Annotated in this window: 97 protein-coding genes and 1 pseudogene (1 of these 98 cut by a window edge); 50 read left to right on the top strand and 48 right to left on the bottom strand. The window is 73.7% G+C overall.

Annotated features, from left to right (window positions below):
- Nucleotides 1-371, top strand: the 3' portion of a protein-coding gene (locus tag ACFWJ4_RS00845) for an ABC transporter permease (RefSeq protein ID WP_380537973.1). Its footprint begins 379 nt before the window's first position; only the last 371 of its 750 coding nucleotides appear in the window; its start codon lies off the left edge, out of view; the stop codon is at nt 369-371.
- A gap of 43 nt (nt 372-414) precedes the next feature.
- A complete protein-coding gene (locus ACFWJ4_RS00840; RefSeq protein ID WP_380537971.1) occupies nt 415-1158 on the top strand; it encodes a hypothetical protein in 744 nt (247 codons plus the stop codon).
- A gap of 330 nt (nt 1159-1488) precedes the next feature.
- On the opposite strand, the gene ACFWJ4_RS00835 is transcribed toward ACFWJ4_RS00840, so the two are convergent.
- Complete coding sequence (locus tag ACFWJ4_RS00835) at nt 1489-2628, bottom strand: PucR family transcriptional regulator (protein ID WP_380537969.1); 1140 nt, start codon at nt 2626-2628, stop codon at nt 1489-1491.
- 87 nt (nt 2629-2715) lie between these two features.
- Between ACFWJ4_RS00835 and ACFWJ4_RS00830 the strand changes: the two genes are divergently transcribed.
- Nucleotides 2716-3777 (top strand): ferredoxin reductase, encoded by a 1062-nt coding sequence (locus ACFWJ4_RS00830; RefSeq protein ID WP_380537967.1) that lies wholly within the window; start codon nt 2716-2718, stop codon nt 3775-3777.
- 5 nt (nt 3778-3782) lie between these two features.
- Nucleotides 3783-4901, top strand: a complete 1119-nt coding sequence (locus tag ACFWJ4_RS00825) for a fatty acid desaturase family protein (RefSeq protein WP_380537965.1) — start codon at nt 3783-3785, stop codon at nt 4899-4901.
- A gap of 481 nt (nt 4902-5382) precedes the next feature.
- Here ACFWJ4_RS00825 and ACFWJ4_RS00820 read toward each other — a convergent pair whose 3' ends face one another.
- Together ACFWJ4_RS00820 and ACFWJ4_RS00815 are read right to left on the bottom strand one after the other, a co-directional pair.
- Nucleotides 5383-5802: a RidA family protein gene (locus tag ACFWJ4_RS00820; RefSeq protein ID WP_380537963.1), complete on the bottom strand. Its 420-nt coding sequence runs from the start codon at nt 5800-5802 to the stop codon at nt 5383-5385.
- 44 nt (nt 5803-5846) lie between these two features.
- Complete coding sequence (locus ACFWJ4_RS00815; protein ID WP_063352400.1) at nt 5847-6353, bottom strand: cupin domain-containing protein; 507 nt, start codon at nt 6351-6353, stop codon at nt 5847-5849.
- 85 nt (nt 6354-6438) lie between these two features.
- Here ACFWJ4_RS00815 and ACFWJ4_RS00810 point away from each other — a divergent pair, with 85 nt between their 5' ends.
- Nucleotides 6439-6942 (top strand): MarR family transcriptional regulator, encoded by a 504-nt coding sequence (locus ACFWJ4_RS00810; protein WP_280685212.1) that lies wholly within the window; start codon nt 6439-6441, stop codon nt 6940-6942.
- Between the two features lie 389 nt (nt 6943-7331).
- Here ACFWJ4_RS00810 and ACFWJ4_RS00805 read toward each other — a convergent pair whose 3' ends face one another.
- Complete coding sequence (locus ACFWJ4_RS00805) at nt 7332-8111, bottom strand: peptidyl-tRNA hydrolase (RefSeq protein WP_380537961.1); 780 nt, start codon at nt 8109-8111, stop codon at nt 7332-7334.
- A gap of 234 nt (nt 8112-8345) precedes the next feature.
- On the bottom strand, nt 8346-9275 hold the full coding sequence (locus ACFWJ4_RS00800) for a hypothetical protein (protein WP_380348302.1): 930 nt from the start codon (nt 9273-9275) through the stop codon (nt 8346-8348).
- A 124-nt stretch (nt 9276-9399) separates the two neighbouring features.
- Here ACFWJ4_RS00800 and ACFWJ4_RS00795 point away from each other — a divergent pair, with 124 nt between their 5' ends.
- Nucleotides 9400-9771: a YbjQ family protein gene (locus ACFWJ4_RS00795; protein WP_359900518.1), complete on the top strand. Its 372-nt coding sequence runs from the start codon at nt 9400-9402 to the stop codon at nt 9769-9771.
- Nucleotides 9772-9970: 199 nt separating this feature from the next.
- Nucleotides 9971-11065, top strand: a complete 1095-nt coding sequence (locus tag ACFWJ4_RS00790) for an NAD(P)-binding domain-containing protein (RefSeq protein WP_380537959.1) — start codon at nt 9971-9973, stop codon at nt 11063-11065.
- 6 nt (nt 11066-11071) lie between these two features.
- Here ACFWJ4_RS00790 and paaE read toward each other — a convergent pair whose 3' ends face one another.
- The 8 genes from paaE to ACFWJ4_RS00750 all read right to left on the bottom strand — a co-directional run bounded on the left by paaE (nt 11072) and on the right by ACFWJ4_RS00750 (nt 20174).
- Complete coding sequence (paaE, locus tag ACFWJ4_RS00785; RefSeq protein ID WP_380537957.1) at nt 11072-12262, bottom strand: 1,2-phenylacetyl-CoA epoxidase subunit PaaE; 1191 nt, start codon at nt 12260-12262, stop codon at nt 11072-11074.
- On the bottom strand, nt 12263-12847 hold the full coding sequence (gene paaD / locus ACFWJ4_RS00780; protein WP_380538088.1) for a 1,2-phenylacetyl-CoA epoxidase subunit PaaD: 585 nt from the start codon (nt 12845-12847) through the stop codon (nt 12263-12265).
- Between the two features lie 65 nt (nt 12848-12912).
- Entirely contained in the window at nt 12913-13851 is a 939-nt protein-coding gene (paaC, locus tag ACFWJ4_RS00775) for a 1,2-phenylacetyl-CoA epoxidase subunit PaaC (RefSeq protein WP_380537955.1), read from the bottom strand.
- A gap of 13 nt (nt 13852-13864) precedes the next feature.
- Nucleotides 13865-14182: a 1,2-phenylacetyl-CoA epoxidase subunit PaaB gene (gene paaB / locus ACFWJ4_RS00770; RefSeq protein ID WP_359900510.1), complete on the bottom strand. Its 318-nt coding sequence runs from the start codon at nt 14180-14182 to the stop codon at nt 13865-13867.
- Nucleotides 14179-15327, bottom strand: coding sequence for a 1,2-phenylacetyl-CoA epoxidase subunit PaaA (gene paaA, locus ACFWJ4_RS00765; RefSeq protein WP_380537953.1), 1149 nt, complete (start codon nt 15325-15327; stop codon nt 14179-14181). The genes paaB and paaA overlap by 4 nt, the downstream gene beginning before the upstream one ends.
- A 158-nt stretch (nt 15328-15485) precedes the next feature.
- Nucleotides 15486-17150, bottom strand: a complete 1665-nt coding sequence (locus ACFWJ4_RS00760; protein WP_380537951.1) for a M20 family metallopeptidase — start codon at nt 17148-17150, stop codon at nt 15486-15488.
- Between the two features lie 856 nt (nt 17151-18006).
- Nucleotides 18007-18666: a response regulator transcription factor gene (locus tag ACFWJ4_RS00755; RefSeq protein WP_359900504.1), complete on the bottom strand. Its 660-nt coding sequence runs from the start codon at nt 18664-18666 to the stop codon at nt 18007-18009.
- Nucleotides 18663-20174 carry a sensor histidine kinase gene (locus ACFWJ4_RS00750; protein ID WP_380537949.1) on the bottom strand — a complete coding sequence of 504 codons (1512 nt, stop codon included), beginning with the start codon at nt 20172-20174 and terminating at the stop codon, nt 18663-18665. The genes ACFWJ4_RS00755 and ACFWJ4_RS00750 overlap by 4 nt, the downstream gene beginning before the upstream one ends.
- Nucleotides 20175-20370: 196 nt before the next feature.
- Here ACFWJ4_RS00750 and ACFWJ4_RS00745 point away from each other — a divergent pair, with 196 nt between their 5' ends.
- The 5 genes from ACFWJ4_RS00745 to ACFWJ4_RS00725 all read left to right on the top strand — a co-directional run bounded on the left by ACFWJ4_RS00745 (nt 20371) and on the right by ACFWJ4_RS00725 (nt 24565).
- Nucleotides 20371-21291: a class I SAM-dependent methyltransferase gene (locus ACFWJ4_RS00745; RefSeq protein WP_380537947.1), complete on the top strand. Its 921-nt coding sequence runs from the start codon at nt 20371-20373 to the stop codon at nt 21289-21291.
- Nucleotides 21292-21300: 9 nt separating this feature from the next.
- The gene (locus ACFWJ4_RS00740; protein ID WP_380537945.1) at nt 21301-21603 is read left to right on the top strand and encodes a GNAT family N-acetyltransferase; all 303 of its coding nucleotides are present in this window, start codon (nt 21301-21303) and stop codon (nt 21601-21603) included.
- 297 nt (nt 21604-21900) lie between these two features.
- Nucleotides 21901-22836 carry an aldo/keto reductase gene (locus ACFWJ4_RS00735; protein WP_380538086.1) on the top strand — a complete coding sequence of 312 codons (936 nt, stop codon included), beginning with the start codon at nt 21901-21903 and terminating at the stop codon, nt 22834-22836.
- 80 nt (nt 22837-22916) lie between these two features.
- A complete protein-coding gene (locus tag ACFWJ4_RS00730) occupies nt 22917-23504 on the top strand; it encodes a TetR family transcriptional regulator (protein ID WP_380537943.1) in 588 nt (195 codons plus the stop codon).
- Between the two features lie 107 nt (nt 23505-23611).
- Nucleotides 23612-24565, top strand: a complete 954-nt coding sequence (locus tag ACFWJ4_RS00725) for an ADP-ribosylglycohydrolase family protein (RefSeq protein ID WP_380537941.1) — start codon at nt 23612-23614, stop codon at nt 24563-24565.
- Here ACFWJ4_RS00725 and ACFWJ4_RS00720 read toward each other — a convergent pair.
- The gene (locus ACFWJ4_RS00720) at nt 24552-24815 is read right to left on the bottom strand and encodes a GlsB/YeaQ/YmgE family stress response membrane protein (RefSeq protein ID WP_380537939.1); all 264 of its coding nucleotides are present in this window, start codon (nt 24813-24815) and stop codon (nt 24552-24554) included. The two genes, ACFWJ4_RS00725 and ACFWJ4_RS00720, sit on opposite strands and share 14 nt — an antisense overlap.
- A gap of 206 nt (nt 24816-25021) precedes the next feature.
- Nucleotides 25022-25288, bottom strand: a complete 267-nt coding sequence (locus tag ACFWJ4_RS00715) for a GlsB/YeaQ/YmgE family stress response membrane protein (RefSeq protein ID WP_355254305.1) — start codon at nt 25286-25288, stop codon at nt 25022-25024.
- Between the two features lie 269 nt (nt 25289-25557).
- Between ACFWJ4_RS00715 and ACFWJ4_RS00710 the strand changes: the two genes are divergently transcribed.
- Nucleotides 25558-26805, top strand: coding sequence for a glycosyltransferase (locus tag ACFWJ4_RS00710; RefSeq protein WP_380537937.1), 1248 nt, complete (start codon nt 25558-25560; stop codon nt 26803-26805).
- Between the two features lie 125 nt (nt 26806-26930).
- On the opposite strand, the gene ACFWJ4_RS00705 is transcribed toward ACFWJ4_RS00710, so the two are convergent.
- The 4 genes from ACFWJ4_RS00705 to ACFWJ4_RS00690 all read right to left on the bottom strand — a co-directional run bounded on the left by ACFWJ4_RS00705 (nt 26931) and on the right by ACFWJ4_RS00690 (nt 32172).
- The gene (locus ACFWJ4_RS00705; RefSeq protein WP_380537935.1) at nt 26931-28487 is read right to left on the bottom strand and encodes an NCS1 family nucleobase:cation symporter-1; all 1557 of its coding nucleotides are present in this window, start codon (nt 28485-28487) and stop codon (nt 26931-26933) included.
- Nucleotides 28488-28685: 198 nt separating this feature from the next.
- Complete coding sequence (locus ACFWJ4_RS00700; protein ID WP_380537933.1) at nt 28686-29699, bottom strand: TIGR03842 family LLM class F420-dependent oxidoreductase; 1014 nt, start codon at nt 29697-29699, stop codon at nt 28686-28688.
- A gap of 170 nt (nt 29700-29869) precedes the next feature.
- Nucleotides 29870-31318: a dihydropyrimidinase gene (gene hydA / locus ACFWJ4_RS00695; protein ID WP_359900481.1), complete on the bottom strand. Its 1449-nt coding sequence runs from the start codon at nt 31316-31318 to the stop codon at nt 29870-29872.
- An 11-nt stretch (nt 31319-31329) separates the two neighbouring features.
- Complete coding sequence (locus tag ACFWJ4_RS00690) at nt 31330-32172, bottom strand: nitrilase-related carbon-nitrogen hydrolase (protein ID WP_359900480.1); 843 nt, start codon at nt 32170-32172, stop codon at nt 31330-31332.
- Between the two features lie 432 nt (nt 32173-32604).
- On the opposite strand from ACFWJ4_RS00690, the gene ACFWJ4_RS00685 reads away from it, so the two are divergent.
- The 10 genes from ACFWJ4_RS00685 to ACFWJ4_RS00640 all read left to right on the top strand — a co-directional run bounded on the left by ACFWJ4_RS00685 (nt 32605) and on the right by ACFWJ4_RS00640 (nt 44454).
- Nucleotides 32605-35796: a hypothetical protein gene (locus ACFWJ4_RS00685; RefSeq protein WP_380537931.1), complete on the top strand. Its 3192-nt coding sequence runs from the start codon at nt 32605-32607 to the stop codon at nt 35794-35796.
- Between the two features lie 162 nt (nt 35797-35958).
- Nucleotides 35959-36036, top strand: a complete 78-nt coding sequence (locus ACFWJ4_RS00680; RefSeq protein ID WP_107086570.1) for a putative leader peptide — start codon at nt 35959-35961, stop codon at nt 36034-36036.
- 196 nt (nt 36037-36232) lie between these two features.
- The gene (locus tag ACFWJ4_RS00675; protein ID WP_380537929.1) at nt 36233-36910 is read left to right on the top strand and encodes a cysteine dioxygenase; all 678 of its coding nucleotides are present in this window, start codon (nt 36233-36235) and stop codon (nt 36908-36910) included.
- Nucleotides 36904-37290, top strand: coding sequence for a rhodanese-like domain-containing protein (locus ACFWJ4_RS00670; RefSeq protein WP_359900474.1), 387 nt, complete (start codon nt 36904-36906; stop codon nt 37288-37290). The genes ACFWJ4_RS00675 and ACFWJ4_RS00670 overlap by 7 nt, the downstream gene beginning before the upstream one ends.
- A gap of 215 nt (nt 37291-37505) precedes the next feature.
- On the top strand, nt 37506-38774 hold the full coding sequence (locus tag ACFWJ4_RS00665; protein WP_380537928.1) for an ABC transporter ATP-binding protein: 1269 nt from the start codon (nt 37506-37508) through the stop codon (nt 38772-38774).
- Nucleotides 38761-39432, top strand: coding sequence for an ABC transporter permease (locus ACFWJ4_RS00660; protein WP_359900470.1), 672 nt, complete (start codon nt 38761-38763; stop codon nt 39430-39432). Before ACFWJ4_RS00665 ends, ACFWJ4_RS00660 begins: the two co-directional genes overlap by 14 nt.
- Nucleotides 39429-40106 (top strand): ABC transporter permease, encoded by a 678-nt coding sequence (locus ACFWJ4_RS00655; protein WP_359900468.1) that lies wholly within the window; start codon nt 39429-39431, stop codon nt 40104-40106. The genes ACFWJ4_RS00660 and ACFWJ4_RS00655 overlap by 4 nt, the downstream gene beginning before the upstream one ends.
- 45 nt (nt 40107-40151) lie before the next feature.
- Entirely contained in the window at nt 40152-41099 is a 948-nt protein-coding gene (locus ACFWJ4_RS00650; protein WP_380537926.1) for an ABC transporter substrate-binding protein, read from the top strand.
- A gap of 185 nt (nt 41100-41284) precedes the next feature.
- Complete coding sequence (locus ACFWJ4_RS00645) at nt 41285-41854, top strand: hypothetical protein (protein WP_380537924.1); 570 nt, start codon at nt 41285-41287, stop codon at nt 41852-41854.
- Between the two features lie 542 nt (nt 41855-42396).
- Entirely contained in the window at nt 42397-44454 is a 2058-nt protein-coding gene (locus ACFWJ4_RS00640) for a glycosyl hydrolase family 18 protein (protein WP_380537923.1), read from the top strand.
- Nucleotides 44455-44636: 182 nt separating this feature from the next.
- Here ACFWJ4_RS00640 and ACFWJ4_RS00635 read toward each other — a convergent pair whose 3' ends face one another.
- The 5 genes from ACFWJ4_RS00635 to ACFWJ4_RS00615 all read right to left on the bottom strand — a co-directional run bounded on the left by ACFWJ4_RS00635 (nt 44637) and on the right by ACFWJ4_RS00615 (nt 50046).
- On the bottom strand, nt 44637-45965 hold the full coding sequence (locus ACFWJ4_RS00635) for a multidrug effflux MFS transporter (protein WP_380537921.1): 1329 nt from the start codon (nt 45963-45965) through the stop codon (nt 44637-44639).
- A 287-nt stretch (nt 45966-46252) separates the two neighbouring features.
- Complete coding sequence (locus tag ACFWJ4_RS00630) at nt 46253-46735, bottom strand: hypothetical protein (protein ID WP_359900458.1); 483 nt, start codon at nt 46733-46735, stop codon at nt 46253-46255.
- Between the two features lie 490 nt (nt 46736-47225).
- On the bottom strand, nt 47226-48104 hold the full coding sequence (locus tag ACFWJ4_RS00625) for an alkaline phosphatase family protein (RefSeq protein ID WP_359900456.1): 879 nt from the start codon (nt 48102-48104) through the stop codon (nt 47226-47228).
- Nucleotides 48105-48376: 272 nt separating this feature from the next.
- Nucleotides 48377-48754, bottom strand: coding sequence for an ADP-ribosylation/crystallin J1 (locus ACFWJ4_RS00620; RefSeq protein ID WP_380537919.1), 378 nt, complete (start codon nt 48752-48754; stop codon nt 48377-48379).
- A gap of 104 nt (nt 48755-48858) precedes the next feature.
- The gene (locus ACFWJ4_RS00615) at nt 48859-50046 is read right to left on the bottom strand and encodes an acyl-CoA dehydrogenase family protein (protein ID WP_380537917.1); all 1188 of its coding nucleotides are present in this window, start codon (nt 50044-50046) and stop codon (nt 48859-48861) included.
- A gap of 173 nt (nt 50047-50219) precedes the next feature.
- Here ACFWJ4_RS00615 and ACFWJ4_RS00610 point away from each other — a divergent pair, with 173 nt between their 5' ends.
- Nucleotides 50220-50546: a hypothetical protein gene (locus tag ACFWJ4_RS00610; RefSeq protein WP_359900450.1), complete on the top strand. Its 327-nt coding sequence runs from the start codon at nt 50220-50222 to the stop codon at nt 50544-50546.
- A 114-nt stretch (nt 50547-50660) separates the two neighbouring features.
- On the opposite strand, the gene ACFWJ4_RS00605 is transcribed toward ACFWJ4_RS00610, so the two are convergent.
- Together ACFWJ4_RS00605 and ACFWJ4_RS00600 are read right to left on the bottom strand one after the other, a co-directional pair.
- Nucleotides 50661-50969 (bottom strand): AzlD domain-containing protein, encoded by a 309-nt coding sequence (locus tag ACFWJ4_RS00605; RefSeq protein ID WP_380538084.1) that lies wholly within the window; start codon nt 50967-50969, stop codon nt 50661-50663.
- A complete protein-coding gene (locus ACFWJ4_RS00600; protein WP_380537915.1) occupies nt 50969-51706 on the bottom strand; it encodes an AzlC family ABC transporter permease in 738 nt (245 codons plus the stop codon). Before ACFWJ4_RS00600 ends, ACFWJ4_RS00605 begins: the two co-directional genes overlap by 1 nt.
- Before the next feature lie 159 nt (nt 51707-51865).
- Here ACFWJ4_RS00600 and ACFWJ4_RS00595 point away from each other — a divergent pair, with 159 nt between their 5' ends.
- Nucleotides 51866-52528 carry a helix-turn-helix domain-containing protein gene (locus tag ACFWJ4_RS00595; protein ID WP_380537913.1) on the top strand — a complete coding sequence of 221 codons (663 nt, stop codon included), beginning with the start codon at nt 51866-51868 and terminating at the stop codon, nt 52526-52528.
- 31 nt (nt 52529-52559) lie between these two features.
- Here ACFWJ4_RS00595 and ACFWJ4_RS00590 read toward each other — a convergent pair whose 3' ends face one another.
- The gene (locus ACFWJ4_RS00590; RefSeq protein ID WP_380537911.1) at nt 52560-54509 is read right to left on the bottom strand and encodes a cholesterol oxidase substrate-binding domain-containing protein; all 1950 of its coding nucleotides are present in this window, start codon (nt 54507-54509) and stop codon (nt 52560-52562) included.
- Nucleotides 54510-54857: 348 nt separating this feature from the next.
- Between ACFWJ4_RS00590 and ACFWJ4_RS00585 the strand changes: the two genes are divergently transcribed.
- A complete protein-coding gene (locus ACFWJ4_RS00585) occupies nt 54858-55679 on the top strand; it encodes a carbon-nitrogen hydrolase family protein (RefSeq protein WP_380537909.1) in 822 nt (273 codons plus the stop codon).
- A gap of 203 nt (nt 55680-55882) precedes the next feature.
- Nucleotides 55883-57289, top strand: coding sequence for a class II fumarate hydratase (locus ACFWJ4_RS00580; RefSeq protein WP_380537907.1), 1407 nt, complete (start codon nt 55883-55885; stop codon nt 57287-57289).
- Between the two features lie 176 nt (nt 57290-57465).
- Here ACFWJ4_RS00580 and ACFWJ4_RS00575 read toward each other — a convergent pair whose 3' ends face one another.
- A complete protein-coding gene (locus ACFWJ4_RS00575) occupies nt 57466-57939 on the bottom strand; it encodes an SPW repeat protein (protein WP_359900437.1) in 474 nt (157 codons plus the stop codon).
- Nucleotides 57940-58124: 185 nt separating this feature from the next.
- On the opposite strand from ACFWJ4_RS00575, the gene ACFWJ4_RS00570 reads away from it, so the two are divergent.
- A complete protein-coding gene (locus ACFWJ4_RS00570; RefSeq protein WP_380537905.1) occupies nt 58125-58697 on the top strand; it encodes a PadR family transcriptional regulator in 573 nt (190 codons plus the stop codon).
- A gap of 128 nt (nt 58698-58825) precedes the next feature.
- Nucleotides 58826-60541: an acyl-CoA dehydrogenase family protein gene (locus tag ACFWJ4_RS00565; protein WP_380537903.1), complete on the top strand. Its 1716-nt coding sequence runs from the start codon at nt 58826-58828 to the stop codon at nt 60539-60541.
- Between the two features lie 98 nt (nt 60542-60639).
- On the opposite strand, the gene ACFWJ4_RS00560 is transcribed toward ACFWJ4_RS00565, so the two are convergent.
- The 4 genes from ACFWJ4_RS00560 to ACFWJ4_RS00545 form a co-directional block, all read right to left on the bottom strand.
- Nucleotides 60640-61332 (bottom strand): response regulator, encoded by a 693-nt coding sequence (locus ACFWJ4_RS00560; RefSeq protein WP_380537901.1) that lies wholly within the window; start codon nt 61330-61332, stop codon nt 60640-60642.
- A 343-nt stretch (nt 61333-61675) separates the two neighbouring features.
- Nucleotides 61676-62341, bottom strand: coding sequence for a hypothetical protein (locus ACFWJ4_RS00555; protein ID WP_380537899.1), 666 nt, complete (start codon nt 62339-62341; stop codon nt 61676-61678).
- Nucleotides 62342-62453: 112 nt separating this feature from the next.
- Nucleotides 62454-62864: a hypothetical protein gene (locus ACFWJ4_RS00550; RefSeq protein WP_380537897.1), complete on the bottom strand. Its 411-nt coding sequence runs from the start codon at nt 62862-62864 to the stop codon at nt 62454-62456.
- Nucleotides 62861-63253, bottom strand: coding sequence for a hypothetical protein (locus ACFWJ4_RS00545; RefSeq protein WP_380537895.1), 393 nt, complete (start codon nt 63251-63253; stop codon nt 62861-62863). Before ACFWJ4_RS00545 ends, ACFWJ4_RS00550 begins: the two co-directional genes overlap by 4 nt.
- A gap of 386 nt (nt 63254-63639) precedes the next feature.
- Between ACFWJ4_RS00545 and ACFWJ4_RS00540 the strand changes: the two genes are divergently transcribed.
- From ACFWJ4_RS00540 to fahA, 5 genes are all read left to right on the top strand, one after another.
- Nucleotides 63640-65001, top strand: a complete 1362-nt coding sequence (locus tag ACFWJ4_RS00540; RefSeq protein WP_380537893.1) for a phosphoribosyltransferase family protein — start codon at nt 63640-63642, stop codon at nt 64999-65001.
- A gap of 231 nt (nt 65002-65232) precedes the next feature.
- A complete protein-coding gene (gene hppD / locus ACFWJ4_RS00535) occupies nt 65233-66447 on the top strand; it encodes a 4-hydroxyphenylpyruvate dioxygenase (RefSeq protein WP_359900421.1) in 1215 nt (404 codons plus the stop codon).
- Nucleotides 66448-66646: 199 nt separating this feature from the next.
- Nucleotides 66647-67849: a homogentisate 1,2-dioxygenase gene (locus ACFWJ4_RS00530; protein WP_380537891.1), complete on the top strand. Its 1203-nt coding sequence runs from the start codon at nt 66647-66649 to the stop codon at nt 67847-67849.
- Nucleotides 67846-68772, top strand: coding sequence for a hypothetical protein (locus tag ACFWJ4_RS00525; protein WP_380537889.1), 927 nt, complete (start codon nt 67846-67848; stop codon nt 68770-68772). The genes ACFWJ4_RS00530 and ACFWJ4_RS00525 overlap by 4 nt, the downstream gene beginning before the upstream one ends.
- Nucleotides 68769-70001, top strand: coding sequence for a fumarylacetoacetase (gene fahA / locus ACFWJ4_RS00520; protein ID WP_380537887.1), 1233 nt, complete (start codon nt 68769-68771; stop codon nt 69999-70001). The genes ACFWJ4_RS00525 and fahA overlap by 4 nt, the downstream gene beginning before the upstream one ends.
- Nucleotides 70002-70144: 143 nt before the next feature.
- Here fahA and ACFWJ4_RS00515 read toward each other — a convergent pair whose 3' ends face one another.
- On the bottom strand, nt 70145-70924 hold the full coding sequence (locus tag ACFWJ4_RS00515) for an SDR family oxidoreductase (protein ID WP_380537885.1): 780 nt from the start codon (nt 70922-70924) through the stop codon (nt 70145-70147).
- 98 nt (nt 70925-71022) lie between these two features.
- Between ACFWJ4_RS00515 and ACFWJ4_RS00510 the strand changes: the two genes are divergently transcribed.
- The 5 genes from ACFWJ4_RS00510 (at nt 71023) to ACFWJ4_RS00490 (ending at nt 77644) form a co-directional block, all read left to right on the top strand.
- Complete coding sequence (locus ACFWJ4_RS00510; RefSeq protein ID WP_380537883.1) at nt 71023-71691, top strand: TetR/AcrR family transcriptional regulator; 669 nt, start codon at nt 71023-71025, stop codon at nt 71689-71691.
- A gap of 260 nt (nt 71692-71951) precedes the next feature.
- Nucleotides 71952-73025 carry an enoyl-CoA hydratase/isomerase family protein gene (locus tag ACFWJ4_RS00505; protein ID WP_380538083.1) on the top strand — a complete coding sequence of 358 codons (1074 nt, stop codon included), beginning with the start codon at nt 71952-71954 and terminating at the stop codon, nt 73023-73025.
- Nucleotides 73026-73087: 62 nt separating this feature from the next.
- The gene (locus ACFWJ4_RS00500) at nt 73088-73798 is read left to right on the top strand and encodes a GntR family transcriptional regulator (RefSeq protein WP_380537882.1); all 711 of its coding nucleotides are present in this window, start codon (nt 73088-73090) and stop codon (nt 73796-73798) included.
- A 203-nt stretch (nt 73799-74001) separates the two neighbouring features.
- Complete coding sequence (gene aceE / locus ACFWJ4_RS00495) at nt 74002-76716, top strand: pyruvate dehydrogenase (acetyl-transferring), homodimeric type (protein WP_380537880.1); 2715 nt, start codon at nt 74002-74004, stop codon at nt 76714-76716.
- A gap of 142 nt (nt 76717-76858) precedes the next feature.
- Nucleotides 76859-77644, top strand: coding sequence for an enoyl-CoA hydratase (locus tag ACFWJ4_RS00490; protein WP_359900403.1), 786 nt, complete (start codon nt 76859-76861; stop codon nt 77642-77644).
- A 200-nt stretch (nt 77645-77844) separates the two neighbouring features.
- Here the strand turns inward: ACFWJ4_RS00490 and ACFWJ4_RS00485 are convergent, their stop codons facing one another.
- Nucleotides 77845-79665 carry an NAD-binding protein gene (locus ACFWJ4_RS00485; protein WP_380537878.1) on the bottom strand — a complete coding sequence of 607 codons (1821 nt, stop codon included), beginning with the start codon at nt 79663-79665 and terminating at the stop codon, nt 77845-77847.
- 234 nt (nt 79666-79899) lie between these two features.
- Here ACFWJ4_RS00485 and ACFWJ4_RS00480 point away from each other — a divergent pair, with 234 nt between their 5' ends.
- Nucleotides 79900-80499: an HdeD family acid-resistance protein gene (locus tag ACFWJ4_RS00480; RefSeq protein ID WP_359900400.1), complete on the top strand. Its 600-nt coding sequence runs from the start codon at nt 79900-79902 to the stop codon at nt 80497-80499.
- Between the two features lie 97 nt (nt 80500-80596).
- Here ACFWJ4_RS00480 and ACFWJ4_RS00475 read toward each other — a convergent pair whose 3' ends face one another.
- From ACFWJ4_RS00475 to ACFWJ4_RS00465, 3 genes are all read right to left on the bottom strand, one after another.
- Nucleotides 80597-81289 (bottom strand): DUF6461 domain-containing protein, encoded by a 693-nt coding sequence (locus ACFWJ4_RS00475; protein ID WP_380537876.1) that lies wholly within the window; start codon nt 81287-81289, stop codon nt 80597-80599.
- Between the two features lie 46 nt (nt 81290-81335).
- Nucleotides 81336-82838: a CoA transferase gene (locus ACFWJ4_RS00470; RefSeq protein ID WP_380537874.1), complete on the bottom strand. Its 1503-nt coding sequence runs from the start codon at nt 82836-82838 to the stop codon at nt 81336-81338.
- Between the two features lie 106 nt (nt 82839-82944).
- Nucleotides 82945-83574, bottom strand: a complete 630-nt coding sequence (locus tag ACFWJ4_RS00465; RefSeq protein ID WP_359900394.1) for a LysE family translocator — start codon at nt 83572-83574, stop codon at nt 82945-82947.
- A 248-nt stretch (nt 83575-83822) separates the two neighbouring features.
- Here ACFWJ4_RS00465 and ACFWJ4_RS00460 point away from each other — a divergent pair, with 248 nt between their 5' ends.
- Nucleotides 83823-84281, top strand: coding sequence for an Lrp/AsnC family transcriptional regulator (locus ACFWJ4_RS00460; RefSeq protein WP_316524654.1), 459 nt, complete (start codon nt 83823-83825; stop codon nt 84279-84281).
- Between the two features lie 57 nt (nt 84282-84338).
- Nucleotides 84339-85046 carry an N-acyl homoserine lactonase family protein gene (locus ACFWJ4_RS00455; RefSeq protein ID WP_380537872.1) on the top strand — a complete coding sequence of 236 codons (708 nt, stop codon included), beginning with the start codon at nt 84339-84341 and terminating at the stop codon, nt 85044-85046.
- 107 nt (nt 85047-85153) lie between these two features.
- Here ACFWJ4_RS00455 and ACFWJ4_RS00450 read toward each other — a convergent pair whose 3' ends face one another.
- Entirely contained in the window at nt 85154-86341 is a 1188-nt protein-coding gene (locus ACFWJ4_RS00450) for a cytochrome P450 (RefSeq protein WP_380538081.1), read from the bottom strand.
- Nucleotides 86342-87139: 798 nt separating this feature from the next.
- Here ACFWJ4_RS00450 and ACFWJ4_RS00445 point away from each other — a divergent pair.
- Nucleotides 87140-88075 (top strand): hypothetical protein, encoded by a 936-nt coding sequence (locus tag ACFWJ4_RS00445; RefSeq protein WP_380537870.1) that lies wholly within the window; start codon nt 87140-87142, stop codon nt 88073-88075.
- 311 nt (nt 88076-88386) lie between these two features.
- Here ACFWJ4_RS00445 and ACFWJ4_RS00440 read toward each other — a convergent pair whose 3' ends face one another.
- Complete coding sequence (locus ACFWJ4_RS00440) at nt 88387-88653, bottom strand: zf-HC2 domain-containing protein (protein WP_380537868.1); 267 nt, start codon at nt 88651-88653, stop codon at nt 88387-88389.
- Between the two features lie 55 nt (nt 88654-88708).
- Here ACFWJ4_RS00440 and ACFWJ4_RS00435 point away from each other — a divergent pair, with 55 nt between their 5' ends.
- The 4 genes from ACFWJ4_RS00435 to ACFWJ4_RS00420 all read left to right on the top strand — a co-directional run bounded on the left by ACFWJ4_RS00435 (nt 88709) and on the right by ACFWJ4_RS00420 (nt 93465).
- Entirely contained in the window at nt 88709-89272 is a 564-nt protein-coding gene (locus ACFWJ4_RS00435; RefSeq protein ID WP_380537866.1) for a sigma-70 family RNA polymerase sigma factor, read from the top strand.
- A gap of 296 nt (nt 89273-89568) precedes the next feature.
- The gene (locus ACFWJ4_RS00430; protein ID WP_380537864.1) at nt 89569-90942 is read left to right on the top strand and encodes an MFS transporter; all 1374 of its coding nucleotides are present in this window, start codon (nt 89569-89571) and stop codon (nt 90940-90942) included.
- Between the two features lie 72 nt (nt 90943-91014).
- Nucleotides 91015-92373 carry a cytochrome P450 gene (locus ACFWJ4_RS00425; RefSeq protein WP_380537862.1) on the top strand — a complete coding sequence of 453 codons (1359 nt, stop codon included), beginning with the start codon at nt 91015-91017 and terminating at the stop codon, nt 92371-92373.
- Between the two features lie 90 nt (nt 92374-92463).
- Complete coding sequence (locus ACFWJ4_RS00420) at nt 92464-93465, top strand: L-tyrosine/L-tryptophan isonitrile synthase family protein (RefSeq protein ID WP_380537860.1); 1002 nt, start codon at nt 92464-92466, stop codon at nt 93463-93465.
- Between the two features lie 18 nt (nt 93466-93483).
- On the opposite strand, the gene ACFWJ4_RS00415 is transcribed toward ACFWJ4_RS00420, so the two are convergent.
- From ACFWJ4_RS00415 to ACFWJ4_RS00405, 3 genes are read right to left on the bottom strand one after another with little or no spacing between them, the layout of a single operon-like run.
- On the bottom strand, nt 93484-94284 hold the full coding sequence (locus tag ACFWJ4_RS00415; RefSeq protein WP_359900381.1) for an ABC transporter ATP-binding protein: 801 nt from the start codon (nt 94282-94284) through the stop codon (nt 93484-93486).
- Nucleotides 94281-95369 carry a FecCD family ABC transporter permease gene (locus tag ACFWJ4_RS00410; protein ID WP_380537858.1) on the bottom strand — a complete coding sequence of 363 codons (1089 nt, stop codon included), beginning with the start codon at nt 95367-95369 and terminating at the stop codon, nt 94281-94283. The genes ACFWJ4_RS00415 and ACFWJ4_RS00410 overlap by 4 nt, the downstream gene beginning before the upstream one ends.
- 3 nt (nt 95370-95372) lie before the next feature.
- Entirely contained in the window at nt 95373-96473 is a 1101-nt protein-coding gene (locus ACFWJ4_RS00405) for an ABC transporter substrate-binding protein (protein ID WP_380537856.1), read from the bottom strand.
- Between the two features lie 248 nt (nt 96474-96721).
- Here ACFWJ4_RS00405 and ACFWJ4_RS00400 point away from each other — a divergent pair, with 248 nt between their 5' ends.
- Nucleotides 96722-97546, top strand: a complete 825-nt coding sequence (locus ACFWJ4_RS00400; protein WP_380537854.1) for a helical backbone metal receptor — start codon at nt 96722-96724, stop codon at nt 97544-97546.
- A 184-nt stretch (nt 97547-97730) separates the two neighbouring features.
- Here the strand turns inward: ACFWJ4_RS00400 and ACFWJ4_RS00395 are convergent, their stop codons facing one another.
- The 3 genes from ACFWJ4_RS00395 to ACFWJ4_RS00385 form a co-directional block, all read right to left on the bottom strand.
- Entirely contained in the window at nt 97731-100154 is a 2424-nt protein-coding gene (locus ACFWJ4_RS00395) for a hypothetical protein (RefSeq protein ID WP_380537852.1), read from the bottom strand.
- 326 nt (nt 100155-100480) lie between these two features.
- On the bottom strand, nt 100481-102031 hold the full coding sequence (locus ACFWJ4_RS00390; protein WP_380537850.1) for a lipase maturation factor family protein: 1551 nt from the start codon (nt 102029-102031) through the stop codon (nt 100481-100483).
- A gap of 248 nt (nt 102032-102279) precedes the next feature.
- Complete coding sequence (locus ACFWJ4_RS00385) at nt 102280-103353, bottom strand: GAF domain-containing protein (protein ID WP_380537848.1); 1074 nt, start codon at nt 103351-103353, stop codon at nt 102280-102282.
- A 411-nt stretch (nt 103354-103764) separates the two neighbouring features.
- Here ACFWJ4_RS00385 and ACFWJ4_RS00380 point away from each other — a divergent pair, with 411 nt between their 5' ends.
- Entirely contained in the window at nt 103765-105042 is a 1278-nt protein-coding gene (locus ACFWJ4_RS00380; RefSeq protein ID WP_380537847.1) for an acyl-CoA dehydrogenase family protein, read from the top strand.
- A gap of 399 nt (nt 105043-105441) precedes the next feature.
- Complete coding sequence (locus ACFWJ4_RS00375; RefSeq protein WP_380537845.1) at nt 105442-107280, top strand: sensor histidine kinase; 1839 nt, start codon at nt 105442-105444, stop codon at nt 107278-107280.
- Nucleotides 107281-107443: 163 nt separating this feature from the next.
- On the opposite strand, the gene ACFWJ4_RS00370 is transcribed toward ACFWJ4_RS00375, so the two are convergent.
- The 3 genes and pseudogenes from ACFWJ4_RS00370 to ACFWJ4_RS00360 form a co-directional block, all read right to left on the bottom strand.
- Entirely contained in the window at nt 107444-107902 is a 459-nt protein-coding gene (locus tag ACFWJ4_RS00370) for a MarR family winged helix-turn-helix transcriptional regulator (protein ID WP_380537843.1), read from the bottom strand.
- Between the two features lie 203 nt (nt 107903-108105).
- A complete protein-coding gene (locus ACFWJ4_RS00365) occupies nt 108106-110106 on the bottom strand; it encodes a hypothetical protein (protein WP_380537841.1) in 2001 nt (666 codons plus the stop codon).
- A gap of 2 nt (nt 110107-110108) precedes the next feature.
- Nucleotides 110109-113120 (bottom strand): annotated as a pseudogene (locus ACFWJ4_RS00360) (DUF5682 family protein); the annotation flags it as partial.
- Nucleotides 113121-113181: the final 61 nt, after the last annotated feature.

The raw sequence follows: 113181 nt of genomic DNA, 5'->3' as shown, positions 1-113181 counted from the left end.
TCGCCGGGTACGCGGCCTCCGTCCCCGCCGACTGGGACGGGCCCGCCTTCGTCCGCACCGCCGTCGCCGGGGTGCTCTACCAGACGCTGGTGGTGGTGCTCTGCCTCGGAACGACCGCCGTGCTGGGCAACCTCACCGCCGCCATGGGACTGCTGGTCCCGACCCTCTTCCTGCTCTCACCACTGCTCGGCGGAGTCCCGGGGGTGCGCCGGGTGGTGCAGTTCCTGCCCGACCGGGCCGGCCAGTACGCCCTGCGGTACGTCGACGACCCGCAGATCGCCTACGGCCACTGGACCGGGCTGCTGATCATGGCGCTCTGGACCGCCCTGGCGGCGTACGGCGGCCTCCGGGCGATGCGGCGCGCCAAGTGACTACGGGCGAACGGGACATGGGAGACGGGGCATGGGAGCGACGATGAGCACGATGGCCGACGCGGTACGCGCCGAACGGGTCAAGTTCACCACCCTGCCCTCGCAGTGGGCGGCCCCGCTGGTCGCCCTGACGCTGACGGTCGGCGTCACGGCGGCCGTCAACGCCGCCTACGGGGCGAAGGACCACACGGCCGGCGAGGACCCGGCCGGGGGGATCTTCTACGGACTGCTCCTCGGGCACGTCGCGGTGGCCTGCCTCGGGATCCTGCTGATGGGGCAGGAGTTCAACACCCGCATGATCGGCACCTCGCTCACCGCCGTCCCCCGGCGCGGCCGACTGTACGGTGCCAAGCTCGCGCTCGGCACCGGGCTGGGCCTGCTGCTCGGGCTGGCCTCGACGGCGGGCTCGTTCCTGGCCGTCGGCGCCACCGTCGGCCTGGACCTCTCCACCCCGGGCCTGCCCCGAAGCTTCCTGGCCGGCGTGCTGTACCACCCGATGATGGTGCTGATCTGCCTCGGACTGACCGCGATGCTGGGCAACTTCAGCGCCGCGCTCGGCCTGCTGACCCCGATGGTGTTCCTGGGCACCACCTGGCTGGCCGCCATCCCCGGCGTCCGCGAACTGGGCCAGTTCCTGCCCGACCGCGCCGGCCTGTACGCGATGCGCACCCAGCCCGAGCCGGGCGTCCACTACGGCCACTGGACCGGGCTGCTGATCATGGCGCTCTGGACCGCCCTGGCGGTCTACGGCGGGCTGCGGGCGATGCGGCGGTACGAGCCGAGCTGACGGGCGACGGGGAACAGCGGACGGATGACAGATGACGGATGACAGATTTCAAAATCTGTCACCCGTTCGCTGTTATCTGTTAGCCGTCATCTGTTCGCCGCCGTTCGTCGCCGCCACCCGTCGCCCGCCCGCCACCCGAGAGCCGCCCGACGGCCGCCCGGCCCCGCCGTCACCGCAGCGCCGGGTGCTCCGCGATCACCGTGCAGCTGCCCGGCGCGATCTCCCTGCGCCCGGGGCCTGCACCCGGGTGCAGGCCCCGGACGGACACCGAGAACGAGGCATGGTTCCTGGCCCGCTCGCGGACGCAGTCGTGGACGGTCGAAGTACGCGTCAGCTGCCCCGAAGACCCACCGCCATGGTCAGTTCAAGGACGCGGTCCGGCGAGGCGAGATCCGGAAACAGCTCCCGCAGCTGCGACATCCGGTACCGGACTGTCTGGGGATGGACGAACAACGCCGCCGCCACCTCGTCCCGCCTGCCCTGGTGCAGCAGCCACGCCCGCAACGTCTCCTCCAGCCGCTCTGCGGTCGCGACAGGCAAGGCCCGCAACGGCGCGAGGGCTCGGGCACGCAGGTCTGCGAACGCGTCCACGTCCGCGCTCAGCACCAGCTCGGGCAGGTGGTCCTCGGTGTCGCGAATCTCAGCGGAAAGGGATCGCGCGCGTACGGCCCGGGCGTACGAGGCGGACGCACGAGTCCATGGCCGTGCCGGGCCGACCACGGCGGTGCGGCCGGTCAGCTGCCGCAAGAGGTGCGGTCGGTCGGCATCGGGGACGAGCAGCACACCGGTGGCGTCCGGCAGATCGTCGAGGACGAGAGTGCCCGGGTCGAGCACGCGGTAGGTAGGCCGGGCCTGGGCGGCGGGCAGCAGGACCACGGTCAGCGAAACCGGGGGCTGCCACCCGGCCCGTTGAACAGCGGCCAGCAGCACGTCCGGACTCGCGCCGGCGAGGAGGTCGCGGGCCAGGTGTTCCAGGTGGCGCTCGTGGGCCCTGCCCCGGGCGGCCAGTTCGTCGGCATGGCCCGCGGCGCTCGCGGCGGAGAGCTCGTCGATGTAGGCGAAGGTCAGCTCGGCGAACTTGGCGACCTCGGCGGCGGGCAGACCTGCGGGTACGGCACCCGCTGCCAGGCATCGCCAGGCCACGCGGGCGCCGACGCGGTAGGCGCTGAGCAGGGCGTCCATCGAGCGGCCGTCGCGCACCTCGCCGCGGCCGAGCTCGTAGGCCGCGTCACCGGCGTCGCCAGTCGTGGCGTTCCCGCTCGCGAGGTCCAGGTAGTGCCCCAGGGTGGTGCGGACGGCCCGGCGGATGGTGCCGCCCATGCGGCCCGAAAGCGCGTTGGCATAGGGCGGGACCTCGTCAATGATCGCCTGGACGACCTCGTCGGCGGTGGCCGTCAGCGCGGCCCGAAGCGCGGTGACCGTCGTCTCATCCAGGCCCAGTTCGGCGGCCCTCCTGATTGCATGGCTCACGTTTTTGTTCCCTACGAACAATTCAGCCGACCAGATTCACGTCCTACGGTCAGGACTTTACGCCCTGAGGCGCAGCAAGCTGGAGTCATGACGAGTGCAGCCCTCCGCAGCAGGGCATGGAAGCTGCTGGAGATGGTCACGACGCCGCTGCTGCCGTCGGACTACCTCGACCTGGTCAGCCCGCTGCGTGCTGGCGCCGACCTGCGTGGGCGCATCGAGGCCGTGCACCCCGAGACGGCTGACGCAGCGACCATCGTGATCAGGCCGGGACGGGGCTGGCGCGGCCACACAGCCGGTCAGTACGTGCGGATCGGGGTCGACGTCGACGGGAGGCGCCTGTGGCGTGGCTACTCCATCACCTCACCGACAGACCGCCGGGACGGCCGCATCACGATCACCGTGAAGGCGATCCCGGACGGCAAGGTCAGCAGCCACCTCGTCCACAGGGCGACACCGGGCACGCTGATCCAGCTCGACCAGCCGACCGGTGACTTCGTGCTGCCGCATGCCAAGCCCGCCAAGGTGCTCTACCTGACGGCCGGCAGCGGCATCACGCCCGTGATGGGCATGCTGCGCGACACCGAGGTCGACGACGTCGTCCTGGTCCATTGCGCACCACAGCCGCAAGACGTGATCTTCCGCAACGAACTGCACGGCCTGGTCGCGGACAAGAAGCTGCGCCTCACCGAGGTGCACACCGACACAGACGGCAGGCTCGACATCGCCCGTCTCGGCGAACTCGTGCCCGACTGGGCCGAGCGCGAGACCTGGGCCTGCGGGCCTGCGGGCCTGCTCGATGCCGCAGAGGAGCACTGGACCGAGAACGGCGTCCAGGAGCGCCTGCACACCGAACGCTTCCGCCCCCGCATCGTCGTCGCCGGCGACGGCAACGGCGGCGAGGTCACGTTCAGCGCCACCGGCAAGACCGTCGACGCGGACGGCGCCACGCCATTGCTGGACATCGGCGAGGAGGCCGGCGTGCTCATGCCCTCCGGGTGCCGCATGGGCATCTGTTTCGGCTGCGTCACGCCGCTCAAGGCGGGCGCCGTCCGCGACCTGCGCACCGGCGAGATCACCGAGGCCGAGCCGGGTGTCCTCATCCAGACCTGTGTGTCCGCCGCGGCGGGCCCCTGCGACATCGAACGGTAGGCACCTTGACCGCCATCGACCCCACCGCCCACCTGACCGCCGAGCAGATCGAGGAGCTCGGCCGCGAGCTGGACGCGATCCGCGACGAGGTGCTCGCCGACCGGGGCGAGAAGGACGCCGCGTACATCCGCAAGGTCATCTCGGCGCAGCGCAAGCTCGAACTGGCCAGCAGGGGCGTGCTGCTGTTCTCGATCTTCCCGCCCGCGTGGCTGCTCGGCACCGCCGGCCTCTCCGTGGCGAAGATCATGGAGAACATGGAGATCGGCCACAACGTCCTGCACGGCCAGTGGGACTGGATGCGGGACCCGAAGATCCACTCCACCACCTGGGAATGGGACCACGTCTCGCCGTCCGAGCAGTGGAAGCACTCGCACAACGAGCTGCACCACACGTACACCAACGTGATCGGCAAGGACAACGACCTCGGCTACGGCATCATGCGCGTCGACGAGGACCAGAAGTGGCACCCGCTCCACCTCGGCCAGCCGCTGTGGAACTTCGTCAACGCCTGCTTCTTCGAGTACGGCATCGCAGCGTACGACCTCGAACTCGGCAAGAACCTGCACAAGCGCCGCCGCAGGAACCCGGAGTTCCGCGCGCGGGCCAAGGCCGTGGGCCGCAAGATCCGCAAGCAGGTGCTCAAGGACTACGTGATCCACCCGCTGCTGTCGGGCCCGTCGTTCCTCACCACGCTCGCCGCCACGTTCACCGCGAACCTGGTCCGCAACATCTGGTCCCACTCGGTGATCATGTGCGGGCACTTCCCCGAGGGCGTACAGGTCTTCGAGCGCCAGTCGGTCGAGGGCGAGACGCGCGGCCAGTGGTACCTGCGCCAGATGATGGGCTCGGCGAACATCAGCGGCAGCAGGGCCATGCACTTCATGACGGGCAACCTGTCTCACCAGATCGAGCACCACCTGTTCCCGGACCTGCCGAGCAACCGGTACGCCGAAGTCGCGGTGAAGGTGCGCGCGCTGTTCGAAAAGTACGAGCTGGAGTACGTCACCGGGCCGCTGCCCAAGCAGGTGTTCTCCGCGTGGCACAAGGTCTTCCGGCTCTCGCTGCCGAACAAGAAGCCCAAGGTCAAGACACCGGCCCGCGAGAAGGAGCTCGTCGCGGCCTGATTCCCGGTATTGGTTCTCCGGGCGGCGGTTGCCGAAAGCCGCGAGCCGAGCCCCTGGTGACCACCGCCCACCAGCGCCCGTCCAACGGACAGGTCGGGGCGGGGTCACACCGTTGCGGGGACACCTACCCGCCTTGCCCAGCAGAGGGAGTGCCGTCCCCACCCCCTCCAAGAAGACCCGCCGGAAGCATGCGACTGCCGGGAACGCGCGCCTCGCGGTTGACCGGCAGGTCGCGGAAGCATCTGGGATCCGCATCAACCCGGTCTGCGGCGGCCAGGGAGTCGTCGTGCAGCAGTCGGCGTGCATCTGTGGACGACGAGGGCCCGTTCCTGCGGGTGCTGTTCCTCGGCGACGGCCCCGACACCGTGGAACGCCGGCTGTGCGCGGCGAACCGGGCCATGTGAGCGGTCCGCGCCGGCTCGAACGGCGGCGGTACGGCGAGGGGTCCCACCGACCGGTGGGACCCCTGCGCGCGGGTGGGTCAGCCCGCCGCCCCCGCCGTCGGCCGGACGGCGACCGCGTCGATCTCGAAGAGCATCCCCGGCAGGGCGAGCGAGGCGACCCCGCTGAGCGTCTGCGCGGGCAGCCGGTCGCCCCAGGCCCCGGCCAGGGCCTTGCCGAGGACGGCCAGCTTCTCCGGGTCGTGGTCGACGACGTACGAGCCGAGCCGGACCACGTGCTCGAAGCCGAGGCCGACCCCGGCGAGCGCGGTGCGCAGGTTGGCGAGGGCGAGCTCCACCTGGGCGGCGAAGTCGCCGGGCACGACCTGACCGCCGGCGTCGGAGGCGTACTGGCCGCCGATGAACACCGGTTCGCCGGGCGCGGAGGCGGCGTGGCTGTAGCCGAACGGCGTCGGGTCGTGCAGGCCGGGCGGGTTGGTGATGGTGCGGGTGTCGGTCACGGGGTTCCTTCCCTGGTGTCGGGCCGGGCTCGGTGCCGGGCGGTCTACGGCTCGGACCGGGCGGCTTCCTCCCGGGCGTCGCGCCAACTCGGCGACTCCAGGAAGTGGTTGTCGAAGAGGTCCTGCTTGGCGAGCAGTTCCTCGACCGTCGCCTCGCCCGCGCGGATGCGCTCCAGCAGGCGGAAGTAGTCGAAGCGCTCCACCCCGGGGGTGATCACGATCAGCAGGTCCGCCCCGGAGTCCGGCGCCGCCGCGAAGGCGTGCGGCAGATGGGGCGGCACCACCACGAGGTCGCCGCTGCGGGCGGTGACCACCTCGTTCCCGACCAGCACCTGGGCCGAGCCGTCGACGACGAAGAACAGCTCCGAGGAGCCCCCGTGGTAGTGCGGAGTGGCGCCGTCCTTGCCGCGCCCCAGCGTGACGCGCAGGGTGCTCAGGGCGCCGCCGGTGGCGCTGGAGTCCGCCAGCAGCCGCCCCTTGCCGCCGAGCATTCCGACGGTCTCGGCTTCGTCGCCCCGCACCACCACGGCTTCCGGTCCGATCAACGTCATTGGCCTCTCCCCACAGTGAGCGCTTCGATAGTTCCCTAGCTGATAGTACTACGTCTAACTATCTCCCATCGAATAACATGCCCCCATGGATCACGTGGACGTCATGCTCGACCAGTGGAGCCGGGAGCGCCCGGACCTCGACCTGGCGGCGGTCGGCACCGTCGGCCGCCTCGGCCGCTTCGCGCTGCTCGCGGGCCGGGTCGTCGAAGAGGTGTTCAAGCAACACGGCCTCCAGCGCGGCGAGTTCGACGTTCTCGCCACCCTGCGCCGCTCCGGCGCGCCGTACGAACTGATGCCCTCCGAACTCGCCGCGCTGCTGCTGATGTCGCGGGCCGGCATGACCAGCCGGATCGACCGGCTGGAATCGGCGGGCCTGGTGGAACGCCGCACCGACCCGGCGGACCGGCGCAGCGTCCGCATCGCCCTCACCGCGGCCGGACGCGCCCTCGTGGACGCCGCCTTCACCGACCACGCGGCCAACGAGACCGCGCTGCTCTCGGCCCTCTCGGGCGAGGAACGGGCCACCCTGGACGGGCTCCTGCGCAAACTGCTCGCCGACGTCGAGGGCGCGGAGAGCCCGGCGCCCTGACGGCCCCGCCCGACGCCCCCGCCCGAGGACTGACCGGCCCCGGACCTGACCTTCGCAGCCACGAACGACGACTGAGCCGGCACGGATTAATTCATTCTTTCCTTCCTTCCGTACCAGCCCAACCGGCCACCTCCGAGATCGGGCTCCGAGGCCGGCCCACATCCTGCGTCCGGCGGCCACGTCCGCGCAGGCCAGGATGGCGATCACCACCACTGCTGCAACTGCGGCCGGCATCCGCACGAGGGCAGCTCCTGCGGCTGCGGGCACGGCAAAAGCCTCTGGCAGCCCGATCCAGCCGGCTACCCCAACCGCTCCAACACCGGATCCCGCTCCTGCGCTGCACCCAGGTGTCCCTGGCCAATGTCTGTTCGGGGATCAGCTTGGTACGTTCACGGGCGCCGAAGGCGCGGGGTGGGGCAGTAGCGCGTGCCTCCTTCGAGTACAACAGTTGGCCCGGGGGCGATCTCGGTGAAGCCCGCGTCCTGGACCACCGGCAGCCCGCTGCGGACGAGTTCCTCCCACGCCTGCGGCGAGGCCGTTCGGACCGCGAGCGCGAAACCGGCCTCGGCCCACTCCTTGCGCTGCGCCTCGTCCAGCCGCCACCACCCGAGCTGGGCGGCGTGCCCGGTCTGCGCCATCGTCTTGCCCGCGCTCATCTCCAGCTCGGGGTTGAGCCACAGCACCGGCAGCCCCGGCTCGGGCGCCGTGATCTCGGCCGTCTCCTCAAGGTCCGTCCCGGACACCTGGAGCTTGGCAAGGTCCTTCGGCCACCCGTCCAGCGGGACCGGCGGGAACACCCGCACCTCGGCCTCCCGGCCGTGCACCGTGAGGCCCGGCAGCTCGCCCGCCCGGCGCCACTCCCCGCCCCGGGCCCGCCGGACCACCTTGCGGATCCGGGCGTCCTCCCAGGCCGCGACCCGCTCCGCCCACTCGCCGTCCGCCCCGGTCACCCGGGGGTCGGCCAGCAGGGTGAGCACCGCCCGGGCCGAGGTCTCCAGCGCGTCCGTCCGGCCCGGCGGAGTGGCCCGCTCCATCCGGACGACCAGCGGCAGCACGTACTGCGGCCGCTCGTCGCGGTCCTCGCGGTCCTCGCGGTCCTCGCGCTCCGGGGCCTCGCCGGGGTCGGCCGCAGGGGCCGGGGGCTCGGAGACCGGAGCCGGAGGAACCACAGCCGGAGTCGGAGCGGTGGAGGTCGGGGCAGTGGGGGTCGGGGCATCGGAAGGATCAGTCACCCGTCCAGGATGCCAGCCCCGCTCCGGACGACTCGGCCCGGCCCGAGCGACAGCCCCGGAACCGGCGGCCGACGCCCTGCTCCTGACGTCCAACGCCCCGACGTCCAATGTCCCGATACCCGGCGCCCGGCGCCCCGGTGCCCGCTGCCCGCCCTACGGCGCAGCGCCCCGTCAGCGCCGGTAGCCGCGCTGCGGGTCCCGCTCCTCGGCGTCCTCGTACATCAGGAACCAGCCCTCCGGGTGGGTGGCAGCCAGCAGAACCTCCGTGCGCTGCTCCGCCCCCAGCTCCGGATCGCCGTCGTCCGGACCGTAGACCCCGAACAGTTCGTCGTGGCAGCCGTCCCAGTCGTAGTCGTACAGGTCCGCCGGGAGGTCGCCCATCATGTCCGCGACCGACTCGGGCTGGGCGCCGAGCAGCGTCCGGGCGTCCACCAGTGCCATCCGCAGCGCCACGTCCTCGGCCAGGCAGCGTGGCAGCGGCCACTCGCCGAGCGCGAGGTCGTCGGCGAGGTCGTCGAAGGCCCGGGCCATCGCGCGGCGCCAGCTCCGGTGCATCCGCCAGGTGCGTTCGGGGAGCCTGGCGAAGACCGTCCAGTCCGCGTCCTCGCCGTCGACGATCGCCTCGTCCCCGTGCTCGTCGAAGTCGTCGTACGCGGCGTCGGCCAGGCCTATCAGCTGGGCGTGGAGCAGGCAGGCGGTGCGCGGGGTGAGCGTCCAGTCCGCGCCCGCGCCGCCGTCCTCCTCGTCGCCCTCCAGCGGGAACAGGTCGGCGAAGTCCGGTGTGAAGTCCTCCGTGACGCTGATCTCCAGCGTCCCGCCCATCGCCTCGACCCCGGGGATGGCGGCCACCAGCCGGTCCGGATGCAGCAGCGCGCCGAGCGCCGCGTTGGCGTCCTCGGCGACCTCGCGCAGCAGTTCGCGACGCTGGCCGGCCGGGTCGATGCCGTCGAAGTCCAGTTCCTCGACGGCCCTGATCGCGGCCGCGCGCAGGGCCGGCCAGTCGGTGATCCGCAGGCCCAGCACCACCGTCGCCTCGATCTCCTGCGCGCCGGAGTCCTCCGCCGCGCCCGGCCCCTGTGGATGATCGCTTCGCTCGCCCATGGGGCTAACGGTACGGCCTTTCGGCCCCCCGATCACCGGTCCGGACCAGCTTCCGGAAGCGTTCTCGGCCACCGCCCGGCCACGCCTCGGTCACTCGGACGCAGGAACTGGCAGGATGCGTCCCATGGCTGACATCAACGAGTACGGCGGCGGGCAGGGCCCGAACGCCGACGTCCTGGTCGTGACCACCAACGACATCCCCGGCTTCCGGGTCGACCACGTGATCGGCGAGGTCTTCGGGCTGACCGTGCGCAGCCGCCACCTCGGGAGCCAGATCGGTGCCGGTCTGAAGTCGCTGATCGGCGGCGAGCTGCGCGGTCTGACGAAGACCCTGGTCGAGAGCCGCAACGAGGCCATGCAGCGGCTGGTCGAGCAGACCAAGGCGCGCGGCGGCAACGCCGTCCTGATGATGCGCTTCGACGTCACGGAGGCGGCCGACGTCGGCACCGAGGTCTGCGCCTACGGCACCGCCGCGGTCATCTCCCCGCTCTCCTGACGCTCCTCAGCGCCTCTGCTCCTCCACATCCGCGCCTCCGCGCCTCCGCGCCTCCGCCCGCGCACTCCCGTTCGCGACCACCGTTCGCTCCTCCACGGACGCCGACGGAGCCCCGGCGGGACGACGGGAACAGCCGTCGACCCCCCGATGTTTCAGCGGCGTGACTGTTTACGGTGCAACGAACAGCGTTCCGGAACGCGTGGACGTCCTGGTGGTGGGTGCCGGGCAGGCCGGCCTTTCCGCCGCCTACCACCTGGGCCGCCGCGGTTTCGCCCCGTACCGGGCGGGCGTCGACGGCGGTTTCGTCGTCCTCGACGCCAACGCCGTCCCCGGGGGTGCCTGGGCGCACCGCTCGCCGTCCCTGCGGATGGCCGCCGTGCACGGCGTCCACGACCTCCCCGACGCCGAACTCCCGCCGCCGGACCCCGGGGCCCCCGCGCGCGAGGTGGTGCCGGAGTACTTCGCAGCGTACGAGGTCCGGCACGCGCTCCCGGTCGTACGCCCGGTCGCGGTGCGTGCCGTTCGCGCCGAGTCCGAACGACCGGATGCCCGGCTGCTGGTCGAGACCGACCACGGTGTCTGGTCCACCCGCGCACTGATCAACGCCACCGGCACCTGGACCCGGCCTTTCCTCCCGCACTACCCCGGTCACTTCGCGGGCCGCCAGCTGCACTACGCCGACTACCGCGGTCCCGAGGAGTTCGCGGGCCGGCGCGTGCTGGTGGTCGGTGGTGGCGCCTCGGCGGTCCAGGTGCTGTCGGAGGTCGCCGCCGTCGGCGAGACGGTGTGGGTCACCCGCTCCGAACCCCTCTACCACGACGGACCGTTCACCCCCGAGTACGGACGCGCGGTGGTCGCCAAGGTCGAGGAGCGGGTCCGGCAGGGCCTGCCGGTGCGCAGCGTGGTCGGCGTGACCGGGCTCGGCCCGTCCGTCGCCCTCCGGCGCGCCCAGGAGCTGGGCGCGCTGCGCCGCCGCCCGATGTTCGACCGCCTGACCGAGCACGGGGTCGCCTGGGGCGACGAGGAGCTGCCGGTGGACGCGATCGTCTGGGCCACCGGCTTCCGGCCCGAGGTCGGGCACCTCGCCCCGCTCGGGCTGCGCTCCCCCGGCGGCGGGATCGCCCTCACCGGCACCCGCGCCACCGCCGACCCGCGCGTCCACCTGGTCGGCTACGGTCCGTCCGCCAGTACCGTCGGCGCCAACCGGGCCGGCCGCGCGGCCGTCAACGACCTGGTCAAGCTCCTCGGGGACCCGGCGCTCGCGGACCGGGTCGCGGAGCCCGCCGCCGTCTGAGCTCGCTCAGCGGTCGTAGTCGACGGTCACCCGGTCGGTGAGCGGGCGGGCCTGGCAGGTCAGGACGTACCCGGCGGCCAGCTCCTTCTCCTCCAGGGCGAAGTTGCGGCGCATCTCCACCTCGCCCTCGGTGACCAGGGCGCGGCAGGTGCCGCAGACTCCGCCCTTGCAGGCGAACGGCAGGTCGGGCCGGGAGCGCTGGGCGCCGTCCAGGATCGAGCGGTCGCGCGGGAGGCAGAGCGTGCTGCCGCGGCCGTCGAGCACGACGGTCACCTCGCTCTGCGGGCCCGACCCGCCGTCGGCCGAGGCGTCCGTCCGGTCCCAGTCCTCGTCGCGCTCCGGGAGCGGCTCGTCCTCGGCGTGGAACAGCTCCTGGTGCACCCGCTCGCCCGGCACGTCCAGTTCGGCGAGCAGGTCCTTGGCCCCGGTGACCATGCCGAACGGGCCGCACAGCCACCAGTGCCCGACGCTCCCGACGTCCACCAGCGCCGCCAGCAGCGCGCGTACCCGCTCCGGGTCCAGCCGGCCGCTGAGCAGTTCGGCGTCCCTGGTCTCCCGGGAGAGCACGTGGACCAGCTGGAAGCGGCCGAGGTAGCGGTCCTTGAGGTCGGCCAGCTCGTCCGCGAACATCACGGTGTCGCTGCGCCGGTTGCCGTAGAGCAGGGTGACGGTGGAGCTGAGGTCGGCGGCCAGCACGGAGGCGGCGATCGACAGCATCGGGGTGATGCCGGAGCCCGCCGCGAGCAGCACGTGGTCGGCCGGGACCCCGAGTTCGGGGGTGAACAGGCCGGACGGCGTCAGCACCTCCACCTCCTCGCCGTGCTTCGCCTCGCGCACCAGCCAGCGCGAGAACAACCCGCCGGGCACCTCCCGGACGGCGATCCGCAGCGGCCCGCCGACCGGGGCGCAGATCGAGTACGAGCGGCGCTCGTCGGCGCCGTCCACCAGCTTGCGCAGGGTCAGGGTCTGCCCGGGGCGGAAGGCGTACTCCTCCGCCAGCCCGTCCGGCACCGCGAAGGTCACCGCGACGGCGTCCTCGCAGAGCCGCTCGACCCGGTCGATCCGCAACCGGTGGAAGGTCGGACGGCGGGCGGGGCGGATGCCGGTCGCGGACCCGGTGTCGACGGACGCGGGAACAGCGGCGGCGGGAACGGCGGCGGGAACGGCGGAGCCGGCGGCGGCGGAAGCGGCGGGCATTCAGATCTCCTTGACGCGTTCGAACGGCTCGCGGCAGGCCCGGCAGCGCCAGAGCGCCTTGCAGGCGGTGGAACCGAAGCGGGACAGCTCCTCCGTGTCGGTCCCGCCGCACTGCGGGCACGGCACGGGCGGAACGGTGCCCGACCCGGCCGTGGTCGGGGCTCCGGAGCGGGTCGGGCCCAGCGTGAGCGCCACCGGTCCGGCCGCGGCCGCGACGGCGGCGGTCGGGCGCGGTGGGGCGATGCCCGCCTCGGCGAGCTTGCGGCGGCCCTCGGCGGTGATCAGGTCGGTGGACCACGGCGGGTCCAGCCGCAGCCGCACCCGGACGTCCGGGTAGCCGGCCGCGCGCAGCCGGCGGTCCACATCGGTGGCCATCTCGGCGACGGCGGGGCAGCCCGAGTAGGTCGGGGTCAGCCAGGCGGTGACGGTACCGCTGCTGCCGTCCACCTCGACCCCGGCCAGGACGCCCAGGTCGGCCAGGGTGAGCATGGGCAGCTCCGGGTCCGGGACGGCCGCGGCGACGGCCCAGGCCAGGTCGCGGGTCGTCGGTTCCGCCGCGCCCGTCGTGCCCGCCGTGCCCGCCATGCCCGTCGCGACCTCGTCGGTCACGATGCCGTCGGTCGCCACGTCGTGGGTCGCCACGTCGTCGGTCACCATGTCGCCCCCGGGTGGGCTCGGGCCAGCACCTGGAGCTCGGCGAGCAGCGGGCCGAGCGCCTCGGTGTGCACGCCGTCCCGGCCGGCCCGGCCGAGGACGGTGGCCAGCGGCGGCGCGTCCGGCAGGGTCAGCCCGGCCTCGGCGAGGACGGCGGTGAGCGAGCGCAGCACCGGTTCGCGCAGGGTCGCCGGGTCGACACCCGCCCGGAGCTCCACCGGGTGCGCCGTGAACAGCTCCTCCAGCAGCGGCCAGACCGCGTCCAGCCCGGCCTGCATCCGCTCGGCCGAGTACGGCGTGCCGTCGCCGAGACGAAGCGTCCAGGCGGTCGCGTACTCCCGGTGGTAGGCGAGCTCCTTGACCCCCCGGGTCGCGACCGCGGCCAGCACCGGGTCGGGGTGCGCGCTCAGCGCCTCGTACAGGGCGCCGCGCGCGGTGGCGAACAGCAACAGCCGGGCGATCGAGTACGCGAAGTCGCCGTTCGACGTCTCCACCAGGCGGACGTTGCGGAACTCGTGCTCCTCGCGCCAGTACGCCAGGTCGTCCTCGGTGCGGCCGGTGCCGTCCGCCTGCCCGGCCCGGGTGAGCAGCAGGCGGGCCTGGCCGAGCAGGTCGAGGCCCAGGTTGGCGAGCGCGACCTCCTCCTCCAGCTCGGGCGCCCGGGTGCACCACTCGATCAGCCGCTGTGCGAGGACCAGGGCGTCGTCGCCCAGCATCTGGCAGTAGGCGGCGAGGTCGGCGCCGTCCAGACCGGCGGGCAGCGTGGTGTCCACGCCGAGCAGCGGGTCGGCGAAGCCCGTCCCGTACGCCCAGCGGCCCTCGCCCTCGGGTCCGGGGGCGGCGTCGGCGAGGCTGAGGTAGACGTGGTCGTCCTGGCCGCCGCCCGGGCCGGCGCCGGTGGTGGTTCCGGTGGTGGAGGTGGTGTGGTCGTGCACGGTGGCTCCCCCGTCAGATGTGCGGGACATCCTCGGGGATGTCGTAGAAGGTCGGGTGGCGGTAGACCTTGTCGCCGCTGGGATCGAAGAACGGGTCGCGCTCGTCCGGGGTGGAGGCGGTGATCGCGTCCGAGCGGACCACCCAGAGGCTCACGCCCTCGTTGCGCCGGGTGTACAGGTCGCGGGCGGCGAGCAGGGCCATCCGGTCGTCGGCGGCGTGCAGCGAACCGACGTGGACGTGGTTCAGCCCACGCCGGGGGCGCACGAACACCTCGTACAGCGGCCAGCCGGCCTTGGACCCGGCCGGGGAGCCAACCTGGGGCTCGGTCACTTTCCGTTCTCCTGTTCGGTGGCTTCGGTGAGTCCGGGGGCTTGGTCGGCTCCGGGGGCTTGGTCGGCTCCGGCGGTTTCGGCGGCCTCGACGGCTCGGGCAGCCTCGGCGGCGCGTTTGGCCGCGTAGGCGACGGCGGCCTCGCGCACCCAGGCGCCGTCCTCGTGGGCGGCACGGCGGCGTTCGATCCGCTGGGCGTTGCAGGGACCCTGGCCGTGGATGACCCTGGTCAGCTCGGACCAGTCCGGCTCACCGAAGTCCCAGCCGCCGCGCTCCTCGTTCCAGCGCAGCTCCGGATCCGGGAGCGTGACCCCCAGGTGCTCCGCCTGCGGGACGGTCATGTCGACGAAGCGCCGGCGCAGCTCGTCGTTGCTGTGCCGTTTGATCCGCCACGCCATCGAGCGGGCACTGTTCGGCGAGTCGGAGTCCGAGGGGCCGAACATCATCAGCGACGGCCACCACCAACGGTCCACCGCGTCCTGGACCATCCGGCGCTGGGCCTCGGTGCCGCGCATCAGCGTCATCAGGAGCTCGTAGCCCTGGCGCTGGTGGAAGGACTCCTCCTTGCAGATCCGCACCATCGCGCGGGCGTACGGGCCGTAGCTGCACCGGCAGAGCGGGACCTGGTTGCAGATCGCGGCGCCGTCCACCAGCCAGCCGATCACCCCGACGTCGGCGAAGGTGAGGGTCGGGTAGTTGAAGATCGAGGAGTACTTCTGGCGGCCGGAGATCAGCTTCTCGGTGAGCTCGGCACGGTCGACGCCAAGGGTCTCGGCGGCGGCGTAGAGGTAGAGGCCGTGACCGGCCTCGTCCTGGGCCTTGGCGAGCAGGATGGCCTTGCGGCGCAGGGACGGCGCCCGGGTCAGCCAGTTGCCCTCGGGCTGCATGCCGATGATCTCGGAGTGTGCGTGCTGGGCGATCTGGCGGATCAGGGTGGCCCGGTAGGCGTCGGGCATCCAGTCCCTGGGCTCGATCCGCTGCTCGGCGGCGACGACCGCCTCGAACCGGTCCTCCGGCGTCTGCGCGGGGACCGCCTCGGCCACCTCTGCTGTCACCACAGTCCCCTCTCGTGTCCTGCCCGTCCTGCCCGGTCGGTTGCCGGAGCACCCGACCAACCAACCGACTGACCGTTCGGTCGGTACCATTCTGCGCAGCGGGGCGGAGGGATGGCAAGGTGCGAAACAGATAACAGCTGACAGATTCTGAAATCTGTCAGCTGTTATCTGTCGGCTGTCATCTGTTCGCCGGCGCCTGTCGGCTGTCAGCTGTCAGCTGCCGACCGTCAGCGGCTCACCGCAACGCCTCACCCCTCCGCGCGGTCACGCAGTCGCGGCAGCGGAACGGCGAGCAGCGCCGCCAGCAGCGCGATCCGGGGGGCGATCTGGTCGAGCCGGATGTATTCGTGCCGGGCATGGGCCCCGGCACCGACCGCCCCGAAACCGTCCAGGGTCGGAAGCCCGCGCGAGCCCGGCAGGTTGGTGTCCCCCGCCCCGCCCGCCGGACCGCCGTCCAGCTGCTGACCGAGCACGGCGGCGAGCGAACGCACGTGCCGCAGCAGCGGGTTGCCGGTCCGCTCGGGCCAGGCCGGACGGCTGGAGAGCACCTCCGTACGAACCCGGGCGCCCGGACGCAACGGGGCGAGCCGGGCAAGGTCGTCGAGCGTGCGGCGCTGCGCCTCGACGGTGGCGAAGCGCAGCCCCAACTCGGCCTCGGCCCGGCCGGCGACCACGTTGGCACGCGAACCACCACTGATCCGACCGGCGTTCAGCTCGGTGCCGGGCTGGCCGGCGAGGTCCCGCACCACCACGAGCTGGTCCACCAGCTCGTCGACCGCGGACACCCCGTCGTGGGCGTCGTTGCCCGCATGCGCCTCGCGGCCGGTCACGGTGAGCCGCACCCGGGTGCTGCCGCGCCGCGCGGTCTTCAACCGACCGTCGGGGTGCGGTGGTTCGAGCCCCAGGACCGCCGCGGCACCGCGCAACTGGCGCTCGACCAGGCGCCGCCCGTCCGGGCTTCCCACCTCCTCGTCGGAGACCACGACCAGGCGGACGGTCCGGTGCGGGCGCTCGCCCAGGTCCGCGAGCAGCGACAACGCGCTCTCCAGGACGGCGAGTCCACCCTTCATGTCGACCACGCCGGGGCCGGTGAGCCGGCCGTCCTGCTCGGTCACCGGCCAGTCCGCGAGGGTGCCGACCGGCCAGACGGTGTCATGGTGCCCGACGATCAGCAGGTGCGGCAGGGACTCGTCCCGGCCCTCCCACTCCAGCACGAGGTGGTCCCCGGCCGGTCCGGGCTCACGCCGGGCGGTGGCACCGGTGGCACGGAAGCCGGCCGCCAACTCCTCGGCGAGGGCGTCGAGTCTGGGCGCGTCCCCGCTGGGGGACTCGATCCGCGCCAGATCGGCACAGCGCCGCCGGACTGCTCCGGCGAGGGTACGGGCCCGGGCGCCGAGCGCCTGCGGCACACCGGGAAGCGCCGTGATGACGGTGGAGGCCCCGGGGGTGGCGGTGGCGGCCGGGCCCGCCGTGGGCTTTCCGGCCGTGTTCCTCGGCACCGCGGTCGTCGCCACCGCGTTCTTCGCGACGACCGCCTTGGCGAGGGACGACTTCGTGAGGGCGGACTTGGCCACCGCGGTCTTGGCTGCCGTGGTCTTGGCCGCTGCGGTCTTGGTTGCCGCGGTCTTGGCGACGGCTGCCGTGGTCACGGCGGTCTTCGCCGCGCCGGTCGCTACCGCGGCGGCCTGAGCCGAGGTGGCCGAACCCGCAGTGGCCTGAGCCGCAGCGGCAGTTGCGGTACCGGTGGTGGCGCCCGCAGCAGTGGCGGTACCGGTGGTGGCGGCAGTGGTGGTGGTCGCGGTGGTCGCGGCGAGGGCCTCGCCGTCGGTGGCGGCCGGGACGGTGACCGGCGTCGGGTCGGGTTCCACGGCGGCACCCGGCACGGCGGGCGCCCCGACGATCTGGGGACTCAACGCTCGCCTCCGCGACCACCGCCGGTATACAGCGGCCGTACCGGCCGACCGCTCCCACCCGGGTACCAGGCCCGGCCGGACCGCACCGGTCGGCCGGTGTGATGGGCGGCCCACCGGATCGGCCCGTCTGGCCCAAGTACGGTGGAACGGCTGGGCGACGTGCTTGGCATGTGCGTCCTCCTCGCTCGATCCGGGGGCCCCGGTCCGCCCGGAGCCCCCGTGGACGGTGGCCTCCTGGCAGCGGGCGCAATGACCGGACCGCCGCAGGGAAGCCGAGATGTGAGCCTAGAAGAACCGTTCGGTTTCCTGCGAGGTGGCCCTGCTCCCAGCGTGCCGGTACCGGGCCCCGCTTCGGAGGCCGCCCGTCCACGATCGGCGCGGGCGCTCGGCGCGCGGGCCTGGATCGGCGCGCGGACGCGGTCGCCGGATCGCGCCCATCTCCACCATGGACCCGCCGCCCGAGTTCGGCAGCGCAAACGGCCAAGGCACGGCAATTCCACGCCGGATGGGTGACAGCGGCTCAGCATGCGATACGAACCGGGAGCACGCGGCAGCTCAGGGAAGCCCGCTGCCCCGCCCACCCCGACTCCGGGGGAACGTCCGGGGAACACCCGCGTGAACACCGGCCGGTGCCGTGCCCCGGTGTGCCCCTCCGAGCCTCGACGTGCCTCGGTTGCCCGCCCGGACACGACAGGGCGGCACCCCTGCACGGCGGGAGGGCGCCGGGGTGGGCGGAGAGCTCCGGGTACGGCGGGAGCAGGCCCGGCACGGACGTGCACGAATGTGTGCGAGCGTGCGCGACCGACCGGAACCCCGGTGCGCGGTCCCGGCCGCAGTCGCTCTCCGCCGTTCGTCCTCAGCCACCGTCGCCCACCAGCCCGGCATCGCGTGCGAGCAGCGCCGCCTGGACCCGGTTGCCGACACCGAGCCCGGTCAGGATCCGGCTGACATGCGCCTTGACGGTGCTCTCGCGCATTCCGAGCACGCCCGCGATCTCGGCATTGGAGAGGCCGTCGGCGAGTTCGCGCAGCACGTCGGTCTCCCGCGGGGTGAGCCCGGCGACCCGGTGACGGGCGGCCACCGACCGGGGTGCCCCGACCCGGTGGTAGCGGTCGATCAGCCGCCGCGCGGCCGCCGGGTGCAGCATGCCCTGACCGCCCGCGACGACGTGGACGGCCCGGGCGATCTCCGCGGGAGGGGTGTCCTTGAGCAGGAAACCGTCCGCCCCGGCCGCGAGCGCCTGGTACACGTACTCGTCCAGATCGAAGGTGGTGAGGGCGATGACCCGCGGGCCGTCCGGGAGTTCGCGCAGCCGGCGAGTGGCGGCGATCCCGTCGAGCCGGGGCATCCGGATGTCCATCAGCGCGACGTCGATCCGCCGGCTGCCGGCGATTTCGACGGCTTGCAGCCCGTCGGCGGCCTCGGCGACCACGGTGAGTGCCGGGTCCTGGGCCAGGAGGTCGACCAGGCCGAGGCGAACCAGCGCGTCGTCGTCGACCACCATTGTTCGGATCATGCGGCACCCTTCGGCTGCTGCTTCGGTTCCTGCTCCGGCTCCATCGATCGCTCCGGTTCCATCGGCTGCTCCGGTCCCGTCGATCGCTCCGGTCCCGTGGATCGCTCCGGGTGCTGCGCCCCTTGCACTTCTTCCTGCGACTGCCGTGCCCCTCTTATTCCTTGCCCGGGTCTCCCCTGTCCGGATCCCCCCTGTCCCTGCCCCGGCCCCTGCCGCGGCCCCGGAGACGCCCGCGCCGGGTCCGACGGCGCGCGCCCCGGTGGTGGTGGCGAACCCTCGCCCGGGGCGGGAGCCGGGTCGGGCACCAGCTGCGGCGGGCGGTCCGGCGCGGGCAACCGGGCGGAGAGCCGGAAGCCGCCGCCACCCTCCGGACCGGCGTCGAGGTGGCCGCCGAGGGCCTCGACCCGTTCGGCCAGCCCGACCAGCCCGTACCCGCCGCCGGCACCCGGCCCGTCCGGCATCGCCTCGCCCGGACCGTTGCGGACCTCGACCGTCGTCGCCGGCGCCCCGTAGCCGACCCGGACGGTGACGGGCGCGGCGTGCGCGTACTTGCGGGCGTTGGTCAGCGCCTCCTGGACCAGCCGGTGCACGGCCAGCCGGTGGGTGGTCGGGATGGTCTCCGGGTCTCCCGAGAGGGCGAGTTCGACCCGTTGGCCGGCCTGGGTTGCCTCGCCGACGAGCTCGTTGAGGTCGCGCAGGGCGGGCGCCGGGACGCTCCCGGCCTCGGCCGGCACCGGCGGATCGCCTCCCGCTGCGTGCGGGGCCGGAGGGTCGGCCCGCAACGCGCCCAGGACGTCGCGCAGATCGTCGAGCGATCGAGCGGCGGTGGTACGCAGCAGTTCGAGTCGGTGGGTGAGGCGGTCGGTGTCCGCGGCGACGGTGCCGGCCCTGGCCTGGTCGCGCAGCACCCCGGCGTGCAGCACCAGGAGGCTGAGCCGGTGGGCCAGCACGTCGTGCATCTCCCGGGCGATCCGGGCGCGTTCGGCGGCTCGGGCCTGGTCGGCACGCAGCTCGCGCTCGCGGCGCAGCGCGTCGACCTGCTCGTGCAGGGTGCGGATCAGCACCCGTCTGCCGTGCAGCCACAGGGCGACCGCCAGGACGGCGGCCTGGACGAGGAGTTGGGACCCGGCGGTGCCGGCCCAGCCGATCAGCGAATCCGCACCCGCCGCACTGCCCACCACGATGGCCGCGCCGCCCGCCACCGCCGGGCCGGTCCGGCCCAGGTAGGCGAGGTGGAAGACGCTGAACAGGCCGGGGAAGGCCCGGTTGAACGACCCGCCGGTGAGCACCGGCAGCACGGCCGAGGCCACCGGGTAGCGGCGGGCGAAGACGAGCGAGAGCGCGGCGAGCGCGGCAACGACCGTGCGCGGCAGGCGCAGTGGACCGTCGGAGTGCGTCCACTGGACCAACGCCTCCTCGATGCCCAGACCGAGCACTCCGAGCAGCAACAGGGTATCGGTCCCGGCCCGGTGGTCCGGCCCGTACCAGCCGAGCACACTCCTGCGCACGACGCTCCTCCTTTCCTCTCTCCCGCTCCGAAAGCCTTCCGCACGTTCGACGTTCGGTACCTCGGGCTCGATGCTAGGGGCGCTCGACCGTGGAACACCTCTGTCTTCCGGGTAACCACACCCTCGACTTTCGTCGGGGGTCGGCGCCACTGACCGGCCGATTCGCGGCGGCCCCGTGCTGCCTAACGTCGACGGCATGACCAGTGAACGGCTCCACCACGGCCCCAAGTCCCTTTCCCCCCAGTACGGTTCGTCCGTCGGCGGGGACCGCCTGCTGTTCCTCGCCGAGGCCCTGCGCACCTTCCACGACACCGGCGCGCTGGCCCCGAGCGGCCCTGAGCTGGTGAACGCGCTGGTGGTGCCGGTCACCAGCCGCCCGAACCGTCCGATCTCGGTGCTGGAGGTCGGCGCCGGAACGGGCGTGGTGACCCGCCGGCTCGCCCGAGTGCTGCGCCCGGGCGACCGGTTGCACGTCGTCGAGGCCAACCCGCGGTTCGCCGAGCGACTCCGGGAGGACCCCGTCCTGGCCGCGCGCCACCCCGGCATCGGGCTGCGGCTGTCGGCCTGCCGGGTCGAAGAGCTTCCGGAGTCCCGTTCGGCGGAGCCGGAGGGGGCCCGGCCGGAGGACTGTGCGCAGCGGTACGACGCGATCGTGTCCGGGCTGCCGTTCACCAACTTCGAGCCCGCGCGGGTGCGCGACATCCTCGACCTCTACCTGCGGCTGCTGGCGCCCGGCGGCGAGCTGACGTACTTCGGGTACCTCGGCACGACGACGGCGCGCACCCTCACCTCGGGCCCCCGCCGGGGCGCCCGCCACCGGGCGGTGGTGCGGCTGCTGCGGGGGTTCGAGGCGGCGTACGGCCTGGGCGAGCGCACGGTGTGGCGCAACGTGCCGCCCGCCCGTGCCTACCTGCTGCGGGCGCCGGGCGGACGCGAGGCCTGGGCGCCGGCCGGGAGCGCGGCCGGTGAGCCGACGGCCGCCGCGAAGAAGACATGGACGGAGCGGGCGGAGGCGGCGACGGAGGGGACGGGGACGACCGGCGATCGACGGGCGGGGCGGCCCCGGTCGCCCGATGACGGACCGGGGCCGGGCCCGGCCGCGACTCTCCGGCGGTGAGGAGCCTCGATGACCCTCTCGGTACGTGACGCGGAAGCCCGCAACCGCTTCGAGGCCTGGGAGGACGACCGGCCGACGGGCTTCGCCGAGTACCTGCGCGGCGACCAGCTGGTGGTCTATCCGCACACCGTGGTCGAGCCCGCCTTCGAGGGCCGGGGCATCGGCAGTGCGCTGGCCCGCGCAGCCCTGGACGACGCCCGCGCCCGCGGCCTGGCCGTGCTGGCGACCTGCCCCTTCATCAAGGGCTGGATGCTCCGCCACCCCGAGTTCACCGATTTCGCATACGAGAACCGCAGCCGGGTCGCCCGCTGACGGCCGGCGGGCAGCCGTGCCGCGACCGTCCGGGGAACTGCGGCGGGGGTGGCTGATCCAGGGGGCGTTCGTCCGAACAAATGACAACAGACAGAGTTCAACTTTCAGATAACAGACGACAGCGAACAGATTTTGAAATCTGTTCGCTGTCGTGCCACAGTGGGATCCGGGCCACCCTGCCCCCGCCTCCCGGCGCCGCACCCGCCCCTTGGAGTCCCCGTGTCCCCGCATACCCGCCCCGCCCAGCGCACCCTCGGCACCACCGGGCCGGTCACCTCGGCCCTCGGCCTCGGCTGCATGGGCATGTCCGACCTGTACGGCCCGGCCGACGAGGCCGAGAGCATCGCCACCATCCACGCGGCCCTCGACGCCGGAATCACCCTCCTCGACACCGGCGACTTCTACGGCATGGGCCACAACGAGCTGCTGATCCACGAAGCGCTGCGCGGCCGCGACCGCGAGAGCGTGCAGATCAGCGTGAAGTTCGGCGCCCAGCGCGGCCCCGACGGCCAGTGGCTCGGCTACAGCACGAGCCCCGCCGCCACCAAGACCGCGCTCTCCTACACCCTGCGCCGCCTGCGCACCGACCACATCGACGTCTACCGCCCGGCCCGTCTGGACCCGGACGTCCCGATCGAGGAGACCGTCGGCGCCATCGCCGACCTGGTGAAGGCCGGCTACGTCCGCCACATCGGACTCTCCGAGGTCGGCGCCGACACCCTGCGCCGGGCCGCCGCCGTCCACCCGATCAGCGACCTCCAGATCGAGTACTCGCTGCTCTCCCGCTCGATCGAGGCCGCCGTCCTGCCCGCCGCCCGCGAGCTCGGCATCGGCATCACCGCGTACGGCGTGCTCTCCCGCGGCCTGCTCAGCGGCCACTGGGACCGGGAACGCGCCCTCGCCGGCACCGACTTCCGCAGCCACAGTCCGCGCTTCCAGGGCGAGAACCTGGCCCACAACCTGGCGCTGGTCGAGGCCCTGCGCGAGATCGCCGCCGCGCGGGGCGCGACCGTCGCCCAGGTCGCCATCGCCTGGGTGGCCTCGCGCGGGCAGGACGTCGTCCCGCTGGTCGGCGCCCGCCGCCGGGACCGTCTGACCGAGGCCCTCGGCGCGCTCGACGTCACGCTGACCGGGCCCGACCTCGCCGCCGTCGAGGCCGCCGTACCCGCCGGCGCCGCCGCAGGCGACCGGTACGCTGCCGCACAGATGGCCCACCTGGACAGCGAGCACTGACCGCACCACCGGCGCCGACGCCGACGCCGCACGACCCAAACGCACGACCCGACCGCACGACCCAAAGGACGGACCTCCCCGTGACCACGGACACCACACTCACCGCCGAGCAGATCCTGATCGCGGCGGAGGACGTCCTCCGGCGGTTCGGCCCGGCCAAGGCCACCGTCGTGGACGTCGCCCGCATCCTCGGCGTCAGCCACAGCAGCGTCTACCGGCACTTCCCCAGCAAGGCCGCGCTGCGCGAGGCGGTCACCCAGCGCTGGCTGGACCAGGCGCACCACGAGCTGGCGACCGTCTCCAACGAGGGCGGCCCCGCCTCCGAGCGGCTGCACCGCTGGCTGAGGACACTGTTCACGGCCAAGCGGAAGAAGGCGCTGGACGACCCGGAGCTGTTCGCCACCTACATGGTGCTGGTCGAGGAGAACAGCGGCCTGGTGAACGCCCATGTCGACACCCTGGTCGACCAGATCGCGCAGATCGTCACGGACGGCACGGAGCGCAAGGAGTTCAAGCTCGCCCACATCCGCAACACCGCCCGCGCCGTCTTCGACGCCACCGGCCCCTTCCACGACCCGGCCTACGCGTCCACCTGGTCCACGCCCGGGGTCGACGACCGGTTCGAGGCCGTCTGGAAGCTCGTCCTCGGTGGCCTGAAGGTGAAGTGACGGTACGTCAGTACGCGGGGCGCCGGCGAGCGGCGGGAAATCCTTTCGCCGGCGCCCCGCCCGTCGGGCAGACTGCCGCGCACAGTTGATCTCACTCGGAGGATGACATGCGTGCGGCCCGCCCGGTCCTGGACAGCCTGGAGGGACTCGCCCTCGGCGATGCCTTCGGCGACCGCTGGTTCTCGGTCCCGCCGGACGAGGCACCCGCCGCGCTGGCCGCCCGCCTGGTCCGGCGCGCGCCCTGGCACTGGACCGACGACACCGCCATGGCGCTCGTGCTGGTCCGCCACCTGCTCGGTGCGGGAGAGGTCCGGCCGGACGCGCTCGCCCGGGAGTTCGCCGCCGAGTACGCCCGCGAGTACGGCCGCAAGTACGGCCCGTCGATGCACCGGGTCCTGCGCGGGATCGGCGCCGGCGGAGACTGGCGCGCCATCACCGCGGGCCAGTTCGAGGGTCAGGGCTCGCACGGGAACGGCGCCGCGATGCGGGTCGCCCCGCTGGGGGCCTGGTTCGCCGACGACCTCGACACGGTGGTTCGGCAGGCCGAACTGCAGGCGCTCACCACCCACTTCCACCCGGAGGCGGTCGCCGGCGCGGTGGCGGTCGCCCTCGCGGCGGCGCTGGCGGTCCGGAGCCGGGGCGGAAGCCCGCCCGGCCGGGCCGAGTTGCTGACCGAGGTCGCCGGACGGCTGCCGGACTGCGAGGTCCGCTCCGGGCTGCGGATCGCCGCCCGGCTGCCCGGGCACACCAGCGTCCGGCACGCCGCCACCGTGCTCGGCTCGGGGACGCTGATCTCCGCCCCGGACACCGTGCCGTTCGCCCTCTGGTCCGCGGCCGGGCACCTGGACTCGCTGCCCGAGGCCGTCTGGCACACCCTGGAGGGCTGGGGCGACAAGGACACCACCTGCGCCATCGCCGCCGGCGTGGTCGCCGCCCGGACCGGACTCGCGGACGTACCGCCCGGCTGGCTCGCCGCCCGCGAGTCGCTCCCGGACTGGGTCGCCGAGGCGTCCGGGGCGTCCGGGGCCGCCGGCCGCGGGCCGGTGGTCAGCGGCGGGTGATGAAGCGGAACACCTTGTAGGCGAGGAGCAGGACCATCGCGCCGCCGATCGCCGACACCCAGGTCGTGATGTCGAGGAAGCTCACCTGCACCGCCCCGTGCATCCAGTTCGAGACGATCCAGGTGCCGATGTAGGAGCCGGTGATCCCGATCAGGGTGCTGCCGATCAGGCCGCGCTCACCCCTCGACATCGCCATCCTGGCCAGCGTCCCCGACACCAGGCCCAGCACGATCCACGCCATCCAGCTCATCCGCCGCCCCTTGCGTCATCGGTGTGACGACCCCGTCGAGCCCCCGGGTCCGACCGGAAGGACGTACGAGAGCCCCGCACCGTTCCAGCGCCCGGAAGGACCGGTGCGAACCGGCCATCCGGGCGCGGCCGCTCCGGGCGGCGGAACCCCTCACGGCAGGCCGTCCCATGGCCTCCCGGGTGCCGGTGACGGAACGAACCCGGCCGTCAGCGGCGCGAGTTACCGAACAGCAGCCGGTAGACGATCAGCAGTACCAGGGCGCCGCCGATCGCCGACACCCAGGTCGCGGCGTCGAAGAAGTGCGCGGTGACCGAGCGGTGCAGGAAGTGCGACGCGATCCAGCCGCCGACGAACGATCCGGCGATGCCGATCAGGGTGGTCACGATCAGGCCGCCCGGGTCCTTCCCCGGCAGCAGCAGCTTGGCCAGCGCACCCGCCAGCAGGCCCAGCACGATCCACGCGACGATGCTCATCCCGACATCCCCTCCCGTCCGCGGCGCCCCGGGCCCCGTCCCGTGCGCTCTGCCCGGAAGGACGCCTCCGCCCGCCACCCGGTTCCGCCGCCCGGTTCGGCCGCCCGGCCCACCGCAGGGATCGGACGGCGGCAGCTACGGGGTCCGCCACGTGGTCAGCCACGGCGCCCGCCACCTGCAGGCCGGCATTCGATACCGGTCGGCGGGGCCGGACCGCCCCCGCGCGTGGCGCCCTTCCTGCCCGCCGCCGACGCCGAAATACTGCGACCATGCGCATCCTGATCGCCACCGCCGGCTCACGGGGCGACGTGGCCCCCTTCACCGGGCTCGGCGTCCGCCTGCGGGCGGCCGGACATCAGGTGGCCGTCGCGACCCACGACACCTTCGCCGGGCCCGTCCGGGCCGCCGGGCTGGAGTTCCGCCCGCTACCGGTCGACCCGCGCGCCGAACTCGCCTCCGCCGAGGGGCGGCGCCTGCTGCGGGCCGGCACCGGACCGAGTGGAATCTTGCAACTCCTGCGGCTCGCCAGGAGGTTCATGCCGGCACTCGGCGAGGGCATCGCCGATGCCACGGCGCTCGGCACCGATCTGCTGCTGACCACCAGCACCACCAGCGCGCTCGGCCAGGTCGCCGCCGAGGCGGCCGGCATCCCCAGCATCGGGCTGTACCTCCAGCCCCTCTCCCCCACCCGGGAGTTCGCGCCCGCCGTCACCGGCACCCGGTCGCTCGGCCGGTCCGGCAACCTGCTGGCGGGGCACGCCGTCCAGGCCGCGACGGACCAGCTCTTCGGGCCGGCCGTCCGCGGGCTGCGGCAGCGGCTCGGCCTGCCGCCACTCGGCGTCGCCCGGGCCCGTCGCAACCACCCCGTCCTGCACGGCTTCTCGCCGCTGGTGGTGCCCCGGCCCGCCGACTGGCACCCCCGGCTGGACGTGGCGGGCTACTGGTGGCCGCCCGAGCGGCCGGACTGGACACCCCCGGACCGGCTGCTCGACTTCCTCGCCGCCGGACCGCCGCCGGTCTTCGTCGGCTTCGGCAGCCTGGTCGTCCCCGACCCCGAGCGGCTCACCGCCACCGTCCTCGCCGCCGCCCGCGCCGCCCGGGTGCGCCTCCTCCTCCAGTCCGGCTGGAGCGAACTGGCCGCCGGGGACTCGGACTCCGTCCTGACCATCGGCGACACCCCGCACGACTGGCTCTTCCCCCGCACCGCCGCCGTGGTCCACCACGCGGGCGCCGGAACCACGGCGGCCGCCCTCCGCTCCGGGACTCCCACCGTCCCCGTGCCCGCCCAGCTCGACGCACCGTTCTGGTCCGCCCGGCTGGCCCTGCTCGGCGTCTCCCCCGGCCCCGTCCCGCTGCGCACCCTGACCCCCGCCCGCCTCGCCACCGCCCTCCGCCTGACCCTCGACGACCCCCGCTACCGCGCCCGCGCCAGGGCCGTCGCGGCGGCCCTGGCCGGTGAGGACGGCACCGCGAAGGTCCTCGCCGCCGTCGACCGGGCGGCGGCAGCGGCCGGGTGAGGAGCGACCGGCGGCCGGCAGGCGGCAGGTGGCAGGCGGCAGGTGGCAGGCAACGGACGACAGCGAACAGCCGACAGCCAACAGCTGACAGATTTCAAAATCTGTCAGCCGTTCGCCGTCATCCGTCAGCCCTCCCCCGCCCGCGCAACTCCCCTCCCGAACAGCCCGCTCAGCCCCAGGTACACCACGGCCGCCGCCGCGAGCCCAACGGCCCAGCCGTAATCGGCGAGCGGCTTGAGGACGGGGATCAGGCCGTCCGCCGGGAACGGCCCCTGCTTCGCCCCACCGGCGTCAAGGGTGGAGTACGAGCCGCCGACCGCCAGCACGCCGCCCACCAGGAGCGCCGTGACGGCCCTCCAGTTCCAACCGGCCGCGTACCAGTACGCCCCGCCCGGCCGGTACAGCTCGGCGAGCCGGAGGCGGGTGCGACGCAGCACCCAGTAGTCGGCGATCAGCACTCCGCCCACGGTGCCGAGCAGGCCGCCGACCACGCCCAGCCAGGTGAAGATGTACACGTGCGGGTCGGAGATCAGCCGCCACGGGAGGATCGCGATCCCGACCACCCCCGTGATCAGCGCGCCGGTCCGGAAGCCGACGAGGCGGGGCAGCAGGTTGGCGAGATCGTAGGCGGGCGACACGACGTTGGCTGCGATGTTCACCGACAGCGTCGCGACCAGCACGGTCAGCAGCGCGAACAGGATGCCGACCGGGTTCTCCATCTTGGCGGCCAGCTGGATCGGATCCCACACCGGCACCCCGTAGACCGCCTCGGAGCCAGAGGTGACCAGCACGGACAGGAACGCGAAGAGCGTCATCGTGGTCGGCAGGCCGAGCGCCTGCCCGCGTATCTGGGCCCGCTGACTGCCGCCGAAGCGGGTGAAGTCGGGGATGTTCAGCGCGAGCGTGGACCAGAAACCGATCATGCCCATCAGCGCCGGGAAGAAGACTTTCCAGAAGCCGCCGCCCCACCCCAGCCTGGACGGCTGGTCGAGCAGCGGCCCGAGCCCGCCCGCCTTGACGGTGATCCACACCAGCAGGGCGAGCGCGCCGAGGATGACGAACGGCGCCGCCCAGTTCTCGAACCGCCGCAGGGCCTCCATCCCCCGCGCGATGATGGCCATCTCGATCAGCCAGAACAGCAGGAACGAGAGCCACTGGGTCCACGGGTGTCCGCCGAACTCACCGGCGGTGCGCCAGGATTCACCGAGCAGTTTGCCGGCCAGCAGGAAGATGCCCTCACCGCCGATCCAGGTCTGGATGCCGAACCAGGCGCAGGCCACCGCCGCCCGCAGCAGGGCCGGCAGGTTGGCGCCGCGCAGCCCGAACGAGGCGCGGGCGAAGACCGGGAACGGGATGCCGTACTTGGTGCCTGCATGCCCGGTGAGCAGCATCGGGACCAGCACGACGAGGTTGGCGAGTGCGATGGTCAGCACCGCCTGCTTCCAGTCCATGCCGAGCGCGACCAGGCCCGAAGCCAGGGTCCAGGACGGGATGTTGTGGGCCATGCCGACCCAGAGCGCGAGGAAGTTGTACGTGGTCCAGGTGCGCCGCGCCACCGGGACCGGCCGCAGGTCGTCGCTGGTGAATCCATTGGTGGGCAACTGTCCGTCGGTCGGGCCGAGTTCGACCCGGCCGTCGGAGTGATGCAGCTGTCTGCTGCCGCTGGTTTCGGTTCCGGACACGGACAACTCCCGTCCGCCACGGCCGAATCCGCGGCCGGGCTCAGGTTGGGGTCAGGGGCGGGTTCACAAGCGGGTTCACGGTCAGCTTCACAGGCAGCTTCACGGGCAGGTTCACGGCCGGGTTCACAGACAGGCGCACAGGATGGTTCACGATCGGCGGCACGGGCAGGACGTCACACGGAACTGCGCGGACTGGCGTCACAGGTGCGGGATGACGTCCGTCCCGTACGCGTCGATGGTGGCCTCGATGGCGTCGTGCATGGCGTAGACGGCGAACTGGTCGACGCCGAGCGAGCGGAGCTCCGCCAGCCGGGCCCGGTGCGCCTCCGCCGGGCCGATCAGGCAGAAGCGGTCGACGATCTCGTCCGGGACGAAGGCCGTGTCCGGGTTCCCGGCCCGCCCGTGGTGGCTGTAGTCGTAGCCCTGCCGGTCCTTGATGTAGTCGGTGAGCGCCTCCGGCACCAGGTCGGAGTGCTCGCCGTAGTGGCTGACCAGGTCGGCCACGTGGTTGCCCACCATCCCGCCGAACCAGCGGCACTGCTCCCGGGCGTGGGCGAGCGCCTCGGGCGAGTCGTCGGCGGTGACGTAGGCCGGGGCGGCGACGCAGACGGTGACCGAGTCCGGATCCCGGCCGGCCTCGACGGCGGCGGCCCGCACTGCCTTGACCATGAACTCGGTGAGGTAAGGATCGGCCAGCTGCAGGATGAAACCGTCGGCCTGACGGCCCGTCAGGTTCAGTGCCTTCGGGCCGTACGCCCCCATCCAGATCGGCAGCGACGCGCCGGAGCGAACCCACGGCAGGTGCATCTCGGTGCCGTCCACCTCGGCGGTGCGCCCCTCGGCCAACTCCTTGATGGCGTACATGGCTTCGGAGAGCCGGGCGAGGGTGGCGGGGCGTCGTCCGGCGACCCGCATGGCGGAGTCGCCGCGGCCGATGCCGCAGACGGTCCGGTTGCCGTACATGTCGTTGAGCGTGGCGAAGGTGGAGGCGGTCACCTCCCAGGTGCGGGTTCCGGGGTTGGTGACCATCGAGCCGACGGTCATCCGCTCGGTCTCGGCGAGGATCCGGCTGTAGATGACGAAGGGCTCCTGCCACAGCACGCAGGAGTCGAAGGTCCAGCCGTGGCTGAAACCGGCCTGCTCGGCGCGGATCATCCGGTCGATGAGCAGCCGGGCGGGCGGGTCGGTCTGAAGGACGAGGCCGATGTCCATGGAGGGCTCCAGGTAAGGGTTCTGCCCGCCGCCGACCGGCCACCGACCGGATCGGAGCGGCGAGCGGACAGCGGTCGGACGGCGAGCGGTGAAACGGCGAGCGATGGAACGGCGAGCAGGCGGCGCCAGGTGACGCCGCACGGCGGAAGGGGCGGGAAGCGGGAGAGGACTCAGACCAGGTACTGGCAGGTGTCCCGGCGCAGGAAGGCGCCGTGGCCGGCCCGGCCGAGCCAGGCGCCGTCGTCCAGCACGACGGTGCCGCGCGACATCACCGTCCTTGCCCGGCCGGTGAGTCGGCGGCCCTCGTAGGCCGAGTAGTCCACGTTCATGTGGTGGGTCGCGGCGGAGACGGTCTGCACCGCGGTGGGGTCGTAGACCACCAGGTCGGCGTCGGCGCCCGGGGCGATCGTGCCCTTGCGCGGGTGCAGGCCGAACATCCGGGCCGGGGTGGTGCAGGCGATCTCGACCCAGCGGCGCCGGCTGATGTGCCCGTCCACCACGGCCTGGTGGAGCAGGTCCATCCGGTTCTCGACGCCGGGCAGGCCGTTGGGGATCTTCGAGAAGTCACCCCGGCCCAGCTCCTTCTGGCCGACGAAGCAGAACGGGCAGTGGTCGGTGGAGACCACCTGGAGGTCGTTGGTGCGCAGCCCGCGCCAGAGCGCCTCCTGGTGCTCGCGCGGCCTGAGCGGCGTGCTGCACACGTACTTGGCGCCTTCGAAGCCGTCGGCGCCCTCCTCGGCGAGGTTGTCGGTGGAGAGGAAGAGGTACTGCGGGCAGGTCTCGCCGAAGACGTTGAGGCCGGTGTCCCTGGCCTGGGCGATTTCGGCGAGCGCGGCGGCGGCGGAGACGTGCACCACGTAGAGCGGGCTGCCGGCCACCTGGGCGAGCTTGATCGCCCGGTGGGTGGCCTCCGCCTCCAGCAGTTCGCGGCGGACCTCGCCGTGGTAGCGGGGGGCGGTCCTCCCGGCGGCGAGCGCCTGCTCGACCAGGACGTCGATGGCGATGCCGTTCTCCGCGTGCATCATGATCAGCCCGCCGTTGGCGGCGCCGCGCTGCATGGCGCGCAGGATGCGGCCGTCGTCGCTGTAGAAGACGCCGGGGTAGGCCATGAAGAGCTTGAAGGAGGTGGACTCGCCGGAGTCCACGAGGGCGTCCATCTCCTTCAGCACGGCGTCGTTGACGTCGGAGACGATGGTGTGGAAGGCGTAGTCGATCGCGCAGTTGCCTTCGGCCTTGGCGTGCCAGGCGTCCAGGCCCTCGCGCAGCGAGCCGCCGACCGGCTGGACGGCGAAGTCCACGATGGTGGTGGTGCCGCCCCAGGCGGCGGCCCGGGTGCCGGTCTCGAAGGTGTCGGAGGCCGCGGTGCCGCCGAACGGCAGTTCCATGTGGGTGTGGGCGTCGACGCCGCCCGGGATGACGTAGTGGCCGGTGGCGTCGATGACGGTGTCGGCGGTCCAGGCCCCGGCGGCGGAGCTGCCGGTGGCGGCGAGGGCGGCGATGCGCTCGCCCTCGATCAGGACGTCGGCGTGGACCTCCTCGGTCGCGGTGATGACGAGGCCGCCGCGGACGACGGTGCGCTGGTGCGGGTCGCGGGCGGCCCGCACGTCGTTGGTGGTCATCGCGCTGCTCCTCACGCCTCGGCGAGCGGTCCGTAGGCGTCGGGCCTGCGGTCGCGGTAGAACGCCCACTGCTGGCGGACCTGCTCGATCAGGCCGAGGTCGAGGTCGCGGACGACGAGTTCCTCCTCCTTGTCGGAGGCGACGTCGCCGACGAACTGGCCGCGCGGGTCCACGAAGTAGGAGGTGCCGTAGAAGTCGTTGTCGCCGTACTCCTCGGTGCCGACGCGGTTGATCGCGGCGACGAAGTACTCGTTGGCGACGGCGGCGGCGGGCTGTTCGAGCTGCCAGAGGTAGGCGGACAGGCCGCGGCTGGTGGCCGAGGGGTTGTAGACGATCTGCGCGCCGGCCAGGCCCAGGGCGCGCCAGCCCTCGGGGAAGTGGCGGTCGTAGCAGATGTACACGCCGACCTTGCCGACGGCGGTGTCGAACACGGGCCAGCCGAGGTTGCCGGGCTTGAAGTAGTACTTCTCCCAGAAGCCCTTGACCTGCGGGATGTGGTGCTTGCGGTACTTGCCGAGGTAACTGCCGTCGGCGTCGATGACGGCGGCGGTGTTGTAGTAGACGCCGGGCTGCTCCTCCTCGTAGACCGGGACGACCATCACCAGCCCGAGTTCGCGGGCGAGTTCCCGCATCCGGCGCACGGTCGGGCCGTCGGGAACGGCCTCGGCCCAGCGGTAGTGCTCGGCCTCCTGGACCTGACAGAAGTACGGGGAGTTGAAGACCTCCTGGAAGCCGATGATCTTCGCGCCCTGGGCGGCGGCCTCGCGGGCGTACCGCTCGTGGAGCGCGATCATGCTCTCCTGGTCGCCGGTCCAACGGGTCTGGACGAGCGCGGCACGGACGATCTGCGACATGGGTACCTCCGCAACTCCGCGGTCCGGCCGTGCGGTCGGGCCCGCGGTCTGAGGGTTGACGGGGCGGGTCTGACCCGCGGTTCCGCTCGGGGAACCACAGGGTCTACGTGCGTAGAAAGCGACCTGTAGACGGTAGGCCCGGCCTCGGTGGCCTGACAATACGTTGACGGAAACGCGTCTGGGGAGATCTTGTTGCGCGGACACGCGGGTGGTCCGGGGTGCGATGAAAAGACGATCTACCCCGAGAGTGGCCTCCTTACTCGTTCGAGTGAAACCGAACGCCCGAGGTGCGCACATGGCGATGGCCGGGTAAGAGCCGCGTGAACTTCGCTGTGGATCACGATGGACCGTCAGTCCTCGCTGGTTTCATACGAGTTCGACGGCTCGGTCACGGGGGATCGAGGCGACCGAGCGGGGGTGACGATGGCGGTGGTGCGGAATTCCGCAGCGGAAGCGGCGGAAACTGCGGGAGCAGCAGGCACGGCGGGAGGCGAGGCGGGAGGCGCGGTTCCGGCCGGTACGACGGCGGGCGGAAGCTCCGCGGCTCGGTCGCCCGCGCTGCCCGCCTGGGCCGGCCTGCTGCTCGCCCTCGGCGCACTGGTCCCGGTCGTCCTCGGCGGGCTGCTGTTCCGGCACCGGGCACCGCACGTGCGGGACATCGCCCTCCAACTGGCCGGTTCCCGTGCGGCCGCAGAGGCGGTGGTCGGGGGGCGCGTCGCGGACCACCTGGCCGCACTGCGAGCCGACGGCTGGCTGATCGGCGGCTACGCGCTGACGCTGCTCGCCACCGCACTGCTCGGTGGGTACCTGCTCGGACCGGCACGCCGACGGCTGCCGGCGCTCGCGGTCGGCGGCGCCGGACTGCTGGCGGCCTGCTGCGACCTCGGCGAGGACGCGTTGCTGCGCGCAGGGCTCGACGGCCTCCGCCCCGGCACGGGCGGCTCCGACACCCCCTTCGCCGCCGCCACCGCGCTCGCCACCGTCAAATGGCTGCTGCTCCTGCCCGCCGGGGCGGTCGCGGCAGGGCTCCTGGTGGTGACCGCCACCCGCGCCGTACGCGGGCTCCGGCCGGCGCGGGCGAGCGCGAAGGCCCACGGCACCGACTCCCCCGAGCGCCCGGCGCTGATCCCGCCCTGGCCGATCGCCACCCGGCACGGCGCCCCACCGGCCGCCGCCGCGTCTCCGGACGCCCACGGCCCGCCGGGCGCCCGGGACACCCCGGTCCGGCACGCCCGCTGGCGCGACGCCGCCCGGGTGCCGCCCGGCCGCGAACCCGCCGAACTCGGCTTCTGCGCCTCCGGCGGCGGCATCCGCTCGGCCTGCGTCACCCTCGGCGCGCTCCAGTCGCTGCGGCCCTGGCTGAAACGGGCCCGCTACCTCGTCTCCGTCTCGGGCGGCGGCTACACCGTCGGCGCGCTCCAGCTCGCGCTCAGCGACTCGGCGCCCGGCAGTCCGGTGCACGCCGTCTCGGGCCTGACGGCCGACACCGTGATGGAACCCGGCTCCCCCGAGGAGGACCACCTCCGCCGGCACGGCAAGTACGTCGCCGACGGCGCCGGCGAGTGGCTGGTCGCCCTCGGGACGCTGCTGCGTGGCGTCCTGTCGGCGCTCACCCTGCTGCTGGCCGCCGTCCTGACGCTCGGCCTCGGGCTCAGCCGCTGCTACCGAGCCGTACCGCTCACCGACCTGAGCCACCTGGCGGCCGCCGGGCTGCGCCACACCGACGCCGTACCGGGCCCGTTGGAGTTCCGGGTGCCCGCGCTCGCCGCCCTCGGCGTGCTGCTGGCCACGGCCGCCGGGTGCTGGCTGCTCTGGCTGCTGGCCTTCCCGTCGCTCGGCTGGCAGGCGCTGCTGCCGCGCGCCCTGCGCCGGGCCAACCTCGGCCTCCTCGGGCTGGCCGCCCTGCTGGCCGTCGGGGTGCTGGCGGTGCCGGAGCTGGCCTGGGGCGCGGTGCGGCTGCAGCAGGCGCTGGCGGCCGGGCCGCAGCTGACCGGCGCGGGTCTCGGCCTGACCGTGGCACTCAGCTACCTGGCGCTGCTGCTCGGCATACTCTGGCGCGACCGCCGGTCACCCGGCCGGGGTGCCACCCCGCCGGGCACGGCGGACGGCGGCACCGGTCACGGTGCGGGCCGTCCCCGCGGCGGTCGTGCCGCCGGACTGCCCCAGAGCCTCGTGGTGTGGTCCGCCCTCCTGGCGCTGACGGCCGGTGCGCTGCTGGCCCTCGGCTGGGCGGTCGCCACCGGGTACGCCTGGCCGACCGCCGTCCAGGTGCTGCTGCCGCTGCTGCTCGGCGCGGTCGGGCTGAACCTCGACCAGACCTGGATGAGCCTGCACCCGTTCTACCGGCTGCGACTGGCCTCGGCGTTCGCGGTCCGGCGCGCCACCGAGGGCGGCCGGTCGGTGGCCCGCCCGTACCACTTCTTCCGGGAGCAGACCTGGCTGAGCCACTACGGCGCCCGGCGCCCCGACTTCCCCCAGGTGATCTTCTCGGCGGCGGCCAACCTGTCGGGCAACTCCCGTACGCCGCCGGGCCGTCCGGCGGTCTCCTTCTCGCTCTCGTACGACTACGTGGGCGGTCCGGACATCGGGTACGCGCGCACCGACCTGCTGGAGCGGCGCACCCGTCCGCACATCGCCCGGGACCTCACCGTGCAGTCGGCGATGGCCGTGTCCGGCGCGGCCTTCTCCTCCGCGATGGGACGGGAATCCCGGGTCCACCAGCGGCTCTTCGCGGTGACCAACGCCCGCCTCGGCACGTGGCTGCCCAACCCGGCGGTGCTCGGCCCGGACTGGTCCGGCCCGCCGGACTGGCGCCGCCCCGCGCAGCCGGCCGTCCGCCGCCTCCCGTACCAACTGCGGGAGCTGATCGGCCGGTTCCCGGCCGACGACCGCTTCCTGCTCACCACCGACGGCGGCCACTACGAGAACCTCGGGCTGGTCGAGCTGCTGCGGCACCGGGTGGGCACGGCGGTCTGCATCGATGCCAGCGGGGACGCGGGCTACGCCGTCAAGCTGGCCGCCGCGATCACCCTGGCCCGCGAGGAGCTGGGCGTCGTCATCACCCTGCACGAGCCCGAACTGCTGATCCCCGGCAGCGCCGCCGACCGGCCCACCGACCGACCCGCCGGGGGCGGCGGTGCGGACGACGGCGCGAAGGACCGCACGAACGACCGCGCGGGCCGCCGGCCTCCCTTGCGCGGGCTCGCGGCACAGCTTTCCGCCCGGCTCTCGGCCCGGGCGGTGATCACCGGGGACATCCGCTACCCGGACCTGGACGAGGGGCCCGGGGCAGTCCGGCACGGCCGGCTGGTCGTCCTCCAGGCGGTACTGACCCCCGACATGCCGTACGAGCTGCACGCCTACGCGATGGCGAACCGGGCCTTCCCGAACGACCGCACCAGCGACCAGTGGTTCGACCACCAGCAGTTCGACGCCTACCAGACACTCGGCCGCCACCTGGGCGAGCAGGCCGCGCCCCTGGTCGAACAGGCACTGGCCGACCAGGCACTGGCCGGACCGGTGCCGGGCGCCAGCGGGTCGGTGCCCGCACAGCCGACGGGCGACACCGCGTCGGCGCCGCCCGCCACGGGTCCACCGGTTCCGCGCCACCTGGTCGAGGAGTAGAGGTCGAGGAGTGGACGAGGGACGGTCGAGAAGGGCGGTCGAGGAGTGCTCGAAGGGCGGTCCGACCGGCGGCCGACGGGTCCGCCCGGCACCGGCAACGGGCGGCGGCGGGCCGTCGGCTCGGCTTGACTTCGTCCGGTTCGCTCGGGAAAGATCCGGCGCATGGACTCCGGCGCCACTCTGGTCTGCCGCCTGCACGTCGATCTGCGACGCCAGGCGAGTTCCATCTGTGCCTGTTGACCTTGCTCTCCCCCGCCGGTCCCGCCCTGTGACGTCCGCCAGGTCCCGCGCCGCGCACCCGCACCCGCAGTTCTGACTCCTGCCCCGCCCCGGCGCACCCGTTCGTGCCGAGCCGCTCCGTCGGCCCGCGCCCGTCCGACGCCGCCGGACGCCGGGCGCTTCCCGCCGACGTTCCCGCCGCACCCGAGGACGCCCCATGAGCCCGAGCCCGAGCATCAGCCGCCACACCCGCCCGGCCATCGGCCCCGAAGCCGACATCGACACCGATACCGATACCGACACCGGCACCGACACCGGTGCCATCCCCACCGCCGGCATCACCACCGCCGACACCCTCGGCACAACCACCGCCGCCGGCTCCGCGAGCCCGGCGAGCGCCCCCGAGCCACCACCGCCGCCGCCCGCCGGGGACACCCCCGCGCCGCTCACCCCCAGCACCCTGCGGACCATCGTCCGCGAGCTGGCCGAGCGGCCCGACAAGTGGATCCACCACGTCCGCCTCTCCACCGAGGAGCGCTGGTACCGCCGCCTGGCGGCCGACGAGGACCACGAGGTGTGGCTGATCAGTTGGCTGCCCGGCCAGTCCACCGGCTTCCACGACCACGGCGGCTCGCGCGGCGCCTTCACCGTCGCCCTCGGCGAGTTGGAGGAGCTGTCCCTCGGCGGCCCGGAGCAGGGCCTGCTGATCCGGCGGATCCCGGCCGGCACCGCCCGCGCCTTCGGCCCCGAGTACGTGCACGACGTGCGCAACACCGCCGTCGGCCCTGCCGTCACCCTGCACGCCTACTCGCCGCCGCTGAGCTCGATGGCGCACTACGACCTGCGGGCCGGCGGGCTCGTCCGCACCTCCGAGGAAGGACCGGAACAATGGTGACCACGATCGACGACCTGGTGGAGCGGGCCCGGCAGGGCGTGCACCGGCCGCGCGCCCGCGAGGCCTACCAGGCCCAGTTGGACGGCGCGCTGCTGGTGGACATCCGTCCGGCGGCGCAGCGGGCGGCCGAGGGGGAGATCCCCGGCTCGCTGATCATCGAGCGCAATGTGCTGGAGTGGCGGCTCGATCCGACGGGCAGTCACCGGATCCCCGAGGCCTCGGGCTACGACGTCGAGGTGATCGTGGTCTGCTCCGAGGGCTACGCCTCCAGCCTGGCCGCCGCTTCCCTGCGCGAGCTGGGGCTGCACCGGGCGACCGACCTGGACGGCGGTTTCGTGGGCTGGGCGGCCTCCGGTCTGCCGACCCGTCAGGGCGGCTGAGGTCGCAGTCCCACCGCGTGCCGGGCGGTAAATCAAGGACAGGAGATGATGCAGGTCATAGTCTGATCAGAGTTTCCGCCGGTCCAAAGCTGGGCAGCCACGCGGGCGGAAGTACGCCCGGGCGCTTGAAACCGCCGTCACCGAACGACCCGACCGAACGACCGAACGACCCAGGCGCCGCCTCCCCGGGGGCGCCCTGACGAGGAAACTCCCACGTGATCAGATTCGAGGGCGCCGGAAAGCGCCACCCCGACGGCACCGTCGCGGTCGAGGGCCTGGACCTGGAGGTCCCGACCGGTCGGATAACCGTCCTGGTCGGCCCGTCCGGCTGCGGAAAGACCACCCTGCTGCGCATGGTCAACCGAATGGTCGAGCCCACCTCGGGCCGGGTCCTGCTGGACGACACGGACGTCGCGAAGCTGGAACCCGCCAAGCTGCGCCGTGGCATCGGGTACGTGATCCAGCAGGCCGGGCTCTTCCCGCACCGCAAGGTGATCGACAACATCGCCACCGTCCCCTACCTGCTCGGCTGGGACCGCAAGAAGGCCCGCGCCCGCGCCGCCGAACTGCTCGAACTGGTCGGACTCGCACCGGAGACCGCCAAGCGGTACCCGTTCCAGCTGTCCGGCGGCCAGCAGCAGCGGGTCGGCGTGGCGCGGGCGCTGGCCGCCGACCCGCCGGTGCTGCTGATGGACGAACCGTTCAGCGCGGTCGACCCGGTGGTGCGGGCCGGGCTCCAGGAGGAGCTGCTGCGGCTCCAGTCCGAGCTGCACAAGACGGTGCTGTTCGTCACCCATGACATCGAGGAGGCCGTCCGGCTCGGCGACCAGGTGGTGGTGCTCCGCGAGCGCGGACGGATCGCCCAGCTGGCCGACCCGCACACCCTGCTCACCACCCCCGCCGACGAGGGCGTGGCCGCCTTCCTCGGGCGCGACCGGGGCCTGCGCGGCCTCGGCCTGCGCGCCGCCCGGGCCGTCGAGCTCCGCCCGGTGGGCGACGGACTCCGTTACGGGGGCTGGGAGTTGGCCCTGGACGACGAGCGCCGCCCGATCGGCTGGATCGACCGCGACGCCGTCGTCGCCGAACTCCGGCCGACGGCCGGCTTCCACCCGGACACCGACACCCTGCGCACCGCGCTGGACGCCGCCGTCCTCTCCCCCGCCGGGGTCGCCGTGGCGCTGGACGCCGACGGCCGGGTCACCGGCACCGCGAGCCGCGAGGCCGTCCTCGCCGCGCTGCGGCCCGACGCCTCCGGTTCGCCGGCCGCCGATGCCCCCGTCCGCATCGACAAGCCCCCGATCGCCGGGAGCCACGCGGACGACGCGAGCGACACGAGCGGCACCGGCCTCACCGGCCTCACGAGCGGCACCGGCCTCACCGGCCTCACGAGCGACACCGGCCTCACCGGCCTCACGAGCGACACCGGCCTCACGGACGGCACGGACGGCACGGACGGCACGGACGGAGCCGATGGTGGACGATGAACCGATCGTCCGCTGGTACTGGATCGGCGATCACCTCGGCTACCTCGGCCACCTGCTCGCCGACCACGCCGTGATCGCCCTCGTCCCCGTGCTCATCGGCCTGCTGCTGGCCGTCCCGCTCGGCCTGGCCTGCGCCCGCTACCCCCGGCTGTACCAGCCGCTGTCCGCCGTGTTCAACATCGTCTACGCGCTGCCCTCGCTGGCCGTGTTCGTGGTGCTGATCCCGTACACCGGCCTCGCCACCCAGGCGACCGTGATGATCCCGCTCACCTTCTACGCCCTCGCCGTGCTGCTGCCGACCACCGTGGACGGACTGCGCGCCGTCCCGGACGCCGTCCGGCAGGCCGCGACCGCGATGGGGTACGGGCCGTGGCACCGGCTGACCTCGGTCGAGCTGCCCGCCGCCGTGCCGTACCTGATCGCCGGACTGCGGGTCGCCGCGGTGTCCAGCATCTCGCTGGCGAGCGTGGGTGCGCTGGTCGGCCGCGGCGGGCTCGGCTACCTGTTCGTCGACGGCTTCCAGCGCACCTTCCCCACCCCGATCGTGGCCGGCATCGCGCTGATCGCCGTCCTGGCACTGGCCGTCGACCTGCTGCTGGTCACCGCCCGGCGGCTGCTCGCGCCCTGGGCCGTCCGGGAGAAGGGAGCCGGCTCGTGAACTGGCTGAACTGGCTGGGCGACTTCTTCACCGCCCCGGACCACCTCAGCGGGCCGGACTCGATCGCGCACCGGGTCGCCGAGCACCTGCTGCTCTCCGGCGAGGCCCTGCTGTGCGCGACGCTGCTCGCCGTCCCGCTCGGGCTGTTGATCGGCTACACCGGGCGCGGCGTCACCGTGGTGACCGCGTTCGCGGGCGCCGCCCGCGCCCTGCCCACCCTCGGCCTGGTGACGCTGGCCGTGCTGCTCGCCGGGGTCGGTGACACCGCCGTGCTGATCCCGCTGGTCGCCCTCGCCGCGCCGCCGTTGCTGGTGGCCGCCGTCGAGGGGGTGCGCGGCACCGACCCGGACGTCCGGGACGCCGCCCGCGGCATCGGGCTGACCCACCCCCAGGTGCTGCGGCAGGTCTGCCTGCCCTCGGCCGCGCCGACCCTGCTGGCCGGCTTCCGCACCGCGACCGTGCAGGTGATCGCGACCGCCACGGTGGCCGCCTACGTCGGTCTGGGCGGCCTCGGCCGCTACGTCATCGACGGGCTGGCGACCCGCCAGTACGCCGTGACCGTGGGCGGCGCGCTGCTGGTGGTGCTGCTCGCGGTCGCCGCCCAGCTGTTCTTCGCCCTGCTCGCCCGGTTCGCGCTCCCGCCCGGGGTGCGCGCCCAGCAGCGGCCCCACTGACGTCCGTCTCCCCTCACCTCCCGTTCCGGAAGGACATTTGTCATCATGTCGACAATCAACCGAAGCCGTCGCGCCGTCGTCCTCGGCACCCTCGCCGCGCTCGCCCTCGGCGCCACCGCCTGCGGATCCTCCGGCGGGGACCCGCTCGGCGGGGGGTCGAGCGCCTCGGCCCCGGCAGGCGGCTCGGGTGGCTCAGGCGGCTCAGGGTCGACGGTCGTGGTCGGCTCGGCCAACTTCCCGGAGAACGTCCTGCTCGGGTCGATCTACTCGCAGGCGCTCAAGGCCAAGGGCGTCAAGGTCCAGGAGAAGTTCAACATCGGCAGCCGCGAGGTGCTCTACGGACAGCTGCAGAGCGGCAACCTGACCGTCCTGCCGGAGTACAACGGCTCGCTGCTCGCCTACCTGGACCCCAAGTCCACTGCCGCCACCACCCAGGACGTGAACGCGGCGCTCACCACGACGCTGCCCGCCTCGCTGGGCCTCCTCGAATCGTCCCCGGCCGAGGACAAGGACTCGCTCAGCGTCACCCAGGAGACGGCCGACAAGGACAGCCTCAAGAGCATCGCCGACCTTGCCGCCAAGGCCGGCGAGTTCACCATCGGCGGGCCGCCGGAGTTCAAGAACCGTCGCGAGCAGCAGCTCAAGGACGTCTACGGACTGACCTTCAAGGAGTGGAAGCCCACCGCCGACACCACCGCGAACGCGCTCAAGGACGGCAACATCCAGGTCGGCAACGTGTTCACCACCGACCCGAAGATCGCTCAGTACAAGCTCGTCCCGCTGGCCGATCCGAAGAACATCTTCGGCGCGCAGAACGTCACCCCGCTGGTCTACAAGGCGGGCGTGGACGCGACCGCGACGGCGGCGCTCAACGCGGTGTCCGCCAAGCTCGACACCGCCGGGCTGGTGGCTCTGATGAAGCGCGTTTCGGTGGACAAGGAGGACCCGTCGGCGGTCGCCAAGGACTGGCTGAAGTCCAACGGGCTCGGCTGACGGCGGTCCGGCGCGGACGCCGCGGACGCCCGTGAATGCCTGCGGACGCCCGCGGACGCCCGCGGATCGTGAACGCGGCGGCCCGGAGGAGTTCCCTCCGGGCCGCCGCCCGCCGTTCCGGCGATCCTCCTGAGCCACGGGAGACACCTTCCCTTCCATGCCGCGAACATGACACTCTGGGCGCCATGCGCACTCGTCTCCTCGCCGCCACCCTCACGGCACTCGCCGCGGTGAGCCTCGCAGCCTGCTCCAGCTCCGGATCGGGCTCGGGCTCGGACAAGGCCACCTCCGCGGCCGGCTCCCCCACCGCCTCCGCCGCATCGACCCCCGCGCCCTCCGACTCCGCCACCACACCCGCGGCTCCCGCGCCCGGCTCGGCCGCCCCCACGACCGACGGTGCCACCGGCGCTCCCGCCCCCGACGCCGGCACCTCGGGAGCCCCCGCACCGACCAAGCCCGCCCCGCCCACCGACGCCGGACTGCCCGCCAAGCCGGGCACCGACCTGGCGACCAAGCTGGTGTCCGCGCTGGACGCGATCGACCCGGCGATCGTCGGCGGCAAGCCGGACCAGGCCGTGGACCGGGCGCGCAACCAGTGCCAGTCGATGTACCAGTTCCCCAAGGACAAGCAGAAGCTGGTCGACCTGGCCAACCAGCGCTTCACCTCCGCCGACCACCCGCAGGGCTTCGGCCCGGACACCGCCGCGAAGATCAACGAGGCGCTGCTCGCCACGCTCTGCCCGCCGTCCCGCTGACTCCGGCCACTGATCCAGGCCACCGATCCGGGCCGACAGGTCCACGGATCCGCGACACCATGAACCGCCCGGTGTCCTGAGCGCCGGGCTGCCGTGGCCGCACCCCTTTCCGGGGTGCGGCCACGGTCTTCTCGTTTCGGGGCCTCTCGCTGTCACCGGCACCGACTCCAGCACCGACACCGACCCCCCTCCCGCCCCCTTTCACCACGCGGACCGTGTGCTGACGAACTGTTAGGTCTCTTGACAGACCAGTGGTCTAGTCCAAACATAAGCATGTCGATCCGACCGGGATGCACTGTGGGGGTGTGACCACCGGCGGCTGAGGCACTGCCCTGCCATGTTCCGCTCCACCCCCGCTCCGTACGGCGCGCATGCGCACGCCGCCCGCGTCCGCGCGAGCCGGTGGGCGTTCGCACGCCCGCACGCCCGTACTCCCGATATCCGCCCCGGTCCCGGGATCGCGGCCGACCTCACTCGGCCGCCCTGCCCGGACCGACCGCACCTCCCCAACGTCCTGCCCCACCAAGTCTGTTGGAGAATCCATGCGCCTTCGCAGAACAGTCCAGGCCGTGTTGACGGCCTGCGCCACACTGGCCGCCTCGGCCGGCCTGGTCGCCGCGGGGACGAGCTCCGCCCAGGCCGCCGCCCCGCTGCCCAGCCGGGTCTTCGCCCCCTACTTCGAGTCCTGGACCGGCCAGAGCCCGGCCCAGCTGGCCGCCCAGTCCGGCGCCAAGCACCTGACCATGGCGTTCCTCCAGGCCGCCACCAAGGGCTCCTGCACGCCGTACTGGAACGGCGACACCTCCAAGCCGGTGTCCTCCTCCACCTTCGGCGCCGACATCGCGACCATCCGCGCCAACGGCGGGGACGTGATCCCGTCCTTCGGCGGCTACACCGCCGACAACACCGGCACCGAGCTGGCCGACAGCTGCACCGACGTCAACCAGATCGCGGCCGCTTTCGAGAACGTGATCACCACCTACGACGTCAGCCGGATCGACCTCGACATCGAGGACAACTCGCTCACCAACAGCGGCGGGATCGACCGCCGCAACAAGGCGATCAAGCTCGTCCAGGACTGGGCGGCCACCAAGGGCCGGACCATCCAGTTCTCCTACACCCTGCCGACCACCCCCTCCGGACTGGCCGACAGCGGCCTCGCGGTGCTGCGGAACGCGGTCAGCAACAACGCGCGGATCGACGTCGTCAACATGATGACCTTCGACTACTACGACAACGCCACCCACGACATGGCGGCCGACACCCAGACCTCCGCGCAGGGCCTCTACAACCAGCTCGCCAAGCTCTACCCGTCCAAGACCCCCGCCCAGCTGTGGGGTTCGATCGGGATCATCGAGATGATCGGTGTCGACGACTTCGGCCCGGCCGAGACGTTCACCCTGGCCAACGCCAACACCGTGTACAACTGGGCGGTCTCCAAGGGCATCAACACGCTGTCCTTCTGGGCGCTCCAGCGCGACAACGGCGGCTGCCCGGGCACGGCCGGGAACGACAACTGCTCCGGGATCACCCAGAACACCTGGGACTTCAGCCACATCTTCGCGCCGTTCACCAGCGGCTCGACGGTGAACAACGACTTCTCGGTGTCGGCCAGTCCGAACTCCGCCACCGTCACCGCCGGTTCGTCCACCTCGGCGACCGTCGCGACAGCCGTGACGGCGGGCTCGGCGCAGAACGTCAACCTCACGGTCAGCGGAGCCCCGGCCGGCGTCACCGCCACCGTCACCCCCGGCAGCGTCACCGCCGGCAACAGCGCAACGCTCAACATCAGCACCATCTCCGGTGTGACGCCCGGGAGTTACCCGATCACGGTGACCGGTTCGGCGGCCTCCGGAAGCCACACCGGCACCTTCACCCTTAACGTCACCGGCACCCAGCCCGGCAACGACTTCTCGGTCGCCGTGAACCCGAACTCCGGTACGGTCGCGGTCGGTTCGTCCACCTCCGCCGCCATCACGACGGCGACCACCGCGGGCTCGGCGCAGACCGTCAACTTCTCGGTCATCAGCGTCCCGACCATCGGCATCAACGCCACCGTCACTCCTGGCAGCGTCACCACCGGCAACAGCGCCACGCTCAACATCAGCACCACCTCGGCCGCGACTCCGGGCACCTACCAGCTCGGCGTCACCGCCACCGGCCCCTCCGGCAGCCGCACCGCGGCCTACACCCTGACCATCACCGGGGCCGGCCCGACGACCGGCCTGGTCAACGGTGACCTGGAGAGCGGCAGCCTGACCCCGTGGACCTGCCAGAGCGGCGGCGCCGTGGTCTCCACCCCGGTCCACTCCGGCACCAAGGCGCTCCAGGCGGCGGCCACCGCCGGCCAGACCGGCGAGTGCTCGCAGACCGTCACCCTGAAGCCCAACACCAGCTACACCCTGAGCGGTTGGGTGCAGGGCAACTACGCCTACGTCGGCGTCAGCGGCGGCGCCACCGCCAGCGCCTGGACCAGTTCCTCCGGCTGGACCAAGCTGTCCGTCCCCTTCACCACCGGCGCCAACGGCACCGTCACCGTGTACCTGCACGGCTGGTACGGCCAGGGCAACGTGTACGGGGACGACTTCTCCATCGCCTGAGTCCGCTTCGGGTGACGAACGACGAATGACGGATGACAGCTGACAGATTTCATTTTCTGTCAGCTGTCATCCGTCTTCTGTTCGCTGATCCCTGTCCCCTGTTACCTGTTCGCTGTTACCTGTTCGCTGTTATCTGTTCCCTGTCGTCCGTTCGTCGGCGTCCGTTCGCCGCTGTTCGACCGTCAGCCGCCCGCCGCCCGCATCCGCTCCGGCCGGCACAGCGCCAGGTACGCCACCGTCGCCAGCACCCCGCAGACCAGGACCACCAGCGCCAGCAGCACGGCGGACGGCCGACCGCCGAGGCTGCTCAGCGGTGCGACCACCGCACCGCACAGGAAGTTGCCCGTCCCCAGCAGCGCCGACGCCGTGCCCGCCACCTGCGGCTCGACCAGGCCGAGCGCCTGGGCGGCGGTGTTCGGCAGCAGTACCCCGAGGCTGCCCATCATCACGAACAGCGGCGGGCAGAACCCGGCCAGCCCGAAGTCCCACACCGTTGTCAGCAGCACCAGCGCCGCCCCGGCGGCGACCGCCGCCGCGAGGCTGCCCAGCATCAGCGCCCGCTGGGTGAAGCGCGGCGCCAGCACCCGTCCGTTCACCTGGGTCATCACCACGATCGAGAACGAGTTCAGCCCGAACAGCAGGCTGTAGGTCTGCGGCGAGACCTGGTACACGTCCTGGAGGACCGTCGACGACCCGCTGATGTAGCCGAAGAGCGCCCCGAAGGCGAGGGAACTGGTCAGCGCCAGCCCGAGGAACGGCAGGTTGCGCAGCAGCCTCCCCATCGTCCGCAGGGCCGCACCGACCCCACCGCGGTCCCGGGTCTCCGGCGGCAGCGTCTCGCGCAGCACACCGAACGAGACCAGGGTGAGCAGCAGTCCGAGGGCCGTGAGCACGCCGAAGGTGCCGCGCCACGAGGTGAACCGCATCAGCTGCGCACCGATGATCGGGGCGAGGATCGGCGCCAGCCCGGATATCAGGGCGATCGAGGCGAGGAAGCGCAGCAGTGCGACGCCCTGGAAGCGGTCCCGGGAGACGGCGCGCCCGATCACCAGCCCGGCGGAGCCGGCCGCGCCCTGGACGAAGCGGCCGACGATCAGCACCGTCAGGTTCGGCGCGAACACGCACGCCACGCTGGCCAGGGTGTAGAGGACGAGCCCCGCGAGCAGCGGCCGACGGCGCCCGTAGCGGTCGCTGAGCGGCCCGAAGAGCAGCTGACCGGCCGCGACCCCGAGCATCGAGAAGGTCAGGGTGAGCTGGACGGCGGCCGGCTGGGCGACCAGGTCGTCGGCGATCGCGGGCAGGCCCGGGAGGTAGAGGTCGGTGGTGAGCGGGCCGAGCGCGGCGATCCCGCCGAGGGCGGCGATCACGGCCCAGCCGGGCCGGGCCTGGCCGGTGGCGGGGGCTGGGGCCGGGGCCGGGGCGGCAGGGGACTCGGGGTCGGGAGTGGTGGCGGGTGCGGGAGCGGCAGCGGTCGACGTGTCGTCGGTGGGGCCGACGGTCGGGCCGGGCATGGTTCTCCTTACGGACGGGTGACGCGGGGTTCGTTCGCGCTCCGTCCTATCGCAGCCCGGGCCGGTTCCGACAGCGGGGGTGCGCGCTGTTCGGCCGTGAGGGTGCGTCCGGCGGTCGCCCCGCAGCCCGGCCCGGCCCGCACACGACGACGGCCCGCCCGCACCTTCCGGTGCCCGGCGGGCCGTTCCGTTCCGCGCCCCGGGCCGGAGTGGCCGGGAGGAGTCCTCAGCAGTGGTCGGGAGGGCCGGCGCCCGGCCGGCGGGCGCCCCGGGGCCGGTCGCCGGACTCAGCGCTTGGCGACATGCTCGGCGCGCAGCGCCGCCTGCACCGCGGCGCCGTCCTGCCAGGCGTAGAGCTGGTTGCCGGTCAGGGCCACGTTGTAGTGCCCGCAGGTGCCGGTGGCCTTGGTCGCGACGCTCTCGGGGAACCAGCCGGCCTTGAGCGCCTGCGGCACCGGGTGCGCGCTCTTGCCCGGCAGCCCGGCGGTGCAACCGGCGGGCAGCCGGCCCTCCGGGAGGGTGGCGCGCAGCAGGCGGTCGTCGCCCGTGGTGGACATCAGGTACTTCACCCCGGAGGCGTCGTCGGGCAGCCAGGTCGGCATCGACCGGCGGTCCGCCTTGGCCTGGGTGCCGGTCTCGTACGCGCCCTGCTGCTGGTGGTGCTCGTCGTACCAGTCGGACACCCGCGGGCCGATTGCCACAGCCGCCACGGCGACAGCCATGCCGGTACCCGCGACTCCCAGCGCGACCTTGCTCACGATGCCCTTCATGCCCGACTGCCCTCTCCGTGTCGTGACCGATGCGGCCGTTGCCGCTCGTGCCGCTGCCGCTCGTCTTCGCTGTCGGCGGCCGCTCAGGTCCGCGTCACCGACCCGGTCGGCGTGCTCCGCCGTCCGGTGCAACCATCGTGGCCCGTCCGGACCCGTCGGATCGTCACCACCAGGTCGCGAACTTGTCTCCGACCCACGGGGTACCTTCTCCACCTTCAGGCGTATGTCCTCCGGCAGGGACCCTGAGGCCCGCGGATTCCGGACCTGCGGATTCCGGCCCCGCGGATCCCTGAGCCACAGGCCCCGGCACCGCGTCGCCGGGTTCGTGCCGCTCCGGCGCTCAGGTTGGCACGCCCGGGTCGAGAACAGCCCGAGCCCCGATCGAGCCTTGCTCAAGCCCGGAGGCGCCGCAGCCCGGCCTGCTGCAGCCGGGTCACCGGCCGCCGGCCGCCACCGCTTCGGATCGCCACCGCTTCGGGCCGCCGCGGTTTCAGACCGCCGCCGGTACCGGACGGGCGACCGGGAACGGGCGGCCGTCGAGGGTCCAGTGCGGGTCGATCGGACGCAGCAGCGAGGCGTACACCTGCGCGGCGACGTCCGGATGACGGATCTCGCCGGTGGGCGGGCCGGCCGGGATGTCGTGCCCGGCGCAGGCCACCCAGGCCGTCCGCTCCTCGGCCGTACGGCCACCGTGGCCGCCGGCGTCCACGTGCCCGTGGTCGGTGACGACGATGACCGTCCACTGCTCCTCGGCGTGGGTCGCCCGGCCCCGGACGGCGTCGAGGAGGCGGCCGAGGCGCTCGTCGGCGGTGCGCATGGACGCGCGGTACTCGTCGCCGCAGCCCAGGAAGTGGGCGGTCTCGTCGACGGCGCCGAGGTACACGAAGGACGCCTCGGGGTCGGCGGTGCCGAGGACGTGGACGGCCTCCCGGGTGACCTCCTCGTCCACCGCCTCCCAGGCCTCGGGGGTGTCCTCGGCGGGGGCCACGTAGGAGAGCCGGCCGGGAGCGCGGAACAGCGGGCCGCCGGACTCGTTGATCATCAGCGGGTCCCAACCGGCCGCGACGAAGGTGCGGCGGCGGTCGCCCCGGGCGAGGCGGGTGGCGAAGTCCGGGAACACGTCGAGCCGGTTGCCGCCCAGGTGGTTGCCCCACACCCCGTGCTTGGCGGGCTCGACGCCGGTCACGATGGTGGCCCAGCACGGCCCGGACATGGTGGGTGTGCTGTCCGCGACGGTGACCGGCACCAGGAACCCGGCCTCGGCGACCTCCTGCAGGCGGGGCATCGGCACCTGTGCCAGGAAATCGTGGCGGACGCCGTCGATCCCGACGACGAGCACCCGGGGGCGGGGCCACTGGGCAGCGGACATGGGGGTTCCTTTCGGTCGTGCGCACCCGGCCGCGCCCGCCGAGGGCGCCGCCGACCGCGCCATGGTTCACCGACCGCCGTACCGGTCGGCGTCCCACCACCGAACGTCAGGTGTCCACGAAGTGTCGGACGCGCGTTCCCACGCCCCGGGCGGAGCTCCGCCGCTGCAGTCCGGGGGCGGGCACGGGGATCCGGGACTGCCGTCCGGGAGCGGGTCAGGAGGGTCCGGTGCGCGGCAGCCGGGAGCCTTCGGGTAGGTGGCGGGCGGCCGTCTCACGGCTGCGGGCGGAACTCGTGGACGACCTCGATGCGGCCGACGATGTGCCGGTTGAACTCGTCCAACTCCTCGGCGGGAACCCAGAGTTCGAGGATCGTCCGGCCGCCTGCCCGCTGAACGGGGTAGCGCGCGAGGAAGGCGGTGTCGACCTCGAAGCGGGTGACGTAGCCGACGCCCGAGGCGGGCACGTTCCAGTCCCGGGCGATCCGGATCGCGTAGTCCTCGTTGAGGACGGGGTAGAAGATCGGCTGCTCGGGGAGGCGGGGCGGCCAGGCGCGCCGGTCCGCGGCCTCGACCAGGGCGAGCTCCTCGGGGCCGGTGGGGCGCCAGAGGGTGGTGGTCGGGGGCCGCGTCGGGACGAACCTGCTGGTCATGGCAGGGACGGTAGCCGGGCCACGACGGGCCCGGCCACCGGTTTTCCCGGGCCGCGAGGGACGACGAGATACGGCGAGATGCGGCGAGGGCGGACAGGCGGCCGTCAGCGGTAGGCGGACTCGCCGGTGATGGCCTCGCCGAGCACCAGGGTGTGGATCTCGCTGGTGCCCTCGTAGGTGAGCACCGACTCCAGGTTGTTGGCGTGCCGCAGCACCGGGTACTCGGTGGTGATGCCGTTGGCCCCGAGGACGGTCCGGGCACTGCGGGCGATCTCCAGAGCGGTGCGGACGTTGTTGAGCTTGCCGAAGCTGATGTGCGGCGGGCGGGCGGCGCCCTGCTCCTTGAGCCGCCCGATCCGCAGGGCGACCAGGTACGCCTTCTCGACCTCCAGCATCATCTCGACCAGCTTCTGCTGGGTCAGCTGGAAGCCCGCGATCGGACGGTCGAACTGGATCCGGCTCTTGGCGTAGTCCAGGGCGGAGGTGTAGCAGTCGCGAGCGGCGCCGACGGTGCCCCAGAGGATCCCGTAGCGGGCCTCGTTGAGGGAGGAGAGCGGTCCGCGCAGACCGACCACCCCGGGCAGCACGGCGTCGGCGGGCAGCACCACGTCGTCGAAGGCCAGCTCGCTGGTGACGGAGGCGCGCAGCGAGAGCTTGCCGTGCACATCGGTGGCGGTCAGGCCGCGGGTGCCGCGCTCGACCAGGAAGCCGCGCACGCCCTCCTCGGTCTGCGCCCAGACCACGGCGACGTCGGCGATGCTGCCGTTGGTGATCCACATCTTGCTGCCGGACAGCACCCAGTCGCCGCCCTCACCGCCCTTGCGCACCGCCCGGGTGCGCATGTTGGCCGGGTCCGAGCCGAAATCCGGCTCGGTGAGGCCGAAGCAGCCGATCAGCTCGCCGGCGGCCATGCCGGGCAGCCAGCGCTGCTTCTGCTCCTCGGAGCCGAAGGCGTGGATCGAGCGCATGGCGAGCGAGCCCTGGACGGAGACGAAGCTGCGCAGCCCGGAGTCGGCCGCCTCCAGCTCCATGCAGGCCACCCCGTACGCCACCGCGTCGGCGCCGGCGCAGCCGTAGCCGTCGAGGTGCATGCCGAGCACGCCCAGGGCGCCGAGCTCGGGGGCGAGTTCGCGGACCGGGAAGACCCCGCGCTCGAACCACTCGCCGATGTGCGGGCGGATGCGCTCCTCGGTGAACCGGCGGACGGTGTCGCGGATCAGCCGCTCCTCGTCGGAGAGCAGATCGCCGACGGCGAGCAGGTCGGACGGGTCGATCCGGGTCGGCTTCGTCACTGAAGCTCCTTGTACTCTCGGCGGGACACCGGCGGAATACCGGCGAGTATTCCGCACCCGGCCGGGTGGTGGGCGGGCGTGAACGAGTGAGGATGGCGACACGTCCGACGGCGCGCCCGAGGGCGCGTACGGCCGAGCGGAAGCGAACCGGAGGGGAAGGGGCGGGGCAGGACATGGCACGTTGGGCGCTGGTCGTCGAGGAGACGGTGGGCATGGGCCAGGATCGGATCTGGGGGAGCAAGGTGCTCGCCGAGGTCGAGGGGACCCGCGAGGAGGCCGTCGAGGAGCTGAGGCGGCTCGTCCCCTCCTACACCCCGGAGCACCCCTTCAACAGCCGACGGCGGACGCTGCTCCGCGACGGGGACACCTACCTGCTGATCGCCCAGGGGAGCATGCGCGACTACCACTGCGTGTTCAAGGTGTGGGAGCTGCTGTGGGACAGCAAGCGGCCGGAGGTGCAGGCGGAGCGACTGGCCGAGGGGCCCGGGGAAGGCCGCTGACGGCGAACGAACGACGGCCGACGAGCACCGGATCGCGGATCACAGCCGACGGATCACAGCCGACAGCCGACGGATAACGGATAACAGCTGACAGATTTCAAACTCTGTCAGCTGTCACCCCAACCCGCAGAGCCGCAGCAGCGCCGTGGTCGCCGCACCCGCGACGACCACCAGCGGGAACGGTGCCCGGCGCAGCGCCAGCACTCCCGCGACCAGTACGCCCGCCGGGCGGGCCCACCCCGCGAAGCCGTGCCCCTGGGTCAGCGCGCCGGTCGCGACCAGGGCCACCAGCAGCACCGCCGCCGCGACGGCCAGCAGGTGCCGCAGCCGCTCCGAGAGGGCGAGCCGACCGGCGAGCAACGGCCCGGCCAGTCGGAAGGCGTACGTTCCGGCCGCGAGCAGCAGAACGGCGTACAGCGGCATCATCGGACCTTCTCCTCCTCCGCGTCCGCGGCGTTCGGTCCGTCCGCCGCCTTCCGACCCGACTCCCCCACCGTCGGCCGACCGGCGAACACCAGCCCGACCAGGGCGAGCAGCACCGGCAGCCCGGCGGGGACGAACGGGGTCGCCGCGACCGCGACCACCGCACCCGCCACCGCCGCCGTACGGGTGCGGCGATCCGCGAGCGAGGGCAGGACGAGCGCGAGCAGCACCGCGGGGAAGGCCGCGTCCAGGCCGAACGCGTCCGTATCACCGATCAGCCCGCCCGCCAGGGCGCCGAGCAGCACCGAGACGTTCCAGACCACGAACAGGGCGACCCCGCAGAGCCAGTACACGGCCCGGCGCCGACGGGGATCGCTCTGCCGCAGGGCGAAGGCGGCGGTCTCGTCGGTGAGCAGTTGCGCTCCCAGCAGCCGCCGCCACCACGGGCCGTCGAGCACGTCGGCCACGGTGAAGCCGAAGGGCAGCAGCCGGGCGTTGAGCACCAGTCCGGTGGCGACCGCTGCGAGGGCGCCGCCGCCGGAGAGCACCACGCCGACCGCCGCGACCTGGGAGCCGCCGGCGAAGACCAGGACGGAGAGGGCGATCGGCACCCAGAGGGGCAGGCCCCCGGAGACGCTGATCGCGCCGAAGGACGCGCCGACCAGGGCATCGGCCAGGCAGACCAGGGCGACGTCCCGGAGGGTGGCGCGCTCCAGTGTTCGAAGTAGCGAACGCATGTTCATTAGAGTGAACCGACTCGGCGTCGTTCGTCAAGGCGAACACTCGGACCGATCAGGCGAACGGCGGCCGATGCGACCGGCCGTGGCAGCATGAACGGCGGCATCGGCCGCACCGGCGGCCGTGGAAGGGGCCAGGAGGAAGCGTGAGTGGCGAGCATGAGTGACCAGAGCACCCCGACCACGGACTCCGGCGGCCCCGACGACTCCGGCCGCTCCAGCAGCAGCGATAGCAGCGGCAGCACCGGCAGCACCGGCAGCAGCGCCAACGGCGGCGGCGAGCTGATCGGCCAGATCGCCGCCTCGATCAGGCGCGAGCGCGAGCGCAGCGGGCTGTCGATGGCCGAGCTGGCCCGGCGCGCGGGCATCGCCAAGTCCACGCTGTCCCAGCTGGAGTCCGGCGCGGGCAACCCCAGCGTGGAGACGCTCTGGGCGCTCGGCGTCGCACTGAACGTACCGTTCAGCCGACTCGTCGACCCGCCGCGCCCGGCGGTCAAAGTGATCCGGGCCGGCGAGGGCCCGGCAACCCACTCCGAGCGCGCCGACTACGCCGCCACCGTGCTCTCCTCCTGCCCGCCCAACGCCCGGCGCGACATCTATCGGATCGAGGCGCAGCCGGGTGAGACCCGGGCCTCCGATCCGCACATGCCCGGCACCGTCGAGCACGTGCTGATCGGCGCCGGGCGGGCGCTGGTCGGGCCGACGGAGGCACCGGTGGAGCTGGGCCCGGGCGACTACGTGAGCTACCCGGGCGACACTCCGCACGTCTTCCGCGCCCTGGCTCCGGACACCCTCGCAGTGATCGTCATGGAGCACATCTGACGACCTGTCGGGACCGACAGGAAGGCGCATCCTACTTCAACAGCCCGTCCAGGAAAGGGTTTCCGAAGACCCGGTGCGGGTCGTGGCGGTCCAGGACGGCGACCGCCTCGTCCCAGCCGGGCCCGCCGCCCGCCCGCAGGCTGTCCGGAATGACCCGGCCGAGCAGGTCGGGGTCGGACCAGGCGGCGGCGTCGGTGTACGCCCAGCCCTTGGACCACTCGACCCGCAGGCCCGCCCGGGAGCCGTCGAAGGTGCGCAGCAGCCACTGCTCCAACTCCCGTGCGAAGCGCTCCAGTCCGGGGGTGCCGGGGAAGGCGAGGACGTCCAGCCAGACGGCCGTGTCCCACTCCGGGCGGTCGGCGCGCGGTCGCAGCGCGGACAGCAGCGGGGGTCGGGCGCCGGGGACGCCGGAGGAGGCCGGGTCGTCCAGGCCGGTGACCCGGATCTCCACCGCGCCGTTCACCGGGAACTCGCCCCGGGCCTGGTAGGAGGCGAGCAACTCCCGGTAGTAGGCGGCGAATTCACTCACCGCCCACTGGAGGTCGGCGCGCTTGAGGAGGATCGCGTAGCCGTTGGCGGTGACCCGCAGGGTGGTCGGGCGGACGTACTGGAGCAGGGTGCGCGACGGTCCCCAGAGGTCGGACCGCAGTCCGCCCGCGAGCAGATGGGTGAGCACCTCGCCGCTGAGCAGTCGACGCAGCAGAGCGCCGGAGAGCAGGACTTCGGTGATGTCACCGGTGAGTCCCACCTTCGTGACCAGGTACTGGAGTTGGCCGAACAGCGGGGCCGAGGCCCAGGCGCCGGTGACGATCTCGCCGGCGAGCCGGGCGACCGGTTCCGGAAGGCTGTCCGAGAACGGGTAGTTGTACGGGTGGTCGACGGACAGGGAGGCGAGCGGCTTGCTCGGGGTGACGCTCCAGGTCTTGAGCCAGGGGTACTCGGTGTAGGCGAACCAGATCGCCTCGACCCGACCGTCGCGTTCCACGAAGTCGGCGAGGGTGCGCGGGCCTCCCCCGCCCCCGAGGACACCGCCGAGGACACCGCCCAGCACTCCCCCGAGCACTCCGCCGAGACCCCCACCCCCGCCGGTACCCGCACCGGCCCCGGGGCGGGCGAAGAGCTCGCTCGCCGGGATGTCGAGTCGGCTGACGCAGCGCAGCGGCCGGTCGGCGCCGGCCCGCAGCACCACCTCGGTCAGGAAGGCTCGGCCGAGGTGGACCAGGAAGGCGGCGCTGTCGGCCTCGGAGCGGTCGAAGGTCCGCAGCGTGTAGCGGCCGGTGGCCGGGTCGAGGACGACGGCGGTGAGCCGGACGACCTGGTTGCTGACCGATCCGTAGCCGTGCCCCTCCGGCCGCACCTCCCCGGCGGCCGGGACGGCGGTGCCGTGGCCACCGATGGCGAGTACGCCGCCCACGGTGATCTCGCCGGGGGCCGGGCACGCGGTCAGGCCGAGACCGCGGTCGGCGAGGTGGGCGAGCAGCGCCTCCATGGTGGCGCCGGTCTGCACCCGGACGGTGTCGGGCGAGTCGGCGCCGATGGCGGTGAGGTGCCGACTGGTGTCCACCAACAGCACCCTGGCGCTCTCCGGGGTCCCGGCGGCGACGGTGAGCGGTGCCCAGGTGTGCCGGTACCCGGAGGCGCGCAGCCGCCAGCCGTTGGCGTGCGCCCAGTCGGCGAGGGCCGGGACCTCCTCGGGGGTGCGGGGCGCGCAGGTCCACAGCTGGTCGGTGCGGATCTCGCCGGACCAGTTCTGGAAGACCCGCTGGTAGAGCTCGGTGCCGGGGGGCAGCGCGGGTGGTACCGGCGCGGCGGCCTCGGCGCTGTCCGGGCCGATGGTGCCGCGCAGCAACCAGGCCGCGCCGCCGAGCGCCGCCGACGCACCCAGCAGCTGCCGCCGGGTGAGGCCACCGGGGGCGGTCTTCGCCGAGGTCTTCGCCGGAGCGTCCGTCGCGGCGTCCACCGGGACATTCAGTGGGGTCATCCCCTCCTGTGTCGCTCCGTCACCCGTTCCGCCCATAGGGCCGTGTCCTGTGGTCATCCGTCCGTCCGCCCCCTCGTCCTGGTCCCCCGGGCCGAGCTGCGCCGATCCGGGTCCGGCCGGAGTCCGCCCGGCCCGGTCTGGAGCGTATGAAGGGGCGCACGGCAGTTTGAAGCACCCGCCGGGGATCTCACTCCTTCGAGTGAGATCGGCCCGATCCGCCCCGGGCGCCCCGTCCACCTGCACCGCTCCTCGTCCCGGCTCCGTTGCCCGCGTCCTCGGCGGGCGCATAGGTTGATCACGGTCACGGTTGATCACGATCGCCCCACCCCGCCCGCCGGAGGCTTCGCCATGCCCTCGTCCACGCCCTCACCCGAGTCCTCGCGCGCCGACTCGCGACCGGACTCGGCCACGGACTCGGCCTCCGCCCCGTCCGCGAACCCGCCCGCCCGCGGAGCCCTGACCGTCGCCGTCGCCCAGCCCGTCTGCGCCGCCGTCGGCCGTCCGGACACCGTGTCCGAGAACGTCGCCCTGCACGCCGAGGCGGTGCGGAAGGCGGGCACCCGGCTGGTGGTGTTCCCCGAGCTGTCGCTGACCGGCTACGACCTGACCGCGCCGGCCGTCGACCCAACGGACGCCCGGCTCGCGCCGCTGGTGGCCGCCTGCGCCGCGACCGGCGCCGTCGCCCTGGTCGGGGCACCCGTCACCGAGACCGACGGGCGCGAGTCCATCGCCACGCTGGTGGTCACCGGGCAGGGCGCCGAGGTCGCCTACCGGAAGATGCGCCTGCACGGCGCCGAGGTCGAGCGCTTCGCCGCCGGCAGGAAGCCCGTCGTCCTGGAGCTGGACGGCCTGCGGCTCGGCCTCGCCGTCTGCGCGGACGCCGCCGACCCGGCGCACGCCGAGGAGACCGCCGCGCTCGGCATCGACGCCTACGTCGCCTCCACCCTCTACGGGCCCGGCGCCGCCCAGGCGGAGCGCCGGGACGGCCACGTCCGCGACCGGGCCGCCGCCCACGGGGTGTGGTGCGTGCTCGCGACCTGTGCCGGGGCGACCGGCGAGTACCCGGACAGCTCGGGCGGCTCCGGCGTCTGGGCCCCGGGCGGCGAGCTCGTCGTCCAGGCCGGTACCGACCCTGGCGAGCTGGTCCGCGCCGAGCTGCCCCGCCGGTAGGAGCCGAGCCGGGGCCAGGAACCGGGCCGCACCGGCCGCGGGCACCCGGCCCCGTACCGAAACGGAACGGAACGGAACGGACCGGACCGGAACGAAACGGAACCGGATCACCCCGACCGGAAATACCCGGGCCTCGTTCGCGGCTGTGCTGACCGAAGATCCGTTCCGGGCCGGTCGGGCCCGTACAGGAGGTGCAGCGCGCGATGGGTGGCGAGCAGGAGAAGGCGCAGGAGTACCGGATCGAGCACGACTCGATGGGCGAGGTCCGGGTGCCGGCCGACGCGAAGTGGCAGGCGCAGACGCAGCGGGCGGTGGAGAACTTCCCGGTGTCCGGCCAGCGGCTGGAGCGGGCGCACATCGCCGCACTGGCCCGGATCAAGGCCGCCGCGGCCCGGGTGAACGCCCGGCTCGGGGTGCTGGACGAGGAGACGGCGGAGGCGATCACAGCCGCCGCCGAGGAGGTCGCGGAGGGGCGCTGGGACGACCAGTTCCCGGTGGACGTGTTCCAGACCGGCTCGGGCACCTCGTCCAACATGAACACCAACGAGGTGATCGCCACCCTGGCCGGGGAGCGGTCGGGCCGACCGGTCCATCCGAACGACCACGTCAACGCCAGCCAGTCGTCCAACGACGTCTTCCCGTCCTCGATCCACATCGCCGCGACCGCCGCCGTCACCCATGACCTGGTCCCGGCGCTGGAGCACCTCGCGGAGTCGCTGGAGCGCAAGGCCGCCGAGTTCGCCCGGGTGGTCAAGTCGGGCCGCACCCACCTGATGGACGCCACGCCCGTCACGCTCGGCCAGGAGTTCGGAGGCTACGCGGCCCAGGTGCGACACGGGCGGGAGCGGCTGCTGGCCACCCTGCCCCGGGTGGCCGAACTCCCGCTCGGCGGGACGGCGGTGGGCACCGGCATCAACACCCCGCCCGGTTTCCCGGCGGCCGTCATCGCGGAGGTCGCCCGCGCCACCGACCTGCCGTTGACCGAGGCCAGGAACCACTTCGAGGCGCAGGGCGCGCGGGACGCCCTGGTCGAGTTGAGCGGTCAGCTGCGCACGGTGGCGGTGGGCTTCACGAAGATCGCGAACGACCTGCGGTGGATGGGCTCCGGCCCGCGCACCGGACTCGGCGAGATCAACCTGCCGGATCTCCAGCCCGGTTCGTCGATCATGCCGGGCAAGGTGAACCCGGTGCTGCCCGAGGTGGTGCTGATGGTCGCCGCCCAGGTGGTGGGCAACGACGCGACGGTCACGCTGGCGGGCGCGAGCGGCAACTTCGAGCTGAACGTGATGCTCCCGGTGATCGCCCGCAACGTCCTGGAGTCGGTGCGGCTGCTCGCCAACAGTGCCCGGCTGCTGGCCGACCGGACGGTGGACGGCATCACCGCCAACGTGGACCGGGCCCGGGAGTACGCGGAGTCCTCGCCCTCGGTGGTGACCCCGCTGAACCGCTACATCGGATACGAGGAGGCCGCGAAGGTCGCCAAGCAGTCGCTGGCCGAACGCAAGACGATCCGTCAGGTGGTTCTGGAGCGCGGCTACGTCGAGCAGGGAAGGCTCACCGAGGAGCAGCTGGACGAGGCTCTGGACGTGCTGCGGATGACCCACCCCTAGCGGGTCGGAGTCGGGTCGAGATCGGGTCGGAGCCGGGTTGAGATCGGGCCGGAACGTACCGGTCCCGCGCCCGGGTCACGCCTCGGGCGCGCGCCTTGGGTTCGCGCCTCGGGCTCGCGCCGGGGCGCGGGGGGCACTCGCGCCCTCCGCGCCCCGGTCACGGGCTGCGGGGAAGCTCAGCCCTTCGCGCGGCCGGCCCGGCCGCGCCGCATCGACGCCCCGTTCGACGTCATGGTCGCCATCGAGATCGCCGCGAGGCCGAGCAGGAACATCACGGCGCCCACGATGATGCAGGTCACGATGTTCTTGCCGTGCGCGACGGACCCGGAGACGACCCACGGGGAGATGATCGTCCAGACACCGAGCGCAGCGGCCGCCCAGGCCCGGGCGTGGGTGCGTTCGTAGGCCGATCCGTAGCCGGCCATCAGGGCCGTGTAGGCCAGACCCACGATCAGGCAGGTCACGGTCAGGGTGCTGTACGCGGTGAAGCCGACGATCCATGGCGATGCCGCCAGGAAGAGACCGGCCAGGACGGCCAGGGCTTCGACGCCCTGGGCGCGGGGGGTCGAGGTGACCCGCTCGTAGCGTTCGCGGAGTTCGACGATGTCCGGATGGTGCTCCATGCCCGTCGTCGGGATATGGGTTGCCACCGATACCACCTCCTGTGGTCGGAACCGGTAAGGCGCTTGCCCCGTACCCATTCTGGCGCTTATCCAACGTTTTGCACCCGATAGTCCGGAATGACCGATAACCATCCGGTCACGCCGGTGACCTGCGTCTCAACCGTCCGGGCCGCCATTGCCTATGCAACTCGTTGCATAGCAGGATGCGGGCCATGGCACTGGAGCACGCGATCCTCGTCTCGCTGCTGGAGCAGCCCGGCTCCGGCTACGAGCTGGCCCGGCGCTTCGACCGCTCGATCGGACGCTTCTGGACCGCCACCCACCAGCAGATCTACCGGGTGCTGCGGCGGATGGAGGCGGACGGCTGGGTGGCCGCCCAGGAGGTCCCCCAGGACGGGCGCCCGGACAAGAAGGTCTACTCGGCGGCCGGGGCCGGACGGGCCGCGCTGGCCGGCTGGCTGCGCGAACCGGTCGAGCCGGAGACCGTCCGGCACGAACTCGCGGTCAAGATCCGGGCCGCCGCCTTCGACGACCCGGCCGCGCTGGTCTCCGAGGTGGAACGGCACCGCGAGAGCCATGCCGCCCTGCTCGCCCGCTACCTGCACGGCGAGCAGCGCGACTTCCTCGACACCACCGCACTCGATGCGCACGAGCAACTGCAACACGTGGTGCTGCGCGGCGGCATCGAGTACGAGCGGATGACCCTCGCCTGGCTCGACGACGTGCTCGCCACCCTGCGCCGCCTCTCCGCCGACGGCGGACGGCGGCCGACGGATGACGACTGACGACTGACGACTGACAGATGACGGCCGACGGATGACAACTAACAGAGTTTGAAATCTGTCACCCGACTCCTGTCACCCGAACCCTGTCACCCGCCCTCTTCACACCCTCGACCCCCGGGAGCCCCTCGATGCTCTTCAACCCGCGCAACTACGACCCCGCACAGTTCGACGAGCCGACCCGCCGACTGCTGCGCGCGACGGTGGACTGGTTCGAGGCCCGCGGCAAGAAGGCGCTGATCGACACCTACATCGACCGCAGCTGGTACGCCGACTTCCTGGACTTCGCCGCGAAGGAGGGCCTCTTCGCGGAGTTCCTGACCCCCGCCGCGGCCGACCCCGACAAGCGCTGGGACACCGCGCGGATCGCCGAGCTGAACGAGATCCTCGGCTTCTACGGCCTCGGCTACTGGTACACCTGGCAGGTCACCATCCTGGGCCTCGGCCCGGTCTGGCAGAGCGAGAACGAGGCCGTCCGCGCCCGCGCCGCCCAGCTCCTCGCGGACGGCCACGTGATGGCCTTCGGCCTCTCCGAGCGCAGCCACGGCGCCGACATCTACTCCACCGACATGATCCTCACCCCGGACGGCGAGGGCGGCTTCACCGCGACCGGCTCGAAGTACTACATCGGCAACGGCAACGTGGCCGGCCTGGTCTCGGTGTTCGGCCGCCGCTCGGACGTCGAGGGCCCGGAGGGCTACGTCTTCTTCGCCGCCGACAGCCGCCACGACGCGTACCACCTGGTCAAGAACGTGGTGAACGCGCAGATGTACGTCAGCGAGTTCCGCCTGGAGGACTACCCGGTGCGCGCCGAGGACGTGCTGCACACCGGCCAGGCCGCCTTCGACGCCGCGCTCAACACCGTGAACGTCGGCAAGTTCAACCTCTGCACCGCCTCGATCGGCATCTGCGAGCACGCGATGTACGAGGCCGTCACGCACGCCCACAACCGGGTGCTGTACGGCAAGCGGGTCACCGACTTCCCGCACGTCAAGCGGGAGTTGACCGACGCCTACGTCCGCCTGGTGGCGATGAAGCTGTTCAGCGCCCGGGCGGTGGACTACTTCCGCAGCGCCTCCCCCGAGGACCGCCGCTACCTGCTGTTCAACCCGATGACCAAGATGAAGGTCACCACCGAGGGCGAGAAGGTCATCGACCTGATGTGGGACGTCATCGCCGCCAAGGGCTTCGAGGCGGACACCTACTTCGACAAGGCCGCGAAGGACATCCGCGGCCTGCCGAAGCTGGAGGGCACCGTCCACGTCAACCTGGCGCTGATCCTCAAGTTCATGGGCAACTACCTGTTCGCCCCGGCCGACTACGCCCCGGTGCCGAGCCGCGTGGACGCCGCCGACGACGCCTTCCTGTTCCGGCAGGGCCCGGCCCGCGGCCTCGGCGCGATCCGCTTCCACGACTGGCGCACCGCCTACGACCGCCACGCCGAGCTGCCCAATGTCGCCCGCTTCCGCGAACAGGCCGACGGCTTCTGCGAGTTGCTGCTCCAGAACGCGCCGAGCAAGGAGCAGCAGGCCGACCTGGACTTCCTGCTGGAGATCGGTCAGCTGTTCGCGCTGATCGTCTACGGCCAGCTGGTGCTGGAGCAGGCCGAGCTGACCGGCCTGGCCGCCTCCGAGCACGGCGGCGACGTGCTGGACCGGGTCTTCGACGCGCTGGTCCGCGACTTCTCCGCGCACGCCACCGAGCTGCACGGCAAGGCCTCGGCCACCGAGCAGCAGGCCGCCTGGGCACTCGCGAACGTGCGTCGCCCGGTCGCCGACCCGGCGCGGGACGCGCGGGTGTGGACGCAGGTCGAGTCGCTCTCCGGCGCGTACGAGATGCGGCCGTGAGCGGGATGCAGCCGTAGGGCGGGGACGGCAGGACTCCGGGGGTGCCGGTCGGCGGACCGGCACCCCCGGTTCACAGCTCCCCGCTCATGACACCCGGTTCACCTCTCCGGGGTGGTCCGGTCGTCGCCGAGACCCATGTCGCGGGCCCGGGCGACCGCCTCGGCGCGCGTCGCGACGTGCAGCTTCTCGAAGATGTGGGTGATGTGGTTGCGGACGGTCTTCTCCGCGACCACCAGCTCCCGGGCGATCCGCCGGTTGTCCAGCCCGCGCGCGACCAGATCCAGCACCTCGGCCTCGCGGGCGGTGAGTTCGGGGAAGAGCTGTCCCGCCTCGCGCATCTTCGCCCCGGCCAGCAGGACGGTGATCCGTCCCGCCACCTCGCCGCCGAACACCGCGCCGCCCGCCGCGACCGTCCGCACCGCGTGCAGCACCTCCTCCCGCCCCGCTCCCTTGACCAGGTAGCCGCGCGCGCCGGCCTGGAGGGCCGCGAGCAGGTTTCCGTCGTCGTCCGACATGGTCAGCATCAGCACCGGCGGCGGCGCCTCCTGGGTGGCGAGCTGTCGGACGGCCTCCAGCCCGGAGCCGTCGGGCAGCGAAAGGTCCATGATCACCACATCCGGGCGGTACCGGGCGACCGTCTCCGGGACATCGGCGACCCGCTCGGCCTCGGCTACCACGAGGACACCCTCGGCGCTCTCCAGTGCCGCCCTGAGCCCCTCCCGGAAGAGGGGGTGGTCGTCGACGATCAGCACACGGACGGCCGGAGTGCCACCCGGATCCACAGGTGCCAACGGCTGTTCTTCATCCACCCGGCCGACACTATCAGCGGCGATCGCGTGACTTTCCGTGACGTGCTCGTGAAGTCCTCAGCGTGTCGGGGCAGGGGCGGGCAGGGGCGGGCCGGGAAGGGCCGGGAGGAGCCGGGAGGAGCCGGGAAGGGCCGGGAAGGGCCGGGGCCCGACCGCTCCGGCTCACGTCGGGACGGGATTCGAGACCGGGCCCCGGCCGCCCGGGACACCGGGCCGTCGAAACCGGATCCTCACCCGGTGCACGCCGCGGGCCGCGTCCGCACTCGCGGACGCCGGCCCGTCGACATTCCTTTCGCGTGACCGATCACGGTCGATCGCTCCGGTCTCAACCCTGCGGACCGGTCTGCCCCGAGCGCACGGGCCGACCGTCCCATTCCGGTCCCAGAGCGGCGCCGGGTGCGCCGACGCGGCCCAGCACGGCGGTGACCGGTCCGCGCCGGCCGGCCCGCAGGCCGTACCGCTCCCCCGCCCGGACGTAGACCAAGTCGCCGGAGAGCAACAGGACTTCACCCAGCTCTCCGAGGAAGGCCGCAGCCCCGGTGAGGACCACCAGGAAGGCGTCGGCGGCCCGGTCCGTGTACGGTCCGCGGGTTCCGCACGGGTCGAGCCGCGCGGTGCCCACCTCCACCTGCCGCCGGCTCGCGGCGGGCGCGGAGTCCGACCGCTGGGCCGGGATGGCGGCCCGGGGCGGAACGGGCCTGACCGTGAGCACGGTGGTCGGCGTGCCCCGGACGGCGGAGATCCGGCAGGAGGTTCCGGGGCGGTGGTGCAGCGCCTCGCCCGGGGAGAGGATCCGGCCGGCCGCGAACAGCCGACCGGAGAGCACCACGGTCACCGACTCGACCGATTCGTAGGGGAGTTGCTCGATCCGGACGCCCGGTGGCAACGCCTCGACGGTAAGTCCGGCGCGGACGGCCGGCCGCTGCTCCGGGTCGATCAGCCGCTGGAACGCGGGCGCGGTGCGGGGGACGGCAGCGGGGACGAGGATCACGAGTGGTCACCTCCGAGGGGAACTGGAGGACAGGCAGGATTGGCAGCGCCGGTCAGCACCGGCCAAGGCCTGTCGGCGCCGGTCAGGGCCTGTCGGCGCCGACCAGCCCGGGTCAGGGCCGGTCGCGGCGGGCGGCACGGCGCCGGGCCAGGGCGGCCCGGGTGCCGGCGGTGTACCGGGGAACGGCGAGAGTCAGGCAGAGCAGTTCCGCGCCGAGCGGCCCGGCTTCCAGGTGCAGGGCGCGGCCGCGGCGGGCCAGCAGCAGGTCTCCCTCGGAGGCCAAGTGATCCGGCTCGTCGGACAGTCGGCCGACGACGGCGGCTCCGCGCAGCACGTGCAGGACGGTCTCGGTGTCGGGCCGGCCCGGGAGGACGTGGTGGGCGCCCGGGCTCAGCCGCAGGTGGTCGAAGGCCTCGCAGGCGCTGGCGAGCATCGGGCTCCGGGCGAGGGAGCGGATCCGTACGCGCTCGCCGTTCGGACCGATGACGACCATGGCCGCGCCGGTGTCGGTGGTGACGATCACCTGGGGTCACCTTCTTCGGGAGAGGCTTCGGTGCGGTGGACGGAGGCGGCGGGGACGGTGAGCAGGGCGTGGAAGTACTCCAGCCCGGCCGTCCCGGCGGTCAGGACGGTCCGCGAACCGAGCGGCAGCACGACCGCGGTGCCCTCGACCAGCGGCAGGCCGGCTTCTGCGCGCTCCGGGTGGTCCGGGTGCTCGGCGCCCTCGGGCAGTTCGGCGAGCCCGGAGCCGGCGGTGACGTAGAGCGCGTGCTCGATGCCGTCGGCGGCCAGCTCGGTGCGGTGGCCCGGGTCGAGTCGTTGCAGGCCGACACCGCGCAGCGGTCCGGCGAGCAGGCGGCCGGGGTCGACGGCGCCTCGGCGGCGCAGGTCGGTGATGACGGTGCCCGACATGACGGGCTCCTTCCGGTCGCGGGCGGGCTCTGCGGTCCGCCTCTGCGATCCACGGTGCGCCGCCCGCTGTCCCGGCCACACGGGGGTGTCGTCCTGTCCGGCTCCCGATCCGATCCCGGCCCGATCCCGGCCCGATCCCGCACCGGTTCCCGGCCCGATCCCGACACCGTCCCGGCCCGCCCCACCTGCGGTCCCCGCCCACCGTCCCGACCCGCGATTCCGTCCTGCTCCTGTCCTGCTCCCGTCCTGGTCCGGACCGGTTCCCGCCCCCGCGCGGTGACCTGCGCGGTGACCTGCGCGGTGACCTGCGCACGCACCCGGACGCCCCCGCCCGCGAACGCCCCGCGTTGACCGGAACGACGTACGGTGGAACCGGAGGCCGTGTCATGCACGTCACCGGAACCCACTTCACCCGCTTCGCCGACCGCACCGAGGCGGGCCGTCGGCTGGCCGCCCGCCTGGGCCACCTGGCCGGCCCCGACACCGTGATCGTGGCGCTGCCGAGGGGCGGCGTGCCCGTGGCCGCCGAGGTCGCCGCAGTGCTCGGCGCGCCGCTGGACATCTGCGTGATCCGCAAGCTCGGCGTGCCCTACCAGCCGGAGCTCGGCATGGGGGCGATCGGCGAGGGCGGCGTCCGGGTGCTGAACGACCAGGTCATCCGGTTCTCCGCGGTCACCGACGAGCAACTGGCCGAGGTGGAGCGGCGCGAGCGCGCCGAGCTGGCGCGCCGGGCCCGCCGCTACCGGGGCGACCGGCCGCCCGCCGATCTGCGCGGACGCACGGTGGTCGTGGTGGACGACGGCATCGCCACCGGGTCCACCGCCCGGGCGGCCTGCCGGATCGTCCGGGAGCGGGGCGCGGCCCGGGTGGTGCTGGCGGTGCCGGTCGCGCCCGCGGACTGGGCCGAGCGGCTCGACGAGGTCGCCGACGAGCTGGTCTGCGTCGACACGCCGTCCCCGTTCTACGCGATCGGCGAGTTCTACGCCGACTTCGCGCAGACCGGGGACGAGGAGGTGCTGCGGCTGCTGGCCGAGGCCGGCGGCGACCCGCCCGCGGCCTCCGCCGGGGTCGACCGCGAGCTGCTGCTGCCCGTCGCCGGGGTCCGCCTCGCGGGCCGGCTGACCGTCCCGGCCGGCGCGCGCGGGGTCGTCGTCTTCGCGCACGGCAGCGGCAGCGGCCGGCACAGCCCGCGCAACCGGCACGTCGCCGAGTACCTGAACCGCACCGGGCTGGCCACGCTGCTGTTCGACCTGCTGACCGAGGCCGAGGAGCCCGACCGGCGGAACGTGTTCGACGTGGCGCTGCTGGGCGGCCGGCTGACCGCCGTCGCCCGGCGGCTGGGCGCGGCACAGAGCGGCCCGGACGCCGCCGTGCCCGAGACCCTGGGCCTGCCGCTCGGGCTGTTCGGCGCGAGCACCGGCGCCGCGGCCGCGCTGCACACCGCCGCCGAGCTGGGCCTGGCGGTGCGCGCCGTGGTCTCCCGGGGCGGTCGCCCGGACCTCGCCGCGCCCGACACGCTGGCCCGGGTCCGCGCTCCGACGCTACTCGTCGTCGGCTCCCTGGACCCCACCGTGCTCGACCTCAACCGGCGGGCCCGGAGCCGGCTGCGCTGCGAGAGCGGGCTCTCGGTGGTGCCGCACGCGAGCCACCTGTTCGAGGAACCGGGGACGCTGGACCGGGTCGCCGAGCTGGCCTCGGACTGGTTCCTCCGCCACCTCCCCCGCCCCGTCGGCCCCGGAAGTACGTGACCGTCCCATTGCGCAGACTTCGGGCATCGTCCCCGGTCAGCAGCACATTTTGCGCAGCCGACAGCGGGATTTTCTGATCAGCTTGTACACATTGAGCAGTCAAAATCCGACCTGTTGCCCAACCACCCCGACAGGAGCAAGCTCTCCGCAACCACACCGCCCACCCGTACGCGGTGCGGTCGCGATCCAGCGGAAGCCTCGACGGCGAGGCCCGAAGTGGAGGAACGAGCGATGACCCCGCAGACCCACGCCCTTGAGCTGACCCCCGAGGAGCGCGAGGCCGGTCTTGACGCCGACCAGCTGCGCCGCCTCGTCGGCCTCGTCGAGCACGACGCCGCCGCCGACCCGTTCCCCGTGACGGCCCAGGACGCGGTCGTCTTCGTGGTCGGCAACGCCACCCAGACGGCCCACTTCTACCAGGTCGTCTTCGGCATGGAGCTGGTCGCCTACTCCGGCCCGGAGACCGGCCGTCGGGACCGCAAGGCGTACGTGCTCCGCTCCGGTTCCTGCCGCTTCGTGATCAAGGGCGGTGTCCAGCCGGGCAGCCCGCTGCTGGACCACCACCGCCGCCACGGCGACGGCGTCGTCGACCTCGCCCTGGAGGTCCCGGACGTGGACAAGTGCATCGAGCACGCCCGCGCGTCCGGCGCCACCGTGCTGGAGGAGCCGAACGACGTCTCGGACGAGAACGGCACCGTGCGCCGCGCGGCCATCGCCACCTACGGCGAGACCCGCCACACCCTGATCGACCGCTCCCGCTACCACGGCCCGTACCTGCCGGGCTACGTCGTCGCGGCGAGCAGGGTGACCCACCCCGAGGGCTCGCCCAAGCGCCTCTTCCAGGCCCTCGACCACGCCGTCGGCAACGTCGAGCTCGGCCGGATGGACGAGTGGGTGTCGTTCTACAACCGCGTCATGGGCTTCGTGAACATGGCCGAGTTCGTCGGCGACGACATCGCCACCGAGTACTCCGCGCTGATGTCCAAGGTCGTCGCCAGCGGCAACCACCGGGTGAAGTTCCCGCTCAACGAGCCGGCCGTCGCCAAGAAGAAGTCCCAGATCGACGAGTACCTGGAGTTCTACACCGGCCCCGGCTGCCAGCACATGGCGCTCGCCACCAACGACATCCTCACCACCGTCGACGTGCTGCGCTCGCGCGGCGTGGAGTTCCTCAACACCCCCGACGCGTACTACGACGACCCGGAGCTGCGCGAGCGGATCGGCAAGGTGCGCGTGCCGATCGAGGAGCTGAAGAAGCGCGGCATCCTGGTCGACCGCGACGAGGACGGCTACCTGCTGCAGATCTTCACCAAGCCGGTCGGTGACCGCCCCACCGTCTTCTACGAGTTCATCGAGCGGCACGGTTCGCTCGGCTTCGGCAAGGGCAACTTCAAGGCGCTCTTCGAGTCCATCGAGCGCGAGCAGGACCGACGCGGCAACCTGTGAGCGTCCGACGGCTCCGACGAGCCGGTTCCCGGCGGGCCGGCCTCCGACGGGCCGGCTTCCGACCGGCTCCGACGAGCGGGTCTTCGGCGGGCTCCGACGAGCGGGTCTTCGGCGGGCTCCGACGAGCGGGTCTTCGGCGGGCTCCGACGAGCTCTGACGAACACGGATCTCTGCCAGACGGTCGAGGAGGACCACGGAGATGGCGTACTACCGGCAGCTGGGCAGCATCCCGCCCAAGCGGCACACCCAGCACCGCACTCCCGAAGGCGGGCTGTACTACGAAGAGTTGATGGGCGAGGAGGGGTTCTCCTCGGATTCCTCGCTGCTCTACCACCGGGGCATCCCCTCGGCGGTGGTCAACGCGGTGCCCTGGGAGCTGCCGGACCAGTCCACGGTGCCCAACCACCCGCTCCTCCCCCGGCACCTCAAGCTGCACGAGCTGTTCGCGGACCAGGACTGGAAGTCCGCGGACGTCGTCGGCAACCGCCGGCTGGTCCTCGGCAACGGCGACGTGCGGATCTCGTACGTCGCCGCCGGGGCCCCGAGCGAGCTCTACCGCAACGGGCTCGGCGACGAGTGCGTGTACGTGGAGTCCGGCTCCGGCACGGTCGAGACGGTGTTCGGCTCGATCGAGGTCGGCCAGGGCGACTACGTGATCATCCCGCGCGCCACCACCCACCGCTGGGTGCCGGCCGGGGACGAGCCGCTGCGCGCGTACTGCATCGAGGCGAACAGCCACATCACCCCGGTCAAGCGCTACCTGTCGAAGTACGGGCAGCTGCTGGAGCACGCGCCGTACTGCGAGCGGGACTTCCGCGGACCGGTCGGCCCGCTGGTCGTCGACGCCCCCGGGGACGTCGACGTGCTGGTCAAGCACCGTGGCCCGAACGGGGTCGCGGGCACCCGCTACACCGTGCCGCACCACCCCTTCGACGTGGTCGGCTGGGACGGCTGCCTGTACCCGTACGCCTTCAACATCAAGGACTTCGAGCCGATCACCGGCCGGATCCACCAGCCACCGCCGGCCCACCAGGTCTTCGAGGGCAACGGCTTCGTGATCTGCAACTTCGTTCCGCGCAAGGTGGACTACCACCCGCTGGCGATCCCGGTGCCGTACTACCACGCCAACGTGGACAGCGACGAGGTCATGTTCTACTGCGGCGGCGACTACGCGGCCCGCAAGGGCTCCGGCATCGGCCAGGGCTCGATCTCGCTGCACCCGGGCGGGCACACCCACGGTCCGCAGCCCGGGGCGTACGAGCGCAGCATCGGCGCGGAGTTCTTCGACGAGCTGGCCGTCATGGTGGACACCTTCCGCCCCCTGGAGCTGGGCGAGGGCGGCCGGGCCAGTGAGGACGCGAACTACGCCTGGACCTGGGCCGGTCGGGGGCCCGGGCGATGAACACGCTGCCGCCGGGGGGCGTGATCCCCGAGCTGTTCCACGGACTGTTCGACGACGCGGCGGTGTTCCCGCCGGGGAACCTGCCGGTCGTCGACGCGGTGCCCGCGCACCGGCTGCACCGCGCGGCCTGGTACGCCGAGGCGGTCGGCCCGCTCCTCTGCGGGGCGGGCCGGCTGGGCGAGTTGGCCGCGGCGGTCGCGAACTCCCCGGAGACCGCCACGGCCCAGGGGCGCGCATCGGGAGCGGACGGCGCGGTGGCGGCGGGCGGCCGGCCGCTCAAGGTCGGGCTGGTGCTGCCGGGGGGCAGCACCGAACTCGCCCCGGCGCTCGCCGCCGCCGCGCCGTTCGAGCTGGCCGGCGTCGAGCTGGCCACCCGGGACGCCGCCGAGGCGGTGGCCGCGCTGGACCGGCTGCTGCCACCGGACGTCCCGGCCGCCGTCGAACTGCCGCGCGAACTCCTGCGCGGGGACGGACTGGACGCCGTCCTGGACGTGCTGGTGGACAGCCCGTACCGGGCGAAGTTCCGCACCGGCGGGCTGGTCGCCGAGGCGTTCCCGGACGAGGACGAGCTGGCCTCCTTCCTCACCGGCTGCGCGCGGCGCGGGCTGCCGTACAAGTGCACGGCCGGGCTGCACAACGCCGTCCGGCACACCGACCCGGAGACCGGGTTCGAGCACCACGGCTTCCTGAACGTGCTGCTGGCCGCGCAGGAGACCGACCGGACGGCGGCCGCGGCGGTGCTGGCGGAGCGTGACGGCGAGGCGCTGGCCAAGGCGGCGCGCGCACTGACTGACCATCAGATTACGGTGATCCGCAACTCGTTCACCGCGTTCGGCACCTGTAGCATCGCCGAGCCCCTGGGCGACCTGGCCGCGCTCGGCCTGCTGTCGTCGCCCAGTCCACTGCACCAGGAGGACCGTTGAGCACCACCCCCAGCAGCCCCAGCAGCTGGCTCGCCAGCGCCCAGGACTCGCCGTTCGGCGTGCACAACCTGCCGTACGGCGTCTTCACCGCCGCCGACCGGCCCGGGCGGCGCCGGATCGGCGTGCGCGTCGGGGACTTCGTGCTGGACGCCGGGGCGGCCGCCCGAGCGGCCGGCGCGCCGTCGGTGCTGCTGGACGCGGACTCGCTCAACCCGCTGATGGCGGCGGGGCGTCCGGTCTGGACCCGGGTACGGGCGGACCTCACCACCTGGCTCACCGACGAGTCCTTCCGCGAGGCGCTGTCGCCGGCACTGCTGCCGGCCGACGAGGTGGAGCTGCACCTGCCGTTCGAGGTCGCCGACTACGTCGACTTCTACGCCTCGGAGCACCACGCCACCAACCTGGGCCGGATCTTCCGCCCGGGCTCGGAGCCGCTCACCCCCAACTGGAAGCACCTGCCGATCGGTTACCACGGGCGGGCGGGCACGGTCGTGGTCTCCGGCACGCCGGTGGTGCGGCCCTTCGGGCAGCGCAAGGCGCCCACCGACGCCGCGCCGACCTTCGGGCCGTCGCGCCGGCTCGACATCGAGGCCGAGGTCGGCTTCGTCGTCGGCGCACCGTCGGAGCTGGGCCGCCCGGTCGTGCTGGACGACTTCCGCGAGCACGTGTTCGGCGTCTGCCTGCTCAACGACTGGTCGGCGCGCGACATCCAGGCCTGGGAGTACGTGCCGCTCGGCCCGTTCCTCGGCAAGTCCTTCGCGACCTCGATCTCGCCGTGGATCGTCCCGCTGGAGGCCCTGGAGCACGCCCGGGTCACGCCGCCGGAGCGCGACGTCGAGCCGCTGGCGTACCTGGACGACCGGGGCGGCGAGCCGTGGGGCCTGGACCTGGCGATGGAGGTCCGGCTGAACGGGCACCCGGTCTCCCGGCCGCCGTTCGCCACCATGTACTGGACGGCGCAGCAGCAGCTGACCCACATGACCGTCAACGGCGCTTCGCTGCGCACCGGCGACCTGTTCGCCTCCGGCACGGTCAGCGGGCCGGAGCGGGACACCCGGGGCGCGCTGATCGAGCTGACCTGGAACGGCGAGGAGCCGCTGAAGCTCCCGGACGGGACGACCCGGACGTTCCTGGAGGACGGCGACGAGGTGTCCATCACCGCCACCGCGCCCGGGCCGGACGGCACCGTGGTCGGGTTCGGCGAGGTCACCGGGCGGGTTCGGGGCTGAGGGCCCGGACCGGAGGCCGGGGAGCCACGGCGAACCCGACCACGGACAACAGGGCACCGATGACGGATCGCGGATGACGGATAACAGCTGACAGATTTCATCATCTGTCAGCTGTTATCCGTTTCCCGTTCGCCCACCTCCGCCTAGAGCCCGGCTCCGCCCGTGGCGTCGACGACCCGCCCGGTCACCCAGCGAGCATCGTCGGAGGCGAGGAAGGCGACGATGTCCGCGATGTCCTCCGGCTGCCCGACCCGGCCGAGCGCGGCCACCGAGGCCGCGTACGCCTCTGCCTCCGGGTTTCCCCGCAGCCAGCCGGCGTTGACGTCGGTGTCCACGATGCCGGGCGCGACCGAGTTCACGGTGATCCCGCGCGGGCCGAGCTGCTTGGCGAGATTGAGGGTGAAGGTGTCCAGCGCCCCCTTGGTCGCGCCGTAGGCGATGATCTCGGGCATCGCCAATCGGGCGGCCCCGCTGGAGACATTGATGATCCGGCCGCCGTCCCGCAGCCGCTTCAGTCCGTGCTGCACCACGAAGAACGGCGCCCGGACGTTGACCGCGAACACCTCGTCGAAGCCCTCCTCGGTCAGCGCTTCGAGGTCCGAACTGCGCCCGATCCCGGCGTTGTTCACGATGATGTCGACGCCGCTGTCCGGAGCGTGCGCTCCGATCCCGGCGTCGAAGGCCGCCCAGAGCGCGGCCGCGTCGCCGTGCCGGCCGAGTTCGGCGTGCAGCGCGAACGCCCGCCCGCCGTCGGCCCGGACGCCCGCCACCACCTCCTCCGCCGCGGCCCCGTCCCGGGCGTAGCCGACGGCGACAGTGGCACCGTCCCGCCCGAGCCGCCGGGCGATGGCCCGGCCGATCCCCCTGCTGCCGCCCGTGACCAGCGCCACCTTGCCCTGAAGCCCGTACGTGCCCGCACCCATGGCCGAGTCCCCTCTCACCGCATCCGATAATTGTTGAGTCATCGCTCAAGAAAGACGCTAGCACACACTTTTTGAGCGACTGCTCTAAAATTTGGGGCATGAGCGAGGCACAGCAGACGACCGGGACACCCGCGAAGGCGGCACCCGCAGGCGCGGCACCCGACGCCCCACCCCGCCCCAGGCGCGGCCGCCCGCCGGCCTTCGACCGCGCCGAGGCCCTGGCCGCGGCCACCCGGCTGTTCTGGCAGCTCGGCTACGACGCCACCTCCGTCTCCGACCTCACCACCGCCATGGGCATCCGCCCCGGCAGCCTGTACGCCGCCTTCGGCGACAAGCGCTCGCTGTTCGAGGAGGTGGTCCGCCAGTACGGCCGCTCCCCCGTCGGCGCGTTCGCGACCGTCGCACTGGCCGAGGAGCCCACCGCGTACGGCGCCTTCGCCCGCATCCTGCGCGAGGCCGCCGCCATCTACCCCGACCCGTCCCATCCGGCCGGCTGCCTGGTGATCTCCGCCGCCACCAACGTCGCCCCGCAGGACGCCGGCGTCCAGGAGCTGCTGCGCGAGCTGCGCAACGCGAACCTGCGGACCTTCGAGGCCCGGCTGCACCAGGCCCGGCAGGACGGCGAACTGCCGCCCGACGCCGATCCGAAGGCGCTGGCGGGATACCTCGGCACAGTCATCCAGGGCATGTCCCAGCAGGCCCGGGACGGCGCCACCGCCGCCGACCTGGCCCGCACCGCCGAACTCGCCCTGCGCGCCTGGCCCTGAACCCCGGCCGCGCGCCCCGAACCTCCCGACCCCCCTGTCCTCCCTACCCAGCCTTGTTCGCCCCTGCCCGGCCCGGCCCGGTGATCGGAACGCCTCCTGAGCCCCGGTACGGTGGACGCCAGGATTCCGGCGGGAACGAACGGCGGACGACGGCAACGGACGCCGACGGGCGGGGCGCCGACGGGCCGCGACCGGGCCCGGAGGACACCGAACGGCGTCGACATCACCGAGGGACGGGAGCGGGCCCGATGAGCGCAGAGGTGACGGAGGTCCAGGCCTTCCTGGACGGCGGTGTCGGACGGCTCGTGCTGAACCGCCCAAGGGCGCTCAACTCGCTGACCCACGGCATGGTCACCGCCCTGCGCACCGCCCTGGACAGTTGGGCCGGGGACGACCGGATACGCGCCGTCGTCCTGACCGGCGCGGGCGAGCGCGGACTGTGCGCGGGCGGCGACATCCGCGCGATGCACGACGACGCCAAGGCGGGCGGAGCGGGCACCCGGGCGTTCTTCCGCGACGAGTACCGGCTGAACGCCCTGATCGCCCGCTACCCGAAGCCGTACGTCGCGGTGATGGACGGCATCACCATGGGCGGCGGCGTCGGCGTCTCCGCCCACGGCGCGGTGCGGATCGTGACCGAGCGGTCCACCGTCGCGATGCCCGAGACCCGGATCGGCATCGCCCCGGACGTCGGCGGCAGCCGGCTGCTCGCCCACGCCCCGGGCGAGTTGGGCACCCACCTCGGGCTCACCGCCGCCTCGATGGGCCCGGGCGACGCCCTGCTCTGCGGATTCGCGGACCACTTCGTGCCCTCGGCGCGCATCCCCGACCTGCTCGACGCCCTGAGCCGGGGCACCGCCGCGGCGAGCGGGAGCAGCAGCAGCGAGGTCGCCACCCTCGTCGCCGCCCTCGTCGCCGCGCACACCGAGCCCGCACCGCCCGCCGCACTGGCCGACCGGCGCACCTGGATCGACGCCTGCTACGCGGCCGACACGGTCGAGGAGATCGTCGACCGGCTGCTGAACTCCGGCGCCCCGGAGGCGAAGGAGGCCGCCGTCGCCCTCCTGGCGAACTCCCCCACCGCCGTCAAGACCACCCTGGCCGCGCTGCGCCGCGCCCGCACGCTCCCTTCGCTGGAGGCCGTGCTCGACCAGGAGTACCGGATCTCCTGCGCCGTACTGGAGGGCCACGACATGGTCGAGGGCATCCGCGCGCAGGTGGTCGACAAGGACCGCAGCCCCCATTGGAAGCCCGGCACGCTCGCCGAGGTGACGGCGGCGGACGTCGCCCGCTTCTTCGCCCCGCGCGAGGGCGACGAGCTGGGCCTGGCCTGAACCCCGCCCCTCCTCCACCTCCTCCACCTCCACCTCCTCCGCCGGCACGTCTGGAGCCCGTCATGAACCACCCGGTCCCACCGCCGACCCCGGCCGGGGACACCGACCCGCTGTCCCGGGTGCCGCTGGGCGAGCAGGTGCGCGGGCTGCTGCTGGAGGGCCTGCTGAACGGCCGCTGGCAGCCCGGGGACCGGATCGTCGAGCGGCGCCTGGCCGCCGAGTTGAACGTCAGCCAGGCGCCGGTCCGCGAGGCGCTGCGCGCACTCCAGACGCTCGGGCTGCTCGACGCCGAGCCCAACCGGGGCGTGCGGGTGCGCGAGATCGGCCCGGCCGAGCTTCGCGAGGTCTACCAGGTGCGGGCCGCGCTGGAGCGGCTGGCCGCCGAGTCGGCGGTGGTCCGGCTGGCCGGGGACACCAGCGCCCTGGAGCGGCACGCCGAGCGGATGGCGGCGGCCGCGGCGGCGGGCGACGCGCTCGGCCAGGCCCGGCACGGGGTGGCCTTCCACCGCGAGATCGTGGCCGCCTCGGGCAACGGGACACTGCTACGGACCTGGGAGGGCCTCGGGGTCGAGGTGTGGACGGTGCTGTCGCTGCACGAGGTCCGGCCGGAGCTGCACGAGAACGCCGCCGACCACCGGCCGCTGATCGAGGCCTTCCGGCGGCAGGACCCGGCGGTCGGGCGGCTGCTGGCCGAGCACGTCCTGGAGTACGCCCGGCGCGAGGACGGTCGGCATGAGGGCGGCCGACCCGAGGACGGTCGACGCTCCGACTGAGCCTGCCCTCGTCAGGGTGCCGGCTCATCGCACTCACATAAAGTTCGCACAGAGATGATCGATCATCTCTCAAACTACCCACCGGTAGCGGTTGACGCACCCCCCTCTCGCTCCCTACCGTCCAAGTAGTTCCATGGAGAGGAATACTATTCCGCATCTCGGAATATGAACCTCTGAAGCGCACCGACGAAGGGGAACCACCCGTGTCCCAGCTCGACCAGCTTCCCGACCAAGACCCCGAGGAGATCGCGGAGTGGCGCGCGTCCCTCGACGCCGCCCGCGACTTCGGCGGCCCGAACCGCGCCGCCCACCTGCTGCGCCGCCTCGTCGAGCACGCCGAACTGCAGCGGCTCGACGTCCCTCCGCTGCTGGACACCCCGTACGTCAACACCATCCCCACCGCCGCCGAACCGGAGTTCCCCGGCGACGAGGAGATGGAGCGCCGGATCACCGCCTGGAACCGCTGGAACGCCGCCGCCATGGTGACCAGGGGCAACCACCGCGGCGGCCTGGGCGGGCACATGGCCACCTACGCCTCCGCCGCCTGGCTGTACGAGGTCGGCTTCCAGCACTTCTTCCGCGGCAAGGAGGCCGACGGCTCCGGCGACCAGCTGTACGTCCAGGGCCACGCCGCCCCCGGCGTCTACGCCCGCGCGTTCCTGGAGGGCCGGATCTCCGAGGCCCAGCTGGACCGCTTCCGCCAGGAGGCCGCCGGCGACGGCCTGCCCTCCTACCCGCACCCGCGCAGGCTGCCCTGGTTCTGGGAGTTCCCGACCGTCTCGATGGGCCTCGGGCCGCTCTCGGCGATCCACCAGGCCCGGTTCAACCGGTACTTGGGCGCACGCGGGATCAAGGACACCTCCGGCTCGCACGTGTGGGCCTTCCTCGGCGACGGCGAGATGGACGAACCCGAGTCCACCGCCGCGCTCGCGCTGGCCGCCCGGGAGAACCTGGACAACCTCACCTTCGTGGTCAACTGCAACCTGCAGCGCCTGGACGGGCCGGTGCGCGGTAACGGCAAGATCGTGCAGGAGCTGGAGCGCCGGTTCCGGGCGGCCGGCTGGAACGTGGTCAAGTCACTGTGGGGCGAGGCCTGGGACGAACTGCTGGCCCGCGACACCACGGGCGCGCTGGTCCGCCGACTGGGCGAGGTGCCGGACGGGCAGTTCCAGACCTATGCCGCCTCGGACGCCGGGTACGTCCGCGAGCACCTCTTCCACGGCTCGCCCGAACTGCGGCTGCTCGCCGACACCCTGGACGACCGGCGGCTGATCGAGACCGTCGCCACCTCCCGGGGCGGCCACGAGCCGCGCAAGGTGTACGCGGCCTACCGCGCGGCGCTGGAGCACCGGGGCGCGCCCACGGTGGTGCTGGTGCAGACCGTCAAGGGCTGGACACTCGGCCCCGGCTTCGAGTCCCGCAACGCCAACCACCAGATGAAGAAGCTCTCCGGAGCGGAGTTCCGGGCCATGCGCGACCTGCTCGAACTCCCGATCCCGGACGGCGTGTTGGCCGGCGAACTGCCCCCGTACGCCCATCCCGGCCCGGACTCGCCGGAGGCCCGCTACCTGCGCGAGCGCCGCGCCGCACTGGGCGGACCGGCACCCGCCCGCCGGGTGCGCTTCGCCCCGCTGCCCACCCCGCCCGCGAAGCCCTTCGAAACACTGTTCAAGGGCTCCGGCAGCCAGGAGATCGCCACCACCATGGCCTTCGTCCGGCTGGTCAAGGACCTGATGCGGGACAAGGCGACCGGCCACCGGTGGGTACCGATCGTCCCGGACGAGGCGCGCACCTTCGGCATGGAGTCGCTCTTCCCGACCGCCGGGATCTACTCCCCGCTCGGGCAGACCTACGACCCGGTCGACCGCGACCAGCTGCTCCACTACAAGGAGTCGGCGACCGGCCAGATCCTCAACGAGGGCATCACCGAGGCCGGTTCGATGGCCTCGCTGACCGCCGCCGCGACCGCGTACGCGACCCACGGCGAACCGGTCGTCCCGTTCTACATCTTCTACTCGATGTTCGGCTGGCAGCGCACCGCCGACCAGATGTGGGCGCTGGCCGACCAGTTGGGCCGCGGCTTCCTGATCGGCGCCACCGCCGGACGCACCACCATGACCGGCGAAGGACTGCAACACGCAGACGGACACTCCCAGTTGATCGCCTCCACCAACCCGGCCGCGCTCTGCTACGACCCGGCGTTCGGCTACGAGGTGGCCGTGATCGTCCGCGAGGGCCTGCGCCGGATGTACGGCAGCAGCGCGCAACACCCCCATGGTGAGGACGTGTTCTACTACCTCACCGTCTACAACGAGCCGCTCCGGCAGCCCGCGCTCCCGGCCGGCGAGGAGGTCGCGGACGGCATCCTGCACGGCCTCTACCGCTACCGCACGGCGGACGCCGCCGCCCTGTCCCCCGGCCTTCCCGCCGACCCGCCGCGACTCCAACTGCTCGCCTCCGGCACCGCCGTGCGCTGGGCGCTGGCGGCGCAGCGGCTGCTCGGCGAGGAGTGGGGCGTGGCGGCCGACGTCTGGTCCGCCCCCTCCTGGACGGAACTGCGCCGCGAGGCGCTGGACTGCGACGCGGCCAACCTGGCGCGGGCGGCGGCCGGCACCGACGGGGCGGCCCGCGTCCCCTATGTGACCCGGGCGCTGGCCGGGGCACCCGGGCCGGTACTGGCGGTCAGCGACTGGATGCGCGCGGTGCCGGACCAGATCAGCCCCTGGGTGGAGCAGGACTGGACCTCGCTGGGCACCGACGGCTTCGGCCTCTCGGACAGCCGTACGGCGGCGCGGCGGCACTTCGGGGTGGACGCCGAGTCGGTGACGGTCGCGGCGCTGGCCGCACTGGCCCGCCGGGGCGAGGTCGAGGCGGAGACCGTACGGCGGGCGGCGGAGCGTTACGGCGTCCGCTTCTGACGGCTCGGCGTCCGCCCGCTCCACCGCCTGGTGACCGGCGTCTCGCATACCAAGACTGGCGCGAGGCGGGGCGCGTCGTAGATCGTTGGGTGGTCAGGGCGCGCCCACGGGCGCCGAGCAGCGGAAATGGGAGTCGACGGCGATGACCGAGACCGAGACCTACGAGACGATCCTGGTCGAGCGCAAGGGCCGGGTGGGGCTGATCACGCTCAACCGGCCCAAGGCGCTCAACGCGCTGAACACCCGGCTCATGAACGAGGTGGTCGCCGCCGCGACCGCTTTCGACCGGGACCCGGAGATCGGCTGTCTGGTGATCACCGGCTCGGAGAAGGCCTTCGCGGCCGGCGCCGACATCAAGGAGATGCAGGGCAACCGGTTCCCGGACGTCTACCTGGACGACTGGCTGGGTCCGTGGGACCGGCTCGGCGCCGTGCGCAAGCCGGTGGTCGCGGCGGTGGCCGGGTTCGCACTGGGCGGCGGCTGCGAGCTGGCGATGCTGTGCGACATCCTGCTGGCGGCGGACACCGCGAAGTTCGGACAACCGGAGATCAAGCTCGGGGTGATCCCCGGCATCGGCGGCTCGCAGCGGCTGACCCGGGCGGTCGGCAAGGCGAAGGCCATGGAGCTGTGCCTGACCGGGCGGATGATGGGCGCCGAGGAGGCCGAGCGGGCCGGACTGGTCTCCCGGATCGTCCCGGCGGACCAGCTGCTCGCCGAGGCGCTCGCCACCGCCGAGACGATCGCGGCGATGTCCACCCCGGCCGCGATCATGATGAAGGAGAGCGTCAACCGCGCCTTCGAGACGACGCTCGCCGAGGGCGTGCGCTTCGAGCGCCGGCTCTTCCACGCGGCCTTCGCCACGGCGGACCAGAAGGAGGGCATGGCGGCCTTCGCCGAGAAGCGCCCGCCGGAGTTCCAGAACCGCTGACAACGGAGGCCGTCCGGCAGGCGACAACAGGCCACGGACGGCGGACAACGGACGACGAACAGCGGACAGATTTCAGATGATGAAATCTGTCCGCTGAACTCTGTCCACTGAAAGCCGTCGGCTGTCATCTGTCGGCTGTCATCCGTCCTCCGAAAGCCGCCGCCTGTTCGCCGAAGGCCGTTCGCGACCGGCCGCCGCGCTCAGTCCTCCTCCACCGCCACCGTGTTCAGCCGGGCGAGCCCACTGCGGGTGGCGGCGACCACGATCTCGTCGCCCGGGGCGAGCTTCCGGGTGCGGTCCGGGAAGTTCCACAGCAGCTGCCCGCTGTGGGCGAAGCGCACGGCGATCACCCGGACGCCGCCCGGGTCCTCCAGGTCGTGCCGGTTCAGCCCGATCAGCCCGCTGCCGTCCTCCACCTTCAGCTCGGCGATCAGCAGCACGTGCCGGAGCACCGACAGCGTCCCGCGCACCTCGCGCCCCATCAGCGCCGCCGCGAAGGCGGGCGCGGCCAGGTAGGACACCGACCGGGAGGCCGCGTTGTCCAGCGTCTTGTAGAAGTGACTGGCGAAGTCGTCCTCGAACAGCCGCACCACCACCCGGACGTCGGGATTGCCGTGGCGTGCCTCCAGGGCCGCCTCCAGGTTGGTGGCGTCGTCCCCGCTGACGGCGACCAGCGCCCGGCTGTGCTTCAGCCGGGCCCGGCGCAGCTGCTGCTCGAACGGACCGTCGCCCATCACCACCGGGATCCCCAGCGCCCGGACGGCGGCGATGCCGCGGGCCTGCGGGTCCCGCTCCATGCAGACCACCGGCACGCCCATGTCGTGCAGTTGGATCGCGACGCGGGTTCCGACGTTGCCGAGGCCGACGACGATCACGTGGTCCCGGGTGCCCGCCCCTGGGTTGCGCGGCTGCCCGCGCCGCCCGGAGCCCAGGACCTCCACCGCGATCGCGGTGGCCACCGGCGCGAAGGTGATCCCGCAGATGGTGATCACCACCTGTGCGACCCGCTGCCAGAACCCGCCGGTGCCCGTCCCGGAGGAGATGTCGGAGAGCTGGTCCGGCTGGGCCGCGCCGGCCAGGTCGAGCAGCGCGATGTAGACGGTCCAGCCGAAGTTCCGGTTGAGGTACCAGAGCACCCCGAAGGCCAGCAGCACCGCCGCGAGGGCGGTGAGCAGCACCAGCCGCATCCGGGCGCTGGTGAAGAAGCGCATGGTGTCGAGCAGCCGCCAGCGCAGCCGTCGCTTCCAGTCGATCGGCTCCCGGGGTTCGATCCGCAGCACCTGGAGCGCCGCCCTGCCGCCCGGCTCCTCCTCCTGATCGGGGTCGGCCGCAGGCGCCGGTTCGCGCCGAACGCCTCCGGGTCGGATCGGCCCGTCGTCGCCGAACTCGCTGGCGAGCCGGACGAATTCGGCCGAGTCGCCCTGCTGCTCGGGCAGCAGTCGGATCCTGCCGAGGTCCTGCCGGTCGATCTGGTCGGCGACCACGCAGATCCGGTCGGAGGTGATGTCGTCGTCGAACGCGATGTGCAGGTAACGCCCGTCGATCTCCACCGAGTTGGGCCGTCCGAGCGCCGCGGAGGCGAAGGCCGGGGCGGCAGTGGCGGACCCGGAGAGCGCGGCACCGTTCTTGAGCAGCCGTTCGATGTTCTCGCCGAGCCGTTGGTTGAACATCCGGAACACGATGCGGATGTCCGGGTTGTGGTTCTGGGCGCTGAGCGCGGCGTGGATGTTCTCCTGGTCGCTCCCCTCGACCAGGGCGAGACCGCGCGCGGTACCGATGGACACCGCGCGCAGCGCCTCCTCGGTGATGCCGGCGTACTCCACGACCGCCGCGACGCCGGACAGCTGCTCGATCTGCGGCGCGTGGTCGCGGGTCCGGTCGGCGACCAGGACGACGACCGGGACCTCGTAGTGCTCGACGAGTTCCAGGATCAGTCGATGGGCCAGCGCATTGCCCCCGCAGACGATGTAGTGCTGGCTGATCGGCTCGACCGGAGGGGTCCCCCACCCTTCAGAAGTCATACCGCCGGATGATATCGACGGGAAGTGTCCGGAGGGTGACGTTCCGGCGACCGCGGCGGATCCCCCGAACGGCCGTATCCGACGCGCGGTCCGGCCGTGGCGCGGAGATGCTGGGGTTCGTTCCCTGCCCGTCAGCCGGCCGACCCGACCTCACCCGTCCTGCGTCACACGACCAGGCAGGACACCGGTCACCGGTCACCCGTCGCCCGGCGTCAGCCCGAGGAGTACGCCACCGTGGCCCCTCCGATCATCACCCCCGACGGCAGCCCGGTCCAGGGCCCGCTCGGACTGCTCGCCAAGGCCGCCTGGCAGGTCCTGCTGGTCGCCGGACTCGCCTCGCTCGCCCTCGGGATCGTGGTCTTCGCCTGGCCCGAGGAGACGCTCCTGGTGGTGGGCGTGCTGTTCGGCCTCTACCTGCTGGTGATCGGCATCGTGCAGCTGATCGCCGCGTTCGGCACCCACTCCACCGCGGCACTGCGGGTGCTGGCCTTCATCAGCGGTGCGATCTGCGTCCTGCTGGGCCTGCTCTGCTTCCGCAGCGCGGCGCAGTCGCTGCTGCTGCTCGCGATCTGGATCGGGATCGGCTGGCTGTTCCGCGGCATCACCCAGCTCGCCGCCGCGATCTCCGACCCGCTGATGCCCGCCCGCGGCTGGCAGGCCTTCGCGGGCGCGGCCAACACCCTGGCCGGCGTGCTGCTGATGGTGTGGCCGGTCGGGTCGATCACCGCGCTGGCCGTGCTGGCCGGGTGCTGGCTGGTGATCCTGGGCCTGGTCGAGATCGTCACGGCGATCCAGGTCCGCGGCCGGGCCAAGCAGATCCCCTCGGGGGTCTGACCTCCGTCCGGTGCCGTGAGGCCGTGTCCCGCCGGGGCACGGCCTCACGGCTGGGCGGGGGCACCGGCGCGGCAGGGCGCGGCACGGACCGGGCCCGTCACGGGCGCGGGGCGTAGCCGATCCGGAAGGTGGCGGCCTCCAGCCGCTCCGGGGTGATCCGGACGTCGGTCAGCCGCTCGGCGAGTGCGAACGCGGCCTCGGTGTGCTGCGCGTACTCCTCCGTCTCCAGGTCGAAGCCACAGGCGGTCAGCAGCTCGGGGATGCCGCGGGCTTCGGCGTCCGAGCCGTCCCGCTGGCCGGGGAAGAGCGGCTCGAAGTGCAGCCGCCGGACGCCGTGTTCCCACCAGTGGAAGTGGTCCACGGCGTTGACGTTGCGGAAGTGCGAGACCAGCCGGGTGCCCTCGCCGAGCCGCGGGATCACCGTGTCCAGGGCGCCGAGGTAGCCGTTCGGCTCGATCGCGAGGGCCCAGCCGTCGAGTTCGGTGACCGCGACGAGCAGCCGGTCCTCGGCAGGGTCGAACAGCGCCCCGTCCCCCTCGTCCCCGCCGGCCCCTTCCTCGTACTCCTCGTACTCCTCGTCCTCGTCGTCGTCCTCGTCCGCTCCGTCCTGGTAGGCGTCCCAGCGGGCCATAACCGCCGTCAGGCCGACGGCGTCGCTCGCCGGCAGGGCGTCGAAGCGGCGCAGCAGCTCGTCGGCCGCGAGGCCCTGGACCTGGGTGAGGCAGTAGGCCTCGCCCAGGTCGGGGTAGCGGTCCTCGAACCAGGTGTAGTCGGTGGCGTGTGCGGTCATGACGGCGATGCTGTCAGACGCCTCGGACAGCGCTCGCCCGGGGCCGTCAGAGCCAGACCGGTTCGTCCGTCCCCCAGCGCCCCGGCGGGCGCGACCAGTCGGCGGGTGCCCCCTCGTACCCGATCGGCGGCAGCGCGTGACGCAGCCGCCCGTACGCGGAGTCGGTCTCGACCAGCCACCGGGAGGGGTCGTACGGCTCGGGCGAGGCCCCTTGCGGGGTTTCCGGTTCGATGCCGTGCAGCAGCCAGGAGGCCGTGCCGGCGAGGGAGAAGCGCAGGTGGCGGCCGCCGGGGCGGCGGGTGCGCTGGTCGGTGAGGGCGCGCAGGACGGCGGCGGCGATGAGGTAGCCGGTGCCGTGGTCGAGGGCCTGGGCGGGCAGCACGCCGGGACGGCCACCAGGGGCGACCTCGTGCCCGGAGCCGGAGCCGGATGCTGAGTCCGAGGCGGAGGCGGCGGAAGCGGAAGCGGAAGCGGAAGCGGACTCGTGGGCGGCGATGCCGACGCCCGCCTGGACCAGGCTGTCGAAGCCGCGCCGTCCGACCCAGGGGCCGGTCCAGCCCCAGGCGCAGAGCTGGACGAGGATCAGGTCCGGACGGCGGGCGAACAGCGCGTCGGGGCCGAGGCCGTGGGCGTCGAGAGCACCGGGGCGGTAGGCCGTGACGACGACGTCGGCGGTGGCGAGCAGCTCCTCGAAGACCGCACGGTCGGCCGGCACGGCGAGGTCGAGCCGGGTGGAGCGCTTGCCGAAGCCGGTGTCGGCGTGGGCGTCGGCGGCCTCCGGCAGGCGGGGCGAGTCGACGCGCAGGACGTCGGCACCGAGCAGGGCGAGGGTGCGGGTGGCGACCGGCCCGGCGATCACCCGGGTGAGGTCGAGGACCCGGACCCCGGCGGCGGGCCGGTCCACGGGGGCCTCGCCGAGCGGGCGGACCGGCGCGGTCCTGGCGGCGGCACCGATGTCCCGGTGCTCCACGAGGGGGTGCACGGCCGGGCTCACCGGCGCGACGGCAACCGCGAGCGCTCCTGCCTCGTACGCGCGCTCCTGGATCCGCTCGGCCGACAGTCCGCCGAGCGTCTCGGCGAGCTGCTCGGGCCCGGCATCGGCGGCGAGGCCGAGCGCGGAGAGCAGCCGGGTGCGGTGGTGCGGGTAGTTGGCGTGGGTGCGCACCCAGCCGTCGGCGGTGCGCCAGAAGCCGGAATGCGGGGCGAAGGTGACGGGCGTACGGCCGTCGACCGTCAGATGCCGCTCGCTGACGAAGGCGGTGGCGACCGCGCCCTGGTCGACCCGGACCGCGGGGACGGCCGGGACCGCCGGGGCGACCGGGACAGCCGCGCCGCCGCGGTGGGCGGCGAGCTCGGCGGCGGCCAGCGAGCAGACCGCCACGGTCGCACGGGCGAGCCGGCGCACCGGCAGACCGGAGGGCAGGACGTCGTCCGGCCCGTGGAAGGTCACCCGTTCCAGCAGTTCGGGCGGTCCGCCGAGAGCCTCCCAGGCATGAGCCGTGGGGCCGTCGACGGCACCGGGGGTTCCGCTGGGTCCCGCGGGTTCCATAGGTCCTGTGGGTCCTGTGGGTCTGGTGGATCCCATGGTTCCAGTGGGTCCGGTGGTTCCTGTTGGCAACGGACGATCGGTCATGCCCCGCATTGTGCTCCGGTTTTCAGGCGGTCGCCGTGACGCCCGCCACCAACATCAGCAGGACCGCCGAGACCACGGTCATCCGGCGGGCCGCCTGCGGGGTGCCGCCGAACCGGCCGCCGAGCCGCCCGCTGGCGTGCGCGACCAGCCCGTACACCACCGCACAGGCCAGCACGTTGAGCGAGCCGAGCGCGAGCACCTGCCCGCCGACCGGCAGTGCGGCGCCCGGATCGACGAACTGCGGTACCAGGGAGAGGTAGAGCAGCAGGCCCTTGGGGTTGAGCAGCGCGGTCAGCATGCTCTGGCGCAGCACCGTCGCGGTGGGCTGCGGCTTGGGCGCGGCCAGGGCGGCGGCGCCCCCGCCCTTGCGCAGCGCCAGCAGCATCATGACGGCCAGCACCAGCAGGTAGGCGGCGCCGGTGAGACGCAGCACCGGCAGGGCGGCCGGGACGGCGCGCAGCGCGGCGGCCAGGCCGGCGCTGGAGAGCAGGGTGTGGACGGCGTACCCGGCGCAGACCCCGCCGACCGCGATCAGCGCGGCACGGCGTCCCTGGCCGAGGCCTCGGGCGGCGATGTAGAGCCAGTCGGGGCCCGGGGTGCAGACCAGCAGCAGGTCGACTCCGAGGAAGAGAAGGAGGGCGTGGGTGTCCATGGGCGTGGCGTGGCCTGTCGTGCTCGTCGCGGTGTGGGCCCGGCGGGTCGGCCGGGAGGTGCCCCGGCGATCGGCCGGGGTTGTTCCGGCGATCGGCCGGAGGGCCTCCCGGCGGTCGGCCGGAGTGCGCCGGTGGTGGGCCGGGAAGGCCCGGCGGCCGGTGCGGTCACTGAAGGTAGCCGGACGGGGCTGGCACGCGATGGCGACTTCCCGCTGGTCGGAGCCGCGTTTTGGCAGAATGTTGCGCCATGGACCGAATCGACCGCAGAATCCTCCGCGAGCTCCAGCAGGACGGGCGCCTGACCAACACCGAGCTGGCCTCCCGGGTGGACCTCACCCCCTCCCCCTGCCTGCGCAGAGTGCGCCAACTGGAGCAGGACGGCGTGATCCGCGGCTACCGGGCGGTGCTGGACGGCGCGGCGGTCGGGCGCGGATTCCAGCCCTTCGTGACGATCACCATGCGTCACGAGGACCAGGTGACGGTTGCCGAGTTCGAGCGCCGGGTGGCCGAACTGCCGGAGGTGGTGGAGGCCCACCGGCTGTTCGGCGAGCCCGACTACCTGCTGCGGATCGCCGTGGCCGACATCGCCGCGTACGAGCGCTTCATCACCGACGTGCTCTCCGGCCTGCCGGGCATCGCGCAGGTCAACTCGCACCTGACGATGAAGCAGGTGAAGGCCGACCGGGGGCTGCCGGTCGGCGGGTAGGGTGCGAACCGGGGGCCCGTGCGACCGTCCGTACGGGGCAGAGCGACGCACCGCGACATGGGGGCTGAATTGCGCGTGATCCACCGTCTCGACCTGGGGTACTTCGTCCGGCCGGCCGCCGAGGCGGGTAGCCCGGAGCCGCGCGTGGAGCCGGTGCTCGCGTACCTGGTCCGGCGTCCGGAGGGGCTGCTGCTGTTCGACACCGGGATCGGTGGCGGCGAGCCGGAGACCGAGGCGCACTACCGCCCGGTCCGCCGCCCGCTGCCGGAGGCGCTCGCCGCGGCCGGGGTCGCCGTCGGCGACATCGACCTGGTAGTCAACTGCCACCTGCACTTCGACCACTGCGGCGGCAACCCGCTGTTCGCCGGCACCCCCGTCCTGGTCCAGGCGGAGGAGCTGGCCACCGCCCGGCGCGGCGGGTACACCATCGACGCGCTGGTCGACTTCCCCGGCGCCGAGTACCGCGAGCTCGACGGCGAGGCCGAGGTCTGGCCGGGCGTGCGGGTGCTGCCCACGCCCGGCCACACCGGGGGCCACCAGTCACTGCTGATCGACCGCCCGGGCGGCGGCCCGGTCCTGCTGGCCGGGCAGGCGTACGACTTCGCCTCCCAGTACGGGCAGGCGGTGCTCGCCCGGCGGGCGGCGCGCGAGGGCCTGGCCGCACCGCTGCCCGGGTACCGGGCCTGGCTCGACCGGATGGCGGAGCACGAGCCGCACCGCGTGCTGTTCGCGCACGATCACGCGGTCTGGGAGGCGACCGACTAGCCGGGCGCGGGAGCGCCGGCCGCCCCAGGGGGTCGGATCGATCGGAGGATTCGGGTCGATCCGAAGGTCCAGGCCGACCTGACGGACGGGTCGGGGTCGCCCGAGGCTCAGAAGGTGAAGCGCAGCGAGCGGACCCGGTGGTCGAAGCTGGACGGCACGAGCTGCGGCTCGCCGACCGACCGCACCTCGGGCAGGCGGGTGAACAGCTCGCGGAACAGCGCCGTCATCTCCTGCCGGGCCAGGTGCGCGCCGAGGCAGTAGTGCGGACCGCCGCCGCCGAAGCCGAGGTGGGGATTGGGCGTGCGGGTGATGTCGAAGGCGTCCGGGTCGGGGAAGACCTCCTCGTCGCGGTTGGCCGAGCCGTAGAACAGCGCGACCTTCTCGCCCGCGCGCAGCAGCGGCCCGCCGGATCCGCCCAGTTCGTGGTCGACGGCGAGGGTCCGGTTGAACTGGATGATCGGCGTGGAGTGGCGGACCATCTCGTCCACCGCGCCGCCGAGCAGTCCGTCGAGGTCCGCGAGCAGCAGGGCGCGCTGCTCGGGATGGGCGGTCAGCAGGTGCAGGCCGTGGGCCAGCGCGTTGCGGGTGGTCTCGACCCCGGCGACCAGCAGCAGGCTGAAGAAGGCGCCGAGCTCGCGCCCGGTGAGCCGACGGCCGTCCACGTCGGCGGTGACCAGCGCGGAGATCAGGTCCTCCTCCGGCCGGCGGCGGCGCCGGCGGCCGATCCCGGCGACGATGCCCTGCATCCGGGCGAGCGCCCGCAGCCCGCGCCCGGGCACCCGCAGGCGGCGGCGCAGCGGTCGGGCCACCCCGATGTCCTCGGAGGTGCGGTTGACCAGGTCGAGGATGGTGCGGCGCGGCCGCTCCGGGATGCCCATCATGGTGCAGATCACCTGGAACGGGAGCTCGGCGGCGACCGCGGTCACGAAGTCCTCCGGCCGCTCCCGCTCGATCCGGTCGACCAGCTCGGTACTGATCCGCCGGACGTCCTCCTCGACCCGGTCGAGCAGCCGCGGGGTGAACGCCCGCGAGACGATCCGGCGCAGCTGGGCGTGACGGGGATCGTCCAGGTTGACCATCGAGTCGCCGAACAGCAGCCGGACCCAGCGCGCCGGGACGGGGGTGGTCACGCCGGGACCGCTGAGGAAGACGGCGGGGGTGCGGCTGGCCTCGACCACGTCGGCGTGGCGGACCAGGGCGTGGAAACCCCGGCCGGAGGCGCGGTCGCCGAAGAACACCGGGGCGGGGCGGCTGCGCAGCTCGGCGAAGGCGGCGGCGCGGTCGGGGGCCGGCAACTGCCAGAAGCGGGCGTCGGCGAGGTCTGTGGACTCGGGCGCGGCAAGGGCCTCGGGCTGGGCCGGGGACTCGGCCGCGTCCGCGGAGCCGGGCGGAGTGGAGGGCTCGGCCGAGTCGGCGGGGGCGGACGCGTCGGCGGGGTCGGCGGAGTTGGCGGGGTCGGCGGAGTCGGCGGCCTCCGGCGAGTCGGTCTGCTCGGCGGGTTCGGCGGCTTCGGCGGGGACAGCGGCCTCGGGCTGTTCGGCGGCTTCGGCCGGTTCGGCGGCCTCGTTCTGCTCGGCGGCCTCGGCGCGCTCGGCAGGCTCGGCCGGCTCGGCGGGTGCGGCGGATTCAGCAGGTTCGACGGTTGCGGCCGGCTCGGCGGCTTCGGCCCGCTCGGCGGGCTCCTCGGCTTCGGCCGGAGCCGCCTCGGTCGGCGCCGCCCCTCTCGGGGCCGTCGCCTGCTGCGGGACGGTCGGCTCCGTGGGGGCAGCGGACTCGGCACTGTCGGCAATGGGCGCCGAGGTATCCGTCGGGGTCTCCAAGGCCGGACCTCCCTGCTTCTGAACGACGTCGTCCCGATACGCACCGTACTGGGTGATGCACATTAAGTGAGTATGGAATGCGCGCTGTCAAACCGCCCCGATGGTCGTACGAGTGATGGCTCGGTCCGGCGCGCCGGGCCGATGGGCCGGGCCGGGCGGCGGTCCGGGCGGCGGTCCGGCGGGCCACGGGGCGAGCGGCCGGGCATCGTCTCACGGCACAGAACCGGCCATGACCGGAGGGTGCGGTACGGGCCGGGCAGGGCGGGTGCGACGATGAGTGCCATCGTGATGACCGACCGGATCCGCCTGCTGCGCGCCGTGGTCTTCGCCGCGCTGTGCGTAGCGATGGCCGCCACCGCGCACGTCGCCATGGCCGGGCCCGGGGTCTCGCCGAGGGTGCTGGCCGGTGGGTTCGGGGCGGTCCTCGGGCTGACCTGGCTGCTCGCCGGAAAGCGGCGCGGACTCGGGGTGATCAGCCTCTGGATGGTCGTGGCGCAGACCGCGCTGCACCAGCTGTTCGAACAGGCCGGGGCGCTTTCCCGAGGGGGCGGTGGCCTCGGCCGACTCGCCACCACGGACTGGGCCGCCCTCCTGCTCTGCAATCCGGACCGGGCGCCCGGCGGGCTCTCCCCGGTCGAGCTGGCACGGATGGCGGGCATCGACCCGGAGGTCCCGCCGCTCACCGGCAGCCTGCGACCGACGGCGGGAACGCACCACGGGGCGCCGGGCCCGACGGCCGTGCACCCCGACCTGTCCGGGACGACCGGGATGACAGGCACGACCGGCATGCCCGCGGGGCCGCACACGATGCCGGACGGAACGTTCCACGGTGACGGGTCGTACGACGCGGCGCAGGTTCTGGTCGGCGGTTCGACGCAGGGACCGGCGCACGACATGGCGCACGGGATGTCCCACGGCATGTCGCCGGGGATGACCGCCGCCCACGTTCTCGCCGCGCTGGCGTGTGCGCTCCTGCTCTGGCGCGGCGACGCGGCACTGGTCCGGCTCTTCGAGCTGCTCGGAGCGCTCGGCTCGGTGGTCGCGGGGGCCCTGCCGCTCCCGCTGCTGGCGCTGTTCGCGCACCCCTTCGGCCACCGGGCCCCGGCACCGCCCCGCCCGGTCGACGACCGGGCCCGGCCGCCCCGGTCGGTGCTGCTCACGCATGCCGTGGTCCGGCGTGGGCCGCCGGCGTTCGCCCTCGCCTGCTGACGCGCCCGCCGCACCCCTTCTCACCTCGGCCGCCTCCCGGCCATCGGGACTCTCGCGACGGGCAGGTCGCCCTGCCGTACGGCCAAGGCTTTGTGCCGTCGTGCCGCCAGGGCGCGGGCCCGCGCCCGCCGCCGTGCCCCCTCAGGGCCGGCGTGCCGCGCGGCTGCCCCCGGACGCCGACGGTGCCGCGCTGCGCGGTGCCGCCCCCGCCTTCCCCTCGGGACCTTCCCATGCCTCACTTCGACGGCGCACCGGCTCCGGCCGGCGCCCCCGTCCTGCCGTTCCCGCCCCTCCGGGCGCCCTGGCCGCGCCTACCGCTCGACGGCCCGCGGACCGTTCGGAGCACGATCTCCCGGCCGGTCCTCGCCGAGGCCGGCCAGCAGCCGGGCCGACCACTCGGGCGAGGGCCCGTCGGCAGCGCCCGCCCGTACCCGAGCGCGCAGCTGTTCGGCCCGGGCCAGCCACTCCCGGCAGCCGTGGCAGCGCGCGATGTGCTTGTCCAGCCGGGCCTCCGGCAGGCCGCTCGATTCGCCGTCGAGCCGGGCGGACAAAGCTGTCCGAAACTGCGCGCATCTCATATGACCATCGTCCCGCACGGCCGCGACGCCGGGACCAGCCGGGTGGGGGGCCACCGTGGATGACGATCAGCTCACCGCGCTGGCACTGACCGCCCGCTCCGGACGGGCGGCCGACGTCGAGGCCTTCGTCCGGGCGACCCAGCGGGACGTCTGGCGCTTCGTCGCCCACCTGACCGACGTGCAGTCCGCCGACGACCTCGCTCAGGAGACCTTCCTGCGCGCCCTGCGCGGCCTGCCCGCGTTCGCGGGGCGCTCCTCGGCCCGGACCTGGCTGCTGTCGATCGCCCGGCGCGCGGTGATCGACCGGTACCGGATGGCCGCCGCCCGGCCCCGCTGCGCGGCACTGCCGGACTGGCAGGAGGCGGCGGAGCGGCAGAGTGGCACACCGACGGCCGGGTTCGAGGACGGCATCGCACTCGGCGATCTGCTCGACCGGGTGCCCGCCCAGCGGCGGGAGGCCTTCGTACTGACACAGGTGGTCGGCCTGAGCTATGCCGAGGCGGCCGAGGTCGCCGGCTGCCCCGTCGGGACGGTCCGCTCCCGAGTCGCCCGCGCCCGGGAGGAACTGGTGGCCCGCCTGCGCGCCGCCGAGGCCGGGGAGCTCGCGACCGCCTGCTGAGCGGCGGGAGGACGACGGGCCGTCGGCGGGCAGGCGGGCGAGCGGGCGAGCTGCGAACGATCGGCAGCCGACGGCGAACAACCGACAGCGGACAGATGACAGCGGACAGATGACAGATTTCGAAATCTGTCATCTGTTCGCTAAAAGTTGTCACCCGCCGCCGCCCTGTGCCGCACCTCCGCAAGAAATCCCCCAGGTGTTCGGAACCGGAGCCCCTGCGCCACCGACTGCTGTACCGGACCCCGCCGCCGCCGAGGCGGCGTCCGGTCCGGCAGCACGGGAGACGGAGGGACTTCATGACAGTGCAACCACCCCCGACCACCCAAAATCTGACGAACCATCAGCACGAGCCGGTGGACCGCTGGAGCCTGGTGGTGGCCGCCGGCCTGCTGTCCTTCGTCGCGATGCTCGACATGAACGTGGTCAACCTCGCGCTCACCGACATCTCGGCCGGTCTGCACGTCTCCCCAGGGGTCGCCCAGTGGGCCGCCCTGGGGTACCAACTCCCGCTCGTCGCCCTGTTGTTGCCCGCCGGGCGATGGCTGGACCAGGTCGGCACGCGTTCGGCCCTGCTGCTCGCCGTCGGCTGCTTCGCCCTGTGCAGCGTGCTGGCGGCCTGTGCCCCGTGGGCCGGGTGGCTGATCGCGGCACGGCTGTTCCAGGGCGCCTTCGGGGCCGTGCTCTTCGTCCTGATGCCGGTGCTCGCCGCCACCTCCGTCCGGCCCGAGCTGCGCGGCCGGGCGATGAGCGTGCCCGCGACGCTCGGTCCGCTCGGCGCCGTCACCGGGCCGGTGCTCGGCGGGCTGTTGCTCGACCACCTGGGCTGGCGGGCGATCTTCCTCGTCAAGCTGCCGGTCTGCCTGGCCGCCGTCCTGATCGTGCGGCGCCACGCCCCGCGCCGCGGCGGGCTGCGACCGCCCGACCGGTCCTCGCTCGGCGACGCCGCGCTGATCGGCGCCGCCGTGGCCGCCACCCTGCTCGGGCTCACCCTGGCCCCACGGTCGCCGCTGTGGCTGCTGCTCGCCCTGCCCGCCGTACCCCTGGTGCTGCTCTGGCTGTGCCGCCCGGGCGGCCGGCCGGTGGCCGAGGTACTTCGGGCCGCCGGGACCGCCGGCGCCAACGCCTCGGTGCTGGCCCTCGCCGCCGGATTCGCGGCCTGCCACTACCTGCTCGCCCAGCACCTGCGCGGACCCCGGGGCGAGAGCGCCACCGCCACCGCACTCACCATGCTGGCGTTCCCGCTCGGCATGGTGCTGGCCGGCCGGGTCGGCGGCCGGCTGGCCGACCGTTGGGGCGCCCGCCCGACCGCGCTCACCGGTGCCGCCGTCACCGCCCTCGGCCTGGCCCTGCTCGCCCCGCTGGACCCGAGCTGGTCCGCCCTCGACATCGCCGCGCGACTCGCCCTCGCCGGCGCCGGGATGGGCCTCAACGGCGGCCCCACCCAGGCCCTGGTGATGTCCGCCTCCCCGCCCGGGAAGCTCGCCACCGCCGGCTCCGCCGTCCAACTCGCCCGCAGCCTCGGCTTCGCGCTCGGCCCGGGCCTCGGCACCGCCGCCGCTCTCGCCGCGCCCCACGACACCACCGGGACGCGCGCCGGGATCGCCCTGGCCGCCCTGGTCGCGGCCACCGCCGTCGCCCTGCTCGCCCTGCACCACCGCCCCGAGGCCTGAGCACCCCGCACCGCCCCGCATCCACAACACGCCACAACACACCGCATCGCCACGCATCGAAGGACCCCCCAGATGACCGACACGAGCCCCGACTCGATCACCGACACGGCCACCGCCCCGGCCGCCGCCGACGACGAAGCCCCGCGCTGCCCGTACGGGTACGACCGGCTCCCCTCCCCCGTCCCGCTGTACGGCCCGGCGTACAAGCGCGACCCGTACCCGCTCTACCGGCGGATGCGCGAGGCCGGGCCGGTGCACCGGGTGGAGTTCCCGAGCGGCATCCACGCCTGGCTGGTCACCGGCCACCGAGCCGCCCACGCGGCCCTCAACGACCCTCGCCTGGGCAAGAACCACAGCCTGGGCAACGACAATTGGCGCCGACTCGCGTCGATCATGCCCGAGCCGCAGCACTCGCAGCTCCAGGTCCATCTGCTCCATCAGGACCCGCCCAAGCACACCTCGATGCGCCGGCTCGTGCTCGACGCCTTCGCCCCGCGCCGGGTGGAGTCGCTGCGCCCCCGGTTCCAGGAGCTGGCCGACGCGCTGGTGGACGAACTGCCGCAGTCCGGCGGCGCGGACCTGGTGGCGGGCTTCGCGGCCCACTACCCCTTCCGGGTGCTCTCCGAAGTCATCGGCCTGCCACCCGAGTTGGCCGAGCGCTTCGACCGGGACTGGGGCAAAGTGGTCCAGCCGGTCGGCCCGCAGGACCCCGGCCGGCCGGCGTACGAGGCACGGCTGCGCGGCCTCCAGACGTATATCGCCGATGTCGTCACCCGCAAGCGCGTCGACTGCCGGGAGCCCGGCTGGGTGGCCCCGGAGGACCTTCTGGGCCGGCTCGTCCACGCCCATGACGCGGGCGAGTTGAGCCGCGCGGAGCTCGACTCGATGGTCTTCCAGCTGCTGGTCGCCGGGCAGGAGCCGGTCACCAACCAGATCACCACCATGCTGGTCACCCTGCTGCGCCACCCCGAGCAGCTCGCCCGGCTGCGCGAGGGCGTCGACGATCCCGGCCGACTCGCCCGGGCGGTGGAGGAACTGCTGCGCCACGACGCCGCGTTCGAGCTCACCACCTGGCGGTTCTTCGCCGAGGACAGCGACCTGTTCGGCACCGTCGTCCCGGCCGGCGACTCCGTGATCGTCTCGCTCTGCGCCGCCAATCGCGACGACGAACAGTTCCCCGATCCCGACCGCCTCGACCTGGACCGCACCCCCAACGCACACCTGGCCTTCGGCCACGGCATCCACTACTGCCCCGGCGCCGCACTCGCCCGGGCCGAGCTCCAGGTCGCCCTCGCCACCCTGCTCAACCGGCTGCCCGGCCTGCGCCCGGCCGAGGCGCCCGGCGACGGTCTGGCGGACCTGGCCTGGGTTCCCGCCGTCCTGGCGCGCGGAGTGAACCGGCTGCCGGTCGCCTACGACCAGCGCCGCTGACCCCAGGGGCCCGCCGACCGCGCTCCGCAGCCCGACGCCCGACACCTGACCCCCGAAGCCGCACCGCACCACCTTCCGTGGAGGACCCCCATGCCGCCCGTCGGCACCGCCCCTGCCGCCATCACCCCTGCCACCGCCGTCGCCACCGCCACCGACCCCTCGGACCGCCCCTCGGACCGCTCCTCGGCCGAGCGGCTCGCCGCCAGCGTCCTCGGTCTGCTGCTGCCGCACCGCCGGGCCGCGGACCCGGATTTCGACGCCCGCCCGGAGCACTTCCCGCTCCAGCTGGCCCAGTTGGCGGACTTCATCACCGCCGGCGAACCGATCGTCCTGACCCTGCCCGGCTTCCCCTGCAAGTCGCCGAACCCCGCGAAGGTGCTCGGCCGCCTGCCGGACGAGGGCGAACGGCTGTCACTGACCTTCCTCGACGGGCTGTGCGCCGAGATCGGCCGTCTGTACGCGCCCGGCGCCCGGATCCTGATCTGCTCGGACGGGCACATCTTCGGCGACCTGATCAACGTCCCGGACGACCACATAGACGCCTACTCGGACGCCCTGACCGCCATGATCGCCCGCGAGGGCCTGACCCGCCTCGACACCTTCGACCTGCGGGCCGTCCTCGGCGGCCTCCCGTACGACGAGAAGCGCGCCCGGGTGCACGCCCGGTACGCCCCGAGCGTCGAGGAGCTGCGCGAACAGGTGCTGACCGAGGAGGAGACCCTGCGGCTCTACCGGGGCATCACCCGCTTCCTCAGCGAGGACACCGTCGGCTTCACCGGCACCCGCTCCGCCCTCCAGCGGGAGTGCCGCCGCCGCGCCTACGGCGTGATCCAGCGCAGCCGCGCCTGGGGCGAGTTGATCGCCGAGCACCACCCGCGCGCCGTCCGGCTCTCCATCCACCCGCAGCCGGCCGGGGCGTCCAAGTTCGGCATCCGGCTACTGGCGGCAGCCGACGCCTGGATCACGCCCTGGCACTCCGCGGTGCTCCATCGCACCGGTGGCGAGCGCGAGTTGCTGCGCAGCGCGGAGGCCGCGCGGCTCGGCCGGCTGGTCCTGCGGGACGGTCGGCCGAGCCACTACGAGTGCCACTAGCAGGAGCGCCGGTACGGGCTACCGCCCCGGCACGGCCGCCTGCGCCGCTGCCGGGGACCGGTGGTCGAAGGCGATCAACGGATCGCCGGTGAGGGGGTGTTCGACCACCGCCGCCCGTACGCCGAAGACCTCGGCCAGCAGCTCGGCGGTCAGCACCTCGCGCGGTGTCCCGGAGGCCACCAGGGCGCCGCCGTGCAGGACGTGCAGCCGGTCGCAGACCGAGGCGGCGGCGTTGAGGTCGTGCAGGGCGACCAGGGTGGTGCGGCGCTGCTCCCGGAGCAGGGCGAGCAGTTCCACCTGGTGCCGGACGTCCAGGTGGTTGGTCGGCTCGTCCAGCACCAGGACGTCCGGCTGCTGGGCGAGCGCCCGGGCCAGCAGCACCCGTTGCCGTTCACCGCCGGAGAGCTGGGCGAACCGGCGGTCGACGGCCTCGGCCATGCCGACCCTGGTCAGCGCCTCGGAGGTGATCCGGTGGTCCTCGGCGTCGTCGGCCGCGAAGGCCCGCTTGTACGGGGTGCGGCCCATCGCGACCACCTCGCGGACGCTCAACTCGAAGTCCCCGCCGCGCTCCTGGGGCAGTGCACCGATGTGCCGGGCGGACTGCGCGGGCCGCAGCTCCGCGAGGTCCCGCCCGGCCAGCAGCACCCGGCCGGCGCTGGGCCGCAGGTGCCGGTAGACGGTGCGCAGCAGGCTGGACTTGCCACTGCCGTTGGGTCCGACCAGTCCGGCGATCTCCCCCTCCTCGGCGATCAGGTTGGCCCCGGCCAGCACCGTCCGGCCGGCCAGGGCGACGCTCAGGTCCTCGACGGCGATCCTCAACTGCGCTCCAGTCGTCGGTCCAGCAGGTAGAGCAGGGTGGGGGCGCCGAGGACGGCGGTGACCACGCCGATCGGCAGTTCCTGGCCGTCCAGGGCGGTGCGGGCCACCGTGTCGACGACGACCAGCAGCAGCGCCCCGGTAAGCGCGGACAGCGGCAGCAGCCGCCGGTGGTCGCCGCCGACCAGCAGCCGGCACACGTGCGGCACCATCAGCCCGACGAAGCCGATCGCCCCGGAGACGGCGACCAGCACCCCGGTGAGCACACTGGTGACCACGAAGACCTCGCGGCGCAGCCGGGTGACGTCCACGCCGAGCCCGGCGGCCGTCTCGTCGCCCATCAGCATCGCGTTGAGCCCCCGGGCGCGGGCCTGGAGCAAGGCCAGTCCGAGCGCCACGGCGACGGCCGGGACGGCGAGTTGGGCCCAGACGGCGCCGCCGAGGCTGCCCATCAGCCAGAACAGCACGCCCCTGGTCTGCTGCTCGTCGCGGGTCTGCAGGACCAGGTAGCTGGTGATGCCGCCGAGGAACTGGGCGATGCCGATGCCCGCGAGGACCAGCCGCAGGGGCGAGAAGCCGCCGCCCCGCCGGGCCATCAGCCAGACCAGCGAGAACGCGGCGAGCGCGCCGGCGAACGCCGCCAGGGAGACGGTGAGGCCGAGCGCGCTGCCGAAGGAGAGCTGGAGCCCGAGGGTGGTGCCGAGGACGATGGCGGCGACCGCGCCCAGCGAGGCACCGGAGGAGATGCCGAGCAGGTAGGGGTCGGCGAGCGGGTTGCGGACCAGGGCCTGCACGGCGGTGCCGACCAGGCCGAGTCCGGCGCCCACCACGGCCGCCAACAGGGCGCGCGGGACGCGCAGTTGCCAGACGATGAGGTCGCGGGTGCCGGGTTCGGGGGCCCGGCCCGTGAGCCGGCGGGCGACCACCGACCAGACCTCGCCGGGCGGGACGTCCACCGAGCCGAGCGAGACGGCGACGGTCAGAGCGAGCACCAGGGCGACGGCGAGGGCGGCGGCCAGCGGCCCGGCCCGCAGGGTGCGGGCCGGGTGGGCTTCGCCGCGCTCGTTGCGAGCGATGGCCGACGTCACCGGCTACTGCCCGCTCTTCGCGGGGTCCGGGCTCTTGACGAGGTCCGGGTGGACGGTGGCGGCGATCTGCCGGACGGCCTCGGCGTTGCGCACCCCCGCGATGGTGGTCACCTCGGAGCCGAGCCGGACGAAGTGCCCCTCCTGGACGGCCTTCAGGCCCTGGGTCGCGGGGAAGCCCTTCAGGAAGGCCTCGGCCTCGTCGAAGGCCTTGCGGGTGGCCTCCTCGCTGCCCCGGTTGCGCACGGCCAGCTGGATCCAGTCGGGGTTCTTGGCGACCACGTCCTCCCAGGAGCCGGGCTTGAAGTCGGCGTCGCAGTCGGCGAACACGTTGCGCGCCCCGGCCTGGGTGATCACGGCGTTGGCGACCTGCCGGCCGCAGACCGCCACCGGCTGCTTGGTGCCGGCGTCGAAGTCGAAGACGAAGTAGCTCGGCCGCTGCCCCTCCGGCACGGCGGCGAGCGCGGTGCGGACCTCGCCGAGCTGCTTCTCCATCCCGGCGACCAGTTCCTCCGCCCGCGCGGCGGTGCCGGTGACGGCGCCCAGCCGGCGGACGTCCTCCTCGATCCCGGCGAGGTCGGTGCGCGGCGCCTTGGCGGCCTTCGGCGTCCCGGCGCAGGCGGTGGAGAGCAGGTACACGTGCTGGATGCCGGCCGCCGCGTACTCCTCCTCGCTCGGCCCGGTGGCGCCACCGCCCATCATCGGCATCGCGCCGAAGGTGTCCACGTAGAGGTCGGCGCCGGAGCCGAGCAGCTTCTCCTTGGGTATGCCCTTGTCCCCGAGCACCGGAACCTTGGCGCCCTGCTCGGCGACGGCGGCGGGCAGGGTGCCCTTGCCGGGCGGGAAGCCGGTGCCGATCACCCGCTCGCCCGCGCCGAGTTGGAGCATCAGCTCCAGGCCGGCGGCATTGCTGGTGACGATCCTGGCGGGCGCCTTGGCGATGCTGGTCTCCTTGCCCGCGCAGTCGGCGACCTTGACGGGGAATGCACCGCCCGGGTCGTCCCGGACGGTGACGGAGGCACTCGGCCCGCCCCCGGTCCCGCTTCCGCAGGCCGTGGCGAACAGGGCGACGGCGGCTGCGATTCCGCAGGCGACGCGAGGGCGCATGACAACTCTCTCCTGGTCGGTGACCGTGCTCGGTGACGGTGCTGGTGACCGCGTTGGTGACCGTGCTCGGTGCTTGTCGTGGGTGGTCGTGGCTGGGTCGTGGGTGGGTCGTCGCTGGTCGTGCCGAAGGCCCGTACTGCGGACCCGGACCAGGTAGTCGGGCGGCCGGGCCGATGGGTTCCCCGCGATTCGCGACCGGTCGCCGTCGGCGCGCCCCCTCGCCCCGGAGCCGGACGTAGGCTGGCCGGATGGCCGCCCCCACCGTCCCGCGCGACGATCTCGACCTCCCTGTCCGGCTCGGGCCGCGTCCGCCCCGCCGGGTGGTCTCGCTGGTGCCCTCGCTGACCGAGGCGGTCGCCGCCACCGCGCCCGGGCTGCTGGTCGGCGCCACCGACTGGTGCAGCCACCCCGCCGACCTGTCCGTCACCCGGATCGGCGGCACCAAGAACCCGGACGTCCCACGCATCCTCGCGCTCGCACCGGACCTCGTCCTCGCCAACGACGAGGAGAACCGGCGCCCCGACCTGGACGCGCTACGGGCGGCCGGCATCCCCGTCTGGGTCACCGACATCCGCACCCTGGACGACGCCCTCAGCTCCCTGCACCGGCTGCTGACCACCGCCTGCGGACTGCCCCGGCCGCCCTGGCTGGACGAGGCGGAGGCGGCCTGGGCCCCGGTCGGGAGCGGCGGCACTCCCGCCCTGGGCGACGGCCCGCGGACCGTCGTGCCGATCTGGCGCCGCCCGTGGATGGTCCTCGGCCGCGACACCTTCGCCGGGGACCTGCTGCGCCGCCTGGGCCTGCGACTCGTCCACGCCGACCACCCCGAGCGCTACCCGGCCGTTCCGCTGCCCGAACTGCTCGCCTGCCGACCCGAGTTGGTGGTCCTGCCGGACGAGCCGTACCGCTTCACCGCCGAGGACGGCCCGGAGGCGTTCCCGGGCACGCCGGCGGCGCTGGTCAGCGGACGGCACCTGACCTGGTACGGCCCCTCGCTGGTGACCGCCCCCGCCGTGCTGCGGCGGGCCCTCGACCACTCGTACGGTCCGGGCGGCGGAGCGGGTGCCTCGTAGGACGACCGCCACTCACCGACGGCCGCCGATGACACGGGGGGTACGAGGGTTGAGCGAGGGCGGGAGAGGAAGCACCGACTGAGGGCAGGTGCTCCGGAACGTGACAGGGCCCGGGACGCGTGTTCGCGTCCCGGGCCCTGTGCCCTGCGGCCGTTTGGCCGTGCGGCCTTGCCGGCTTGTGTCGTCAGCCGCGCGCGGCGGTGACGGCGGCGCCCAGCGCCTCCTTGATCCGGGGACCGAGGCGGGCGAAGCCCAGCTCCTTCATGGCCGCCCGCAGCAGTTCCTCGTCGGTCCGCTCGACGCCGTCGCCGTCCACCCACCGCACCACGGCGAGCAGCTCGTCGGCGGAGTAGGCGGTCACGGGGCGACCGGGCGTGAAGTCCGGCTTCACGGGACGGACGTCGGCCTCCGGCTCAGCGGCGGGGGCTTCGGCAACGGCGACGGGCTCGGGCTCGGCCGCGACCTCGACGGCCGGCTCGGGCTCGGGCGCGACGGCAGGCTCCTCGGCCTCGACCACCGGCTCCGCCGCCTCCACGGCAACAGCCTCGGGCTCGGGCTCGGTCTCGGCGACGGGCTCCTCGACAGCGGGCTCGGGCTCGGTGACCGGCTCGGGCTCGGCAGCCGCCTCGGCGACCACGGCCTCAGCCGTCTCGACCGCGGTCTCGGCCTCGACCGCAACGGCAGGCTCGTCCACCTCTGCGGCCGGCTCGTCGACGATGGGTTCCACCGCGACAGCCACCGGCTCGGCCTCGACCTCAGCCTCGGCCGCAACCTCGGCGGCGCTCTCGGCAGTCTCGATCGCCGGCGCATCGGTCTCGGCGGCGGGCTCCTCCACCACGTTCACCTCAGCCTCGACGGCGTCGATGACCTCGGCGGTCGGCTCCTCGACGGCGGGCTCCGTCACGTCGGGCTCCGTCACGACGGCCTCAGGCTCGGTCTCGGCCACCGGCGCGACCTCGACCACGGTCTCAGCCTCGGCCGCAACCTCGACGACCGGCTCCTCGGCCACGACCTCGGCGACGGGCTCCTCGACCTCAACGACCTCAACGACCTCGGCGGCCGGGTCGGCCTCCGGTTCCGTCTCCGCCGGGGTCTCGTCCACGGCCTCGGCCAGGGCGGCGGTCGCGGCCGCCACCAGGTCGTCGGCCGCCGGGGAGGGCGCCGGGAGGGTGACCACCGCGGCCTGGGCCTCCTCGTCGGCCTGCTCCGTCGCCGGCTCGTCGTCCGCGACACCCGCGTCCGACGACGTCTCCGCCTCGACCTCGGCGTCGGTCTCGACCTCAGGCTTGATCCCGGCCTCGACCTCGGTCTCGGCCTCGGTCTCAGCCTCGGCCTTGACCTCGGCCTCTGCCTCAGCGGCCGCGGGCGCCGCGGCGTCCTCGTCGGCCTCCTCCGCCGGAGCGGTCGCCGGAGCCGGGGCCTTCTCTCCCAGCCCGTCCCGCTGCCCACCGGCCAGCGCCTGCAGGGCAGCCGCCTCGGCGTCAGCCAGGTCCGCCGACTCCTCGGTCCCGGCCTTCTCGGCCACAACCTCCTCGGCACCGGCCGCGCCGTCGACCTCGGCAGCGACCTCGGCAGCGACCTCGTCCGTCGCCTCGGCAGCGTCCTCGGCCTCGGGCTGCTCCTCGACCGCCGCATCCGCCGTGGCGGTGGCCTTCTCCCCGAGCCCGTCCCGCTGCCCGGCGACCAGCGCCTGGCGGGCCGTGTACGCGGCCTCGGCGGCGCGGCGGTCGGCCTTGGCTGCGGCGAGTTCGGCGAGCAGGTCGGCGAGGCCGGCCTCCTCCAGGCCGACCCGCAGGCCGCGGATGGTGGGCAGGCGGTAGAGGGTGCCCTCGTCGGCGGCGAGCCGCTCGACCAGGTCGATCAGCTCGGCGAAGGGCAGCCCGTCCAGGTCGTGGTCGGGAAGCAGGCGGGCGAGGCCGCGCAGGCCGGTGTTGATCGCCTCGAAGGCCTGGGCGGTGCGGTCGACCAGGGCGCCGTCGCCGGGCACTCGCGGGAGGGTGCCGGCCGGGGCGAGCGCGGCCCAGGCGCGGCGCTCGATCTCGGCGGAGGTGAGGGCCTCGTGCAGGTCCTCCCGGCGGATGCGGCGGTCGGTGGCGAGGGCGACGGCCTGCTTGCGCAGCGAGCGGCCGCGCAGCCAGGAGAGCTTGACGCCGTTCTCGCGGCGCCAGGTGCTGTCGGCGGTGGCGGCGGCGAGGGCGCCGAGGTCGGCGTCGTACGCGGCGGGGAAGAGGGCCGTGGAGGTGCGGTGCACCCGCTGGAGCATCTCGACCAGCAGCGCGGTCTTGGCGACGGTGTCGGGCTCGTCCAGCTTGACGTCGGCGGCGAGGGCGGTGACGGCCTCCCAGGTCTGCTGGAGGTCGCTGCCGCGCAGTTCGGCGAGGGCCGTGGAGGCGGCGCGGGCGTCCTCGGGGGTGGCGACGGTGTCGACGGCCGCGTACCAGGCGTGGGTCTCGGCGGTGAGCGTGAAGGCCCCGAGCTCGGCGTAGCGGCCGAGGTCCTCGCGGAGGTCGGGCTCCGCGGCGGCGTCCTGGGGGTCCTTGACGTCTGCGGCGTCGGCGACGTCCGCCGGGTCGGCTGCGTCGGCGTTGCGCGAGTGAAGCACTGTCATGTGAGGTCCGGTTCTGGGCGACGACGGCGGGGCTGGCGGCGAGGGGGCGGCGGACCGGTTGCGCGGGGTCGCCCCTGAGGCGGGGCTGGGGGGCGCGCGGGCGGGCTGCCGGTTGTGGACGCCCAGAATACGGGTGCCCGTTCGAGGCTTGCACGCACCCACCGCCCCGACGGGCGGGTGTCGTGTGCCATACCGCCCGCCTGGCCGCCACTCGGGCGGTCCGCCCGGGTGGTCGGGCGTTGGTCCGGACGGGTGTCTCCGCTGCTCACGGCTCCTCCTCGCGACTCCTCCTCGCGGAACCCACCGCAGCTGTTCACCGCAGCTGTTCACCGTGGCTCCTCACGACGGCCCTCGGCCCGACGGTAGCCCCGGCGGAACCGCTCCATCGGCACCTCCCGGACGCCACGTCCCCGCACCGGGCCCGACCGGCCGGGCGGCGGCCGGTAGCCGGCCCGGCCGAGGGCCCGCAGATCGACCGGCGCGAGGTATTCGCTGAGCGCGGTGCGGTGCCACCACGCGCCGGTTTCCCGCAGTTCGCGCCAATCGGTGAACCGGTAGAGGTAGAGGGTCGCCCGGACGTGGGTCGGCGGGGCGTCCGGGAAGGGGTTGTGGCGCAGCAGGCGCAGGGTGGCCCGGTCGCCGGACAGCAGGCGGGCGACGAAGGGGAGGAACCAGGGGCGGGCGTAGGCGGAGGAGATGCCGGCGAACCACATCAGCCAGTCGAGCCGCAGGTGGTAGGGCGCGAACTGGCGCGGGCGGCGGCGCACGTCGCCGGGCTTGCCCTTGAAGCCGTACTCGCGCCAGACGGTGTGCGGGGTGAGCACCGTCTCGTCGGTGCCCTCGACCACCACCTCCTGGCGGAACCGGTTGATACTGCCGAAGGCGCCGTAGGTGTTGACGAGGTGCAGGCGGTTGAAGGAGCGGTTCATGGCCTGACCGCGGGAGATCATGTTGCGCACCGGCCAGTAGCTGAGCACCAGGACGGCGGCGGTCAGCGCGATCGCCAGCACCTCGTACCAGACCGGGGTGCCGGGGTAGGCGCGGGCGTGGACGGGCAGGCCGAGGCGGGCCGGTTCGACGGCGGCGAGGGCGAGGGCGATGGTCAGCCAGTTGAGCCAGGCGAAGTTGCCGGACGCCACCAGCCAGAGCTGGGTGGCGATGACGGCGCAGGCCGCGCCGCTCGCGACCGGCTGCGGCAACAGCAGGCCGACCGGTACGACGAGTTGGACGATGTGGTTGACGGCGGCCTCGACCCGGTGCAGCGGGGCGGGCAGGTGGTGGAAGAACCAGCTGAGCGGTCCGGGCATCGGCTGGGTCTCGTGGTGGTACTGGAGGCAGGTCAGGTCGCGCCAGCAGCTGTCGCCGCGCAGCTTGATCAGTCCGGCGCCGAACTCGACCCGGAAGGCCAGCCAGCGCATCAGCCACAGCACCAGGGTGGGCGGGGCGGTGTCGGCGTCGCCCAGGAAGGCGGCGAGGAAGCCTGCTTCGAGCAGCAGGGACTCCCAGCCGAAGGAGTACCAGGTCTGCCCGACGTTGACGATGGAGAGGTAGAGGGTCCAGAGCACCGCCCACAGCAGGATCGACGCCCAGAGCGGGACGGCGTCGCCGAGCCCGGCCGCGACGGCGGCGGCGAGCGCGGCGCCGCTCCAGGCGACGGCGGCGAAGAACCGGTCGCTGTAGTGGAGGTGGAACAGGCCGGGCGACCGGCGGAACGGGACCCGGGCGGTGAAGCGGGGCACCGGCAGCATCCCGTCGGCGCCGATGAGCGCGCGGAACTGCCCGGCGGCGGCCAGGAATCCGATCAGGTAGAGGGCGGCGAGCAGGCGTTGGACGAGCAGCCGGCTCAGCCAGTAGTCGGGGGCGGCGAACCAGTCCATGCGGCCCATGCCTACCATCCGGTGCCCCGGGCACGGGCCCGGTCGGGGCGGCGGAGCGGGGAGGGTTCACCCGCTCGGCCCGGGCGGCGGGCCTCCGGCAGTGCCCGGCGGACACGGACGAGCACGGGAACGGCACCCGGCGGGCACCCGGCGGGCTCCCGGCGCCGGACGGCAGCGTGGCGGGGTCCTCTCCACGGGGGTGAGAGGCGCCCCGCCACGGTGGTGGACGGTCCGCACCCGGCCGGGGTTCAGGCGGGCAGGACGGGTCCGGCCCCGCCGGCGACGGCGGAGCGGCCGGGCACGGAGGCGCCGCTCTGCTGGAGCCGGTCGACGAGCAGGGCGGCCAGCGTGCCGAGCTCCTCCTCGGTGCGGGACTGGGCGGTGATGTCCATGCCGACGGTGAGGACGCCGTTGATCCGTCCGGTGAGCGCGGCCCGCAGCGGGGTGCAGGTGAAGCTGAACACCTGCCGTCCGCGCTGCGCGTCGGGACGGGCGGAATCGATCCGGACGTCGTCGAGGACGGCGGTGCGACCGGTGTGGTACGCCTCCACGACGGTCTGTTCGAGGCCGGCGGCGCCGAGCTGCGGGTAGGCGGCGCCGATCGTCCCGTAGGCCGTCGGCGCGCCGAAGGTGTCGGTGTGCTGGGCGTTGGCGTACCGGATCTCCTGGACCGGGCCCTCGGTGAGCATGATGGGGAACGGCGAGCCGTCGAAGGCGGCGAACATCTCCTGGCGCTGGGCGAGCAGGCTGTCGCGCAGCCGGATCTCGGAGAGCAGCGCCTCGGCGAGGTGCTGGATGTCGCGCAGCCGCTCGCGCCCCCACTGCCGGGGTTCCCGGTCGAGGACGCAGACGGTGCCGATGACGGTGTTGGTGTCGTCGACGAGCGGAGCGCCGAGGTAGGCGCGGACGCCGAGTTCGTCCACCACCGGGTTCCCGGCGAACCGGGGGTAGGCGAGGATGTCGTCGAGGGCGAGGGGGGAGCGCTGGGCGACGACGTGCGGGCAGAAGCCGTGGCTCAGCGGCATCTCGCGGGTGGGGAGGTCGAACGCGATGCCGCGGTCCGCCCAGGACGATCCGTCCTCGGCCCTGGCATCGGTCGAACTTGGCGGAATGTAGAGCCCGCGGAACATCTGGCGTTCGTCATTGATGAAGTTGACCATCGCGATGGGAGCGCGCGTGATACTGGCTGCGAGGTGGGCGAAGCGGTCGAAGGCCTCGTCCGCGGACGGGTCGTTGAGCCCGAGGCCGCGCAGCCTGCGGGTTCGCGCGGACTCGCCGGAGGCACCCGGGAACTGGCCTTGAGTGCTCATCACATCAGTCATGGCGCACATGTAACCAGACATCAGAACAGCCGGACCGTCTCGATCGACCGTTCCTCAGCCTTGCCGATGGCCAGTCAAAACTGCACGTGAACGACCGGTCGACGGACCGTCACGGAAGCGAAGATCGATTCCCGGCCGGAGCCGGGGCGAAACCCCTCCGGGCGGGGACGGGCCGAATCGCGCCAATCCAAGATCGACTCTGGGCTGCCCCGGCACCCCATACAACAATGAGCCCTGCCGAAGACACGGACGATGCCCGCCACCGGGACACCGCCCGGTGACGCATGCGCCGATCGCACCGGGGCGACCGGCCGGAACTCCCGCACACCCACCGCCCCCCGCGGGGTTGCCGGAGCGGCATCGACGGCACGAACGGAGGCACGGCACCGCACACACCGAGAGGACCGGAGCATGGCGATGGACTACTTCACCGACGACCGTCACGAGGAACTTCGCGCCGAGGTCCGTGACTTCGCGGAGAAGGAGGTGCGTCCGCGGGTGGCCGGGATGGAGGCCGAGCGGAAGATCGAGTTCGAACTGGCCCGGCAGATCGCCCGCCAGGGCTGGATCGGCGTGACGATCCCGCGGGAGTTCGGCGGCCTCGGCCTGGGACACGTCGCCAAGACCGTGATCATCGAGGAGCTGGCCCGGGTCAGCGGGGCCGCCGGCTCGATCGCGCAGGCCTCCCAGCTGGGCGTGGCCAAGGTCCTCCACTACGGCTCCCAGGCCCAACGCCACAAGTGGCTGCCGAAGTTCGCCTCCGGGGAGTGCCTGCCGACCATCGCCGTCACCGAACCGGAATCCGGCGGGCACGTGCTCGGGATGACCGGCACGGCGGTGCGCGACGGCGACGAGTACGTGCTCAACGGCCGCAAGTGGTTCGTCGGCAACTCCCACATCGGGGACGTGCACGGCGTGGTCCTGCGCACCGGCCAGGGCAGCCGGGGCCTGTCCGCCTTCCTGGTCGAGAGCGACCGGCCCGGGTTCCGCACCGGCTCCCCCGGGTCGCAGAGCGGGCTGCACGGCTTCAGCTTCGGCGAGATCCTCCTGGAGGACTGCCGCGTCCCGGCCGGAAACCGGCTCGGCCGGGAGGGGCAGGGACTGGACGTCGCCTACTCCTCCTCCACCCTCTACGGCCGGATCAACCTCGCCGCCGTCGCGCTCGGCATCCACACCGCGATCGTCGAGGACACCGTCCGGTTCGCCGGGGGACGCGTCCTGTACGGCCAGCCGCTCAGCCAACTCCCGAACATCATGCTCAAGCTGGGCGAGATGCAGTCCCGGCTGATGACCGCCAGGCTCGCCGCCTACCACGCCTCCCACCTGCTCGACCACGGCCGCGCCTGCGACGCCGAGCTGATGAACGCCAAGCTCATCAACACCGAGTACGCGCTGGACTCCGCGCGCAACGCCATGGAGATCCATGCCGCCCGCGGCCTCCAGCCCGAGTTCGGCATCGAGCGCTACCTGCGGGACGCCACCCACGTCTACCCGCCGGCCGGCACCTCGGACGTCCAGCGGCTGCGGCTCGGGCAGTTCGCCTCGGGCACGTACGGCAAGCAGTGGTCGGCGGAGCTGTCCGACCTGACCAGCTGGGCCTGGAGCGAACTCGCCGCCCAGCGGGAGGCCTCGGTGGAGAAGCCGCCGGGGAGGGGCGGACGGGTGCTGCCGATGCCACTCGCGGGCTGAGGCCCCGCCCGCCACGACGACACTTGACCTGTTCCTGGCGAATTCCTCGGGGGGCTGTCCCCGCCCTCCGGGAACCGTCGGCACCATCGGGGCGAGGGCCGCGAGCTGCGGCGATGCACCGGCTGACCCTCCGGCCCGAACCCCGTTCCGACGCCATCGGCCCATCGGGCCGGGCCAGTTGATATTGCGTCGACGCCGCCCGGGGCTGATAGCGTTCCGTGCCGTCGACGGCCGTGCTGCACCGCGCCGGAGCAGTGACAGCACGTCACCCGCTCCGGCACCCCCGGCCCCGACTCCCTGAAGCCCGGCCGCGCCGTACGGGATCGACCCCGCCGCTCGGACCCACCGGTCCGGACCGGCGTCCCGGTCCCGCGACTCGGCCCTGCAGCAAGGAATCAGATGCCAGGCATACCGGCCCCCCGCACGGGCCACCGCGCCGGCCGGTCCGGCTCGCTCCGCGGCCCGCTCCTCTCCCTCGTGCTGGTCCCCAGCCTGGGCCTCGCCGCCGCCTGGGGCTACGCCGCCTACCTGCTGCGCGACTCCGGACAGCGCACCGCACTGCTGGCCGGCAGCGCGGCCGTCGCCCTGGTGCTGCTGATCAGCCTGGTCCGTGGCGTCCGGACCGCCTGGGCCCTGTCCGCGCGGCTGTCCGGACTGCGGGCCGACACCTTCGCGCTCGCCCAGCAGGAGATCCCCGAGGTGGTCGGACGACTGCGCGCCGGGGAACAGGTGCCCGCCCCGGCCGTCTGGGCACCGTCCCGGCGGGCCGGCGACGACGTCCAGCAGACCTCGGAGGGCCTCGCCGCCGTCCGCCAGGCCTCGATCGCCGCCATCGTCCACCAGGCCCAGGGGCGCGAAGGGACGAAGAAGGTCTTCCTCAACATCGCCCGGCGCACCCAGATCCTGATCCACCGGCAGATCAGCATGCTGGACGCGCTCGAACGCGAGCACGAGGACCCGGAACTGCTGCGCGAACTGTTCGCGGTCGACCACCTGGCCACCCGGATGCGGCGCAACGCCGAGAACCTGGTCATCCTCGGCGGCGCCCTGCCCGCCCGGCGCTGGCGCAACGCCGTGCCCATGGTCAACGTGCTGCGCAGCGCCGTCTCGGAGACTGAGAGCTACTCCCGGGTCGTCGTCCAGGGCGTGCCGCGCGTCTCGCTCGACGGGCAGGCCGTCGCCGACGTCATCCACCTGGTCGCCGAGCTGATCGAGAACGGCACCACCTTCTCCCCGCCGTACACCCAGGTGCAGGTCTCGGCACAGGAGGTCACCGAGGGCCTGGCGGTCGAGGTCGAGGACCGCGGGCTCGGCATGACCGAGCAGGAGTACCGGCGGTTCAACGCGTACCTGGCCGACCCGCCCGAGCTGGACGTCTCCGCGCTCGGCGACGACCTGCGGCTCGGCCTGTTCGTCGTCGCGCGCCTCGCCTCCCGGCACGAGGTCCGGGTCTCGCTGCGGCCGTCCCCGTACGGCGGCACCCGGGCGGTGGTGCTGGTGCCCTCGGCGCTGCTGGAGCAGGCCGGACACCCGGCCGCGGTGCCCGGGCTGCCGTCGGGGGCCCGGATCACCCGGGCTCCGGTGTCCGAGGGGCAGGCGGGGCAGGCGGGGCAGGCGGGGCAGGCGGGGGCCGAGGACGGCCCGGGTTCCGGTTCCGGTTCCGGCTCCGGTTCCGGCTCCGACGGCCAGTCCGGCTCCGGTTCAGGACCCGGGCCCGACGGCCTCGGACCGGGACCGTCGGACGCGGCGGCAGAGGGGCTCGGCGGGCCGCTGGGCGGGGTCCTGCAGGCTCCGGGGCCCTTCGGCCTCCCCGGGGCTCCCCCTGTCCCCTACGCCACGGACGGCCCCCGCACGGGCGCCGCAGGGCTCGGCGATGTCGCCGGTGTTGCTGGGGTCCCCGGGGGCGCTGTTGTCGCCGGTGTCGCCGGTGCCGTCCGCGCCGATGCGCCGACCGCCAACGGGGGCTTGGCGGTCGGCGCCGAGATCCCCGGACTGCCCGGCGCCGTGGTCGTACCCCGGCCCGTACTGCCGCGCATGTACGACCTGTCGGGCAGCCCCACGGGGGGATACACGGCCGAACTGCCCGCCGTCAGCCGCGCCGACGGCCCGGGGACCGCCCCGGGGACCGGCCCGAAGGACGACACGGGCGATGGCCCGGACCGCGGACCGAGCGCGCCCCGGGTCCTGCCGCGGCGGGCCCTCGACGCCGGGCCGGACGTGCCCCGGGGCGAACAGTGACGACGCGGCGCATCGGACCCCTGCACGATCACCACCGGACGCCGAGCGGGCCCGCCGCCCTCCGGCTCACCCCGTTCCCGCGCAGGAGACCCGAAGCCGCGGGACGGCGGCGAGGCCCCGGCCCGGGTGGCCCGCCGGCCCGAGCGAGCGGGCCGACTCGGCCTCAGGCCTTGCTGTGGACCGGGTGGAGCTCGGCGAGCGACCCGACCAGCGGGGCCAGCTCGGGAACCCCGGTGGCCTCGGCCAGCGTCGCCTCCAGGGCGGCGTCGTGCACCGGCCGGGCGGCCGTCAGCAGGTCACGGCCCTCGGCCGTCAGCTCGGTGTAGATGCCGCGCCGGTCGTCCGCGCAGAGGAAGCGGCTGAGCAGGCCCCGGTCCTCCAGGCGGCTCACCAGCCGGGTCGTCGCACTGCTGCTCAGCGCGGCCGCGCGGGCCAGCTGCTGCATCCGCATGTGCCAGCCGTCCTGGCGGGAGAGCGCGTCCAGCACCGTGTACTCGACCACCGAGAGCTTGAACTCGGCCTGGAGCGCCTTCTCCAGTGCGGTGTCGATCATCCCGTGCAGCGCGGCGAGCGTCCGCCAGCCGCTGGCCCGGACCTCGGCCGCATCGTCGCGGATTCCCATGGCTCGCCCACCTTTCCGTCGCGCTGCTCGTGCCGTGTGCCGGACGAGGCCCCGTGCGAGGTCTCGTACCGGCTCTCGTGCGAGGTCTCGTCCTGTGTCTTCCTACGACAAGTATGCCAGTTGGCGCGGAATACCGGTCTGTGCAAATAGTTCGACTTATACCCCGGCGGCCTCTCCCCTGCCGGCCTGCCGTGGAAGTCCCCTCACCCCTCCCCGGACCAGGCCGCCGCGCACAGCGCCGTGGCCAGCTCCTCGGTGTAGGAGGCCGCCGCCAGCCAGGCGGCGGCGAAGGCCTCGTGGTCGTCCGTGACGATCCGGCCGAAGACGTCGCGCTGCCGGTTGGCAGCGGTGGCCCGCAGAGCGTCGAGGAGCTCGGCGGCCGTGGCCAGCCCGGCGGCGCGCAGCAGCGCGCGGTCGGCCGCCGCCGAGGCCTCGCTCGGGGCGAGGGCGTGCCGGCCGGTGGTGACCGTCTGCTCGACCCGGCGCCCGAGCACGTGGACGGGCGGGCCGTACGGCGCCGGGGCCGTCGGCCCGTCCGCCGGCCCACCGACCGGGCCGGGCCCCGCGAGGTCGGCGGTCTGGAGGCGTTCGAGGCCGAGGTTGACCCGGCCCGCCCGGGCCGCCGGCAGGGCGAGTCGGTCCGGCGTGCCCGGGGGCGTGCCGATCGCGAGCAGGCGCAGTTCCGGACGGTCCGCGCGCTCCAATCGGCCGATCACCCGCAGCCGCAGCCCGGGCGCGGTGGCGAGCAGCGCGAGGTTCGCCCGGAACGGCAGGTCGGGGTGTTCGTGCGCCGGGCGCAGGACGATCACCGGACCGCCCGAGCCTCCCGGACCGGCCTCCGCCGGGCTGCCCTCTGCCGGGCTGCCCGGGGCCCCCTCGGCCGGGCCGCCCGCCGTGCAGCGCGCCAGCAGCTGCGGCGTCCCGCCCGGGCCGGTGGCGGCGGTACCCAGCAGGGTGACGTCCAGGAACAGCAGGTCGCTCCCGGCCGGGCGGCTCTCGTACGGCCGTTCCTGCGCCGCGAGCGCCCGGGCCACCTGTGCGGGAGCCGGTTCGGACCAGAGCCGGGCGGCCGGCTCCGCCGTCCACGCCGTGCCCGCCGCACGCACCGCCCGTACCGAGGCGCCGGCGCCCAGTCGGCCGCCGGTGGACCTGGTCGCACCCTGGACGGCCAGCCCGGCCCGGCTCAACTCGCGGTGGCTGAGCGCGGCATCACCCAGGCGGACCGTCCGGTTGCCCGCCCCGACCGCCTGCGGGGCGGCGGCCGCCGCGTCGTCGTGCGGCATCACCTCGGCGATCGTGCTCAGGCGCCCGTTGGCATCCACCGCCCAGCTGACCGCGCCCGCGTGCGTCGCCGTCAGCACCGGCTCGGCGAACAGGCCGTAGAGCCGCAGACCCCCCTCTTCCCGGTAGGCCTGGCGCGCGGTGCCGCGCAACTCGGCAATCGGGGCGGCGCCGGCGACCGGGGCGGCGCCTGCGGCCAGGGCGGCGGTGAGGCCGAGCAGTTCGCGCAGGCCCGCCACCAGATCCACCAGGCGGTGGTCCGGCGCGCCGGAACGCGCCGCCCGGACCCTCGTCGCGACGGTGACCGCCGCCGAGGCCGGGCGGTGCAGGCCCGCGAGGCGTGCCCGGTGGGCGGCGCGCAGCAGCTCGGCCTGGGAGACGGCGCCCGCCCCGCTCACCCCGGCGGCCAGGACGGCGGCCGCGGCCGCGTGGAGGTGGCGGACGGCGGCGAGTTCGGCGGTGGTGAGCGGGGCGGGCGCCGTCCGGTCGGTCGGCCCCCCGGGGGTTTCCGGGGCTCCTTCCCGGCCGTCCGCGGCCGCCGACCCGGTGCCGCCGTCGGGCGCGGGTCCGGGCCCGGCCTCGGTCTCGGCCTCGGTCTCGGCCTCGACCTCAGGCTCGACCTCGGCCTCGGCGAGCGGGCAGAGGGTGACGGCGGCGGCCCGGTGCACGCAAGCCGGGGCCAGCAGACAGCCGCAGCGGACGTCGGCCTCCACCACGACCACCCCGCCCGGGGCGTGCAGCACCAGCAGCGTCTCCTCGTCCACCTCCACCCGCCACTCGTCGCCCTCCCGGGCCACCGGCCGCTCCGCCAGCTTCGCCGCCGCGCCGTCCAGCCGCTTCTGCAGCCGGGCGCTCAGCCCGGCCACCACCTCGGCGACCACCTCGGGCCGCACGCCCGGCCAGTCGCTCGTCCGTGCCGTCACGCTCATCGCACCTTCTCCCCCACCCAGCGGGCCAGTTCCAGCGGGCTCAACGCCGCCACGGGCATTCCGGCCGCGACCAGTTGGCCCGCGACCGCCTTCGAGTAGCGGGCCGTCCCGGTGTCGTCCAGCGCCGCGCAGCCGAGCAGGTGCACGCCGGAGTCGACCAGCGCCCGGGTCTGGGCCAGCAGCCCGCCGATCGGCCCGCCCTCCTCGAAGTCGCTGACCACCGCGATCAGCGTGCGGGACGGCACCGTCACCAGCTCCCGCGCGTAGCGCAGCCCGCTCGCGATGCTGGTGCCGCCGCCGACCCTCACCTCCAGCAGCAGGCTCAGCGGGTCGTCCACCCGTGCCGTGAGGTCCAGGACCTCCGTCGAGAAGGCCACGAAGTGGGTGCTCAGCGAGGGCACCCCGGCCAGGATCGAGGCCGTCAGTGCGGCCCACACCGTGGAGGCCTCCATCGACCCGGAGACGTCCACGACCAGGATCAGCCGCCAGTCGTTGGCCTGCCGAGCCCTGGTCCGGAAGACCGGGCGCTCGGGCACGATCAGGGTGCCGCCGTCCGGCCCGGGCCGGGCGGTGGCGAGGTTGGCCCGGATGGTCCGGTCCAGGTCCAGCCCGCCGCCCGGGCGGCGGGACGGGCGCGGCACGGCGATCCCTGTCAGCGCCGGGCGCAGCCTGGTGGCCAGCTCCCGGTTCAGCTCGTCCACCAGCCGCCGCACCAGCGGGCGCAGCCGGGCCACCCGGGCCTCGGGCAGACCGCCCGCGTGGTCCAGCACGGTGCGCAGCAGCTCGACGGAGGGGCGGACGGCGGCGGGGTCGATCGTCTCCAGGACGTCGGTACGGCCCTGGGCGACAGCGGCGGCCAGCACCTCCTCGCGCACGCCGGGGCCGAACAGCGACTCCAGCTCCTCGGCCCACTCCCGCACGCCGGGGTACGGGGCCTCGCGGCCTCCCCTGCCGCCCCGGCTGTCCAGGCCCGGGCCGGAGCCCTCACCGTGGCCGGTGCCGTACAACTCGTCCAGGGCCGTGGCGAGTCGGGCACCGCGACCGGTCAGGCCGCCGTCGCCGGGGCGGCCGAGGAGCAGCCGCCAGCGCTCGGCGGGGGCGAGGGCGCGGGACGTGGTGGTTGTCGTGGTTGTAACGGTCGCGGCGGTCGCGGAAATCGTGGCGGTTGTAGCGGTTGGGGCGGTCGCGGCGGGGAGCCGGGTGGGAGGCCGCTCCGAGGCCGTGGCCGGCGGCGCGACCGCCGGGGTGTCGGCCGCCGTCGGGGGCAGGAGGCCACGGCGGGCGAGGGCCGCCCGTGCCGCGAGGTCCGCCCGCACCCAGCCGGCGAGCACGGCCGGGCCGGCCTCCTCGGGCAGCGCGGCGAGCCGGGCGCCCAGGCTCTCCTCGACCAGGGCCAGCAGCCGGTCGCGGGCGGCCGGGCTGAGCGTGTCGAACCCGCCGCGCAGGGCGGGCAACCGGTCCAGGAAGGCGTCGTCGGGCAGCGAGGTGACCCGCTCCAGTACCGGCTCCAGTGCCTGCGGCGCGGAGTCGAACAGCCCCTCCGCCGCCGTCAGCAGACCCACCAGCGCCCGCCCGAGCGCCTGTCGCGCCTTCGGGCCGGTCGCACCGTCCACCCAGGAGGCGGCCCGGCCGCCCAGCACCTCGGCCGGCTCCTGCCCGAGCAGCACCCGGACCGCACCGGCCGCGCCCCGTACCAACGGGCTCCCCCGCTCGGCGAGTTCGGCCAGTGTGTACGCCAGCCGCACTCCGCCGAGCCGGTCCGCCCGCCGCACCAGCTCGACCAGCGCCCGCGCGTCCTGCGGATCGTCCGACCCGCCCACGCCCTCCAGCTGCCGCACGGCGGCAATGGTGAGCACCTCCCCGGCCGCGGCGAGCACGGGCCGACCCGCCGGAACGGCGGAGGCGGGGACGGGGGCGGGGGCGGACGCCTCCCCTCCCACTGGGCCGTAGCCGGGGAAGTGGCCCGCGGTCAGCCGGTCGACGAGCGCCAGGGCGTCGAGGAGGTCGGGCAGGGTGGCGGAGGTGGGGAGGACGGTGGTGAGTTGGGCGAGGCGGGTCTCGGCGAGGGCGGGGAGGGCGCAGGAGGCGGCGGCGGTGAGGCCGTCGATGATCTCGCGCGGGGTCGGCTGGTCGGTGAGGCCGGCGCGCAGGGCGCCTTCGGCGGCCTGCGCGGGGGTGACGCCGCGGGTGCCGGCGACGGTGAGCATGGCGGCGCTGGCGGGCGTCCAGTGCAGGCGCCAGCGGGTGCCGAGGGTTTCGGTGCCGCCGGCGCCGGTGGTGGCGACGGACTCGGCGTAGGGGACCTCGCAGACGGTGAGCCGGTGCAGGAGGATCTCGCGGCGGCGGTCGAGGTCGCTGCGCAGCGGGTCGAGGCGCAGGTCCCGCGGGCCGGGGTCGGCGGGGCCGGGCAGGCCGAGGCCGGCGAGGAGCGTCTCGACGGCGGGGGCGAGTCCGCTGCGCGGGGCGGCGGGGGTGGGGCGGCCGGTGCGGGTGCCGACCAGTACCTGTTCGAGGGCGCGGGCGACGGCCCGGCCGCGGCCCAGGGGTTCGCCCTGGGCAAGGACGGTCTGCACCGCTTCGACGAGTTCGCCGCGGCCGGGGGCGGCGTGGCCGCGCAGCCGGGCGAGGTCGCCGGCCAGGCGGACGATCTCGCGGGCGTCGGCCGGGCCGCTGGGGTGGTCCTGGCTGCGCAGGGCGGCGCAGATCCGGACGGCGGTGGTGGTGAGCGCCTCGGCGAGGCGTTCCGGGTCGCCGCCGGCGTCCAGGACGGTGTGCTGCCACTCCGGGTCGCGGATGCCCGCCGGGTAGCCGGAGCGGGCGTCGAGCAGCGGGTAGGTGTACGGGATCAGGGACAGGACGTGCCCGGCGTCGTCCGGGTGCGACGGCTCCTCGACGGCGAGGGGGCCGTCCAGCAGGGCGGGGGCGTGGAAGGCGCCGATCACGGCGGCGACCCGGCGCCCGCCGGCCGAGGCGTCCGGGGTTCGGGCCCCCCACCAGGCCACCCCGCGCCCGGCGTACGGGGCGACCCCCGCGGTCTCTTAAAAACAAAACCCAACCCCCCAGAACACA

The sequence above is a fragment of the Kitasatospora sp. NPDC127067 genome (assembly GCF_042724755.1).
GTDB lineage: Bacteria > Actinomycetota > Actinomycetes > Streptomycetales > Streptomycetaceae > Kitasatospora > Kitasatospora lactacystinica.
Note: the sequence above shows the minus strand (reverse complement) of the source record. Positions and strands in the feature narration are given on the sequence as shown.

Excerpts from the sequence above, each read along its gene's own strand:
- ACFWJ4_RS00840 (WP_380537971.1), top strand. The coding sequence starts at position 415 with ATGAGCACGATGGCCGACGCGGTACGCGCCGAACGGGTCAAGTTCACC.
- ACFWJ4_RS00830 (WP_380537967.1), top strand. The coding sequence starts at position 2,716 with ATGACGAGTGCAGCCCTCCGCAGCAGGGCATGGAAGCTGCTGGAGATG.
- ACFWJ4_RS00815 (WP_063352400.1), bottom strand. The coding sequence starts at position 6,353 with ATGACGTTGATCGGACCGGAAGCCGTGGTGGTGCGGGGCGACGAAGCC.
- ACFWJ4_RS00810 (WP_280685212.1), top strand. The coding sequence starts at position 6,439 with ATGGATCACGTGGACGTCATGCTCGACCAGTGGAGCCGGGAGCGCCCG.
- ACFWJ4_RS00800 (WP_380348302.1), bottom strand. The coding sequence starts at position 9,275 with ATGGGCGAGCGAAGCGATCATCCACAGGGGCCGGGCGCGGCGGAGGAC.
- ACFWJ4_RS00795 (WP_359900518.1), top strand. The coding sequence starts at position 9,400 with ATGGCTGACATCAACGAGTACGGCGGCGGGCAGGGCCCGAACGCCGAC.
- paaE (WP_380537957.1), bottom strand. The coding sequence starts at position 12,262 with ATGCCCGCCGCTTCCGCCGCCGCCGGCTCCGCCGTTCCCGCCGCCGTT.
- paaD (WP_380538088.1), bottom strand. The coding sequence starts at position 12,847 with ATGGCGGGCACGGCGGGCACGACGGGCGCGGCGGAACCGACGACCCGC.
- paaA (WP_380537953.1), bottom strand. The coding sequence starts at position 15,327 with ATGGTACCGACCGAACGGTCAGTCGGTTGGTTGGTCGGGTGCTCCGGC.
- ACFWJ4_RS00755 (WP_359900504.1), bottom strand. The coding sequence starts at position 18,666 with ATGATCCGAACAATGGTGGTCGACGACGACGCGCTGGTTCGCCTCGGC.
- ACFWJ4_RS00745 (WP_380537947.1), top strand. The coding sequence starts at position 20,371 with ATGACCAGTGAACGGCTCCACCACGGCCCCAAGTCCCTTTCCCCCCAG.
- ACFWJ4_RS00740 (WP_380537945.1), top strand. The coding sequence starts at position 21,301 with ATGACCCTCTCGGTACGTGACGCGGAAGCCCGCAACCGCTTCGAGGCC.
- ACFWJ4_RS00735 (WP_380538086.1), top strand. The coding sequence starts at position 21,901 with ATGGGCATGTCCGACCTGTACGGCCCGGCCGACGAGGCCGAGAGCATC.
- ACFWJ4_RS00725 (WP_380537941.1), top strand. The coding sequence starts at position 23,612 with ATGCGTGCGGCCCGCCCGGTCCTGGACAGCCTGGAGGGACTCGCCCTC.
- ACFWJ4_RS00720 (WP_380537939.1), bottom strand. The coding sequence starts at position 24,815 with ATGAGCTGGATGGCGTGGATCGTGCTGGGCCTGGTGTCGGGGACGCTG.
- ACFWJ4_RS00715 (WP_355254305.1), bottom strand. The coding sequence starts at position 25,288 with ATGAGCATCGTCGCGTGGATCGTGCTGGGCCTGCTGGCGGGTGCGCTG.
- ACFWJ4_RS00710 (WP_380537937.1), top strand. The coding sequence starts at position 25,558 with ATGCGCATCCTGATCGCCACCGCCGGCTCACGGGGCGACGTGGCCCCC.
- ACFWJ4_RS00700 (WP_380537933.1), bottom strand. The coding sequence starts at position 29,699 with ATGGACATCGGCCTCGTCCTTCAGACCGACCCGCCCGCCCGGCTGCTC.
- hydA (WP_359900481.1), bottom strand. The coding sequence starts at position 31,318 with ATGACCACCAACGACGTGCGGGCCGCCCGCGACCCGCACCAGCGCACC.
- ACFWJ4_RS00690 (WP_359900480.1), bottom strand. The coding sequence starts at position 32,172 with ATGTCGCAGATCGTCCGTGCCGCGCTCGTCCAGACCCGTTGGACCGGC.
- ACFWJ4_RS00680 (WP_107086570.1), top strand. The coding sequence starts at position 35,959 with ATGGACTCCGGCGCCACTCTGGTCTGCCGCCTGCACGTCGATCTGCGA.
- ACFWJ4_RS00675 (WP_380537929.1), top strand. The coding sequence starts at position 36,233 with ATGAGCCCGAGCCCGAGCATCAGCCGCCACACCCGCCCGGCCATCGGC.
- ACFWJ4_RS00670 (WP_359900474.1), top strand. The coding sequence starts at position 36,904 with ATGGTGACCACGATCGACGACCTGGTGGAGCGGGCCCGGCAGGGCGTG.
- ACFWJ4_RS00660 (WP_359900470.1), top strand. The coding sequence starts at position 38,761 with ATGGTGGACGATGAACCGATCGTCCGCTGGTACTGGATCGGCGATCAC.
- ACFWJ4_RS00650 (WP_380537926.1), top strand. The coding sequence starts at position 40,152 with ATGTCGACAATCAACCGAAGCCGTCGCGCCGTCGTCCTCGGCACCCTC.
- ACFWJ4_RS00645 (WP_380537924.1), top strand. The coding sequence starts at position 41,285 with ATGCGCACTCGTCTCCTCGCCGCCACCCTCACGGCACTCGCCGCGGTG.
- ACFWJ4_RS00640 (WP_380537923.1), top strand. The coding sequence starts at position 42,397 with ATGCGCCTTCGCAGAACAGTCCAGGCCGTGTTGACGGCCTGCGCCACA.
- ACFWJ4_RS00635 (WP_380537921.1), bottom strand. The coding sequence starts at position 45,965 with ATGCCCGGCCCGACCGTCGGCCCCACCGACGACACGTCGACCGCTGCC.
- ACFWJ4_RS00630 (WP_359900458.1), bottom strand. The coding sequence starts at position 46,735 with ATGAAGGGCATCGTGAGCAAGGTCGCGCTGGGAGTCGCGGGTACCGGC.
- ACFWJ4_RS00625 (WP_359900456.1), bottom strand. The coding sequence starts at position 48,104 with ATGTCCGCTGCCCAGTGGCCCCGCCCCCGGGTGCTCGTCGTCGGGATC.
- ACFWJ4_RS00620 (WP_380537919.1), bottom strand. The coding sequence starts at position 48,754 with ATGACCAGCAGGTTCGTCCCGACGCGGCCCCCGACCACCACCCTCTGG.
- ACFWJ4_RS00610 (WP_359900450.1), top strand. The coding sequence starts at position 50,220 with ATGGCACGTTGGGCGCTGGTCGTCGAGGAGACGGTGGGCATGGGCCAG.
- ACFWJ4_RS00605 (WP_380538084.1), bottom strand. The coding sequence starts at position 50,969 with ATGCCGCTGTACGCCGTTCTGCTGCTCGCGGCCGGAACGTACGCCTTC.
- ACFWJ4_RS00600 (WP_380537915.1), bottom strand. The coding sequence starts at position 51,706 with ATGCGTTCGCTACTTCGAACACTGGAGCGCGCCACCCTCCGGGACGTC.
- ACFWJ4_RS00595 (WP_380537913.1), top strand. The coding sequence starts at position 51,866 with ATGAGTGACCAGAGCACCCCGACCACGGACTCCGGCGGCCCCGACGAC.
- ACFWJ4_RS00590 (WP_380537911.1), bottom strand. The coding sequence starts at position 54,509 with ATGACCCCACTGAATGTCCCGGTGGACGCCGCGACGGACGCTCCGGCG.
- ACFWJ4_RS00585 (WP_380537909.1), top strand. The coding sequence starts at position 54,858 with ATGCCCTCGTCCACGCCCTCACCCGAGTCCTCGCGCGCCGACTCGCGA.
- ACFWJ4_RS00580 (WP_380537907.1), top strand. The coding sequence starts at position 55,883 with ATGGGTGGCGAGCAGGAGAAGGCGCAGGAGTACCGGATCGAGCACGAC.
- ACFWJ4_RS00570 (WP_380537905.1), top strand. The coding sequence starts at position 58,125 with ATGGCACTGGAGCACGCGATCCTCGTCTCGCTGCTGGAGCAGCCCGGC.
- ACFWJ4_RS00565 (WP_380537903.1), top strand. The coding sequence starts at position 58,826 with ATGCTCTTCAACCCGCGCAACTACGACCCCGCACAGTTCGACGAGCCG.
- ACFWJ4_RS00545 (WP_380537895.1), bottom strand. The coding sequence starts at position 63,253 with ATGTCGGGCACCGTCATCACCGACCTGCGCCGCCGAGGCGCCGTCGAC.
- ACFWJ4_RS00540 (WP_380537893.1), top strand. The coding sequence starts at position 63,640 with ATGCACGTCACCGGAACCCACTTCACCCGCTTCGCCGACCGCACCGAG.
- hppD (WP_359900421.1), top strand. The coding sequence starts at position 65,233 with ATGACCCCGCAGACCCACGCCCTTGAGCTGACCCCCGAGGAGCGCGAG.
- ACFWJ4_RS00530 (WP_380537891.1), top strand. The coding sequence starts at position 66,647 with ATGGCGTACTACCGGCAGCTGGGCAGCATCCCGCCCAAGCGGCACACC.
- ACFWJ4_RS00525 (WP_380537889.1), top strand. The coding sequence starts at position 67,846 with ATGAACACGCTGCCGCCGGGGGGCGTGATCCCCGAGCTGTTCCACGGA.
- ACFWJ4_RS00515 (WP_380537885.1), bottom strand. The coding sequence starts at position 70,924 with ATGGGTGCGGGCACGTACGGGCTTCAGGGCAAGGTGGCGCTGGTCACG.
- ACFWJ4_RS00510 (WP_380537883.1), top strand. The coding sequence starts at position 71,023 with ATGAGCGAGGCACAGCAGACGACCGGGACACCCGCGAAGGCGGCACCC.
- ACFWJ4_RS00500 (WP_380537882.1), top strand. The coding sequence starts at position 73,088 with ATGAACCACCCGGTCCCACCGCCGACCCCGGCCGGGGACACCGACCCG.
- ACFWJ4_RS00490 (WP_359900403.1), top strand. The coding sequence starts at position 76,859 with ATGACCGAGACCGAGACCTACGAGACGATCCTGGTCGAGCGCAAGGGC.
- ACFWJ4_RS00485 (WP_380537878.1), bottom strand. The coding sequence starts at position 79,665 with ATGACTTCTGAAGGGTGGGGGACCCCTCCGGTCGAGCCGATCAGCCAG.
- ACFWJ4_RS00475 (WP_380537876.1), bottom strand. The coding sequence starts at position 81,289 with ATGACCGCACACGCCACCGACTACACCTGGTTCGAGGACCGCTACCCC.
- ACFWJ4_RS00470 (WP_380537874.1), bottom strand. The coding sequence starts at position 82,838 with ATGGAACCCGCGGGACCCAGCGGAACCCCCGGTGCCGTCGACGGCCCC.
- ACFWJ4_RS00465 (WP_359900394.1), bottom strand. The coding sequence starts at position 83,574 with ATGGACACCCACGCCCTCCTTCTCTTCCTCGGAGTCGACCTGCTGCTG.
- ACFWJ4_RS00460 (WP_316524654.1), top strand. The coding sequence starts at position 83,823 with ATGGACCGAATCGACCGCAGAATCCTCCGCGAGCTCCAGCAGGACGGG.
- ACFWJ4_RS00455 (WP_380537872.1), top strand. The coding sequence starts at position 84,339 with ATGGGGGCTGAATTGCGCGTGATCCACCGTCTCGACCTGGGGTACTTC.
- ACFWJ4_RS00445 (WP_380537870.1), top strand. The coding sequence starts at position 87,140 with ATGAGTGCCATCGTGATGACCGACCGGATCCGCCTGCTGCGCGCCGTG.
- ACFWJ4_RS00440 (WP_380537868.1), bottom strand. The coding sequence starts at position 88,653 with ATGAGATGCGCGCAGTTTCGGACAGCTTTGTCCGCCCGGCTCGACGGC.
- ACFWJ4_RS00430 (WP_380537864.1), top strand. The coding sequence starts at position 89,569 with ATGACAGTGCAACCACCCCCGACCACCCAAAATCTGACGAACCATCAG.
- ACFWJ4_RS00425 (WP_380537862.1), top strand. The coding sequence starts at position 91,015 with ATGACCGACACGAGCCCCGACTCGATCACCGACACGGCCACCGCCCCG.
- ACFWJ4_RS00420 (WP_380537860.1), top strand. The coding sequence starts at position 92,464 with ATGCCGCCCGTCGGCACCGCCCCTGCCGCCATCACCCCTGCCACCGCC.
- ACFWJ4_RS00405 (WP_380537856.1), bottom strand. The coding sequence starts at position 96,473 with ATGCGCCCTCGCGTCGCCTGCGGAATCGCAGCCGCCGTCGCCCTGTTC.
- ACFWJ4_RS00400 (WP_380537854.1), top strand. The coding sequence starts at position 96,722 with ATGGCCGCCCCCACCGTCCCGCGCGACGATCTCGACCTCCCTGTCCGG.
- ACFWJ4_RS00395 (WP_380537852.1), bottom strand. The coding sequence starts at position 100,154 with ATGACAGTGCTTCACTCGCGCAACGCCGACGCAGCCGACCCGGCGGAC.
- ACFWJ4_RS00390 (WP_380537850.1), bottom strand. The coding sequence starts at position 102,031 with ATGGACTGGTTCGCCGCCCCCGACTACTGGCTGAGCCGGCTGCTCGTC.
- ACFWJ4_RS00385 (WP_380537848.1), bottom strand. The coding sequence starts at position 103,353 with ATGACTGATGTGATGAGCACTCAAGGCCAGTTCCCGGGTGCCTCCGGC.
- ACFWJ4_RS00380 (WP_380537847.1), top strand. The coding sequence starts at position 103,765 with ATGGCGATGGACTACTTCACCGACGACCGTCACGAGGAACTTCGCGCC.
- ACFWJ4_RS00375 (WP_380537845.1), top strand. The coding sequence starts at position 105,442 with ATGCCAGGCATACCGGCCCCCCGCACGGGCCACCGCGCCGGCCGGTCC.
- ACFWJ4_RS00370 (WP_380537843.1), bottom strand. The coding sequence starts at position 107,902 with ATGGGAATCCGCGACGATGCGGCCGAGGTCCGGGCCAGCGGCTGGCGG.